This window comes from Streptomyces sparsogenes subsp. cuspidosporus (genome assembly GCF_039532705.1).
GTDB classification, from domain to species: Bacteria; Actinomycetota; Actinomycetes; order Streptomycetales; family Streptomycetaceae; genus Streptomyces; species Streptomyces sparsogenes.
The window spans coordinates 1-114,001 of sequence record NZ_BAAASD010000027.1; the positions used below are offsets into that span (position 1 = coordinate 1).

Annotated in this window: 102 protein-coding genes and 1 rRNA gene (1 of these 103 cut by a window edge); 67 read left to right on the top strand and 36 right to left on the bottom strand. The window is 71.9% G+C overall.

The annotated features are described in order from the left end of the window. The first annotated feature begins 8 nt into the window (after window positions 1–8). From rrf to ABFY07_RS26905, 9 genes are all read left to right on the top strand, one after another. Window positions 9–125, top strand: a 5S ribosomal RNA gene (rrf, locus tag ABFY07_RS26865). Window positions 126–212: 87 nt separating this feature from the next. Next, window positions 213–857 carry an HAD family hydrolase gene (locus tag ABFY07_RS26870; RefSeq protein ID WP_346176959.1) on the top strand — a complete coding sequence of 215 codons (645 nt, stop codon included), beginning with the start codon at window positions 213–215 and terminating at the stop codon, window positions 855–857. Between the two features lie 29 nt (window positions 858–886). After that, on the top strand, window positions 887–2,131 hold the full coding sequence (locus ABFY07_RS26875) for an MFS transporter (protein ID WP_346176960.1): 1,245 nt from the start codon (window positions 887–889) through the stop codon (window positions 2,129–2,131). Next, entirely contained in the window at window positions 2,100–3,272 is a 1,173-nt protein-coding gene (locus tag ABFY07_RS26880) for an acetoin utilization protein AcuC (RefSeq protein WP_346176961.1), read from the top strand. Before ABFY07_RS26875 ends, ABFY07_RS26880 begins: the two co-directional genes overlap by 32 nt. Window positions 3,273–3,449: 177 nt before the next feature. Then, complete coding sequence (locus tag ABFY07_RS26885; RefSeq protein WP_346176962.1) at window positions 3,450–4,265, top strand: phosphatase; 816 nt, start codon at window positions 3,450–3,452, stop codon at window positions 4,263–4,265. A 128-nt stretch (window positions 4,266–4,393) separates the two neighbouring features. Continuing rightward, window positions 4,394–4,606 (top strand): helix-turn-helix domain-containing protein, encoded by a 213-nt coding sequence (locus ABFY07_RS26890; protein ID WP_346176963.1) that lies wholly within the window; start codon window positions 4,394–4,396, stop codon window positions 4,604–4,606. A 141-nt stretch (window positions 4,607–4,747) separates the two neighbouring features. Next, entirely contained in the window at window positions 4,748–4,846 is a 99-nt protein-coding gene (locus ABFY07_RS26895; RefSeq protein WP_003948845.1) for a 30S ribosomal protein bS22, read from the top strand. Window positions 4,847–5,065: 219 nt separating this feature from the next. Next, window positions 5,066–6,115: an NAD-dependent epimerase/dehydratase family protein gene (locus tag ABFY07_RS26900; protein ID WP_346176964.1), complete on the top strand. Its 1,050-nt coding sequence runs from the start codon at window positions 5,066–5,068 to the stop codon at window positions 6,113–6,115. Window positions 6,116–6,129: 14 nt separating this feature from the next. Beyond that, window positions 6,130–7,194 (top strand): lysophospholipid acyltransferase family protein, encoded by a 1,065-nt coding sequence (locus tag ABFY07_RS26905; RefSeq protein WP_346176965.1) that lies wholly within the window; start codon window positions 6,130–6,132, stop codon window positions 7,192–7,194. A 113-nt stretch (window positions 7,195–7,307) separates the two neighbouring features. Here the strand turns inward: ABFY07_RS26905 and ABFY07_RS26910 are convergent, their stop codons facing one another. From ABFY07_RS26910 to ABFY07_RS26925, 4 genes are all read right to left on the bottom strand, one after another. After that, window positions 7,308–8,534 carry a DUF5667 domain-containing protein gene (locus ABFY07_RS26910; RefSeq protein WP_065962724.1) on the bottom strand — a complete coding sequence of 409 codons (1,227 nt, stop codon included), beginning with the start codon at window positions 8,532–8,534 and terminating at the stop codon, window positions 7,308–7,310. 204 nt (window positions 8,535–8,738) lie between these two features. Beyond that, window positions 8,739–9,536 (bottom strand): ECF subfamily RNA polymerase sigma factor, BldN family, encoded by a 798-nt coding sequence (locus tag ABFY07_RS26915; RefSeq protein WP_065962727.1) that lies wholly within the window; start codon window positions 9,534–9,536, stop codon window positions 8,739–8,741. 612 nt (window positions 9,537–10,148) lie between these two features. Then, window positions 10,149–11,069, bottom strand: coding sequence for an HAD family hydrolase (locus tag ABFY07_RS26920; RefSeq protein WP_065962729.1), 921 nt, complete (start codon window positions 11,067–11,069; stop codon window positions 10,149–10,151). A gap of 110 nt (window positions 11,070–11,179) precedes the next feature. After that, window positions 11,180–11,467, bottom strand: coding sequence for a glutaredoxin family protein (locus ABFY07_RS26925; protein ID WP_174589028.1), 288 nt, complete (start codon window positions 11,465–11,467; stop codon window positions 11,180–11,182). A gap of 363 nt (window positions 11,468–11,830) precedes the next feature. Here ABFY07_RS26925 and ABFY07_RS26930 point away from each other — a divergent pair, with 363 nt between their 5' ends. From ABFY07_RS26930 to hemB, 5 genes are read left to right on the top strand one after another with little or no spacing between them, the layout of a single operon-like run. Further along, window positions 11,831–12,667, top strand: coding sequence for a redox-sensing transcriptional repressor Rex (locus ABFY07_RS26930; RefSeq protein ID WP_065962730.1), 837 nt, complete (start codon window positions 11,831–11,833; stop codon window positions 12,665–12,667). Then, on the top strand, window positions 12,664–14,097 hold the full coding sequence (locus ABFY07_RS26935; protein WP_346176966.1) for a glutamyl-tRNA reductase: 1,434 nt from the start codon (window positions 12,664–12,666) through the stop codon (window positions 14,095–14,097). Before ABFY07_RS26930 ends, ABFY07_RS26935 begins: the two co-directional genes overlap by 4 nt. Further along, on the top strand, window positions 14,094–15,086 hold the full coding sequence (hemC, locus tag ABFY07_RS26940; RefSeq protein WP_346176967.1) for a hydroxymethylbilane synthase: 993 nt from the start codon (window positions 14,094–14,096) through the stop codon (window positions 15,084–15,086). The genes ABFY07_RS26935 and hemC overlap by 4 nt, the downstream gene beginning before the upstream one ends. Next, a complete protein-coding gene (locus tag ABFY07_RS26945; protein WP_346176968.1) occupies window positions 15,083–16,747 on the top strand; it encodes a bifunctional uroporphyrinogen-III C-methyltransferase/uroporphyrinogen-III synthase in 1,665 nt (554 codons plus the stop codon). Before hemC ends, ABFY07_RS26945 begins: the two co-directional genes overlap by 4 nt. Next, entirely contained in the window at window positions 16,744–17,769 is a 1,026-nt protein-coding gene (gene hemB / locus ABFY07_RS26950) for a porphobilinogen synthase (RefSeq protein WP_346176969.1), read from the top strand. Before ABFY07_RS26945 ends, hemB begins: the two co-directional genes overlap by 4 nt. Window positions 17,770–17,821: 52 nt before the next feature. Here the strand turns inward: hemB and ABFY07_RS26955 are convergent, their stop codons facing one another. From ABFY07_RS26955 to ABFY07_RS26965, 3 genes are all read right to left on the bottom strand, one after another. Next, window positions 17,822–18,820: a ketopantoate reductase family protein gene (locus ABFY07_RS26955; protein WP_346176970.1), complete on the bottom strand. Its 999-nt coding sequence runs from the start codon at window positions 18,818–18,820 to the stop codon at window positions 17,822–17,824. A gap of 72 nt (window positions 18,821–18,892) precedes the next feature. Continuing rightward, on the bottom strand, window positions 18,893–19,843 hold the full coding sequence (locus ABFY07_RS26960; RefSeq protein ID WP_346176971.1) for a hypothetical protein: 951 nt from the start codon (window positions 19,841–19,843) through the stop codon (window positions 18,893–18,895). A 79-nt stretch (window positions 19,844–19,922) separates the two neighbouring features. After that, window positions 19,923–20,516 carry an AMIN-like domain-containing (lipo)protein gene (locus ABFY07_RS26965; RefSeq protein ID WP_346176972.1) on the bottom strand — a complete coding sequence of 198 codons (594 nt, stop codon included), beginning with the start codon at window positions 20,514–20,516 and terminating at the stop codon, window positions 19,923–19,925. Between the two features lie 256 nt (window positions 20,517–20,772). Here ABFY07_RS26965 and ABFY07_RS26970 point away from each other — a divergent pair, with 256 nt between their 5' ends. After that, window positions 20,773–21,339, top strand: a complete 567-nt coding sequence (locus ABFY07_RS26970; protein WP_346177039.1) for a Uma2 family endonuclease — start codon at window positions 20,773–20,775, stop codon at window positions 21,337–21,339. Between the two features lie 58 nt (window positions 21,340–21,397). Here ABFY07_RS26970 and argS read toward each other — a convergent pair whose 3' ends face one another. Further along, the gene (gene argS, locus ABFY07_RS26975; protein WP_346176973.1) at window positions 21,398–23,182 is read right to left on the bottom strand and encodes an arginine--tRNA ligase; all 1,785 of its coding nucleotides are present in this window, start codon (window positions 23,180–23,182) and stop codon (window positions 21,398–21,400) included. 207 nt (window positions 23,183–23,389) lie between these two features. On the opposite strand from argS, the gene lysS reads away from it, so the two are divergent. After that, entirely contained in the window at window positions 23,390–25,150 is a 1,761-nt protein-coding gene (gene lysS, locus ABFY07_RS26980) for a lysine--tRNA ligase (protein ID WP_346176974.1), read from the top strand. Between the two features lie 140 nt (window positions 25,151–25,290). Here lysS and ABFY07_RS26985 read toward each other — a convergent pair whose 3' ends face one another. The 3 genes from ABFY07_RS26985 to ABFY07_RS26995 form a co-directional block, all read right to left on the bottom strand. Next, on the bottom strand, window positions 25,291–26,778 hold the full coding sequence (locus ABFY07_RS26985) for a DUF2637 domain-containing protein (RefSeq protein ID WP_346176975.1): 1,488 nt from the start codon (window positions 26,776–26,778) through the stop codon (window positions 25,291–25,293). 115 nt (window positions 26,779–26,893) lie between these two features. Beyond that, a complete protein-coding gene (locus ABFY07_RS26990; RefSeq protein WP_346176976.1) occupies window positions 26,894–27,715 on the bottom strand; it encodes a hypothetical protein in 822 nt (273 codons plus the stop codon). Between the two features lie 123 nt (window positions 27,716–27,838). After that, window positions 27,839–28,774: a DUF3558 domain-containing protein gene (locus ABFY07_RS26995; protein WP_346176977.1), complete on the bottom strand. Its 936-nt coding sequence runs from the start codon at window positions 28,772–28,774 to the stop codon at window positions 27,839–27,841. A gap of 170 nt (window positions 28,775–28,944) precedes the next feature. Between ABFY07_RS26995 and ABFY07_RS27000 the strand changes: the two genes are divergently transcribed. Next, window positions 28,945–30,138 carry an RtcB family protein gene (locus tag ABFY07_RS27000; protein WP_346176978.1) on the top strand — a complete coding sequence of 398 codons (1,194 nt, stop codon included), beginning with the start codon at window positions 28,945–28,947 and terminating at the stop codon, window positions 30,136–30,138. Between the two features lie 109 nt (window positions 30,139–30,247). Here the strand turns inward: ABFY07_RS27000 and ABFY07_RS27005 are convergent, their stop codons facing one another. After that, complete coding sequence (locus tag ABFY07_RS27005) at window positions 30,248–32,665, bottom strand: ATP-binding cassette domain-containing protein (RefSeq protein ID WP_346176979.1); 2,418 nt, start codon at window positions 32,663–32,665, stop codon at window positions 30,248–30,250. Window positions 32,666–32,802: 137 nt separating this feature from the next. Beyond that, complete coding sequence (locus tag ABFY07_RS27010) at window positions 32,803–33,558, bottom strand: SDR family NAD(P)-dependent oxidoreductase (protein WP_346176980.1); 756 nt, start codon at window positions 33,556–33,558, stop codon at window positions 32,803–32,805. Window positions 33,559–33,776: 218 nt separating this feature from the next. On the opposite strand from ABFY07_RS27010, the gene ABFY07_RS27015 reads away from it, so the two are divergent. Continuing rightward, window positions 33,777–34,853, top strand: a complete 1,077-nt coding sequence (locus ABFY07_RS27015) for a PepSY domain-containing protein (protein ID WP_346176981.1) — start codon at window positions 33,777–33,779, stop codon at window positions 34,851–34,853. Between the two features lie 14 nt (window positions 34,854–34,867). On the opposite strand, the gene ABFY07_RS27020 is transcribed toward ABFY07_RS27015, so the two are convergent. Genes ABFY07_RS27020 through ABFY07_RS27040 form a run of 5 tightly spaced genes read right to left on the bottom strand, consistent with a single transcriptional unit; the run spans window position 34,868 to window position 40,817 of the window. Continuing rightward, complete coding sequence (locus ABFY07_RS27020) at window positions 34,868–35,203, bottom strand: YnfA family protein (protein ID WP_065962762.1); 336 nt, start codon at window positions 35,201–35,203, stop codon at window positions 34,868–34,870. A 44-nt stretch (window positions 35,204–35,247) separates the two neighbouring features. Then, a complete protein-coding gene (locus ABFY07_RS27025) occupies window positions 35,248–36,315 on the bottom strand; it encodes an NlpC/P60 family protein (RefSeq protein ID WP_346176982.1) in 1,068 nt (355 codons plus the stop codon). A gap of 19 nt (window positions 36,316–36,334) precedes the next feature. Continuing rightward, complete coding sequence (locus ABFY07_RS27030) at window positions 36,335–36,817, bottom strand: poly-gamma-glutamate biosynthesis protein PgsC/CapC (RefSeq protein ID WP_065962765.1); 483 nt, start codon at window positions 36,815–36,817, stop codon at window positions 36,335–36,337. Continuing rightward, entirely contained in the window at window positions 36,814–38,640 is a 1,827-nt protein-coding gene (pgsB, locus tag ABFY07_RS27035) for a poly-gamma-glutamate synthase PgsB (RefSeq protein ID WP_346176983.1), read from the bottom strand. The genes ABFY07_RS27030 and pgsB overlap by 4 nt, the downstream gene beginning before the upstream one ends. A gap of 5 nt (window positions 38,641–38,645) precedes the next feature. After that, the gene (locus tag ABFY07_RS27040; RefSeq protein WP_346176984.1) at window positions 38,646–40,817 is read right to left on the bottom strand and encodes a cache domain-containing protein; all 2,172 of its coding nucleotides are present in this window, start codon (window positions 40,815–40,817) and stop codon (window positions 38,646–38,648) included. Window positions 40,818–40,979: 162 nt separating this feature from the next. Here ABFY07_RS27040 and ABFY07_RS27045 point away from each other — a divergent pair, with 162 nt between their 5' ends. Next, a complete protein-coding gene (locus ABFY07_RS27045) occupies window positions 40,980–42,128 on the top strand; it encodes a hypothetical protein (protein ID WP_346176985.1) in 1,149 nt (382 codons plus the stop codon). A gap of 21 nt (window positions 42,129–42,149) precedes the next feature. Here the strand turns inward: ABFY07_RS27045 and ABFY07_RS27050 are convergent, their stop codons facing one another. The 5 genes from ABFY07_RS27050 to ABFY07_RS27070 are packed head-to-tail and all read right to left on the bottom strand — an operon-like array spanning window position 42,150 to window position 49,607. Then, window positions 42,150–46,778: a hypothetical protein gene (locus ABFY07_RS27050; RefSeq protein ID WP_346176986.1), complete on the bottom strand. Its 4,629-nt coding sequence runs from the start codon at window positions 46,776–46,778 to the stop codon at window positions 42,150–42,152. Further along, window positions 46,775–47,392: a hypothetical protein gene (locus ABFY07_RS27055; protein ID WP_346176987.1), complete on the bottom strand. Its 618-nt coding sequence runs from the start codon at window positions 47,390–47,392 to the stop codon at window positions 46,775–46,777. Before ABFY07_RS27055 ends, ABFY07_RS27050 begins: the two co-directional genes overlap by 4 nt. Next, complete coding sequence (locus ABFY07_RS27060) at window positions 47,389–47,709, bottom strand: hypothetical protein (RefSeq protein ID WP_346176988.1); 321 nt, start codon at window positions 47,707–47,709, stop codon at window positions 47,389–47,391. Before ABFY07_RS27060 ends, ABFY07_RS27055 begins: the two co-directional genes overlap by 4 nt. Window positions 47,710–47,733: 24 nt before the next feature. Continuing rightward, complete coding sequence (locus ABFY07_RS27065; protein WP_346176989.1) at window positions 47,734–49,044, bottom strand: CHAT domain-containing protein; 1,311 nt, start codon at window positions 49,042–49,044, stop codon at window positions 47,734–47,736. 11 nt (window positions 49,045–49,055) lie between these two features. Continuing rightward, window positions 49,056–49,607: a hypothetical protein gene (locus ABFY07_RS27070; protein WP_076970865.1), complete on the bottom strand. Its 552-nt coding sequence runs from the start codon at window positions 49,605–49,607 to the stop codon at window positions 49,056–49,058. Between the two features lie 116 nt (window positions 49,608–49,723). On the opposite strand from ABFY07_RS27070, the gene hemL reads away from it, so the two are divergent. The 7 genes from hemL to ccsB all read left to right on the top strand — a co-directional run bounded on the left by hemL (window position 49,724) and on the right by ccsB (window position 57,419). Continuing rightward, window positions 49,724–51,040, top strand: a complete 1,317-nt coding sequence (gene hemL, locus ABFY07_RS27075) for a glutamate-1-semialdehyde 2,1-aminomutase (RefSeq protein ID WP_346176990.1) — start codon at window positions 49,724–49,726, stop codon at window positions 51,038–51,040. An 8-nt stretch (window positions 51,041–51,048) separates the two neighbouring features. Beyond that, a complete protein-coding gene (locus ABFY07_RS27080; RefSeq protein WP_346176991.1) occupies window positions 51,049–51,735 on the top strand; it encodes a histidine phosphatase family protein in 687 nt (228 codons plus the stop codon). Between the two features lie 146 nt (window positions 51,736–51,881). Next, window positions 51,882–53,084, top strand: coding sequence for a polysaccharide deacetylase family protein (locus ABFY07_RS27085; RefSeq protein ID WP_346176992.1), 1,203 nt, complete (start codon window positions 51,882–51,884; stop codon window positions 53,082–53,084). A gap of 77 nt (window positions 53,085–53,161) precedes the next feature. After that, the gene (locus ABFY07_RS27090; RefSeq protein ID WP_065962796.1) at window positions 53,162–53,779 is read left to right on the top strand and encodes a TlpA family protein disulfide reductase; all 618 of its coding nucleotides are present in this window, start codon (window positions 53,162–53,164) and stop codon (window positions 53,777–53,779) included. A 5-nt stretch (window positions 53,780–53,784) separates the two neighbouring features. Beyond that, window positions 53,785–54,552: a cytochrome c biogenesis CcdA family protein gene (locus tag ABFY07_RS27095; protein ID WP_346176993.1), complete on the top strand. Its 768-nt coding sequence runs from the start codon at window positions 53,785–53,787 to the stop codon at window positions 54,550–54,552. A gap of 3 nt (window positions 54,553–54,555) precedes the next feature. Next, complete coding sequence (gene resB, locus ABFY07_RS27100; RefSeq protein WP_346176994.1) at window positions 54,556–56,337, top strand: cytochrome c biogenesis protein ResB; 1,782 nt, start codon at window positions 54,556–54,558, stop codon at window positions 56,335–56,337. Beyond that, the gene (gene ccsB, locus ABFY07_RS27105) at window positions 56,334–57,419 is read left to right on the top strand and encodes a c-type cytochrome biogenesis protein CcsB (protein WP_346176995.1); all 1,086 of its coding nucleotides are present in this window, start codon (window positions 56,334–56,336) and stop codon (window positions 57,417–57,419) included. Before resB ends, ccsB begins: the two co-directional genes overlap by 4 nt. 90 nt (window positions 57,420–57,509) lie before the next feature. On the opposite strand, the gene ABFY07_RS27110 is transcribed toward ccsB, so the two are convergent. Beyond that, on the bottom strand, window positions 57,510–57,905 hold the full coding sequence (locus ABFY07_RS27110; protein ID WP_065962807.1) for a PLD nuclease N-terminal domain-containing protein: 396 nt from the start codon (window positions 57,903–57,905) through the stop codon (window positions 57,510–57,512). 85 nt (window positions 57,906–57,990) lie between these two features. Here ABFY07_RS27110 and ABFY07_RS27115 point away from each other — a divergent pair, with 85 nt between their 5' ends. The 8 genes from ABFY07_RS27115 to ABFY07_RS27150 all read left to right on the top strand — a co-directional run bounded on the left by ABFY07_RS27115 (window position 57,991) and on the right by ABFY07_RS27150 (window position 65,771). Next, window positions 57,991–59,442 (top strand): menaquinone biosynthesis decarboxylase, encoded by a 1,452-nt coding sequence (locus ABFY07_RS27115; protein WP_346176996.1) that lies wholly within the window; start codon window positions 57,991–57,993, stop codon window positions 59,440–59,442. Continuing rightward, the gene (gene mqnP, locus ABFY07_RS27120) at window positions 59,439–60,362 is read left to right on the top strand and encodes a menaquinone biosynthesis prenyltransferase MqnP (RefSeq protein WP_065962809.1); all 924 of its coding nucleotides are present in this window, start codon (window positions 59,439–59,441) and stop codon (window positions 60,360–60,362) included. The genes ABFY07_RS27115 and mqnP overlap by 4 nt, the downstream gene beginning before the upstream one ends. 62 nt (window positions 60,363–60,424) lie before the next feature. Then, on the top strand, window positions 60,425–61,093 hold the full coding sequence (locus ABFY07_RS27125; protein ID WP_065962812.1) for a UbiX family flavin prenyltransferase: 669 nt from the start codon (window positions 60,425–60,427) through the stop codon (window positions 61,091–61,093). Between the two features lie 146 nt (window positions 61,094–61,239). Continuing rightward, window positions 61,240–61,701, top strand: coding sequence for an Lrp/AsnC family transcriptional regulator (locus ABFY07_RS27130; RefSeq protein ID WP_346176997.1), 462 nt, complete (start codon window positions 61,240–61,242; stop codon window positions 61,699–61,701). Between the two features lie 58 nt (window positions 61,702–61,759). After that, a complete protein-coding gene (gene mqnE / locus ABFY07_RS27135; RefSeq protein WP_065962874.1) occupies window positions 61,760–62,938 on the top strand; it encodes an aminofutalosine synthase MqnE in 1,179 nt (392 codons plus the stop codon). A gap of 96 nt (window positions 62,939–63,034) precedes the next feature. After that, window positions 63,035–63,757, top strand: coding sequence for a UdgX family uracil-DNA binding protein (locus ABFY07_RS27140; RefSeq protein ID WP_346176998.1), 723 nt, complete (start codon window positions 63,035–63,037; stop codon window positions 63,755–63,757). A 42-nt stretch (window positions 63,758–63,799) separates the two neighbouring features. Beyond that, window positions 63,800–64,087 carry a DUF4229 domain-containing protein gene (locus ABFY07_RS27145; RefSeq protein ID WP_346176999.1) on the top strand — a complete coding sequence of 96 codons (288 nt, stop codon included), beginning with the start codon at window positions 63,800–63,802 and terminating at the stop codon, window positions 64,085–64,087. Window positions 64,088–64,439: 352 nt separating this feature from the next. Further along, window positions 64,440–65,771, top strand: a complete 1,332-nt coding sequence (locus ABFY07_RS27150) for a dicarboxylate/amino acid:cation symporter (RefSeq protein ID WP_425428815.1) — start codon at window positions 64,440–64,442, stop codon at window positions 65,769–65,771. A gap of 82 nt (window positions 65,772–65,853) precedes the next feature. Here ABFY07_RS27150 and ABFY07_RS27155 read toward each other — a convergent pair whose 3' ends face one another. Further along, window positions 65,854–66,210 (bottom strand): carboxymuconolactone decarboxylase family protein, encoded by a 357-nt coding sequence (locus tag ABFY07_RS27155; protein WP_065962823.1) that lies wholly within the window; start codon window positions 66,208–66,210, stop codon window positions 65,854–65,856. Between the two features lie 194 nt (window positions 66,211–66,404). Between ABFY07_RS27155 and ABFY07_RS27160 the strand changes: the two genes are divergently transcribed. After that, window positions 66,405–67,490 (top strand): NAD(P)/FAD-dependent oxidoreductase, encoded by a 1,086-nt coding sequence (locus ABFY07_RS27160; RefSeq protein ID WP_346177000.1) that lies wholly within the window; start codon window positions 66,405–66,407, stop codon window positions 67,488–67,490. A 131-nt stretch (window positions 67,491–67,621) separates the two neighbouring features. Here ABFY07_RS27160 and ABFY07_RS27165 read toward each other — a convergent pair whose 3' ends face one another. Next, window positions 67,622–69,244, bottom strand: coding sequence for a GMC oxidoreductase (locus ABFY07_RS27165; RefSeq protein WP_346177001.1), 1,623 nt, complete (start codon window positions 69,242–69,244; stop codon window positions 67,622–67,624). Window positions 69,245–69,403: 159 nt separating this feature from the next. On the opposite strand from ABFY07_RS27165, the gene ctaD reads away from it, so the two are divergent. The 5 genes from ctaD to ABFY07_RS27190 all read left to right on the top strand — a co-directional run bounded on the left by ctaD (window position 69,404) and on the right by ABFY07_RS27190 (window position 74,999). Next, on the top strand, window positions 69,404–71,077 hold the full coding sequence (gene ctaD, locus ABFY07_RS27170; protein WP_346177002.1) for an aa3-type cytochrome oxidase subunit I: 1,674 nt from the start codon (window positions 69,404–69,406) through the stop codon (window positions 71,075–71,077). A 7-nt stretch (window positions 71,078–71,084) separates the two neighbouring features. Then, entirely contained in the window at window positions 71,085–71,456 is a 372-nt protein-coding gene (locus ABFY07_RS27175; protein WP_346177003.1) for a hypothetical protein, read from the top strand. A gap of 204 nt (window positions 71,457–71,660) precedes the next feature. Continuing rightward, window positions 71,661–72,374 (top strand): TetR/AcrR family transcriptional regulator, encoded by a 714-nt coding sequence (locus ABFY07_RS27180; RefSeq protein WP_346177004.1) that lies wholly within the window; start codon window positions 71,661–71,663, stop codon window positions 72,372–72,374. Window positions 72,375–72,489: 115 nt separating this feature from the next. After that, window positions 72,490–74,433 (top strand): AMP-dependent synthetase/ligase, encoded by a 1,944-nt coding sequence (locus tag ABFY07_RS27185; protein WP_346177005.1) that lies wholly within the window; start codon window positions 72,490–72,492, stop codon window positions 74,431–74,433. 89 nt (window positions 74,434–74,522) lie between these two features. Further along, window positions 74,523–74,999 (top strand): cupin domain-containing protein, encoded by a 477-nt coding sequence (locus ABFY07_RS27190; protein WP_346177006.1) that lies wholly within the window; start codon window positions 74,523–74,525, stop codon window positions 74,997–74,999. Between the two features lie 75 nt (window positions 75,000–75,074). Here ABFY07_RS27190 and ABFY07_RS27195 read toward each other — a convergent pair whose 3' ends face one another. Continuing rightward, complete coding sequence (locus ABFY07_RS27195) at window positions 75,075–75,278, bottom strand: cold-shock protein (RefSeq protein WP_009715975.1); 204 nt, start codon at window positions 75,276–75,278, stop codon at window positions 75,075–75,077. 291 nt (window positions 75,279–75,569) lie between these two features. Between ABFY07_RS27195 and ABFY07_RS27200 the strand changes: the two genes are divergently transcribed. From ABFY07_RS27200 to ABFY07_RS27225, 6 genes are all read left to right on the top strand, one after another. Further along, a complete protein-coding gene (locus ABFY07_RS27200; protein ID WP_428837014.1) occupies window positions 75,570–76,508 on the top strand; it encodes a menaquinone biosynthetic enzyme MqnA/MqnD family protein in 939 nt (312 codons plus the stop codon). 68 nt (window positions 76,509–76,576) lie between these two features. Further along, complete coding sequence (locus ABFY07_RS27205) at window positions 76,577–78,364, top strand: serine/threonine-protein kinase (protein WP_346177007.1); 1,788 nt, start codon at window positions 76,577–76,579, stop codon at window positions 78,362–78,364. A gap of 125 nt (window positions 78,365–78,489) precedes the next feature. Beyond that, complete coding sequence (gene mqnC / locus ABFY07_RS27210; protein ID WP_346177008.1) at window positions 78,490–79,689, top strand: cyclic dehypoxanthinyl futalosine synthase; 1,200 nt, start codon at window positions 78,490–78,492, stop codon at window positions 79,687–79,689. A 97-nt stretch (window positions 79,690–79,786) separates the two neighbouring features. Then, window positions 79,787–80,236, top strand: a complete 450-nt coding sequence (locus tag ABFY07_RS27215) for an imidazolonepropionase-like domain-containing protein (RefSeq protein WP_346177009.1) — start codon at window positions 79,787–79,789, stop codon at window positions 80,234–80,236. A 56-nt stretch (window positions 80,237–80,292) separates the two neighbouring features. Beyond that, on the top strand, window positions 80,293–80,985 hold the full coding sequence (locus ABFY07_RS27220; RefSeq protein ID WP_346177010.1) for a demethylmenaquinone methyltransferase: 693 nt from the start codon (window positions 80,293–80,295) through the stop codon (window positions 80,983–80,985). Window positions 80,986–81,179: 194 nt separating this feature from the next. Further along, window positions 81,180–82,466, top strand: coding sequence for a geranylgeranyl reductase family protein (locus tag ABFY07_RS27225; protein ID WP_065962845.1), 1,287 nt, complete (start codon window positions 81,180–81,182; stop codon window positions 82,464–82,466). Between the two features lie 22 nt (window positions 82,467–82,488). Here the strand turns inward: ABFY07_RS27225 and ABFY07_RS27230 are convergent, their stop codons facing one another. After that, complete coding sequence (locus ABFY07_RS27230) at window positions 82,489–83,274, bottom strand: VOC family protein (protein ID WP_346177011.1); 786 nt, start codon at window positions 83,272–83,274, stop codon at window positions 82,489–82,491. A 286-nt stretch (window positions 83,275–83,560) separates the two neighbouring features. On the opposite strand from ABFY07_RS27230, the gene ABFY07_RS27235 reads away from it, so the two are divergent. Continuing rightward, a complete protein-coding gene (locus tag ABFY07_RS27235; RefSeq protein WP_065962848.1) occupies window positions 83,561–83,983 on the top strand; it encodes a CBS domain-containing protein in 423 nt (140 codons plus the stop codon). An 82-nt stretch (window positions 83,984–84,065) separates the two neighbouring features. On the opposite strand, the gene ABFY07_RS27240 is transcribed toward ABFY07_RS27235, so the two are convergent. Further along, complete coding sequence (locus tag ABFY07_RS27240) at window positions 84,066–84,890, bottom strand: C40 family peptidase (RefSeq protein WP_346177012.1); 825 nt, start codon at window positions 84,888–84,890, stop codon at window positions 84,066–84,068. Between the two features lie 703 nt (window positions 84,891–85,593). On the opposite strand from ABFY07_RS27240, the gene ABFY07_RS27245 reads away from it, so the two are divergent. Genes ABFY07_RS27245 through nuoN form a run of 15 tightly spaced genes read left to right on the top strand, consistent with a single transcriptional unit; the run spans window position 85,594 to window position 101,898 of the window. Then, window positions 85,594–85,953, top strand: coding sequence for an NADH-quinone oxidoreductase subunit A (locus tag ABFY07_RS27245; protein WP_065962852.1), 360 nt, complete (start codon window positions 85,594–85,596; stop codon window positions 85,951–85,953). A gap of 31 nt (window positions 85,954–85,984) precedes the next feature. After that, window positions 85,985–86,539 (top strand): NuoB/complex I 20 kDa subunit family protein, encoded by a 555-nt coding sequence (locus tag ABFY07_RS27250; RefSeq protein ID WP_346177013.1) that lies wholly within the window; start codon window positions 85,985–85,987, stop codon window positions 86,537–86,539. Further along, on the top strand, window positions 86,536–86,661 hold the full coding sequence (locus ABFY07_RS27255) for a hypothetical protein (RefSeq protein ID WP_346177014.1): 126 nt from the start codon (window positions 86,536–86,538) through the stop codon (window positions 86,659–86,661). The genes ABFY07_RS27250 and ABFY07_RS27255 overlap by 4 nt, the downstream gene beginning before the upstream one ends. Continuing rightward, the gene (locus ABFY07_RS27260) at window positions 86,654–87,409 is read left to right on the top strand and encodes an NADH-quinone oxidoreductase subunit C (protein WP_346177015.1); all 756 of its coding nucleotides are present in this window, start codon (window positions 86,654–86,656) and stop codon (window positions 87,407–87,409) included. The genes ABFY07_RS27255 and ABFY07_RS27260 overlap by 8 nt, the downstream gene beginning before the upstream one ends. Then, window positions 87,409–88,752, top strand: a complete 1,344-nt coding sequence (locus tag ABFY07_RS27265; RefSeq protein WP_065962857.1) for an NADH-quinone oxidoreductase subunit D — start codon at window positions 87,409–87,411, stop codon at window positions 88,750–88,752. Before ABFY07_RS27260 ends, ABFY07_RS27265 begins: the two co-directional genes overlap by 1 nt. A 17-nt stretch (window positions 88,753–88,769) precedes the next feature. Further along, window positions 88,770–89,579: an NADH-quinone oxidoreductase subunit NuoE gene (gene nuoE, locus ABFY07_RS27270; protein ID WP_346177041.1), complete on the top strand. Its 810-nt coding sequence runs from the start codon at window positions 88,770–88,772 to the stop codon at window positions 89,577–89,579. Then, the gene (gene nuoF / locus ABFY07_RS27275; RefSeq protein WP_346177016.1) at window positions 89,579–90,961 is read left to right on the top strand and encodes an NADH-quinone oxidoreductase subunit NuoF; all 1,383 of its coding nucleotides are present in this window, start codon (window positions 89,579–89,581) and stop codon (window positions 90,959–90,961) included. The genes nuoE and nuoF overlap by 1 nt, the downstream gene beginning before the upstream one ends. Then, window positions 90,958–93,453, top strand: a complete 2,496-nt coding sequence (locus ABFY07_RS27280; protein WP_346177017.1) for an NADH-quinone oxidoreductase subunit G — start codon at window positions 90,958–90,960, stop codon at window positions 93,451–93,453. Before nuoF ends, ABFY07_RS27280 begins: the two co-directional genes overlap by 4 nt. Next, a complete protein-coding gene (nuoH, locus tag ABFY07_RS27285; RefSeq protein WP_346177018.1) occupies window positions 93,450–94,814 on the top strand; it encodes an NADH-quinone oxidoreductase subunit NuoH in 1,365 nt (454 codons plus the stop codon). The genes ABFY07_RS27280 and nuoH overlap by 4 nt, the downstream gene beginning before the upstream one ends. Then, entirely contained in the window at window positions 94,807–95,424 is a 618-nt protein-coding gene (gene nuoI / locus ABFY07_RS27290; protein ID WP_346177019.1) for an NADH-quinone oxidoreductase subunit NuoI, read from the top strand. The genes nuoH and nuoI overlap by 8 nt, the downstream gene beginning before the upstream one ends. Next, on the top strand, window positions 95,421–96,344 hold the full coding sequence (locus ABFY07_RS27295; RefSeq protein ID WP_346177020.1) for an NADH-quinone oxidoreductase subunit J: 924 nt from the start codon (window positions 95,421–95,423) through the stop codon (window positions 96,342–96,344). The genes nuoI and ABFY07_RS27295 overlap by 4 nt, the downstream gene beginning before the upstream one ends. Next, entirely contained in the window at window positions 96,341–96,640 is a 300-nt protein-coding gene (gene nuoK, locus ABFY07_RS27300) for an NADH-quinone oxidoreductase subunit NuoK (protein WP_065962866.1), read from the top strand. Before ABFY07_RS27295 ends, nuoK begins: the two co-directional genes overlap by 4 nt. 15 nt (window positions 96,641–96,655) lie before the next feature. Continuing rightward, entirely contained in the window at window positions 96,656–98,596 is a 1,941-nt protein-coding gene (nuoL, locus tag ABFY07_RS27305) for an NADH-quinone oxidoreductase subunit L (RefSeq protein WP_346177021.1), read from the top strand. A gap of 3 nt (window positions 98,597–98,599) precedes the next feature. Beyond that, complete coding sequence (locus ABFY07_RS27310; protein WP_346177022.1) at window positions 98,600–100,249, top strand: NADH-quinone oxidoreductase subunit M; 1,650 nt, start codon at window positions 98,600–98,602, stop codon at window positions 100,247–100,249. After that, window positions 100,246–101,898 carry an NADH-quinone oxidoreductase subunit NuoN gene (nuoN, locus tag ABFY07_RS27315; RefSeq protein ID WP_346177023.1) on the top strand — a complete coding sequence of 551 codons (1,653 nt, stop codon included), beginning with the start codon at window positions 100,246–100,248 and terminating at the stop codon, window positions 101,896–101,898. The genes ABFY07_RS27310 and nuoN overlap by 4 nt, the downstream gene beginning before the upstream one ends. An 86-nt stretch (window positions 101,899–101,984) precedes the next feature. Here the strand turns inward: nuoN and ABFY07_RS27320 are convergent, their stop codons facing one another. Together ABFY07_RS27320 and fahA are read right to left on the bottom strand one after the other, a co-directional pair. Further along, the gene (locus ABFY07_RS27320; RefSeq protein WP_346177024.1) at window positions 101,985–102,482 is read right to left on the bottom strand and encodes a hypothetical protein; all 498 of its coding nucleotides are present in this window, start codon (window positions 102,480–102,482) and stop codon (window positions 101,985–101,987) included. Between the two features lie 48 nt (window positions 102,483–102,530). After that, on the bottom strand, window positions 102,531–103,760 hold the full coding sequence (gene fahA / locus ABFY07_RS27325; RefSeq protein WP_346177025.1) for a fumarylacetoacetase: 1,230 nt from the start codon (window positions 103,758–103,760) through the stop codon (window positions 102,531–102,533). A 299-nt stretch (window positions 103,761–104,059) separates the two neighbouring features. Between fahA and ABFY07_RS27330 the strand changes: the two genes are divergently transcribed. From ABFY07_RS27330 to ABFY07_RS27345, 4 genes are all read left to right on the top strand, one after another. Next, complete coding sequence (locus tag ABFY07_RS27330) at window positions 104,060–105,070, top strand: polyprenyl synthetase family protein (protein ID WP_346177026.1); 1,011 nt, start codon at window positions 104,060–104,062, stop codon at window positions 105,068–105,070. 300 nt (window positions 105,071–105,370) lie between these two features. Next, the gene (locus ABFY07_RS27335; protein WP_346177027.1) at window positions 105,371–106,579 is read left to right on the top strand and encodes a LolA family protein; all 1,209 of its coding nucleotides are present in this window, start codon (window positions 105,371–105,373) and stop codon (window positions 106,577–106,579) included. A gap of 22 nt (window positions 106,580–106,601) precedes the next feature. Continuing rightward, window positions 106,602–107,585 (top strand): ABC transporter ATP-binding protein, encoded by a 984-nt coding sequence (locus tag ABFY07_RS27340; RefSeq protein ID WP_346177028.1) that lies wholly within the window; start codon window positions 106,602–106,604, stop codon window positions 107,583–107,585. A 19-nt stretch (window positions 107,586–107,604) separates the two neighbouring features. Beyond that, window positions 107,605–108,501, top strand: coding sequence for an ABC transporter permease (locus ABFY07_RS27345; protein WP_346177029.1), 897 nt, complete (start codon window positions 107,605–107,607; stop codon window positions 108,499–108,501). Window positions 108,502–108,528: 27 nt separating this feature from the next. On the opposite strand, the gene ABFY07_RS27350 is transcribed toward ABFY07_RS27345, so the two are convergent. Continuing rightward, window positions 108,529–108,978, bottom strand: coding sequence for a VOC family protein (locus ABFY07_RS27350; RefSeq protein WP_346177030.1), 450 nt, complete (start codon window positions 108,976–108,978; stop codon window positions 108,529–108,531). Between the two features lie 121 nt (window positions 108,979–109,099). Between ABFY07_RS27350 and ABFY07_RS27355 the strand changes: the two genes are divergently transcribed. Next, window positions 109,100–109,699: a CGNR zinc finger domain-containing protein gene (locus ABFY07_RS27355; protein WP_346177031.1), complete on the top strand. Its 600-nt coding sequence runs from the start codon at window positions 109,100–109,102 to the stop codon at window positions 109,697–109,699. A 67-nt stretch (window positions 109,700–109,766) separates the two neighbouring features. On the opposite strand, the gene ABFY07_RS27360 is transcribed toward ABFY07_RS27355, so the two are convergent. The 4 genes from ABFY07_RS27360 to ABFY07_RS27375 all read right to left on the bottom strand — a co-directional run. Beyond that, entirely contained in the window at window positions 109,767–110,738 is a 972-nt protein-coding gene (locus tag ABFY07_RS27360) for a M28 family metallopeptidase (protein WP_104531312.1), read from the bottom strand. Between the two features lie 358 nt (window positions 110,739–111,096). After that, window positions 111,097–112,068, bottom strand: coding sequence for an EamA family transporter RarD (gene rarD, locus ABFY07_RS27365; protein ID WP_346177032.1), 972 nt, complete (start codon window positions 112,066–112,068; stop codon window positions 111,097–111,099). A gap of 123 nt (window positions 112,069–112,191) precedes the next feature. After that, entirely contained in the window at window positions 112,192–113,049 is an 858-nt protein-coding gene (locus ABFY07_RS27370; protein WP_346177033.1) for an SDR family oxidoreductase, read from the bottom strand. A gap of 235 nt (window positions 113,050–113,284) precedes the next feature. Then, window positions 113,285–114,001 carry the 3' portion of a 2-oxoacid:ferredoxin oxidoreductase subunit beta gene (locus tag ABFY07_RS27375; protein WP_346177034.1) on the bottom strand. Its footprint extends 393 nt past the window's final position, so the window shows 717 of its 1,110 coding nt (coding positions 394–1,110); its start codon lies off the right edge, out of view; its stop codon occupies window positions 113,285–113,287.

Consider the following 114,001-nt stretch of genomic DNA (forward strand, 5'->3'; position numbering starts at 1 on the left):
CATAGTGTTTCGGTGGTCATTGCGTTAGGGAAACGCCCGGTTACATTCCGAACCCGGAAGCTAAGCCTTTCAGCGCCGATGGTACTGCAGGGGGGACCCTGTGGGAGAGTAGGACGCCGCCGAACAAATTTTGATCAAAGCCCGGTCGGGAGCTTAGGCTCCCGGCCGGGCTTTTTCTTTTTGTCCATCGCCGGCTGAGTAGTCTGAGCGGCATGCGCTATGACCTGGTCATCTTCGACAACGACGGCGTGCTCGTCGACAGCGAGCCGATATCGAACCGGCTGCTCGCCGCCTATCTCACGGAGTTGGGTCACCCCACCACCTACGAGGACTCCATCCGCGACTACATGGGCTCGGCCATGCACCGCATCCATGAGCTGGTCCTCGAGCGCACCGGGCGCCGTCTGCCGGCCGACTTCGACGCGACGTTCCACAGCCGGGTGTTCGACGCCTTCCGCCGTGAGCTCCAGCCCGTGACCGGTGCCGCGGAGGTCCTGGAGAAGCTGCGGGCGGACGGCGTTCCGTACTGTGTCGCGTCCTCCGGGAGCCATGAGCGCATTCGTGTCGCGCTGCGGAAGACCGGGCTGTACGGACTCTTCGGCGAAGAGCGCGTCTTCAGCTCGGAGGACGTGGGGAGGGGCAAGCCCGCGCCGGATCTGTTTCTGCACGCCGCCCGGACGATGGGGGTGCCGCCGCAGCGGTGCGCGGTCGTCGAGGACAGCCCGCTCGGAGTACAGGCCGCCATCGCAGCCGGGATGGATGTATACGGCTATACGGCGATGACGCCGGCCGCCAAGCTCGCCCAGGCCCGCGCCCGTTTCTCGGACATGGCGGAACTCCCGCAACTGCTCGCCTAACGAGGCGGGGGCCCGTACGCTCCTCGGCCATGACAGATACGCGCCCGACCGCGCGGCTGCGGCACGGACGGGCCTCGCTGGCCGTCAGTTTCTTCGTCCAGGGCGCGGTCTTCGCCCTGCTGGTGACCCGAATACCCGCGCTGCAGGACCGGTACGGGGTGTCGGACGCGCTGCTGCCCGCGTTCCTCGCGGCGGTCCCGGTCCTCGCGGGGGTGGGGAGCGTCGGGACCGAGCAGCTGGTCAAGCGGGTGCGGCCGGGCCTGGTGCTCCGCTGGATCCAGCCGGTGGTCTCCGTCGCGCTGCTGGCGGCCGGGTCGGGCACGGCGCTGTGGCAGCTGGCCCTCGCCCTCGCGGTCTTCGGGCTCTCCGTCGGCGCACTCGACGCGTCGATGAACATGCTCGGCGTCACCCTCCAGCACGCGTACGGGCGGAGCATCATGCTCGGCTTCCACGCCGCGTACAGCCTGGGCGGGATCGCCGGAGCGTCGCTGGCCTGGGCGGGCGCGCACTGGGATGTGCCCCTGCACGTGCTGTACGCGCCCCTCGTCGCGACGCTGGTGCCGGTCGCGCTGTTCGCCAGCCGCTGGTACGCCGACCAGGGCACCGAGAACAACGGCGGGGAGGGCGAGCGGGAGGGCCGCGGGGGTCCCGCGGCCGGCGCGGCGTCGTCCGCCGCCGTCGGTATGAAGCTGCTGCTGCCCCTCTGTCTCGTGATGTCCTTCGCCTATATCGGTGACTCGACGGTCTCCAACTGGAGCGCGAAGTATCTGGAGGACGTGCTGCACAGCTCGGAGCAGCTCGCCACCGTCCCGTACAACGTCTATATGGTCACCGCGCTGGTCGGACGCACCTTCGGCGACTTCGGGGTGCGCCGCTACGGGGCGGTCGCCGTGGTCCGGGCCGGGACGCTGCTCGCCGCCTGTGGGTTCGCGGTGGTCGCGGCGGCGCCCGGGGCCTGGGCAGGGATGCTCGGGTTCACGCTGGTGGGCCTGGGGCTGTGTGTGCTGGTGCCGCAGACCTTCGCGGCCGCCGGGCGGCTGTTCCCGGGGGCGTCCGACGCCGCCGTCGCGCGCCTCAACATCTTCAATTACGTGGGTTTTCTGGTCGGCTCCCCGCTCGTCGGCGCACTGGGCGGCGCGTGGAACTACCGGGGGGCGATGCTGGTGCCGATGGCGCTGGTGCTCGCGACCCTGTGGTACGCGAGGTCGTTCGCGCCCGCTTCTGCCCGATACGGTGACGGACATGAGCGGCCGCGCACAGTTGATGTGGGATGAGGACCTGACGGGGTACGACTTCGGCACCGGGCACCCGATGGATCCGGTCCGTCTGGCGTTGACCATGCGTCTGGTGGAGGCGTTCGGGCTCGATCGCGCCATGGAGGTGGTGGCCGCCAAGCCGGCCGGGGAGTCCACGCTGCGGCTGGTCCACCGCCAGGACTACATCGAGGCGGTGCGGCGGGCGTCGGCCGATCCGCACGCGGCGGACGGCTCGTACGGCCTGGGCACGGTGGACGATCCGGCCTTCGCGGGGATGCACGAGGCCTCGGCGCTGATCGCCGGCCAGTCGGTCGGCGCGGCGGAGGCCGTGTGGCGCGGTACGGCGCTGCACGCCGTGAACTTCTCCGGCGGGCTGCACCACGCGATGCCGGGCGGGGCCTCCGGGTTCTGCGTGTACAACGACGCGGCGCTGGCGATCGCGCGGCTGCTGGAGATGGGCGCCGAGCGGGTCGCGTACGTGGATGTCGACGTGCACCACGGGGACGGGGTGCAGGCGGCCTTCTGGGACGATCCGCGTGTGCTCACCATCTCGCTCCACGAGCACCCCAGGACCCTGTTCCCGCAGACCGGATGGGCGGAGGAGACGGGCGGGGACCGGGCGCCCGGCGGCGCGGTGAACGTGGCGCTGCCGGCCGGGACCGCGGACGCGGGGTGGCTGCGCGCGTTTCACGCGGTGGTGCCGGAGCTGCTGGCGGCGTTCCGGCCGCAGGTGCTGGTGACGCAGCACGGGGCGGACACCCATGTCGAGGACCCGCTGGCGCACCTGGCGGTGACGGTGGACGCGCAGCGCGCGGTCGCCGAGAGCTGTCATGAGCTGGCGCACGAGCACGCGGACGGGCGGTGGATCGCGCTGGGCGGCGGTGGGTACGCGGTCGTGGACGTGGTGCCGCGGACCTGGACGCATCTGGTGGCGATCGCGGCCGGGCGGCCGGTGGAACCCGAGGCCGAGGTGCCGGAGGAGTGGCGGCACGAGGTCTACCGGCGCACGCGGCAGTCGGCCCCGCGCCGGATGACGGACGGGCGGCGGCCGCAGTGGCGGGACTTCGCGGAGTGGGGGTACGACCCGGGAGACCGGCTGGACCAGGCGATCCTGGCGACCCGCCGGGCGGTCTTCCCGCACCACGGGCTGCTGCCGTAGGGCGGGCGCGGCTCTCGTAGGGCGAGCGCCGGCTGTGGGCGCCGACCCCGGGCGGCCGCTGCCGTCGTCGGGGAGCGGGCCCGTGGGGGCGGTGGGCGTACGGGGCTGTTAGGCCAACCGTGGCAACTCTCGGCGTTCTTCGGTGGGCGGTCGCGGTGATCCGTCAGCATCGGTGGCGTGTTGACTACGGCCGCGCTGCGTGCGCATCTGCTGGCCGCGGGGCTCGCCGGGCCGGTGGCCACCAGCCGGGAGCGGAGCCTGCGCAGCTACCGGCTCTTCGCCGCGCGCGACCCCCGCGTACTGCTGGGCATCGAGCCCGAACGTGATTGGTCGTTCATGGAATTGCTTCGTCTCATGAGCGACAAATGCGGGATTTCGGCCAATCCCGCACACACCTCGGGTCAGGAAGTGATCGATCCGGATCTGACCCTTGCCGCGCTCGACGCGTTCGCGGAGCGGCTGGCCGCGGCCGCCGCCGCGGGCGCCCCCGTGCTGCTCGGCACCGGCCATCCGCACCGCCTCCTGGGGTTCTACGCCTCGTTGGCGGCGGCGCTCTCGGCGGCCGGCTGTCCCGTGCTCACCCCCGCGCAGGGTAGATGTATCGACATAACGACCCAGTTCGGCGTACGCACCTACAACCTCTCCTACGTACGGGGAGTCGCGATGGTGCGGGAACCCGGCGCTCGATGTGCGGCCCGCGACCCGGGATGCCACAGTCATTCTCCACTGCCGGTTCGGGTGGCTCTCGGCTGCGCCGCCGACCGCGGCGGCCCCCTCCCGGGGTTGGTGATCGGGGACCACGGATGGGTCTGCGGAGCAGGTCAGCTGGGGTTCGAGGCCATCGGCCTGGCGGACGCGGACGACCCCGCGCCGTTCGTCGGACAGGCGGAGGGGCGGGTGTCGGTGGCGGTTCCGCTTGACGACGCTGTGCGGTCCGCTTACTACCGACCGATTACTCGCTATGTACTCAATCGGGCGTGTCTGTCACAGTAGGCGTTCGATCGCTACTCCTCTTCCCCACTCGTATCACGCGCCCCTAATCTGGTGAGGAGCGCGCATGCGAGCAGGAGTCACCGGAGGGGAAGCCGGTGCCCGACATGTGCGGAAGGTTCAGGTGTGTCATGGCTGCTGCTGGCGAAAGGCCTCTGAACGAGGTTCAGTTTCTGACCGTGGCGGAAGTCGCCGCGGTGATGCGAGTGTCCAAGATGACCGTGTACCGCCTGGTGCACAGCGGTCATCTGCCGGCGATCCGGGTGGGCAGGTCCTTCCGGGTCCCAGAGCAGGCGGTTCATGAGTATCTCCGCGAGTCGTATGTGGGGGTGGAGTCCGCCTAGGCCTGGACGGGGCCTGACGGCAGGGCCCTGGGACCCCCCTCGGATTACGCGGTTCGCTCGGCGCCGGGTAGGCTGGCCCGATGTAGGTCGTGTGGGCTCGGACGCCCCGCACCGAGTGATTCGAAGTGAGCGAGGGTAGTCGTGGGCTCTGTTATCAAGAAGCGGCGCAAGCGGATGGCGAAGAAGAAGCACCGCAAGCTGCTCAAGCGCACGCGCGTCCAGCGTCGCAACAAGAAGTAAGCAAGCGACGCTGTGTTCGTCCCGCAGCCCTTCCACCGCCGGTGGGAGGGCTGCTGCGCGTCTCGGGCGCCCCGCCGCGACGGGCCCCGGGCATGATCGGGGGAGACCGGGCCTAAAACCGCGCACCGTCCGGCGAGTGGTCATCACGGGGCAACATCCAGCGGTTACGGTGTTCGCCTCGACCCAGCTCACACCAGGGTGGGAAGGAAGGCGCTGATCTTGGGAAAGGTCGTGCTCGTCACCGGAGTCGCACGCCGCCTGGGAGGCCGCTTCGTACGGCGCATACAGCGCGAGCCGGATGTCGCCCGGGTGATCGGCGTGGACGCCGTCGCCCCCGAACACCACCTCGGCGGCGCCGACTTCGTACGCGCCGACATCCGTCACCCCGCGATCGGGAAGCTGCTCGCCGAGACCGGGGTCGACACCGTGGTTCACATGGACATCAACGGCACCCCGCTCGGCGGGCGCGGCAGCCGCACCTCGGTCAAGGAGACCAACGTCATCGGCACCATGCAGCTGCTCGGCGCCTGCCAGAAGGCACCGTCGGTCAAGCGGCTCGTGGTCAAGTCCAGCACCAATGTGTACGGCTCCGCGCCCCGCGACCCCGCCGTCTTCAGCGAGACCACCCCGCCCAAGTCGCTGCCGAGCGGGGGCTTCGCCAAGGACACCGTCGAGGTCGAGGGATACGTCCGGGGCTTCGCCCGGCGCCGCCCGGACGTGGCCGTCTGTGTGCTGCGCTTCGCGAACATCCTGGGGCCCTGCGCGGACTCGCCGCTCGCCGAGTACTTCGCGCTGCCCGTGCTGCCCACCGTCATCGGCTACGACCCGCGGCTGCAGTTCGTCCACGAGGAGGACGCGATCGAGGTGCTGCGGATCGCCGCCTCCGAACCGGCCCGGTCCACCCTCAACAGCGGCACCTTCAACATCGCGGGCGACGGTGTGCTGCTGCTCTCCCAGGCCGCCCGGCGGCTCGGCCGCCCGACGCTCCCGCTGCTGCTGCCGACCCTGCGCTGGGCCCGTACCGCGCTGCGTTCCGTCGGGATCACCGACTTCTCGCCCGAGCAGATCCGGCTGCTCACCCACGGCCGGGTCGTCGCCACCAGCCAGATGCGAGAGACACTGGGATTCGAGCCCCGCTACACCACCGCCGGCGCCTTCGCCGACTACGCCCGCAGCCGCGGCCCCGGGCTGCTCCCGCCCGAGGCCCTCGCCCGTACCGTCGACCGGCTCGCCGGGCTGCTGCCCGCCCGCGGCGCCGCCCAGAACTGAGGAGCGCAACCACCATGGCGGATGCCAAGGTCATTCCGTTCGGTGAGGAGCCGCGGTCCCGGCGCAAGGGACCCCGGCAGGGACGCGCGCACCGGGCCCAGGGCCCGCTCAAGCCGGTGCCGCAGCAGCGTGACGAGGAGCGCGACCAGCAGCGGCCCGAGGCGGCGGCCGGCGCGGCGGCCGCCGCGGTCCCTCCGCCGCCGCCCCAGGACCGGCCGGGGGGCGCGGGCGGCCCCGGCGGCGGCTGGGAGCGGCGGCTGGCGCACGGCCTGAGCTTTCTGCGCCGCCGGGTCACCGGGGAGTACGAGGTCGACGACTTCGGCTACGACGAGGACCTCACCGACCAGGTCCTGATGTCGCTGCTGCGCCCGATGTACGAGAAATACTTCCGGATCGAGGTGAAGGGCATCGACAACATCCCGGACAGCGGGGGCGCGCTCGTCGTCGCCAACCACTCCGGGGTGCTGCCGCTGGACGGGCTGATGCTCCAGGTCGCGGTCCACGACCACCACCCGGCGGGCCGCCATCTGCGGCTGCTCGCCGCGGACCTGGTGTTCATGCTGCCGGTCGTCAACGAGCTGGCGCGCAAGCTCGGGCACACGCTGGCCTGCTCCGAGGACGCCCAGCTGCTGCTGGAGCGCGGCGAGGTGGTCGGGGTGATGCCGGAGGGCTTCAAGGGGATCGGAAAGCCGTTCTCCGAGCGGTACAAGCTGCAGCGGTTCGGGCGGGGCGGCTTCGTCTCGACGGCGCTGCGCGCCGGGGCGCCGATCGTGCCGTGCTCGATCGTCGGCGCGGAGGAGATCTACCCGATGATCGGGAACGCCCAGACCCTCGCGCGGCTGCTGGGTTTCCCGTACTTCCCGATCACGCCGACCTTCCCCTGGCTGGGGCCGCTGGGCGGGGTGCCGCTGCCGACGAAGTGGACGATCCAGTTCGGCGAGCCGATCCCCACGGACGGGTATCCGCCGGAGGCGGCGGACGATCCGATGCTGATGTTCAACCTGACCGACCAGGTGCGGGAGACGATCCAGCACACCCTCTACAAGCTGCTGGTGCAGCGGCGCTCGGTCTTCTTCTGAGCCGGTCTTCTTCCGAGCCGGACTTTCGAGCCGGACTTCCGATCGAGGTGTGGGAAGCGGCGCGGCGCCCGGTGTTCCTCAGGGAACGCCGGGCGCCGGCCAGCGTGGCGGTGCTACTTTCCGTCGCCGTCGATGCCGAGGCCCGGCAGCAGGTCGGGCAGCAGCGGCGGGATGGTGATGTCCGGCTGGGTCGGCTTGCCGCCTGGGTCGCCCTTGCCGGAGGACGGGGTGGGAGTCGGCTCGCCCGTCGGCGGGTCCAGCAGATCGCCGGCCCCGCCGATGAGGCCGTCGTCCTCGGTCCGGGACGGGGACGAGGGGCGCGGCCGCGCGTCGTCGCCGCCGGGGCGGCTGTCGCTCGGGCTGGTCGAGGCGGGCGCCGGGATGTCCGCGCCGCCCGTGGCACCACGCTCGGGAGGGGTGTCGACGGCGGAGCTCCGGCCGGTGTGGCCGCGCCCGTCCCGGGAGGCGGGCAGCAGCGACTGCAGCGGACCGACCTCTTGGTCTATGGCGTCGAAGACCGAGCTGACCTCGTCCCCCACGTCCATGAGCTGGACGGGCAGCTTCTCGCGGAGCTGGGTCCAGCCCTCGCGGTGGGCGCGGGTGAAGGAGGACAGCGTCCGCATGGGGCCGAGCGAGCCGTCCCGCTCATAGACCTTGTGCAGCAGCCGATGGCCCTCGGAGACGTCATGACGCATCCCGGAGAGGGCCTTGCGGATCTCGCCCAGCGACTCGTGGTCCAGGTCGCCCGAGCGGCCGCGCTCCATCAGCCGGCGCGCCTCGCTCATCCGGGTCGACGCCTGGTCCAGATACAGCCGGCCGCGGTCGGCGTCGCCGTCCGCCATCTCCAGCTTCAGATCCTCTATGCCGCGCTTGAAGCCGTAGAGGGTGTCGCCGGGCAGGGCGTCGGAGCTCGCCGCGGCGACCCCGCCGAACGCGCCCGCGGCCACCCCGACCGTGAGCCCCCCGGCCGCCAGCCCCTTGGACCAGCGGGAGCGGGGGCGCAGTCTGCCGAGGGGGCTCGCCCGGCGGACGCGGGGCGGCCGCTGCCCGGGCACCTGGGGCGCGCCCTCGGCGAAGGCCGCTTCCATGGCGGCGACCAGCTGGGCCCGCTGGGTGGCCCGGACATCGGGATCCAGCGCCGGTGCCGGCAGCTCGCCGAGCCCGCTCGTCAGGGCCAGCAGCCGTCTGTGCTCGGTGCTGTCCGGCGAAGAGCCGGGCTGCTCGGCGCCCGCCGCACCCCGGGAATCCGGCTGGCTGCCCTTCTTCTCGAGGGCTTCCAGGGCCTCCAGGGCCTTGGCGAAGGCGTTAGCCCGCCGGTGTGCCGATACGTTCGCGATCACAGGCGGCACCTCCTCTCGTCATGACGGTCGACTCCCCAGGACACCCGGACGGTTGCATGCCGCACGCGTTTCCACCCGAACGAGTGAGTGTCAGCGGGTAGGACATAACCACAAGGAGCCTGCATCCTCCACAACGAGCGGCGCATCACCGGGGTTACGCCCTCCCGATGATCCGACGGGAGCGGGTGGCGGCGCCGCCGAAGGTCAGCGGGCGTCCTCGGGGAGGAGCCGGGCGAGGGTGCGGACGGCCCGGTACTGGAGGGTCTTGATCGCGCCCTCGTTCTTCCCCATGACGCGGGCGGTCTCGGCGACGGACAGGCCCTGGAGGAAGCGCAGCGTCACACACTCCTGCTGCTGCGGGTTGAGCTTGCGCACCGCCTGGAGCAGCGCGGCGTTGGAGAGGGACTCGAGGACGGAGTCCTCGGGGGAGCGCTCGACCTCGTTGGCGTCGAGCATCTCGCCGGTGGTGACCTCCAGCCGGAAGCGGCTGGATTTGAAGTGGTCGGCGACCAGGTTGCGGGCGATGGTCACCAGCCAGGCGCCGAAGTCACGGCCCTGCCAGGTGAAGGTGCCGATGCGGCGCAGCGCCCGCAGGAACGTCTCGCTGGTGAGGTCCTCGGCCGTGGCCCGGCCGCCCACCCGGTAGTAGATGTAGCGGTAGACCGTGTCGGCGTACTGGTCGTAGAGCCGGCCGAAGGCCTCGGCCTCGCCCGACTGGGCGCGCTCGACGAGGTCCATCATGCGCCGGCTGTCGCTGTCCGCGCCGGGGCGGCGGGCGGTGGACGTGCCGCTGCGGGAGCGTCTGCCGACCGCCGCCCCGCCGTCGGCCAGGGCGTAGCAGGAGCTGGCGGGGCCGGCCGCGCTGCCGGCGGGGCCGGCGGGCACGGGTGTGGCGAGGGCGGGGACGGCATACGCGGTGGGGACGAAGCCGCGCAGACAGTCGAGGACCGTTGCGCGCAGCGTAGCCAGGCCCGAGGCGTCAACCCCGACGTGTGGGTACACGGGACTCCCAGAGGCAGAGCTTCCATCACGTGCAGTACGGGACCGTTCACCCGCCGTAGGGACGCGTGGGTACCGATTTGCGTCTAAGGAGAATAACGCTTCGTACAGGCAACACTACACCCAGTTGCCCAAATCATCGTTTCAGTCTGCTCCGTTATGGATTGACGACCGATCAAGTATCGAATGCAGTAGGGATATTGACCGGTAGGTGGCGTGTTCTGTGCGGTTTCGTGGCGTGTTGTGCCAAAGGGGTGGCAAGGGGGCAGGTCGGAGCCCTCTCGGCCGTGAAACGGGGATTGACCGGCGATGGGCGGTCCTGATCGGGCGCCGACGCTCCGGGGGCCGGGACGCGCGGCGGTGGCCGCCATCACGGACCGTCATCGTCCGGCCTAAGCGGTCAGGGCTCGGCGCAAGCGGTCAAGGGTGAAGGGCGAGGCCGCAGGGTGACGGCGCGCGGGGTGCGGACCGGGCGTTACGGCCGGGGTACGGCCGGGTCGGCGGTACGGCCGGGTCGGCGGTACGGCCGGGTGGCGTGCGGGCCGCGGGTCGGCAGCGGCGAGGCGGGCCCCGGCCGGGGCCGGCGGGGCGAGCCGTGCGGCGTACGGGCCGCGGTCAGCGGCGGCGGCGGTGCAGGGCCACGGCTGCCGCCGTGCCGCCCGCCACCGCGCCCACCCCGGCCGCCGCCGGGATGCCGATCTTGGCCGCCTTGCGGCCCGTACGGTAGTCGCGCAGCCGCCAGCCGTGCTCGCGCGCGTGCTTGCGCAGCCGCCCGTCCGGGTTCACCGCGTACGGGTGGCCCACGATCGACAGCATCGGAATGTCGTTCGAGGAGTCGCTGTACGCCGCGCAGCGTGACAGGTCGAGCCCCTCGGCCGCCGCCAGCGCCCGGACCGCCTCGGCCTTGGCCGGGCCGTGCAGCGGCTCGCCGACCAGCCTGCCCGTGTAGACCCCGCCGACGGACTCCGCCACGGTGCCCAGCGCGCCGGTCAGGCCCAGCCGCCGGGCGATGATGGTCGCGGTCTCCACCGGGGCGGCGGTCACCAGCCAGACCCGCTGCCCGGCGTCGAGGTGGGCCTGCGCCAGGGCGCGGGTGCCCGGCCAGATGCGGTCGGCCATGTACTCGTCGTAGATCTCCTCGCCGATCGTCATCAGCTCCGAGACCCGGTGGCCCTTGACGATGGACAGGGCGCTGCTGCGCACGTCCTCCATATGGGCCGGGTCCTCGACCCCGGCCAGCCGGAACCAGGCCTGCTGCCAGGCGAAGCGGGCCAGCTCGCGCTTGCGGAAGAAGTGCCGCTTGTAGAGGCCGCGGCCGAAGTGGAACAGGGCGGCGCCCTGCATCACGGTGTTGTCCAGGTCGAAGAAGGCGGCCGCCCGCTCGTCCCCGACCACGGGGAACTCGGGCTCGGCGGGCGGGGGCGGCGGCGCCTGGACCGAAGACTTGCGCGCGGCCTCGGCCGAGGCCTCTCCGGCGAGGACGCTCGCCTCGGTGGGGAGGTGTCGACGACGGGTGAACCATCCCAGTGCGGCCATGGGCTGAGCATAGCCAGCCATTCCCGCCATCCCGTTACGGCCGGGTGTCGGGCCGATACGGCCGGGCCGGCGTCCCGGCCCCCGGCGGGGCGGGAGGGAGGGGGGTCGGCTCAGCCTCCGAGCGCCTTGCGGAGCCGGTCCGGGTTCACCCGCCAGAAGTCGTGCTGGGCGCCGTCGACGAGGACGACGGGGATCTGCTCCCAGTACTTGCGGTGCAGCTCCTCGTCCTGGGTGATGTCCTTCTTCTCCCAGGGGGTGCCCAGCTCGCCGCAGACCTTCGCGATCACGGCCTCGGCGTCCTCGCACAGATGGCAGTCGGGCTTGCCGATCAGGGTGACCGTGCGCTCGGCGGGGCTCTTGCGGGGGGTGCGGCGCAGCAGCGGGCTCATGTCCGCCATTGTGCCCCGCCGCGGCCCGCGCCCGCGGGGGCCGGTGCCGCGGGCGGGCCCGGGGGCCGTCCCGTCGTTTACGATCGTGGGCGATTTGTTGCTGTCCGGGGGTTACGACCTGGGGGAATCAGTGAGGAGGGAGGGCCCGTGCTCCGGTCGGCGTTCCGGGCGTGCGGATGTGGCCGCCGGGAACGGAAGGACACCCGTTCTGGTTCCACGAGCAGGTCGAATGGATGCGTGACACCGGTCACTTTGCTCGGACAAAGCGGACACCATCTTTGTGCACGCGTTCACAAAGACATAGCCTGCTGTCGATGGGGACGTCCGGGAACACATGGACGCCCGCAGCCCCGCTCTACCCGCAGGAGCACCGTGGCAACTGGCCGAACTCACCGACCGGCGACCCGAAGCCGAGGGATCCCCGAGGCCACCGTCGCCCGGCTTCCGCTGTATCTGCGTGCGCTGACGGCGCTCTCCGAGCGCTCGGTGCCCACAGTCTCCTCGGAGGAACTCGCGGCCGCGGCCGGGGTCAATTCGGCCAAGCTGCGCAAGGACTTCTCCTACCTCGGGTCGTACGGCACCCGCGGGGTCGGCTACGACGTGGAGTACCTCGTCTACCAGATCTCCCGTGAGCTGGGCCTCACCCAGGACTGGCCGGTCGTGATCGTCGGCATCGGTAATCTCGGCGCGGCGCTCGCCAACTACGGCGGCTTCGCCTCCCGCGGCTTCCGGGTCGCGGCGCTGATCGACGCCGACCCGGCGATGACCGGCAAGCCGGTCGCGGGCATCGCGGTGCAGCACACCGACGAGCTCGAGAAGATCATCACGGACAACGGCGTGTCGATCGGCGTCATCGCCACCCCGGCGGGCGCGGCCCAGCAGGTCTGCGACCGGCTGGTGGCGGCCGGTGTCACCTCGATCCTGAACTTCGCCCCCACCGTGCTGTCGGTGCCGGACGGGGTGGACGTGCGCAAGGTGGACCTGTCCATCGAGCTGCAGATCCTCGCCTTCCACGAGCAGCGCAAGGCGGGGGAGGAGACGGTCGCGCCCGACGAGGTCGCGAGCGCGCAGGCGGCCGCCCAGGACACGCCGGGCGCCGCCGCGGCCGCCCCGGCGCCGCTCGCCCCGCACCGCGCGGCCCCCGCGGCGGGCACCGACAACGGCCGGCAGGGACCTGACGGGGACGTCCCCGCGGTGATGCCGGCATGAGCCTCCTCGTCGTCGGACTGAGCCACCGCAGCGCCCCGGTGAGCGTGCTGGAGCGCGCCTCCCTGGCCGCTGATCAGCAGACCAAGCTGGTGCAGGACTCGCTCGCGGCCGAGCCCGCCACCGAGGCCACCGTGCTCGCCACCTGCAACCGCATCGAGCTGTACGCGGACGTCGACAAGTTCCACGCCGGGGTCGCCGAGCTGTCCACGCTGCTCGCCCAGCACACCGGGGTCGGCCTGGACGAGCTGACTCCGTATCTGTACGTCCACTACGAGGACCGGGCCGTCCACCACCTCTTCTCGGTGGCCTGCGGGCTGGACTCGATGGTCGTCGGCGAGGGCCAGATCCTCGGCCAGATCAAGGACGCGCTGGCGCTGGGGCAGGAGCTGCACACCGCGGGCCGCCTGCTGAACGACCTGTTCCAGCAGGCGCTGCGGGTCGGCAAGCGGGCCCACAGCGAGACCGGCATCGACAAGGCCGGCCAGTCGCTCGTCACCTTCGGTCTCGAACAGCTCGCCGGGGACACCCCGGTGGCGGGCTGGGCGGCGGGCAGGCGCGCGCTGGTGATCGGCGCGGGTTCGATGTCCTCGCTGGCCGCGACGACGCTCGCGCGCGCCGGTGTCGCCGAACTGGTGATCGCCAACAGGACGTTGGATCGGGCGCGGCGCCTCGCGGAGTCCCTGACGGGCCTGGTCGCCGGGGCTGCCCGGGCCGTGCCGATGGAGCGCGTCGCCGCCGAGCTGCCCCACGCCGATGTCGTGGTCTCCTGTACCGGCGCGACCGGTCTTGTGCTGACCGCCGACATGCTGACCGAAGCCCTCGACCGGCGCGCGGAGCACCGGGCGGAGGGCGCCTCCGGGCCGGGCGCGGCGGAGACCGTCGCGCTGCTGGACCTGGCGATGCCGCGCGACATCGACGCGGCGGCGCACCGTCTCGCCGGGCTGCGCCTGGTGGACATCGAGTCGCTCGCCGAGGCCGCGGCCGACGAACCGATGGCCGCCGACGTCGACCAGGTCCGCGCCATCGTCTCCGCCGAGGTGGCCGCCTTCGGGGCGGCCCAGCGCGCCGCGCACATCACGCCGACGGTGGTCGCGCTGCGTACCATGGCGGCAGATGTGGTCGCCGGCGAGATCGCCCGGCTCGACGGGCGCCTCCCCGACCTCGACGAAAGGCAGCGCGCCGAGATCACCCAGACCGTGCGCCGTGTCGTCGACAAGCTGCTGCACGCGCCCACCGTGCGGGTCAAGCAGCTCGCGAGCACGCCCGGCGGTGCCGGGTACGCGGACGCGCTGCGCGAGCTGTTCGACCTCGACCCGCAGGCGGTGGCCGCCGTCAGCCGGGCCGACGCCAACGGCACCCGTCCCGACGGCGGCGTCGGCCGGCCCGGCGCCGCGGCCGTCCAGACCGACCCGAAGAGAGGCCGGGCATGAACGCAACACCCCCCGCCGCCTCCGGCCGCCCGGCGCCGCTGCGGCTCGGCACCCGGCGCAGCGCGCTGGCCATGGCCCAGTCCGGGCTGATAGCGGACGCGGTGCGCCGCGTCACCGGCCGCCCCGTGGAGCTGGTGGAGATCACCACGCGTGGGGACGTCTCGCGCGAGGACCTGGCGCAGATCGGCGGCACCGGCGTCTTCGCCACCGCGCTGCGCGAGGCGCTGCTGCGCGGCGAGGTCGACTTCGCCGTCCACTCGCTGAAGGACCTGCCGACCGTCCAGCCGGACGACCTGGTCCTGGCCGCGCTGCCGACCCGCGAGGACCCGCGCGACGCGCTGGTCGCCCGCGACGGGCTGACCTTCACCGAGCTTCCGCCGGGCGCCCGGATAGGCACCGGCTCCCCGCGCCGCACGTCCCAGCTGCGCGCCTGGGCGCGCTCGCTCGGCATGGAGATCGAGACCGTGTCGATCCGCGGCAACGTCGACACCCGGATCGGTTACGTCCGCTCGGGAGAGCTGGACGCCGTGGTGCTGGCCGCCGCGGGGCTGACCCGTCTCGGGCGGCTCGACGAGGCGACCGAGATCCTGGACGCCGACCACATACTGCCCGCCCCCGGCCAGGGGGCACTGGCAGTCGAGTGCGCCGCCGCCAACGCGGCGCTCGCTGCTCAGCTCGCCGAGATCGACGACCCGTACACCCGGGCCGCCGTGACCGCCGAGCGTTCCCTGCTCGCCGCCTTGGAGGCCGGCTGCAGTGCGCCCGTGGGCGCGCTGGCCGACCTGCTGGGCGACGGTCAGGCTGTCACCGAAATGCGCCTGCGCGGCGTCGTCGGCACCCCCGACGGCTCCTCGCTGGTGCAGCTGTCCATCACCGGTCCCGTTCCCGCGGCGCCTGGCGAGGAAGCGGCCCGGCTCATGGGCCGTGAGCTCGCCGCCGAGATGCTCGCGAAGGGTGCGGCCGGTCTTATGGGGGAGCGAGCACTTTGAACCCCAATGCCCCGAACCACCCCGGACACGGGCACGTCACCTTCCTCGGTGCGGGCCCGGGAGATCCAGGCCTGCTGACGCTGCGTGCCGTGGAGGCACTCGCCGCCGCGGATGTGCTGATCGCCGACCCGCATGTGCTCGACGTGGTACGTACGCACGTCAGGCCGGGCGTGGCCGCGGACGCTCAGGGCACACCCGAACAGGCGCGTGCTGATGCGCCGTCAAGCACCGCCGACGTGCCCCTACTCAGGGACACGGCCAATCTTGTCATGGCTGCCGCGCGGAGCGGCAAGCGGGTCGTCCGCGCGGTCGCGGGCGACCCTGGCCTGGACGGATACGCCGCCGACGAGATGCTCGCGTGCGCCGCCGAGGGCATCGTCTTCGAGGTGGTGCCGGGCGTGGCGGCCGCGGTGGGCGTGCCCGCGTACGCGGGGGTGCCGCTGCGGGACGCCCAGAGCACGGATGTGCGGTTCGTGGACGCCCGTACGGCCGACGACCGCTGCTGGAGCGAGGTCGGCTCCTCGGACGGCACCGCCGTCGTCTCCGCGACCCTGGAGACGGTCGCGGCGGCCGCGGGCGAGCTGGTGGCCGCCGGGCGCAAGCCGGACACCCCGCTGACCGTCACCGTCGCCGGCACCACGACCCGGCAGCGCACCTGGACGGCCACGCTGGGCACCATCGCGCAGGTGCTGAAGGCGGCCAAGGTGCTGCCGTCGCCGCAGGGCGCGCAGCCGGTGATAGCGGTGGTCGGCGAGCGCGGCGCGGCCGAGCGGCGCGAGCAGCTGTCGTGGTTCGAGTCGAAGCCGCTGTTCGGCTGGCACGTCCTGGTGCCGCGCACCAAGGAGCAGGCCGCCTCGCTCTCCGACCAGCTCCGCTCCTACGGGGCGGTGCCCAGCGAGGTGCCGACCATCGCGGTGGAGCCGCCGCGCACCCCGCAGCAGATGGAGCGCGCGGTCAAGGGCCTGGTGACCGGGCGCTACGAGTGGATCGCCTTCACCTCGGTCAACGCGGTCAAGGCGGTGCGGGAGAAGTTCGAGGAGTACGGGCTCGACGCGCGCGCCTTCGCCGGGATCAAGGTCGCGGCGGTGGGCGAGCAGACCGCCAGGTCGCTGATCGACTTCGGGGTCAAGCCGGACCTGGTGCCCAGCGGCGAGCAGTCCGCGGCCGGGCTGCTGGAGGACTGGCCGCCGTACGACCCGGTCTTCGACCCGATCGACCGGGTCTTCCTGCCGCGCGCCGACATCGCCACGGAGACGCTGGTGGCCGGGCTGATCGAGCTGGGCTGGGAGGTGGACGACGTCACGGCGTACCGCACCGTGCGCGCCTCGCCGCCGCCGGCCGAGACCCGCGAGGCGATCAAGGGCGGCGGCTTCGACGCGGTGCTCTTCACCTCGTCGTCCACCGTGCGGAACCTCGTCGGCATCGCGGGCAAGCCGCACAATGTCACGGTCATCGCCTGTATCGGCCCGGCCACCGCGAAGACCGCGGAGGAGCACGGCCTGCGGGTGGACGTACTGTCGCCCGAGCCCTCGGTGCACAAGCTCGCCGAGGCGCTCGCGGAGTTCGGGGCGGCCCGTCGGCGGGCCGCGATCGAGGCCGGGGAGCCCGTCACGCGCCCGAGCGAGCGGCGACCCGGTTCACGGAGGAGGGCACGCTCTTGAGCACCACACACGACACCACCCCGTACGGCGCCTTCCCCGGCACCAGGCCGCGCCGGCTGCGGGTGAACCCGGCCATGCGGCGTATGGTCTCCGAGACCCGGCTGCACCCGGCCGAGCTGATCCTGCCCGCCTTCGTCGCGGAGGGCGTGAGCGAACCGCTGCCGCTCGCGTCGATGCCGGGCGTCGTGCAGCACACCCGCGACTCGCTGCGGAAGGCGGCCGTCGAGGCGGTCGAGGCGGGCGTCGGCGCGATCATGCTCTACGGCGTGCCTGAGGAGAGCAAGAAGGACGCGATCGGCTCGCCGGGCACCGACCCGGACGGCATCCTCCAGGTCGCCCTGCGCGATGTGCGGTCCGAGGTCGGCGACGATCTGATCGTCATGTCGGACCTGTGCCTGGACGAGCACACCGACCACGGCCACTGCGGGGTCCTCGACGCCGAGGGCCGGGTCGACAACGACGCGACGCTGGAGCGCTACGCCGAGATGGCGCGGGTGCAGGCGGACGCGGGCGCCCATGTGCTGGGCACGAGCGGGATGATGGACGGCCAGGTCGGGGTGGCCCGGGCGGCCCTGGACGGCATCGGCCGCCAGGACGTGTCGATCCTCGCCTACACCGCCAAGTACGCCTCGGCCTTCTACGGGCCCTTCCGCGAGGCCGTGGCGTCCTCGCTCAAGGGCGACCGCAAGACCTACCAGCAGGACCCGGCCAACGCCCGCGAGGCGCTGCGCGAGCTGGCGCTCGACCTCGCCGAGGGCGCCGACATGGTGATGGTCAAGCCGGCCCTGCCGTACCTGGACATCCTGCGCCGGATCGCGGACGAGACGGACGTGCCGGTCGCCGCGTACCAGGTCTCCGGCGAGTACTCGATGGTCGAGGCCGCCGCGGCCAACGGGTGGATCGACCGGGACCGGGCGATCATGGAGACGCTGACGTCCGTGCGGCGGGCGGGCGCGGGCATGATCCTGACCTACTGGGCGACCGAGGTCGCCCAGTGGCTGAACCGGGGCGACCTGGGCTGAGGCGTCCGGCGCTTCGGGGCTCTGGTCTGCCGGAGCCCCGAAGGGGGGCGGCTCAGGCCGCGTCGACGATCTCGGTGAGCCGCGCGGCGGTGATCGTGCCGGGGGCGCGGCGCTCGCGCGCGCACTCGTTCGCGATGCGCCGCAGGGTCTCGTTGACCGGGGTCGGCACCCCGTGGAGCCGGCCCAGCAGCACGATCTCGCCGTTCAGATAGTCCGCCTCGACCGAGCCGGTGCCCCGCACCAGGCTCTGCCAGGACGAGCCGCCGCCCCGTGCCCCGCCCTCGACGGGGCGCATGTCCATCTTTCCGTCGCGCGCCGCGCTCTGCTCGGCGGCGCTCGCGCGGTCGATGCCCGCCGCGTCGAGGACGGTGATCGCCTCCGCCCGCGCGCGCTCCGCCAGGGCCGCCGCCTCCGCGCCCCCGTCCGGGCCGCAGACCGCGTCCACGGCGTTGGCGACGTTGCTGAGCAGCTTGGCGTACTTCCAGCGCATCACGTCGGGGACGACCGGCGCGAGGAAGTGGGAGGTCTCCAGGTCGGCCGCGATCCGCCGGGCCGTCTCGTCGGCGCCGGACGGGTAGCGGCCCAGGTGCAGCACGCCGGTGAAGGGTGCGCAGGGGGCGGTGACCTCGCCCGGCTCCAGGTAGGTGGCGGGCAGCCAGACGCACATGGCGTAGACCCGGCGGAAGCGCCGCAGCGCCAGCCGCTCGCTCTCCACCCCGTTCTGGGCGCAGACCAGCGGCAGCCGGTCGCCCGCCGTGCCGCCGCCGGCCACCGGGCGGGGCGCCCAGGCGTCCAGGGCGGCCACGCTGTCCTGCGTCTTGACGGTGAGCACGAGCACGTCGTCGGGGCGCAGCTCGACGGCCTCGGGCCGGTCGGCCACGGGTACGGGGAGCCGGTGGGTGCCGTCGGGCGTCAGCAGCCGCAGCCCGTCCCGCCGCAGCGTCTCGTAGTGGACGCCGCGCGCCACGAGGACGACGTCGTGTCCGCTCTGGGAGAGCCGCCCGCCGATCGCGCCCCCGACGGCGCCCGCTCCGATGACGACGTAGCGCATCCCGGCCCCCTTCCGCCCTGTGTCAGCCCAGCGTTCGCGCCGCCACGCTACCGACCGAGATCCGCCGGGGCGTCAGCGGGGCGGGTTGTAGTTCATGAACCAGTGGGCCGCGAAGTCGGCGGGTATGGAGTACGGGTGGTCGGGGTCGGTGAGCATGCGGAAGACGAACTCCGTGGCCGTCATGTCGAACCGGTCCCCGGCCTCGGGGCCGACTTCCGTCACATAGACGGGCCACGCGTCGGGGTCCGGCCCCTCGGTGATCCAGTAGAACGACGTCTCGTGCTCGGTGCCCGCCCAGGGCAGCAGCCCGCCCGGCTCGGGGAACGGTGGGTGCGTCTCCCGGGACCGCAGCCCGTGGGTCTTCGCCCAACCGGACGCGAACTCGGCGCTCTTGACGATGTCGGCCGGCAGGTGGATGGCCAGGAAGCCGTCGAAGGCGCCGTGGCCGAAGGTGTCGACCAGCCGCTTGTAGTCGCTCGGCAGCGCCGTCCCCAGCCGGGCCTCGGCCGCCGCGCAGTCGACCGGCCGGATCCGGCCGGTGTGCATCCGCTCCAGGCGGATCGGGTCCGCGCGGACCCGATCCGCGTCCCACCCGGTCACGGCGACGAGCCGGTCAAGCCAGGAGGCGTCCGAGGGCAGCTCCTCCGGCGCCGGGGCGGTGCGCGGGGCGACGACCACCACCAGCCGCGCCTCTCCGCCGACGCGGACGGCACCGCAGCCGATCCACCGGCCGCCGAAGGCCCAGGCGCGCATCTCGACGACCCGCTCGCCCTCCCCGAAGGGAACGAGGAGCGGCAGCCCGGTCCGCTCGCGCAGCGAGGAGTCGGCGCGCCCCTCCGACACCAGGGTGCGCGGCTCCCCGTACCAGTCGCCGAGCTGCTCCACGAGCGCGTCCAGGGACGCCTCACCGCCGATCGTCAGGCACAGATGGCCCGGCGCGTGGCCGGCCGCGCGGCACTCCAGCTTCCCGGTGTCCGGCCACACCAGGCCGTGGAGGGCGGACAGCAGTTCGTCTTCGTTCACAGAAGACAGTGAAGCGGGTGCCACTGACAACCGGCCGGGGCGCGGGGGCGGCCCCGGCGGTCGTCGGGGTCGGGACGGCTCAGCGGGCCGTGGCCCAGGAGTGGGCGACGTCCACGATCAGGTGGTCGCCCGACTGGAAGACGCGGAACGGCAGCCGGGCGCGCACGCCGAGCCCGATCTGGGTCTCGCCCTCGAAGCTGGCGCCGTAGCGGGTGTCCTTGAACGTGCGGTACCCCGTGACGTCCACCCCGGGCAGCGGCTTCCCGGCCCGGCCCGGGTACGTCTCGGCGCCGGTCCCGGTGTCGTAGCTCGTCGCGGCCACCCGGATCTCCAGGATCGCGCCGCCGCCGACCGCGATGGGGTCGCCGGAGCCGTCCTGGTACATGGCGTCGACGTAGCCGACGCGGTAGCCGGTCGGCTCGGCCGTCGTGCCGCCCTTGACGTCGAACACCAGGCGGTCGTAGCACTCGTGCCGGCCGGCCCGGATGTCGGCCAGCGGCTTGTGGTCGCTCGCCTGCGCGGTCCTGTCGACGCTGCCCCACCTGGTCGCGCAGGCCTCGGCCGCAGCCTTGGCCGTCCTCGACGTGGTGGCGGCACCGGCCGTCCCCGCCGTCGCCGCCATCCCGGCGCCGGCCAGCGTGAGCGCCGCGAGCGCGGTCCCCCAACGTCGCATGACTTCCTCCTGAAGATCGATTGCCGATTACCTGACGTCCGACTCCCCCGGTTGAGGCGAGGTTGTCCGCATCGTTGGTTTTCAGCCGGGCTGGAGCTGATTTTTGTCGCAAACGCAGGGGGTGGGGGTGGTGTTGGGTCTCACCCGATGCGGTGATGGCCGCCGATCCGCCTGACAGGACGTCGAGCGCGCTGCCAGGGTCGCCGTACGGCGGTGGCGCTGTGGCTAGACTTTTCGCATCGGAAGCTTGGACACCATGACCCTCACCATCCCGGAGCTTGGCATGAGCCGACTTCGCAAGGCCGCCGAGGCAGCTGAGGAAGCGACCGGCCTGCGCGCCGAGATCATCCGAGGAGTTCTCATGATGTCCCCGACCCCGCGCGGCAAGCACGCCGGGATCGTCAACGAGCTTTTCCGGCAGCTCGACCCAGCCCTTCCGGACCATCTGGAGTCCTACCAGGTCGCGTCCGTGTCCCTGCCGGACGACAAGGACGACTACGCGACCCCCGACCTGCTCGTCTGCGACGCGGGTTTCGGCGAGTCCGACGAGTGGCTGGCCGATCCGGGGGACGTGGAGCTCGTCTGCGAGGTCGTCTCCAAGGGCAACAGCTCGAAGGACACCACCGAGATGGTCGGCTGGTACGCCGACGCGGGCATCCCCGCCTATCTGCTGGTCGACCCCCGCGACGGGACCTGGACCCTGTACACCGTTCCCCGGGAGGGCGCCTACCAGGGCGTCCTGCACGGGCTGTACGGGGAGGACATCGAACTCCCCGCGCTCGGCGTGAAGATCTCCACCGGCGGGTTCACCCGGTACGCCTGACGGCGGGCCCGGGCCAGTATCTGGCCCGGGCCCGCCGTCGCGGGGCGTGCGGGAGCGCTCAGAGGCGCTCGGGGGTGCGGATGCCGAGCAGGTCCATGCCCTGGTGGAGGGTGCGGGCGGTCAGGTCGCACAGGAAGAGGCGGTTCTCGACCTGGGCCGGGCCGCCCTCGGCCTTCAGGACCGGGCACTTGTCGTAGAAGGTCGTGTAGTGCGAGGCGAGCTGGTACAGATACGCGGCCAGCTTGTGCGGCTCGTAGCCCGCCGCGACCTCCTTGAGGGTCTCCGCGAACTGGTCCAGGTGCAGGCCGAGCGCCCGCTCGGCCGGGGCCAGCGGCAGCTCGGGGTGGGCGGCCGGCTTCTGGCCCGCTTCGGCGCGGCGCAGGATCGACTGGATCCGGGCGTAGGCGTACTGGAGGTACACCGACGTGTCGCCGTTGAGCGAGACCATCTGGTCCAGGTCGAACTTGTAGTCGCGGGCGGCCGAGGTGGACAGGTCCGCGTACTTGACCGCGCCGATGCCGACCTGGGCGCCGCGCTCGGCGATCTCCTCCTCGGTCAGGCCCAGGTTCTCGCTCTTCTCGCGGACGACGGCCGTCGCCCGGTCGATGGCCTCGTCCAGCAGGTCCACCAGCCGCACCGTCTCGCCCTCGCGGGTCTTGAACGGCTTGCCGTCCTTGCCGAGGACCGTGCCGAAGGCGAGCTGGTACGCGTGGGTCTTCTCGCCCAGCCAGCCGATCCGGCGGGCGGTCTCGAAGACCATCTTGAAGTGCAGCGACTGCCGGGCGTCCACGACGTAGACCAGCGAGTCGGCCTGGAGGTTCCGCACCCGGTCGCGGATCGCGGACAGGTCGGTGGCCGCGTAGCCGAAGCCGCCGTCGGACTTCTGGACGATGAGCGGCACCGGCTTGCCGTCCGGGCCCTTCACGTCGTCGAAGAAGACGCACAGCGCCCCCTCGGAGCGCACCGCGACGCCGGACTCCTCCAGCAGCCGGCAGGTCTCGGCCAGCATGTCGTTGTAGCCGGACTCGCCGACCACGTCGGGGTCGCGGATCTCCATGTCCAGCTTGTCGAAGACCGAGTAGAAGTAGAGCTTCGACTCGTCGACGAACTTCCGCCACAGGGCGAGGGTCTCCTCGTCCCCGGCCTGGAGGTCCACCACCCGGCGCCGGGACCGCTCCTTGAACTCCTCGTCGGAGTCGAAGAGCGCCCGCGCCGCCTTGTAGAGGCGGTTCAGGTTGGACATGGCCTCCTCGCCGGAGGCGGCCTGGTCCTGGGTCGGGTCGGCCTTGTGGTCCAGCTCGTGGGGGTGCTCGATCAGGTACTGGATGAGCATGCCGAACTGGGTGCCCCAGTCGCCGATGTGGTGGCGCCGGACCACCTTCTCGCCCGCGAACTCCAGGATCCGCACCACCGCGTCGCCGATCACCGCCGAGCGCAGATGGCCGACGTGCATCTCCTTGGCCACGTTCGGCTGGGCGTAGTCGACCACGGTCGTGCCGGGGTTCTCGGCGTGCGGAACGCCGAGGCGGGCGTCGGCGGCGCGGGCGGCGAGGGTCTTGACGATCGCCTCGTCCGACACCGTGATGTTGAGGAAGCCGGGGCCGGAGACCTCGATGTCCGCGATCACGTCGCCGGCCGGCAGGCTCTCCACGACCTTGGCGGCCAGCTCGCGCGGGTTGCCCTTGAGCTTCTTGGCGAGCGACAGCATCCCGTTGGCCTGGAAGTCGGCCCGGTCGCTGCGTCGCAGCAGCGGGTCGGCGGCGCCGGCCTCCGGCAGGGCGGCCGAGAGGGCGTCCGCGAGACGCTGGTGGACCGTGGCGGCAAGGGAGGGGACCGAGGCCATGGGAGGAGTGCCGTTCCTATAGATGGTTGGGTCCACCTCAGTATTTCACGGCGGGGCCAACGGTTTTTCCGGCGCTTTCGCCCCTGCCCCGGCTCCCGCCCCGGCCTGCGGTTCGGCCCGTGCCCCGGCCCCCGCCCCGGCCTGCGCTCCGGCCCCCTGTGGAAAACCTTCGGGGGGCCTCGTTCCGTCTGGGACAATGGTCGAGCCATGACCGCAAGGAAGGAAGTGCCGACCGTGGCTCAGAGCACCGAGACCGACTGGGTCTCCCGATTCGCCGACGAGGTCATTGCCGAGGCGGAGCGTCGCGCCCCCGGCAAACCGATCGTCTGCGCCTCGGGCCTCAGCCCGTCCGGCCCGATCCACCTCGGCAATCTGCGCGAGGTCATGACCCCGCACCTGGTCGCCGACGAGATCCGGCGCCGCGGTTACGAGTGTGTGCACATCGTGTCCTGGGACGACTACGACCGGTATCGCAAGGTCCCGGCCGGGATCGACCCCTCCTGGGCGGAGCACATCGGCAAGCCGCTGACCTCCGTCCCCGCCCCGCCCGGCAGCTCGTATCCGAACTGGGCCGAGCACTTCAAGGCGCCGATGATCAAGGCGCTCGAGGAGATGGGCATCGAGTTCCACGGCATCAGCCAGACCGAGAAGTACACCTCGGGCGCGTACCGCGAGCAGATCCTGCACGCGATGCGCCACCGCGAGCAGATCGACGCCGTCCTCGACCGGTACCGCACGAAGGACAAGGACAAGGACAAGGCCGGGGCGAAGAAGCCCGCCAAGCAGCAGAAGCCGGTCGACGAGGCCGAGCTGGAGGCCGCCGAGGGCTCCGGCGCGGCCAGCGAGGACGACGGCAGCGCGGGCGGCGCGGGCTACTACCCGTACAAGCCGTACTGCTCGGTGTGCGAGCGCGACCTCACCACCGTCACCTCGTACGACGACGAGACCACCGAGATGTCGTACACCTGCGCCTGCGGCCACGGCGAGACCGTCCTGCTGCGCGAGCACGACCGGGGCAAGCTGGTCTGGAAGGTCGACTGGCCGATGCGCTGGGCCTACGAGGGCGTCGTCTTCGAGCCGTCGGGCGTCGACCACTCCTCGCCCGGCTCCTCGTACGTCGTCGGCGGGCAGATCGTGCGCGAGGTCTTCGGCGGCGAGCAGCCCATCGGCCCGATGTACGCCTTCGTGGGCATCAGCGGCATGGCCAAGATGTCCTCCTCCAAGGGCGGCGTGCCGACCCCGGCCGACGCGCTGGAGATCATGGAGGCGCCGCTGCTGCGCTGGCTGTACGCGCGCCGCCGGCCGAACCAGTCCTTCAAGATCGCCTTCGACCAGGAGATCCAGCGGACCTACGACGAGTGGGACGCCCTGGAGCGCAAGATCACCGAGGGCACGGCCCAGCCGGCGGACGCCGCCGCCTACAGCCGCGCCACCCGCACCGCCGCCGGCGAGCTGCCGCGCACCCCGCGCCCGCTCCCGTACCGGACGCTCGCGTCCGTGGTCGACATCACCACCGGCCATGACGAGCAGACGCTGCGCATCCTCAGCGAGCTCGACCCGGACAACCCGGTGAAGTCCCTGGACGAGACCCGGCCCCGGCTCGACAGGGCCGAGCGCTGGATCGACACCCAGGTCCCGGCCGACCAGCGCACGCGCGTGCGGGACGAGCCGGACACCGAGCTGCTCGCCTCGCTCGGCGAGACCGAGCGCGAGTCGCTGCGGCTGCTGCTGGAGGGGCTGGACACCCACTGGTCGCTGGACGGTCTGACCACGCTGGTCTACGGGGTGCCGAAGCTCCAGGCCGGGTTCGCGGCGGACGCCAAGCCGACCCCGGAGCTGAAGGTCGCGCAGCGCGCGTTCTTCGCGCTGCTCTACCGGCTGCTGGTCGGCCGCGACACGGGCCCCCGGCTGCCCACGCTGCTGCTGGCGGTGGGCGCCGACCGGGTGCGCAAGCTGCTCGCGGCCTGAGGTCGGGTCCCGAGCCACCGGGTCCCGAGCCGCCGGGTCCCGAGCCACCGGGTCCCGAGCCGCGAAAACGGCGGGCGGGCCGGACTCCCCAGGAGTCCGGCCCGCCCGCCGTTTTCAGGGAATGGGGGAGTCCAGGCCCGTTACGGGATGCTCTCCGTCTCCATCTCCAGCTTGTACCGCTCCTTGCAGTCGTCCAGGTGGCGGCGCACCTCGGCCTCGCCGAGGTCGGTGATGCCGTACCCCTCGCGCAGCAGACGGCCGAACTGGTACGGGGAGGGGAACCTGCCGTGGTTGGTGACGTGCTGGCGGAAGGCCCCGTAGTACGCCTCGTCGCGCGGCATGTCCTCCGGCAGGTTCGCGGGCGTGATGGCCCCGGCGGACGGCTCCTGCTCCGTGAAGGGCTCCTGGTCCCGCTGCCCCGGCACATAGGCGATCTGGCTGCTGGTGCCCTGCCCGCCCAGCGGCCGGACCCGGCCGCCGGGGCCGACGGGGACCGTCAGCCCGGCGGCGTCCTGCGCCTCGTCGGCGTACGAGCCGGGCTGCTGCGCCTGCGGCTGGGCCTCGGGCTGCTCGGCCGGCGCCGGTGCCTGGGCCGGCGCCGGCTGGGGCTGCTGCGGCTCGTCCTGCGGCTGCGGCTGCTGTCGGCCGGCCGCCGGGTGTCCCGCGGCCTGCTCGTAGCCGGTCGCCGCCCGGCCGTCGTGTTCGGGGGCGGCGGGCTGCTGGTAGCCCTGCTGCTGGTAGACCGGCAGCGGGAAGGAGAGGGGCAGCTCGCGCTCCTGGCCCCCGGCCCGGTCCGCCCCCGGGACTCCGGGAGCTCCCGGGGCTCCGGGGGCTCCGGGGATCGCGACGGTTCCGGCGGTCCCGGCGGCACTGGCGGCCCTGAGGGTTCCGGCGGCCCCGCCCCCGTAGGGCAGCGCGACCGGCAGTGCCGCCGACGTGAGCTCGGCCGGGTCCAGGCCCGCCGCGGCCAGCCCGGCCGGTGCGGTCTCCGCCAGCGGCACCCCGTAGCGCGCCAGCCGCAGCGGCATCAGCGACTCGACCGGGGCCTTGCGGCGCCAGGAGCGGCCGTAGCGGGCGCGCAGCCGGGCGCGGTAGACGAGGCGGTCCTGTTCGAGCTTGATGACCTCGTCGTAGGAGCGCAGCTCCCACAGCTTCATCCGGCGCCACAGCCGGAAGGTCGGCACGGGCGCCAGCAGCCAGCGGGCGACGCGGACCGACTCCATGTGCCGGTCGGCGGTGATGTCGGCGATCCGGCCGATGGCGTGGCGGGCGGCCTCGACCGAGACGACGAACAGCACCGGGATGACGGCGTGCATGCCGACGCCGAGCGGGTCGGGCCAGGCGGCCGCGCCGTTGAAGGCGATGGTGGCGGCGGTCAGCAGCCAGGCCGTCTGGCGCAGCAGCGGGAAGGGGATCCGCAGCCAGGTCAGCAGCAGGTCGAGGGCGAGCAGGACGACGATTCCCGCGTCGATCCCGATGGGCAGGACGTTGGCGAAGCCACCGAAGCCCTTGTCGCGGGCGAGGTCGCGCACGGCGGAGTAGGAGCCCGCGAAACCGATCGCGGCGATCACCACCGCGCCGGTGACGACCACCCCGATCAATATGCGGTGCGTACGTGTCAGTTGCATCGCGGCCACCCGCGACCCCTCCCCCGTTCTACGGCATTCGGCGCGCCCAGCGTCGCATACACGTCAAGGGCGGTGGACGGGAAGGGGGTCGGAGCGGCGATGCGGGGAGTGGCGGCTACGCGGCGCCGGCGGATCCTGCGCCCTTCCCGCCGTCCTTCCCGCCGTTCTTCTCTGCGTCCTTCCCGCTGCCCTTCTCGGCGCCCCCGCTGTCCTTCCCGGTGGCCTTGCCGCCGTCCTTGTCGCTGCCCCCGCCGTCCTTGGCGATGGCGGCGACGACCTCCTTGGCCGCGGTCTCGGCGTCCTTGAGGAGCTTCTTGGGGTCGGGCGTCTTCTCGTCCTCGTAACCGGCGCCGTTGTACTCGAGGGTCACCACCACGTTGGCGGTGCGGGCCACGACGGTCTGGTTGCGGAACTCGTCGCCGTCCTTCTTCGACTCCGTGCTCACGGTGGTGGCCGCGTCGCCGATGCCGGAGACCTGCGCGGTCTTGGCGTTCTTGGCGCCGTCTGCCGTGGTGGCCTTCTGGGCCTGGTCGGCGGCGTAGGCCTCGGCGCGCTTCTCGCCGGTGCCCAGCGACAGATCGGATCTGAAGAGCTTGAGGGAGACGGTGAGCTGCCGGTACTTGAAGCCGTTGAGGCCGGTCCACAGGCAGCTGGCCGACTGGTTGGCGTCGGCGGAGGGGAGCTCCTTGCCCTTCTTGTTCTCGGCCTTGGGGACGAGCTGGTCGATCGTCTTGCCGGACAGCGTCGGGCAGACCTCGGGGAGCTTGTCGTACTTTGCGGCCGCGACGGTCGGCGTCGGGCTGGGGGTGGCCGACTTGGACGCGTCGGCCGAGTCCTTGGAGTCCTTGTCGGAGCCGGAGGAGCAGCCGGCGACGAGCACCACCGGTACGGCTGCGCTGACGAATATACGGGCGAGTCGTGGTGCTGTTCGGTGCATGGGTCCTTCGCTCGTTCTCGGTCGAGGGGCGGCCGTCCCGCCCGCGGGATTAGTCGGCACGGTACGCGGCCGATGCGCGGACGGCCCAATTCGGGCGTCTTGCGCACCGCCCCCCGGACCGGTCTACTCGTTGAGCCGCCCGGTCAGCTCCTGGGCCAGATCTTCGGCGTTGACCTGCAGTTCTTCGCTGCTGGGAATGTGCTTCTTGTCGGTCGACCACTGGTCGTACTCAATGGTGGCAATCACATTCGAGGACCTGAAGACGACGGTGACATCGCGGTGGATGCCGGAGTCGGTGGTGATGAGCTGATCGTCGAGGAAGGCGTCGTCGGCGAGGTCGTCCAGGACGCGCGGCGCGGCGGTCTCGGCGCTGTCGCCGTCGCCGGTTCCCGCGTCGTCGGTCGTGGGGGTGTCGGGGGTGGGGGCGTCGGCCGCCGGGGTGTCGATCTCGGAGCCCTCGCCTCCGGCCCCGGATCCGGACGAGCCGGATGAGCCGGACGAGGACTTCGACGGCGCCGTGCCCTTGCTCTTCGGCGACCCGGAGCCGGACCCCGAGCCGGATGCGGACCCGGAGGGGGCGCTGGAGGCGTCCGAGACGCCCGGGACGTGTGCGGCGACGGCCTTCTTCTGATACCGCTCCTCCGCCTGGTCCTCGTCGCTGACCTTCGGGTCGTACGAGACGACGCGCTCGAAGTCGAGCGAGAGGTAGCGGGTGCCGCTGCCCGTCTCCAGCTTCCAGCGGCAGCCGACGCGCCGCTCGGTGTCGAAGGTCACGGTGGCCTGGCCGTCGTAGACCTTGTCGTCCTCGTCGGCGCCGGGCAGCAGCTTCTGCAGCGTCTTGGAGCTGACGGCGCCGCACGCCTCGGGGAGGGTGCGGTACTTGCCGGGGGCGGCGGCGACCGGCGCCCCCGAGTCGCCGGACTTGCCGTCGTCGTGCCCTTGGTCGGAGCCGGAGCCGGTGCAGCCGCTGAGGCCGATGGCGGCGAGCACGGTCGCGAGCACGGCGACGGCCCGTGCGGCGCCCGGTGCGTACGCCCTTCGCTGCTGCGCTGGCTGCACTGTCCCCGTCCCTTCGAGGTCGCTTCGCGGGAAAACTGCTTGCCGCCCGTGGGCGGGGCCTGGAGACAATGTCTACCGCACGCGCCGCCACGTCTGCCGGTCGGTCGCCGTTATTGGGGCTCTCTGCCCGGCTTTTGCGTTTTCAGTCTTTTATGGGGGAATGAGTAGAGATGTCTTATGTTGAGCTGCCCGGGGCGCGGGTTCCGATCCGTATGTGGACCGATCCCGCGACGGTCGAGGGCGTGGCCATGCAGCAGCTGCGGAATGTGGCGACGCTGCCGTGGATCAAGGGCCTGGCCGTGATGCCGGACGTGCACTACGGAAAGGGCGCCACCGTCGGCTCGGTGATCGCGATGGAGGGCGCGGTGTGCCCGGCGGCCGTGGGGGTGGACATCGGCTGCGGGATGTCGGCGGTCCGTACCTCGCTGACGGCCGAGGACCTCCCGGGGGACCTGTCGCGGCTGCGCTCGCGCATCGAGCAGGCGATCCCGGTCGGGCGAGGGATGCACGAGGAGCCGGTCGACCCGGAGCGGCTCCACGGATTCTCCGCGCCGGGCTGGGAGGGGTTCTGGGAGCGGTTCGACGGCGTCGCCGAGGCGGTCAAGTTCCGTCAGGAGCGAGCCGTGAAGCAGATGGGTTCGCTCGGCTCGGGTAACCACTTCATCGAGTTCTGCCTCGACGAGTCCGGTTCGGTCTGGCTGATGCTGCACTCCGGCTCCCGGAACATCGGCAAGGAGCTGGCCGAGTACCACATCGGCGAGGCCCGCAAGCTGCCGCACAACCAGGGCCTGGTCGACCGCGACCTGGCGGTCTTCATCGCGGACACCCCGCAGATGGCGGCGTACCGGCACGATCTGTTCTGGGCACAGGAGTACGCGAAGTACAACCGCGCGCTCATGATGGCGATCTTCCAGGACGTCGTCCGCAAGGAGTTCAAGAAGGCCAAGCCGGTGTTCGAGCCCGTCATCTCCTGCCACCACAACTATGTGGCGGAGGAGCGCTACGAGGGCATGGACCTGCTGGTGACCCGCAAGGGCGCGATCCGCGCGGGTGGCGGCGAGTACGGGATCATCCCCGGCTCCATGGGCACCGGCTCGTACATCGTCAAGGGCCTGGGGAACGCGGCGTCGTTCAACTCGGCCTCGCACGGCGCGGGTCGCAAGATGAGCCGCAACGCGGCGAAGAAGCGTTTCTCCACGCGGGACCTGGAGGAGCAGACGCGGGGCGTGGAGTGCCGTAAGGACGCCGGCGTGGTCGACGAGATCCCGAGCGCCTACAAGCCGATCGAGAAGGTCATCGACCAGCAGCGGGACCTCGTCGAGGTGGTCGCGAAGCTCAAGCAGCTGGTCTGCGTGAAGGGTTGAGCTCAGGCGCGCCACGCGCCATGCGAGCGGCAGAGCCCCGGAGTCCTCCGGGGCTCTGCGCGTTTCCGGGGCTCTGCGTGTGTCCGGGGCTCTGCGCGTTTCCGGGACTTCAGCCGACGTAGTCCGCGAGGTGCTCGCCGGTGAGGGTGGAGCGGGCGGCGACGAGGCCGGCGGGGGTGCCCTCGAAGACGACCCGGCCGCCGTCGTGGCCGGCCCCGGGGCCGAGGTCGATGATCCAGTCGGCGTGCGCCATGACCGCCTGGTGGTGCTCCACGACGATGACCGACTTGCCCGAGTCGACGAGCCGGTCCAGCAGGCCGAGCAACTGTTCGACATCGGCGAGGTGGAGGCCGGCGGTCGGCTCGTCGAGGACGTAGACGCCGCCCTTGTCGGCCATGTGGGTGGCCAGCTTGAGCCGCTGCCGCTCGCCGCCGGAGAGCGTGGTGAGCGGCTGGCCGAGGGTGAGGTAGCCGAGCCCGACGTCCGCGAGCCGGCCGAGGATCGTGTGCGCGGCCGGGGTGCGCGCCTCGCCGGCGCCGAAGAACTCCTTCGCCTCGGTCACCGGCATCGCGAGCACCTCGCTGATGTCCCGGCCGCCGAGGCGGTACTCGAGCACCGAGGCCTGGAACCGCTTCCCCTCGCACTCCTCGCAGGTGGTGGCGACGCCGGCCATCATCGCCAGGTCGGTGTACACGACTCCGGCGCCGTTGCAGCCCGGGCAGGCTCCCTCGGAGTTGGCGCTGAACAGCGCCGGCTTCACGCCGTTGGCCTTGGCGAACGCCTTGCGGATCGGGTCGAGCAGGCCCGTGTACGTGGCCGGGTTGCTCCGCCGGGAGCCGCGGATCGCGCCCTGGTCGACCGACACCACCCCGGCGCCGGCCGGGATCGAGCCGTGCACCAGCGAACTCTTGCCGGAGCCCGCGACCCCGGTGATGACGGCGAGGACGCCCAGCGGGATGTCGACGTCCACGTCTCGCAGGTTGTTCGCCTTCGCGCCGCGGATCGGCAGCGTGCCGGTGGGCTCGCGCACCGTCTCCTTGAGCGCGGCCCGGTCGCCGAAGTGGCGGCCGGTGATGGTGCCGGAGGCCCGCAGCCCCTCGACGCCGCCCTCGAAGCAGACGCTGCCGCCCGCCGTCCCCGCGCCGGGGCCCAGATCGACGACGTGGTCGGCGATCGCGATCACTTCCGGCTTGTGCTCCACCACGAGCACCGTGTTGCCCTTGTCCCGCAGCCGCAGCAGCAGGTCGTTCATCCGCCGGATGTCATGGGGGTGCAGGCCCGTGGTGGGCTCGTCGAAGACGTAGGTGACATCGGTGAGCGAGGAACCGAGGTGGCGGATCATCTTCACGCGCTGCGCCTCGCCGCCCGACAGCGTGCCCGACGGCCGCTCCAGCGAGAGATAGCCCAGGCCGATCTCCACGAACGAGTCGAGGGTCTGCTGGAGCGCGGTGAGCAGCGGCGCCACCGACGGCTCGGCCAGGCCGCGTACCCACTCGGCCAGGTCGCTGATCTGCATCGCGCACGCGTCCGCGATGCCGACCCCCTCGATCTTCGACGACCGCGCCGCCTCGCTGAGCCGGGTGCCGCCGCAGTCGGGGCAGGCGGTGAAGGTGACCGCCCGGTCCACGAACTCCCGGATGTGCGGCTGCATCGACTCCCGGTCCTTGGCCAGCATCGACTTCCGGATCCGCGGGATCAGGCCCTCGTACGTCATGTTGATGCCCGCGATCTTCATCCTGATCGGCTCGCGGTGCAGGAAGTCGTCCAGTTCCTTCCTGGTGTACTCGCGGATCGGCTTGTCCGGGTCGTAGAAGCCCGACTCGCTGTAGAGCCGGTAGTTCCAGCCGCCCGCCTTGTAGCCGGGGATGGTGAGGGCGCCCTCGCTGAGCGACTTGGAGTCGTCGTAGAGCTGGGCGAGATCGAGGTCGGTGACCGTGCCGCGGCCTTCGCAGCGCGGACACATCCCGCCGGTGATGCTGAAGCTCCGCTTCTCCTTGACGGTCTTCCCGCCGCGCTCGATCGTGACCGCGCCCGCCCCGCTGATGGAGGGGACGTTGAAGGAGAACGCCTTGGGGGAGCCGATGTGCGGCCGGCCGAGCCGGCTGAAGAGGATGCGCAGCATCGCGTTGGCGTCGGTGGCGGTGCCGACCGTGGAGCGGGGGTCGCCGCCCATCCGCTGCTGGTCGACGGTGATCGCGGTGGTCACCCCATCAAGGACGTCGACCTCGGGCCGCGCCAGCGTGGGCATGAAGCCCTGCACGAAGGCGCTGTAGGTCTCGTTGATCAGCCGCTGCGACTCGGCGGCGATCGTGTCGAACACCAGCGAGCTCTTGCCCGAGCCGGAGACGCCGGTGAACACCGTCAGCCGGCGCTTCGGTATCTCGACGCTGACGTCCTTGAGGTTGTTCTCGCGCGCGCCGTGTACGCGGATCACATCGTGGCTGTCGGCGGCGTGCGGCCCGGGCGACCCCGTCCCCGCGCCCGTCCCCGTGCCCGCCCCCGTGTCCGTCCTCTTGGCCATGCTCATCGTGCCTTCCTCTCCATGCCGCTCACGCTACGGGCGGGCGGGGCGCTCCGCTTCTCCGTTCCTGACCGACCGCGTGAAGGCACCGCGTGAAGGCTTCGCGTGAAGCATCGCGTGAAGGCCCCGGCGGCGCGGAGGGGTCAGCTCTCCCGGTGCACCTTGTGCTGGGCCGCCTGGGCGCGGGGGCGGACGACCAGCAGGTCGATGTTGACGTGCGAGGGCCGGGTGACCGCCCACTCGACGGTGTCGGCCACGTCGTCCGCGGTGAGCGGCTCGGCCACGCCCTCGTAGACCGCCGCGGCCTTGTCCTCGTCGCCGCGGTAGCGGTTCAGCGCGAACTCGTCGGTGCGGACCATGCCCGGGGCGATCTCGATCACCCGCACCGGGGCGCCGCACAACTCCAGCCGCAGGGTGGCGGCGATGGCGTGGGCCCCGTGCTTGGCGGCCACGTAACCGCCGCCGCCCTCATAGGCGACGTGGCCCGCGGTGGAGGACAGCACGACCACGGTGCCGTCGCCGGAGGCGATCAGCGCCGGCAGCAGCGCCTGGGTGACATTGAGCACACCCACCACGTTGACCTCGTACATCGCCCGCCAGTCGGCCGGGTCGGCGGTGGCGACGGGCTCGCTGCCGATGGCCCCGCCCGCGTTGTTGACCAGGACGTCGCAGCGTTCCAGACCGGCGGCGAAGGCGTCCACGGCGGCGCGGTCCGTCACGTCCAGCACCCGGGCCACGGCCTCGTGCCCGGCCTCGGTCAGCTCGGCGGCGAGCGCCTCGACGCGCTCCTCGCGGCGGGCGGCGAGGACGACGCGGAAACCGGCGGCGGCGAGACGGCGGGCGGTCGCGGCCCCGATCCCGCTGCTCGCACCGGTGACGACTGCGGTACGGGTGGTCATCGGCCCTCCTGAGGCGACGTGACGGTCGGGATCCGGGCGCCCGCGGGCACCCGCCGCGCGCCTGTGATCCATACGCAGGATATGACGGGCTGATTTGCCGCCAATCGGGGGACTGGCGATCGAAATCCGCTACGGCCGCGAGGGCCCGGGGAAAGGTGCACTGCGTCCGGCGCGCCGCCGGTCCGGAGCGTCCCTGTGCCAAGGAGTGAAAACAACCCATGACCCAGCACATCAGATTCACCCAACGGCCCCGCCGCGCCTTCCGCCGCTGGGGTGTCGCATCGGCCGGCGCCATCGCGGCCGCGGCACTCGTGACGGGTGCGCCGACGGCCGCCTGGGCGGCCGGCAGCGCCACCCCCGGTCCCCACTCCGGGATGAGCAACGCCTGTCAGCAGGGCCACGAGGGCCAGCACGGGAACGGCCATGACAACGGCCGTGAGCACAACAACGGCGGGCAGTACGGCGGTGGCCAGGAGCGCGGCTACGCGCAGCCCTCCATGGAGGGGAAGCACGGGACGGACGAGCGGTCCGCCGAGTCCGCCGAGTCCGAGAACGGCGCGTACGGCGCCGACGAGAACGCCCGCGAGGGCGACGAGGGCTACCGGGGCGACGAGTTCCGGGCGATCCCCGGCGCGGAGGCGGCGTACGCGGCCGTCGCCCGGTACACCGCTCTCACGCAGCCGTCGCAGCCCCAGGAGCAGGCCAAGCCCCAGCAGGAAGCCCGGCACGGGAACAACGAGGACCGCCACGGCGACAACGAGGCCCGGCACGGGAACGACGAGGACCGCCACGGCGACAACGAGGCCCGCCACGAGGAGGAGAAGCGGCACAACGACGGCCGTGTGACGCTCAGCGAGGCCGTGCGGATCGCCGAGTGCGAGGTCGGCGGCAAGGCCCTCGGTGCCGAGCTGGAGGACGAGTGCGAGGAGGACGAGGGGCAGAAGAGCCAGAGCCACGAGCAGGAGCGCAAGCGCGAGGAGTCGAAGCGCGAGTACTCCAAGCGTGAGGACTCCCGCAAGGAGAACTCCCGCAAGGAGGGCCACCGCAAGGAGCCGCAGGTGCGGACCGGCGGCGGCCAGGACCGGGAGCACCAGGACCGCGAGCACCAGAACCGCGAGGACCAGAACCGCGAGCACCAGAACCGCGAGGACCGCGAGAACAAGGACTCACAGCACAAGGAGTCCAAGAAGGTCTGGGACGTCGACGTCAAGCGCGGCCACGAGGTCTGGGAGGTCCTGATCGACCCGGAGACCGGCTGTGTCCTGAAGGTGACCCGGGAGGCCGACGACTTCTAACGGCTACGCGGCTTCTAACGGCCACGCGGCGCATACATGATCACAGCCACGCCGGCGAGGCAGATCAGCGCTCCGGCCACGTCGAAGCGGTCGGGGCGGTAGCCGTCGGCGACCATGCCCCAGGCCAGCGACCCGGCCACGAAGACGCCCCCGTACGCCGCGAGGATGCGTCCGAATTCCGCGTCCGGCTGGAGCGTGGCCACGAACCCGTAGGCGCCCAGCGCCATGATTCCGGCCCCGACCCACACCCATCCCCTGTGCTCGCGCACCCCCTGCCAGACCAGCCAGGCGCCCCCGATCTCCAGGAGGGCGGCCAGGAGGAACAGGGCGACGGAGCGTGCGACGAGCATAGGGGAAGGGTACGGGCGGGGCGGGCGGCCGGGCCCGCGCCCGGCTAGAGCCGCTTCGCGCTGCGGAACAGCTGGGCGTAGAAGCCGTTGCCGTCGATGCGCGAGGCGCCGCCCTTGTCGCCCATGGTGGGGCCGTTGACCTCCTTGCGGCTGGAGATGAACACCCGGTGGCCGTCGGTGTCCACGCCGAGGTACAGGGCGACGTGGTCCATGTGGTTCCCGGTGCGGTGGTCCATCTTGAAGAACAGCAGGTCGCCCGGTTGCAGCACATCGATGTTGTTCGGGCGGGTGTACCAGGGGGCGGGCCCCTGGATCTTGATGATGTCGGTGCCCACGGTGGAGCGGGCCATGCCGTCGGCGGTGCGCGGCAGCCCGTCGCCGACGGTGTTGCTGGCCCGCAGCGGGTAGCGGGCGCGGTAGCCGAAAATCATGCGCATGTAGCCGGAGCAGTCCAGCGCCCGGTAGCGCTCCTGGCGCGGCTGCATGGTGGTGCCGTCCCGGAAGGTGTACGGGATGCCCAGGTAGTCGTAGAAGTCGTTCTGCTCCAGACGGTCGACGCCGTCCGGCTTGAACGGCCCGAAGACGGCGTCCCCCGCGTACGGGATGCCCTCGTCGTCCTTCTTGATCGGCGCGCCCTGGACGTACTGGAAGGCGAGCGCGAAGACGTCGTCCTCCTCGCTGCCGTAGTACTGCTTGAACCAGTCCTTGAACCACTGCTCCTTCTCGGCGCCCTGGCGCCACGGCTCGGGCATGAGCCGCACCCAGTCCTCGGTCACCACGCGGGAGGTGGTGTTGGCGGGCTCGGCGAAGGTGCGGCTGGGGCCCTTGAGGGTGGCGGTGCGGGCGCCGTCGGTGAAGGTGGCGAGCACCTGGCCCTTGGAGCCGCGGAGCACGGTGCGGTCCGGGTTCTTCAGCCGCTCCCAGGTCCGGGCCCCGGTGTCGGGGGCGCTGTTCTCCAGCTGCGGGTCGTCCGTGACCTTCTGCACGGCCGGGGCCTTGTCCTGCTCCTCCTGGCGCAGCTCCACCGTCAGGTAGGCGCTGGCGCCGAGCAGCGCGAGCACGGTCACGGCGTGCAGCGCAGAGCGCTTCTTCGTGGTCTTCTTGGCAGACATGGTCGGCTCCGAGGTGGGGTCAGGCGGACGGCATGACGCCGAGCAGGATCCCGGCGGTGAGGACGACATACGCCATGAGCGTCACCGAGCCGGTGGCCAGCAGCGTGGGCCCCTTGGGCTGGCGCACCAGCTGGTAGGCGATCAGGCCGGGGACGATGAATCCGAGGGTCTGGTTGCTGTACATCAGCGGGAACTCGATCGTCAGCGCGATCATCACCGTGGCCTGCAGCAGCACGCCGGTGAGCACGACCGCCGCGAACAGCCGCTTGCCGTAGAGGATCACGAAGCGCTGCAGCAGCAGGGTGCACACATAGGTGAGCACCGTGACGCCGAGGACCATGGCGGCGCGCTGGAGGTCCTCGACGAGGGTGAGGGCGAGCCAGCCGGGGGTGATCATGCCACCGGGCGAGAGGTTGGTCGTCAGGTAGCAGACGAGCGAGAACATGAGCCCGAGCGCGATACCGAGCGCGGCGATCTCTGGGGTGAGGACGGAGGGGATCAACGCGGCTCTCCTGGGCTGTGCCACTGCTGGTCTTCGGCGGGGGGCTGGTCTTCGGCGGGGCGCCGGCCCGCCGCGTGCGGCTGGGTCGCCGTGCGGGACTGGTCCGCCGTGCGGGGCTGGTTCGTCGCGTGCGGCTGGTCCGCCGTGCGGGGCTGGTTCGTCGCGTGCGGCTGGTCCGCCGGGCGCGGCCGGCTCCCCGGGCGGGGCCGGATCGCCAGGTGGGGCCGGTCCGCCGTGCGGGGCGTGGGCGGCACCCGGGGCTCGAAGAAGCCGCGGGGGCGCGCCGAGCCGTCGTGCGCGTGCGTCGGCTGCGGGGTTCGCCGCTGGGCGTACCGCGTCTCGTACGCCTCCGGGTACCGCTGGTAGGGGTCGATGCGCGGGGCGTACAGCTGGATCGTGTCCACGTGCTCGGGCATGCCCGTCCGCGGGTTCACCGGGCCCGAAGCCGGGCCCGAAGCCGGGCCTGACGCCCCGCCCGAAGCCGGGTCGGACGCGGGATCGGCGGGGTCGGGCGCGGGATCGGCGGCGGGGCCGTCGGCGCTCTCGCCGGGCGTCTCGCCGCGGGCGGCGGGCATCTCGGCGGTGTCGGTGGTGACGCCGGGAGTCACGCCGGGAGTCGCGCCGGGAGTCTCGTCGGGGGCGTCGTCCGGCGGGAGTTCGGCGAGGTGCTCCAGGAGCAGCTCGCCCTGGCCGTGGATGTTGCCGATGGCGACCAGCGAGGAGTCGGGGCCGAGCATCTCCAGCATCCGTGCCATGAACTCCTCCGGGTCGCGCCGGTCGCCGCCGAGATCCACGGCGCGCGAGCGCAGGGGGGCCGGGATGGCGTCGATGGCGGACTTGGCCGGGTGGCCGATCACGAAGACGTGCTCGGGGTCGAGGTCGGGGATGATCTCGCCCATCTGGCCGTTGCGTTCCACCCGGTCGGGGCGGCAGTTGATGACGACGTTGAGCGGGCGGTGGATCGCGCCGAGGTCGAGCAGCTGGTTGATGTTCATCAGCGTCGACTCGGGGTCGTTGGCCGCGAAGACGTTGGCGAAGCGCAGCCGCTTGCCCTCGGTGGTGCGGTAGCGCTCGACCGACAGCACGCCGGGGTCCGGCGGCGCGTCGTACATGCCCTGCAGGGCCACCTTGCGCTCCACGCCGAGGAGTTCGGCGACGGCGAGCGCGATCGCCACGTTCTCCTTGAAGGTGAACCAGCTGAATCCGCGCAGCTCCTCGTCGGTGACCGTCTCCGGATCGGCGTAGATCAGGCGGCAGTTCCGGGCGTCGGCCTCCTCCTGGAGGATGTGCAGGCGCTCCTTCTCGGCGGTGACGCAGATGCCGCCCTCCGGCATGGAGCGGGACAGCGAGCGCGCCACGTCGTCCAGGGTGGGGCCCATTTCGGCGAGGTGGTCCTCGCGTACGTTGCACAGCACGCCGATCGTGGAGCGGATCAGCTTGGACTGGTTGATCTCCTGGAGCGCCGGCATGACCGCCATGCACTCGATGACCAGGGCGTCCGGGCGGTACGCGGCGGCGCGCCGCACGATGCCGATCTGCTCGACGACGTTGGCGATGCCGAACTTGCGGTAGACCGGCTCCTCGGTGGCGTCGGGGTGGATGAACCGGGCCGCCGTCCCGGTGGTCTTGGCCACGGTGACGAGGTCGCCGCCGCGCAGCGCGCCCGCGCACAGCCGGGTGATGGACGACTTGCCGCGGATGCCGTTGACCAGCACCCGGGTGGGGATGTGGTCCAGGTTGGCGAAGTGCCGCCGCTGCTCCACGATCCCGGCGACCAGCAGTATCGCGCAGCACACCATGAGCACGGTGTAGAGGAAGAGCACGGTGTTCAGTTCCTTCCGGCGAGGGACCGGGCGCCGTCCCGTCCGCGCTGCTGCCCCTGCAGCTGCTGCCTGATGAGTTCCAGGCTGCGGACGACGGCGCCCACCTCGTCGTGGTGGCGCGGGAAGAGGACGGTACGCCGGTCGCCGTCCGCGAGCGCCTCGGCCTGGTCGGCGAGGGCGCGCAGCGGGCGGACGACCACGATGTGCAGCCAGCCCAGGCAGGCCGCCGCCGCGGTGAGGCCGAGCATCCCGACCAGCACGGTGCGGTTCTGCAGGGTGTACGCGGGGATGTCGAGCCGGGACGCGGGCTGCCAGCTGACGACGCTCCAGTCGAGGGTCTTCGCCGCGCCGCCGCCCAGCATCGGGGCGACGGCCTCGACCCGCACCTCGTCGCCGCGCTGGACCTCGGCGCGGACGGCCTTGCCGTCGACGAGCGGGGTCAGGTGCCCCGGCATCTTCTGGAAGGCGCGGTAGCCGGAGTTCCCGGCGATGACCTGTCCCTTGGCGTCGACCACGCGGAGCTCGCCGAGGCCGGGGCGGCGCAGCAGCGCGTTGACGAAGTCGATGTCGAACTCGCCCACGACCGCGGCGCCCGCCTGCCCCTGGAGGGGGGCCGTGGCGCGGATGACGGGCTTCTTGCCGCCGTGCCCGGACACCTCCAGGGACTGGTCCGAGGGGCGCTCGCCGGTGGCGTGGTGCGGCTTGTGGCCGGCCCGGGCGAGCACCTCGCCGTCGGTGCCGAGCACGTAGACGGACTCGTAGCGCGGGTGTTCCTCGATGGTGCGCTCCAGCACGGCCGTCATGTCGTGGGCGGAGGTGCGGCCGCCGATCAGGGCGGCGACGGCGGACAGGTCCGCGTGGCCCTCGTTGAGCGCCCGGCGCACCCGGTCACTGATCGTCGCGGTGCGCGCCTCCTGGTCGCTGACCACCTGGGCCGGGATGTGGACGCTGGAGTCGGGGCGGTTGAGCAGCAGGGTCAGCGGGACCGACCAGGTCAGCAGCAGCGCGGCGCAGACGGCGACCAGGGCGCGGGTGCCCAGGCGCCGGCCGCCGCGGGCCGCGGGCGCGGCGTCGTCCGGGTGGTGTTCCTCGCTCAGCTGCCGGCGCAGCCGCTCCAGCGCGCGGCCGATCCGGGCGGCCTCGCCGAAGCGGGGCACGGTCACCGGGCGGGCCAGGTCGCCGCGAGTGAGCCGGCGGCTCTCCAGGAACAGCCGGATGAGGGGGCGCTGGACGGTGCCGAGCAGCAGCGCGATGGCGAGCCCACCGATGGCCAGCAGCGCGCCGGCCGCGGCCAGGCCGAACGCCGGACGGGCCAGCCGGGAGGTGCGCTCGGTGACGCCGACCTGGGTGACGACGCTCAACCCCAGACCGGTGGCGACCGTGGAGTCGCCGGGCTGGGCGGCGGCCAGCGAGGCGTAGCCGCCGACGGTCCGCCGGTCGCCCGTGGCGCCACCGGTGAGGGCGCCGCTGACGCCCGCGTAGCCGCCGGAGCCGGGCTCCTTGGCGCTGAGCGGGTTCTGCCGGGCCTTCTTGGCGGCGGCGGTGGCGAAGGTCTTCAGCTGGTGCTGAGCGCCCTCGGCGTCGAGGGCGCCGTCGCTGCTGAGGATCGCGCCGGTCGAGTCGACGACGCCGATGGAGCGGCCCGCGCCCAGGCGCACCCCGGGCACCTTCAGATTGCTGGAGGCGATCAGGAGCTGCTGGGGCCGGCCCTCCCAGGAGAGCAGGGCGAGCGCGAGCAGCCGGGTCTGGCCGTTGCGCAGCCGCACCAGGCGCGGCGCCAGGCCGTCCTCGCCGGAGAGCTTGGTGCGGTCGATCACGGTGAGCGGCACGGTCTCGCCGCGGGCGGCGAGCAGCTTGCCCGACTTGATCTCGATAACCGCGGTGCCGCTCCACTTCTGGTAGACGCTGCTCGTCTTGTCGAGGACGGCGTCGGCGGAGACGGGCTTGCCCTCGCTGAAGAGGAGCGCGGTGCGGGTGAGGTCGGTGACGGACTCGTCGAGCGAGGCCCGCAGGGCGACGGCCCCGTCCTCGGCGAAGTGCTGCTGTGAGGTCAGCACCGCTTTGGGTATGAGGACGTTCTCGGCCTTGCCGAGGGTGAGGGCGGTGATTCCCGCCAGGGAGAGGAGCAGGACCGAGAGAATGGCGATAGGGGGACGAATGCCACCTATCAGCGACATATCTGCCCGTCGGCGGATCTTTCGCCGCCGCTTCGGCGCCGAAGCGGCCACGGGGGCTCCTCTCTGGAATTCGTGGGGGGTGCGCCGTCCAGAGGCGCGCCGACGCGCGGGCCCTGGGGCGCGCGGCCGCGCATACACGCGCGACCCGTGGGGTTTGGATCGATGAGTGAGGCGAAGGGTTGCGCGAGAGGACGAAAATGTGAGTCAGATCGCTCCGCCGGACCCCCGGCGACCTCCCGGCAACCCTCCGTCAACCGGACGTCCACCCGTCGTCAACCTTCCGGCAGCCCCGTCTGTCTTCCGTTCCCCCATGAGAGCCGCTTCCCCGAAGACCGCCCTCGCCGCCCTGGCGCTCACCGCCCTGGCCGTCGCCCTGCTGATCTGGACCCTCGCCCCGCACGGCGGGAGGACCCCCGGGGGCGACGGGAGCGGGGCGACGGGAGCGGCGGGCCTGCCGCGGCGTCCCGCACCGACCTGGAGCGCCGGATCACCGACTACACCGCCCGCTTCGGCGCGGACACCGGCTATCTGCCGCCCGGGCACGCCGACCGCGAGGCCGTCGCCCACGCCGTCGGGCTCCTCCTGGACGGCCGGCGCGCCCAGGCCGCGGCCCGGCTCGCCGCCCTGGACTTCGACCTCCGTACGGTCACCGACAGCGCCACCGGCCGGCGCTACGCCGAGATCGCCGACCGCACCGACACCGGCCCCGCGCCGCGCGGCTGGGGGCGGGTGTACCTCGACCTGTCGGCCCCCGTGCGCTGGTCCGTCCAGGTCCCCCACCCCGTCGCGGACGCCCGTACGGAACAGCTGGGCGTCGGCGTCCTGCGCGGCACCCCGGGCGGCGCCCTCGTCATCGCCGGCGCGCACCGCGACGCGGGCACCGGCGACGCGGCCGACGTGGCCCACCGGCGCGACACCGTCTTCGCCGCGGTGTGCGCCGAACTCGCCGGGCGCGGACTCCCCGGCCTCCAGATCCACGGCTTCGCCGACGACTCGGCCCCCGACTACGACGTCATCGCCTCCACCGGCCGCGCCACCCACGAGAGCCGCGCCGCCGCCCGCGCCCTCGCCACCGCCCTCCGCACCCGCGACTTCACGGTCTGCCGCGCCTGGGCCCGCTCCTGCCCCCTGGAGGGCCACACCAACGAGCAGGGCCGCACCGCCGCGGCCCGGGACAGCACCTTCCTCCACGTCGAGTTCGCCAACGCCATCCGCACCGACCACCGGGCGGCCGCCCGCGCCGTCGCGGCGATGAACGAGGTGACGGCGCGCTGGGAGGGCGGCTCGGGGCCGGCGCCGCTTCACCGGTGACATCACCGGGGGAAGGGCCGCTCAGGACTCGGCTTCCAGCCTCGCGAGCCACCGCCCCGCCCGGGCCGCCGCGTCCTGCCAGGGGCCGCTCGCCGCGTACTCGAACGCCCTGCGGGCGCCGGTGAGGTCGCCGGATCCGAGGAGGCTCGCGCCCAGGTTGATGGCGGACATGCCGCCCTGGACGGGGTGCCCGGTGGCCATGACCTGGCGGTACACCTCCCGTGCCTCGTCTTCGCGGTCGTTGTCGGACAGCATCCGGGCCAGATCGAAGGCGGCGGCCGGGGAGTGGTGGGGGTGGCCGGTGCGGACGGCGCGCTCGTACGCCTCGCGGGCGGCGGGGAAGTCGCCGTCCCGGTGGAGGCTCTTGGCGAGCTTGACGGCTGCCAGAGTGGCGAGTTCGGGGTCACCCGAGGTGACGGCCTCGCGGCAGGCGTCGTCGTAGCACTGCCGGGCGCCGACGTCGTCGCCGCGGCCCTCCCGCAGGCGGGCACGGCACAGCAGGACCAGGGCGGTCTCGTCGGGGCCGGCGAGGGCGATGACCCGGTGCAGAGCGTTCCGCGCCTCGTCCGGTGGCCGCTGGGCGGGGATTTCGCAGAGGTAGTAGTGGGTGCGGGCCCGGTGGTCGCCGGCGTCGATGGCGGCGGTCAGGGCGGCGAGGGCCGCTTGGGGCGGCTCTTGGTGGGCCACCCACCGGCCGTAGTCGAAGAGGGGCGGAACGGCGGCGTCCGGGAGTGGGGGAATGGGCCCGAGCGCCGCGAGACGCTGCTGGGCGAGGGATGCCGTGTCCCCGGCCGCGGCGAGCCGGTAGGCGTCGAGGGCCTCCGCGACGGTGAACTCCGCCACGAGCAGGTCGCCGAGCGCGAGGGCGGCGCGGGAGGCGATGTCGGAGTCGGGAGACCGCGCGGCGGCCTCCCAGGCGGCCCGCGCGCCCGCGTAGTCCCCGGTGTGTTCCCGCGCCAGGCCGAGGAACGCCGCGTAGGCCGGCTTCTGCTCCTCGGCAAGCAGCGGTCGCAGCCGGTCCAGGACCACGAGGGCCTGTGCGAACCGCCCGTCCGTGATGAGGTCCTCCGCCAGGGCCGCCATCCGCATGGGGTCGCCGCTCGCCACGACCTGCCGCGCCGGCGGCGGGAGTTGCTCAAGCGCCTCCCGCAGGGCCGCCAGTTCACCGAGCCTGGCCTCGGCCCGGTCCGCCTCTTCGGGGTCCGCTCCGTCCTTGGCGCGCTCGTACGCGGCGCGGGCGCCTTCGAGGTCCCGGTCCGCCACCAGCAGGTCTCCGAGCAGATTGGCGGCCATCGGCGCGTGGCCGTCCAGACCCGACCAGGCCGCGCGGGCGAGGGCGGAGCGAGCCGCCTCCTGCTCGCCCCGCTCCAGCAGGATGAGCCCGCGACCCAGCTCCGCGGTGGCGCGCACCCGTGGGTCGTCGGCTTCGGTCAGCGGCGCCAGTACGTCGAACAGGGCGTCCTTGTCACCCCGTCGCAGCAGGTCACCGGCCTCCCGCAGGGCCGTTCCCCAGTCGGGGTCCAGGGGCGGGGCGTCGGAGTGGTCGCGCGGCTCCGGCCGGCGGGCGTCCCAGGGTCCGTCGTCCTCCTCGGCCGCGTCAGGCCGGTCGAGGGCGTCACGGACCGTGGTCATACGCGCGGCGAGGTCCGGGTCGGCCGCTCGGATGCGGGCCAGGTCGGTCCGCAGGTCGAGGAGCTGGGACCACAAGACGCCCCGGCCGCGTTCGAGGAACTCGACGGCCAGGGCGGGGCGGTCGGCGTCCAGCGCCACCCGTGCGGCCTGGGAGGCCAGACCCTGCCCCCGCGTCAGCGGCGCCTCGCGCACCGCCCGCGGCTTGCCCCGCCACGCGGAGAGCGACAGCAGCTCCAGCAGGAGACGGCAGGCGTCGAGCACCTCTTCGCCGGAGCGGTCGGCGACCGTCACCCACATCCGGGCGGCGTGGAAGCGGGTGTCCGCGGACGCCGTGTCGAGGGTGGCCACCTGGCGCAGGATCTCCGCGGCCTCGGGGCTCCGGAAGGTGCCGTCCGGTTGCTCGCCCCGGCGGGCCAGCACTTCGCCCAGCAGGACCGCCGACACCGGCGCCCGCTCGTGGCCGACGGCTGTCACCACCTCGCGCAGCAGGGTGACGGCCAGCTCCAGGTCCGTCTCCGCCCGGCCGTCCTCCCACCGCCGGAAGAGGACGCAGGCCGTGTTGTGCGCGGTCAGCACCCGGCTGCGCTCCGGCCGGTCGGCGCGGGCCAGCATGCGCAGCCCCAGCTCCACGGCGCGGTCCCGCGCGGCGCCGTGCCCCGTCGGCACACGGGACCGGTCGGCGTGGATGCTCAGCAGTGTGGCGACCGCGTTGTCGTGCGGGAAGGACCCGGGCCGGGCATGCCGCAGGCCCTCCTCGGCGTAGGCCACCGCCCGCGTGAAGTCCTCCTCGTCGCCCTCGCTCAGCCAGCGGCGCCGGAACGCGCTCGCTGCGGTGGTCAGCCGCTCCGCGCGGGCGGGGTGGCGCTTCGGGGTGGCGTCGACCACCGTGGCGATGGCGTCCACCGCTTCCTGGAGGTCGGAGGGGATGCCGTGGTCGGCATGGCGCTGGAGCAAGGTCGTGGAGAGGTTGTACAGGACGCCGAGGGCCCGGTCGCCGTCCCGGCCCCCGCCGTCATCCCCGCCGGCCCCGCCGTGGTCGGCGGTACGCGACCTCGCCCACTCCCGGGCCGCCCGGAGCATCTCCACGGCCCGGTCCAGGTCCGCGGGGTCTCTGCGGAGTTGGTAGCGGAGGCTGAGCGCCCCGGCCAGATGCACCCGGGCCGGGGACTCCGGCGGTTGCGGCGTCCCTGTCGCGCAGGCGCGCAGCGCCAGGGTGACGGCCTGGTCGAGGTCGTCGTGGCGATCCGCCTGTTCGTACCGTTCGCGGTGGTTGGCGGACTGCTGGGCGAGCCAGCCCGCCAGCCGGGGATCGCCGGGATCGGCGCGGGTCAGCGCGGTGGCGCCGTGGTCGATGGCGCGGTCCAGGTCCGCCAGGGTGCGGGTGGCCGCGGCGCGCAGGCGCAAGGCGGTGGACAGCTCGACGAGGTATTCGGGGCGCTCGGGGTGGTCCCCGGGGAGCAGGGCGAGGATCCGCTCGCCGCGGTCGACCGCCCGGTCGATGTCGCGCGCGTCGTGCGCCAGCTCGTAGCGCGCCCGGTAGGCGACCATGAGGCCGGCCAGACAAAGGGCGGCGAGCTCGCCCCAGCCCCGGGTCGAGGCCCGGTCGAGCACCTTCTCCCAGGCGTCGACGGCCGCGTCCACATGCGCCCGGGACCAGTCGCGCGCGAAGAGGTTCAGATGGAGCGTGCCGTACAGCTCCAGGGTTCTTTTCAGCAGCGGGGAGTGCTCGGGCAGCAGAGCGGCGGCCTCGCCGGCGGCGTCGATCGCGGCCCTCAGGTCGTCGGCCGGCGCTTCCACGCCGCCCGTGTGATGCCACAGCGCGCCAGCGTAGTTGATCAGCATCGCCGCCCGGCCCACCGGGGGGAAGGGGTGGGCCAGGGCGCGGCGGTAGGCGTCGATCGCCGCACCCATCAGCCGCCGGTCCTGGGTGCGGCTCGCCAACTGCTGTCTCGCGGTAGCCAGATGGAACAGGCGCACCGCCGACTGGCGTGGCCCGTCGGCGTGCTCGACCGCCGCGGCGCAGTGCTCCACCGCCTCGCGCAGCAGCGCCGGGTCCGCGTGGTGCTCACTCAGCGCCAGCAGGGCCGTGCCGAGGTCGTCGCGCATCGAGTGGTGGTCCGGGCTGCCTGGCGGGGTGTGCGCCAGCGCGTCGCGGACGCGGCGTACGGCCTCCTGGAGCAGTTCCAGGTCGCGCTCGCGAGCGCCGGCCTCCCGAAGGGATCTGGCGAGGTTCGCCTCCAGATGGCCGTCGCCCGGACGGAGCGCGACGGCCCGCAGGCCGGCCTGGACTGCCTGGCGCAGCAGGGAGAGCTCGCCGGCGCTGATGCCGACCATGGTGAGAAGGCGCCCCAGCCGGTCGAACCGGAAGGCCCGTACGTCGCGGGTCGCGGGCCGCGCGGCGAGTGCGATGGCTGCCTCCACCAGGTCCAGACAGGTCCGGTCGGAGGTCTCCGCCTCCGTCAGGCCGGTCAGGAGTGCCTCCCAGAGGCCCGTCTCGGCACGGATGTCGGACGGCGCCTGATCGAGGAACTCCAGGGCCAGCCGGATCGCTTCCCGCGTCAGGTCCGGCTCGCGGCCCCGTGCTCCGGCGCGCAGCAGGACGGGCAGCATGTTGGTCGCGCAGGCCAGGCGCGTGCCGCCGGAGAGCAACGGGAGGGCCTCCCGGTAGACGTCCACCGCCTCGCGCAGGGCGGCGAACGACCCCGTGCGGTGCTCGATCCGCGCCAGGACGTTGCCGAGGTCATAGAGCGTCCTGCCGCGCCGCGCCGGGTCGTCGAAGCCCGCGGCGGCCTCGCGTAACAGGTCGGTGGCCAGCCGGAGATCCTCCGGATCCCCGGTGGTCGAGCCGCGTCGCTCGACGAGCAGGCCCGCCGCTCCCAGGTGCGCGGCGCGCGTCCCGGGCCCGTCGGCCGCTTCCGCGCCGGCCAGGTGGGCCTCGATGGCCGCGTCGAGTACGTCCCGGTCGGCCGGGGCGTCGTAGGGCGTGAAGTCGTCGGCGGATTCACCGGCTTCGCTCATGGGCACTGCTCCGCCGGCTCGACGGTCAGCACGTCGGCGAGGTCGACCGCGACCCGTCCCGCCTTCGTGGACAGCGTCAGCCGCCCGTCGGCCGCGGTGGCGGCGGAGCCGCACAGCGTCGTGCCGGGCGTCCGCAGGCGCAGTTTCGGGCCCGACTTCTCCGGCCCGTACCAGGTGGTGCCCACGGCGGCCACGAGCAGCGCGGTGCACAGGAGCGTCGCGACGATACCGCGGCGCAGGTCACCGAGCGCGGCCTGGGCCGTGAGGTGGTCCTGGGTGACCGTGGAGATGGTGAAGTCGACCGGTGTGAGCGCCGGTTTGCCGTTGTGCGCGCGCAGCAGCCAGTAGGCGCCGAGGGCGCCGACGAGCAGGGCCGCCAGGAGCAGACAGCCGATGACGATGTGCCAGGGCGCGGCCACCTTGTCGATCTCACTGCGCCCGCGGATGAGGCCGAAGCCGATCAGGGCGAGCAGGAGCCCCGCCAGGCCGTTGCGCCAGGAGAGCGCGGCCTCGCGCACCCGCGGGAGCTCGGCGCGCAGCTCCCGGTGGCTCTCCTGGCCGCGGGCGGCGTCCGATCCGTCGGCGGGCGGGCCGGGCCCGAGGACGAGCGTCATGATGTGCTGATCCGCAGCAGCCAGAACGCCCCGCAGCCGACCTTGTCCGCCGGCCGCCCGGGGTGGTCGTCCGCGCAGGTGCAGATGACCGGCTCGAGGCGCTCGCCCGGAGGGGGCGCGGAGCGCCGGGCTCCGCGCGTCAGGCGGAAGCTCTTGTACGTGCCGGCGACGACGGGCACGTGGATGACCGTTCCGCAGCGCGGGCAGGGCCCCCTGAGCTCGGCGGTCCCCGGCCCCACTTCGGTCAGGGTGAAGTCGGCCGCGGCACGCTCCGCGTACGAGTCCTCGGTGACTTCGGCGTAGGGCAGTGCGCTCACGTTTCCTCGCTTGTCGGGCGGGGCTCAGGGCCCGGTGTGGGTGAAGGCGGCCCACCGGCTCGGCCGGTCGGGGTCCCGGTCGCGCAGCCGCAGCACCGCTTCGGCGGCCGCCGTGGCCGACAGCTCCGGTCTGAACCTCCCCTCGCACATGAGGGAACGGAAGACCCGCTCGGCCAGTTCCGTCGCCGTGTCGGCGTCGATCGACCACAAGGCCGCCAGCACATGCCGGAATCCGGCGTAGTGCAGTCCCGCGCCCAGGGTGATCACCTCGTCGCTGAGCCCGAGTCCTCCGGAGGCCGTCATGCAGGCGGAGAGGAACCCGAAGTCGCCGTCGTAGCGGCCGCGGCTCAGCTCACCGACCGTCAGGGTCCCGTCGCTGAGCAGCAGTCCACCCCGCGACGGGTCGAACACGTCCTGCTGTCCGTGGCAGCTGAAGTGCGCCCACCGGTGGTCGGCGAGCCGCTCCAGCACCGCCTTGCGCGTCGCCTCCCGCCCCGCCAGTACGGTCAGCCGGTCGTCGCCGAAAATCTCGCGCAGCAGCTCCACTTCCGCCAGGGTCTGCGGCAGCGGTGGTTGACCCGGGACCTCGCCCACCGCCACGACCAGCAACTTCTCCGGCCTGCCAGCGGGCCCTCGGGGTGGGGCGGTGGGCGGCCGGGCGGCGTGCGCGAGGGCGCGGAGGGTGGGGGTGTAGGAGGAGACCGTCCGGTCGAGGACGCTGCGTCCGCTGCCGTCGTGATGTCCGGCGGCGTGGAGGGGGAGGAACGACAGCAGCCCGCTGGGGCACCACCAGATCCGGTGATCCTCGCGGGCCGCGGGATCGTCCGCCCTCAGCGCGCCGAGCACCGGCCCGGCCACGGTCTTCCACAGCCAGGCCAGGTCGTGCGGAAGTTTCTCGTCCAGCTCGGCCTGGGCCCGGCCGAGCGCGAGCTTGGCCTGGTGGTGGGCCTGGAAGGTGGCGGCGACCGGCCGGACCCGGGCCCGCTCCTGCGTGTGGTGGAGTAACTGCGCCGCCTCGTCGACCTGCCGCAGCCGGTCCAGGTGCGCCGCGGTGCGCTCCTGGAGTTCGTCCAGCGCGAGGGCGGGAAGCGGCACGGGGGTCGCGCCGCCGCCGGTCACCAGCAGCGCGTCGCACCGCTGCGCGGTGATGTTGATCAATACGCCGGTGCCCTCACCGACCCCCGGCGTCAGGTCCGCCAGCCGCGGCGGAGCCAGGAAGTCCGCGAACTCGGGCCCCAGCCGGCGCACGCGCTCCACCAGGTCGTCCCACTCCCGCGCCAGCGCGATCCGCCGGTCGGTCGACCGTGCCTGCCCGGAGTGGGGGTCCCCCGCCATCACACCCCGGGTCAGGGCCAGACCAGGCAGTACGGCTGATGCCCCGCCTCGTGCAGCCGGTGGGAGAAGTCCTGCCACTCGTGGAGCAGCCGGTAGACCGTGAAGGCGTCGCGCGGGCCGCCGCGGTCGGGGACGGTGGACCAGATGAACGCGGCGGCGCCCACCGCTTCCTCGCCGACGCCGCGGAGCGGGTCGACGGCCGTCATGGGGAGCTTGACCACGGCGTAGTCGGGGTGGAGGACGACGAGTTCGAGCGGGGGCACCTTGTGGAGGGGGACGCCTTCGATGCCGGTGAGGACCATCGCGGCCACCGTCTCCGGCTTGATCTTGGTGAACATGCCGTGGCCGAGCTCGTCGCCGCCGAGCTCCTCGGGGCGCATGGAGATGGGCACGCGGGCGGCGGTCGCGCCGTCGGGCGCGCCGAAGTACTTGTACGTCACCCCCATACGACCGCCCCCGCCCCTGCGTGCGCCGCCCGCGTCCTTGCGCCTATGGCGGCCGGGGCGGGCGCGCTCGGGACCTCGATCGTCGGTCCCTTCACCCAGTTCGCCACCGCGATGCATATCTCCACCCGACCACTCGCGGCACCTGCCGCGCAACCCGATCATCGTGTCAGAGACCTCCCCCGCGCCAGTCGTGTGAAACGCCCGGCGGCAGTTCTTCGTAAGCCTCTGACAACATGGCATGCGTGAGCTATCCGTACGCAGCCCCAGTTTCGCAGACGCTTTTCGACCGCGCGGCCGTCGTGACGCCCGGCGGCGTGAATTCTCCGGTGCGGGCCTTCCGCGCCGTGGGGGGTACGCCCCGTTTCATGGTGTCCGGTACCGGTCCGTACCTCACCGACGCCGACGGACGGGAGTACGTCGACCTCGTGTGCTCGTGGGGGCCGATGATCCTTGGCCACGCCCACCCCGAGGTGACGGCGGCGGTGCAGGCCGCCGTGGCGCGGGGGACCTCGTTCGGGACGCCGGGGGAGGGGGAGGTCGCGCTCGCCGAGGAGATCGTGGCCCGGGTCGACCCGGTCGACCAGGTGCGCCTGGTCTCCTCGGGCACCGAGGCGACCATGTCGGCGATCCGGCTGGCACGCGGGTTCACCGGGCGGGCCAAGGTGATCAAGTTCGCGGGCTGCTACCACGGGCACGTGGACGCGCTGCTGGCCGCGGCGGGGTCCGGGGTGGCCACCTTCGGGCTGCCGGACACGCCGGGCGTGACGGGCGCGCAGGCCGGGGACACCGTGGTGCTGCCGTACAACGACCTGGAGGCGGTGCGGGCCGCCTTCGCCGCGCACCCCGACGAGATCGCCTGTGTGATCACCGAGGCCTCGCCGGGCAACATGGGCGTGGTGCCGCCGCTGCCGGGGTTCAACGCGGGGCTGAAGGAGCTGTGCGCCGAGCACGGCGCGCTCTACATCTCCGACGAGGTCATGACCGGCTTCCGGGTCTCGAAGGCCGGGTGGTACGGGATCGACGGCGTGGAGCCGGACCTGATGACCTTCGGCAAGGTGATGGGCGGCGGCTTCCCGGCCGCCGCGTTCGGGGGGCGTGCCGAGGTCATGGCGCGGCTCGCCCCGGCCGGCCCCGTCTACCAGGCGGGCACGCTGTCCGGGAACCCGGTCGCGACCGCGGCGGGCCTGGCGCAGCTGCGGCTGCTGGACGACGCGGCGTACGAGGCGGTGGACGCGGCGTCCGCGCGGCTGCGGGCGCTGGTGACCGAGGCGCTGGCCAAGGAGGGCGTCGAGCACCGGGTGCAGGCCGCCGGAAACATGTTCTCGGTGTTCTTCACCGGCGACGAGGTCACCGACTACGAGAAGGCCAAGGCCCAGCAGGCGTTCCGGTTCACGGCCTTCTTCCACTCGATGCTGTCCCAGGGCGTCTACCTGCCGCCGTCCGCCTTCGAGTCGTGGTTCCTGTCCACGACGCACGACGAGCGGGCGCTGGAGCGGGTGGCGGAGGCTTTGCCGGGGGCGGCGCGGGCCGCCGCCGAGGCGACTGAATGATGGGGTCCATGACGAAGAGCGACAACGACATCACCGTCGTGCACGTGATGCGGCACGGCGAGGTGGAGAACCCCATGGGGGTGCTGTACGGGCGGCTGCCCGGGTACCACCTCTCGGAGCTCGGCCGCCGGATGGCCGACCGGGTCGCCGAACACCTGGCGGAGCGCGACATCACCCATGTCGTGGCCTCGCCGCTGGAGCGGGCGCAGGAGACGGCGGCGCCGATCGCCAAGGCGCACGGCCTGGAGGTGGCCACCGACCAGCGGCTGATCGAGGCGGCGAACGTCTTCCAGGGGAAGACCTTCGGCGTGGGCGACGGCGCGCTGCGCCGCCCGGCCAACTGGAAGCACCTGACCAACCCCTTCCGTCCGTCCTGGGGCGAGCCCTACATCGACCAGGTCGTGCGGATGATGGCGGCCATCGGCGTGGCGCGGGACGCCGCGCGCGGGCACGAGGCGGTGTGTGTCAGTCACCAGCTGCCGATCTGGATCGTGCGCAGTTTCGTCGAGCGGCGGCGGCTGTGGCACGATCCGCGTAAGCGGCAGTGCACCCTGGCCAGCCTGACCACCTTCACCTACTGCGGCGACAGGATCGTCTCGGTCGGATACAGCGAGCCGGCTCGCGATCTGGTCCCGGCGCATCTGCTGGCGGGTGCCAAACCGGTGAAGGGCGCCTCCAAGGGTTACGGCGCATGACCGGCGCGTAATAGTCCGGAGACAGCGCGTCGACAATCGAATTCCGTTCCGTTGATCCGGAACCTCGGTATTCGCTTCGTCATCTCACCGGGCGTCCGCGACACCTGGCGGGCGTCGGATACGGCGAAGAGCGAATTGAGGACGCGATGCGTGAGGTCAGCCGACGGGGGATTCTCGGCCTTGGAATGGGAGCGGTGGCGTCGCTGGCCGTCGCCGGCTGCTCCTCCTCGGACTCCGGCGGCACGCCCAAGCCGAGGAGGACGACGCAGGCCCGGCCGACGCCCCGGCCGATCGGCGACGGCTCGACCGCGCACGCCGGGAAGCAGCCGAACCAGCCGCCCGCGCCGGAGCGTCTTGAGCCGGGCCAGAAGCCGCCGCAGTTCGTGGTCTTCTCCTGGGACGGGGCGGGGGAGGTCGGCAACGGCCTCTTCCCGCGCTTCCGCAAGCTCGCGAAGGACCACGGCGCGGCCATGACCTTCTTCCTGTCCGGGCTGTACTGCCTGCCGGAGGGCAAGAAGAGCCTCTACCGGCCGCCGAACAACCCGGTGGGCGCCTCCGACATCGGCTATCTCACCGACGACCACGTCCGGATGACCTTGCAGAACGTGCGTGAGGCATGGCTGGAGGGCCATGAGATAGGCACCCACTTCAACGGCCACTTCTGCTCCGGGACCGGCACGGTCGCCAACTGGACGCCCGCCCAGTGGCGGTCCGAGATCGACCAGGCTGTGTCATTCGTCACAAAATGGCGCACCAACACCGGCTTCACGGACCTGGAACCGCTGCCCTTCGACTACCGCAAGGAGCTCGTCGGCGGCCGTACGCCGTGCCTGCTCGGCCAGGACAACCTGCTGCCCACCGCCCGGGAGCTGGGCTGGCGCTACGACGCCAGCTCGCCCGGCGGGCGCCAGGTGTGGCCGTCGAAGAAGCAGGGCCTGTGGGACTTCCCGCTGCAGCAGATTCCGTTTCCCGGGCACTCCTTCGAAGTGCTGTCCATGGACTACAACATGCTGGCCAACCAGTCGCGGAATTCGACGAACGCCCCGCCGGCCAACTACCCGGCCTGGCGCCGGCAGGCGGCCCAGGCGTACATATCCGGTTTCCAGCGGGCCTACGAGACCAATCGCGCCCCCTTCTTCATCGGTAATCACTTCGAGCGGTGGAACGGCGGCATTTACATGGACGCCGTCGAGGAGGCGCTGAAGCACATCGCGGACGAAAAGCGGAAGGACGTGCGGCTGGTGTCCTTCCGACAGCTCACGGACTGGATGGACGCCCAGGACCCCCAGGTCCTCGCCCATCTGCGCACCCTGGGCGTGGGGGAGTCGTGGCGCCCCGCGGCTGCCTGAGCGCTCCCTGAGCGGGGGGCCCGCGGGGGCGAGGGGGGTGCCGAAGATCCGCGAAAGGCGCATGCGAAACTTTTCACATGAGTGCCTGCCGCGCCCCTCGGCGCCTCGCGACCCGCCGTCGCGCAACCGTGCTGGCCACCGGAGCCGCGGTTGCCGCGCTGACCCTGTCCGCCTGTGGCGCGGGCGGCACGTCGGGCGGCTCCAGCGACACCAAGTTCGTCCAGGGCAAGGGCGGGGTGGACACGGTCGCCAAGGGCGACCGCAAGCACGCCCCCGAGATCACGGGCAAGACCCTCGAAGGCAAGCAGCTCGATCTCGCCGACTACAAGGGCAAGATCGTCGTGCTCAACGTCTGGGGCTCGTGGTGCACCCCCTGCCGGGCCGAGGCGCCCAACCTCGTCAAGGTCGCCAAGGACACCGAGGCCGACGGGGTGCGGTTCGTGGGGATCAACACCCGTGACTCGGACCGGGCCAACGCGATCCAGTTCGAGAAGGAATTCAAGGTCCAGTACCCGAGCCTGTACGACCCGATCGGCAAGCTCATGCTGCGCTTCCCGAAGGGCAGCCTCAACCCGCAGGCCATCCCCACGACCATCGTCCTGGACCGGCAGGGCCGGATCGCGGCGCGCGCGCTCACCCCGCTGAGCGAGGAGGCCCTGCGCAAGATGGTCGAGCCGTTGATCGCGGAGAAGTGACGCCCGTGAGCACCCTCGCCGCCGCCGTCCCCGGCGCCAACGAGACCGTCCTGACCGGGGCGCTGCTGCTGGCGCTGCCGGTCGCCGTCTTCGGCGGGCTGGTCTCCTTCTTCTCGCCCTGCGTCCTGCCGCTCGTGCCCGGCTATATGTCGTACGTCACAGGTATCACCGGTACGGATCTGGGCGCCGCCAAGCGCGGCCGGATGGTGGCCGGCGCCTCGCTCTTCGTGCTCGGCTTCACCGCCGTCTTCGTCTCCACCGGCGCCTTCTTCGGCAGCTTCGGCTGGACGCTGCAGGAGCACAAGGAGACGCTCTCCAAGGTGCTCGGGGTCGTCACGATCGTCATGGGCCTCGCCTTCATGGGGCTGCTGAAGGGCTTCGGGCAGCGGGAGTTCCGCTTTCATGTGAAGCCCGGGATGGGACTGGTGGGCGCCCCGATACTGGGCGCCCTGTTCGGCGTGGGGTGGACCCCGTGTCTGGGCCCGACGCTGACCGCCGTCAACGCCCTGGCGATCAACGAGGCCAGCGCGGGGCGCGGGGCCCTGCTGATGGTCGCCTACTGCCTCGGGCTCGGGCTGCCGTTCATCGCGGTGGCCGTGGCCTACCGGCGCGCGCTCGGCGCGTTCGCCTGGGTCAAGCGGCACTACGTCTGGGTGATGCGGATCGGCGGCGGCATGCTCGTCGCCCTCGGGGTGCTGCTCCTCACAGGTGTCTGGGACAGCATCATGGGCGACATGCAGGCATGGGCCTTGCGCTTCAACGTTGGGATCTGATCGATGGCCACCACCGATACCGACACCGCCACGGGGAGCGGCACCGAGAACGGAGCCGCCGGACCCGCCGACGCGCGCGAGCTCGGCGCGGCGGGGGCCCAGCTGTCCACCGCCCCCGCCGAGGACATCAGCGTCCCCTCCATGGGGCCGATCGGATGGGCCCGGTGGTTCTGGCGGCAGCTGACCTCGATGCGGGTCGCGCTGCTGCTGCTCTTCCTGCTGTCGCTCGGCGCGATCCCCGGCTCGCTGATCCCGCAGACCGGCATCGACCCGGTCAAGGCGGACAACTTCAAGCAGCGGCACGAGACGCTCACGCCGGTCTACGAGAAGCTGGGGCTCTTCCACGTCTACAGCTCGGTGTGGTTCTCGGCGATCTACATCCTCCTGTTCGTCTCGCTGATCGGCTGCATCGTGCCGCGCACCTGGCAGTTCGTCGGCCAGCTCCGCGGCCGCCCGCCGGGCGCCCCGCGCCGGCTGACCCGGCTGCCCGCGTACACCACCTGGCGGACCGAGACCGAGCCGGAGCAGGTGCGTGAGGCCGCCCGGCGGATCCTCAGGCGGCGCCGCTTCCGGACCCATACGGTCGGTGACGCGGTGGCCTCCGAGAAGGGCTATCTGCGCGAGGCCGGCAACCTCCTCTTCCACATCGCGCTGATCGTGATGCTGGTGGCCTTCGCCGTCGGGCAGTTGTACAAGGCCGAGGGCGGCAAGCTGATCGTCGAGGGCGACGGCTTCGCAAACAACCTGACGCAGTACGACGACTTCAAGTCGGGCACGCTCTTCGACAAGAACGACCTCGCTCCCTTCGGTTTCACGCTGGACCGCTTCACGGCGACCTACGAGCGCACCGGTCCGCAGAAGCGCACCCCCCGCACCTTCCGCGCCGATGTCACCTACTGGGAGGGCGCGGACGGCAAGGAGCACAAGACCTCGATCAAGGTCAATGAGCCCCTGGAGGTCGCCGGCTCCAAGGTCTATCTGCTGGGCCACGGCTATGCCCCGGTCGTCACGGTCCGCGACGGGCAGGGCCGGGTCGCCTACCGCGGCGCCGTGGCCTCGCTGCCGATCGACGGGGTCAACCTCACCGAGAACGTGGTCGTCAAGGTCCCGGACTACCGTGACAAGAACGGCAAGAAGGATCAGCTCGGCTTCCAGGGCCAGTTCGTGCCGACCCTCGACCTGAGCACGGGCACGATGTTCTCCCAGTTCCCGGCGCTGGACAATCCGGCGCTCATCCTGACCGCCTACCGCGGCGACCTGGGGGTGGACGGCGGGATCCCGCAGAACGTCTACCAGCTCGACACCTCCCGGATGAAGCAGTTCAAGAAGTCCGACGGGTCGCCCTTCGCGAAGGCGATGAAGGTGGGCGACACGATGAAGCTCCCCAACGGCGCCGGGACCTTGAAGTTCGAGGGCATCAAGACCTGGGCCACCTTCCAGATCTCCCACCGCCCGGGCAACGACTACGCCCTCGTGGGCGCCGTCGCCGCCCTGATCGGCCTCGCCGCCTCCCTGTTCATCCAGCGCCGCCGGGTGTGGATCCGCGCGGTGACCGGAGACGACGGCGTCACCGTGGTCGAGATGGCGGGGCTCGGCCGCAGCGAGTCCGCGAAGCTCCCCGAGGAACTCGCCGACCTCGCCGTGGCCCTCCAGTCCGAGGCCCCGCCCGCGCCGGACCCGGAACCGGACCCGGACCCCGAATCCGGCACCGCCGAAGCCGGGACCGACACCACCGGGACCGACACCGCACAACCCGCTGATCCTTCCGAAGGAGCGCGCGCGTGAACCTCGCTGCCGAAACCAACGAGAATCTGGCCCATATCAGCAATGTGCTGATCTATTCGGCCATGGCGGTCTACACCCTCGCCTTCCTCGCCCATATCGCCGAGTGGGTGTTCGGCAGCCGCAGCGCCGTCGGCCGCACCGCCGCCGCCATCACCGCCGCCCCCGCCGCCTCCGCCCCCGCCGAGGTCACCGTGCGGGCCGCCCAGGGCGGCGGCACCGCCGTCCTCGAGCGCCCCAAGATCGTCACCCGCTCCGCCGCGGGCACCCGGGACGTGCCCGACGGGCCCGGCGCCGCGGGCGGCACCGAGCAGGGCGATCTGTACGGCCGCATCGCCGTCGGCCTCACCGTGCTCGCCTTCCTGATGCACGCGGGCGCCGTCCTCACCCGCGCCCTGTCCGTACAGCGCGCCCCCTGGGGCAACATGTACGAGTTCTCCACGACCTTCGCCATGGTCGCGGTCGGCGTGTACCTCACCCTGCTCGCGCTGAAGAAGAACGTGCGCTGGCTCGGGCTCCCCCTGGTCACCACGGTCCTCCTCGACCTCGGTCTCGCTGTCTCTGTCTTGTACACCGCCAGCGCCCAGTTGGTTCCCGCCCTCCACTCGTACTGGCTGTGGATCCACGTCAGCTGCGCGATCGTCTCCGGCGCCTCCCTCTACCTCGGCGCCGTCGCCACGCTGCTCTACCTCTTCCGCGACCGGCACGAGGAGAAGCTCGCCAAGGGCGGGGAGCCCGGCCGCTTCGCGTCCGTCCTGGAGCGGCTGCCCGCGGCCGGCAGCCTGGACAAGTTCGCGTACCGCATCAACGCCACGGTCTTCCCGCTGTGGACCTTCACGATCATCGCGGGCGCGATCTGGGCCGAGGCCGCCTGGGGCCGCTACTGGGGCTGGGACCCCAAGGAGGTCTGGTCCTTCATCACCTGGGTCGCCTACGCCGCCTACCTGCACGCCCGCGCCACCGCCGGCTGGAAGGGCCGTAAGGCCGCCTACCTCGCGCTGCTCGCGTTCGCCTGCTACCTGTTCAACTACTACGGCGTCAACATGCTCATCAGCGGCAAGCACTCCTACGCCAACGTCCCCTGATAACGCCGACGGCCGAGATACCTGAAGAGGCGTACGGGCCGACCGGGTCCGTACGCCTCTTCGTGTGTCGCCGCGCGTCGCCCTTAAGGCTTACTCGTTCGTGTCCCCCGAGCCCTCGTTGTTCTTGCGGCGCAGCTCCTCCTCGCGGCGGCGCAGATCCGCCTCCCAGTCCTTGAGCAGCTCCTCGTCCTTCTTGTTCTCCTCCCGGAGGGACTTGAGGAACTCCGGGTTGTCGTCCGGCGCGACCCACTCCTGCCGGCGCCCGGCCGGGGACCCGCCCCCGCCGGCGCCCGCGAGCGCGGGCCGGTTCTTGCCGGCGACCAGCCAGGCGACCGGGCCGATCAGCACCTCGCCGAAGAGCAGCACGATGATGACCCACGCCACCTTGGGGAGGTGGCGCACTTCCTCTTCGGGGGTGTTCAGGCAGTCGATGAAGGCATAGATCCACAGTGCCAGGATGAGCAGGAAGGGCAGATACCTGAGCATGATGGCCGGTCCCCCGGGGAACGATGGTGGGCCGTGCGCGGCCCCGTGACGGGTCCAGGGTAGTGCGTGTCGGATACTGGAACGCATGGCTTATGACGATCTTCGCTCCTTTCTGCGGGCGCTCGACCGCGAGGGAGACCTCAGGCGCATCAAGGCCGAAGTCGACCCGTATCTGGAGATCGGGGAGATCGTCGACCGGGTGAACAAGTCGGGCGGTCCGGCCCTGCTCTTCGAGAACGTCAAGGGCGCGTCCATGCCGCTGGCGATGAACGTCTTCGGCACCGACCGCCGCCTCCTCAAGGCCCTCGGGCTCGGCTCGTACGAGGAGATCGGCGAGAAGATCGGCGGGCTGGTCAAGCCGGAGCTGCCGCAAGGCTTCGGCGGGCTGCGCGAGGCGTTCGGGAAGCTCGGCGCCGTGGCGCACGTGCCGCCGCGGAAGGTGAAGGACGCGCCCGTCCAGGAGGTGGTGCTCACCGGCGACGACGTCGACCTGGAGGCGCTGCCCGCGCTGTTCACCTGGCCCGAGGACGGCGGCTCCTTCTTCAACCTCGGCCTGACGCACACCAAGCACCCGGAGACCGGGGTGCGCAACCTGGGCCTGTACCGCCTGCAGCGCCACGACCGCCGCACCATCGGCATGCACTGGCAGATCCACAAGGACAGCCGCAACCACTACCAAGTGGCCGCCAGGCGGGGCGAGAAGCTGCCGGTGGCGATCGCCTTCGGCGCGCCGCCCGCCGTGACGTACGCCGCGACCGCGCCGCTGCCCGGCGACATCGACGAGTACCTCTTCGCGGGCTTCCTCCAGGGCCGGCGCGTGGACATGGTCGACTGCAAGACGGTGCCGCTGCAGGTGCCGGCGCACGCCGAGGTGGTCATCGAGGGCTGGCTGGAGCCCGGGAAGATGCTGCCCGAGGGGCCGTTCGGCGACCACACGGGCTTCTACACCCCGCAGGAGCCGTTCCCGGCGCTCACCATCGACTGTGTGACGATGCGGCAGCGCCCGCTGCTCCAGTCCATCGTTGTGGGCCGGCCGCCGACCGAGGACGGGCCGCTGGGGCGGGCGACGGAGCGGTTCTTCCTCCCCCTGCTCAAGATCATCATTCCGGACATCGTGGACTACCACCTCCCGGAGTCGGGCGGCTTCCACAACTGCGCGATCGTCTCCATCGAGAAGAAGTACCCCAAGCACGCGCAGAAGGTGATGCACGCCATCTGGGGCGCGCACATGATGTCGCTGACCAAGCTGATCGTCGTGGTCGACGCCGACTGCGACGTCCACGATCTACACGAGGTGTCCTGGCGGGCGCTCGGCAACACGGACTACGCCCGCGACCTGACGGTCGTCGAGGGCCCGGTCGACCACCTGGACCACGCCTCGTACCAGCAGTTCTGGGGCGGCAAGGCGGGCATCGACGCCACCGCGAAGTGGCCCGAGGAGGGCTACACGCGCGACGGCGGCTGGCCGCGCATGGTCGAGCCGGACCCGGACACGGCCGCGAAGGTGACCCGCCGCTGGAAGGAGTACGGGCTGTGAGCGCCGACTCCGCGACGCCGGACCTCCTCGGCCCCGAGCCCGCGCGGCCCGGCCGCGTCCGCGCCTTCCTGCGGCTGGTGATGATCGAGCACTCGGTCTTCGCGCTGCCCTTCGCCTACATCGCCTCGCTGACCGCGATGCAGCTGTGGGACGGCACGGTCCACTGGCTGCGGCTGCTGCTGGTGACCGTCGCCATGGTGGGGCTGCGCACCTTCGCGATGGCCTGCAACCGGATCATCGACCGGGAGATCGACGCCCGCAATCCGCGCACCGCGGGCCGTGAGCTGGTCACCGGCGTGGTGCCGGTGCGCTCCGCCTGGATCGGGGCGCTGGTCGCGCTCGCGGTCTTCCTCGGCGCCGCGGCGCTGCTGAACCCGCTGTGCCTGGCGCTGGCGCCGGTCGCGGTCGTCCCGATGGTGGTCTATCCGTACGGGAAGCGCTTCACGGACTTCCCGCACGCCATCCTCGGCCTCGCCCAGGCCATGGGCCCGGTCGGGGCCTGGATCGGGGTCACCGGGGAGTGGTCCTGGGACGCGGTGATCCTCGGGCTCGCGGTCGGCGTCTGGATCGGCGGCTTCGACCTGATCTACGCCTGCCAGGACGTGGCGGCCGACCGGGCCCACGGCGTCAAGTCGGTGCCGGCCCGCTTCGGTATCGCCGGGGCGCTGTACGGGGCGCGGGTCTGCCATGTCGTCACCACGCTGCTGCTCGGCTGGTACGGGCTGGCCACCGGCGCCGGGTTCTTCTTCTGGCTCGGTCTGCTGATCGTGGCGGCGGCGTTCTGGTACGAGCACTCGGTGGTGCGGCCCGGCGATCTGTCCCGGCTCAACCGGGCCTTCTTCACGGTCAACGGCTTCGTCGGGATCGCGCTGTTCTGCTGCGCGCTGCTCGACCTGCTGGTGCGGGGACTGAGCCTGTGAGACCCGCCGGTTAGGCTCGTCGTGTGGAGCCGCCGCACGAGCCGTACAGGCCGCACGTAGAAGTGAGCCGGCGCCGGCCCTGGGTGGTCGGTGTCTCCGGTGCGTCCGGGACGCCGTACGCGGCGTCCGTGCTGCGCGCGCTGCTGTCCGCGGGGGAGGCCGTGGACCTGGTGGTGAGCCGGGCCTCGCGGCTGACGCTGCTGGACGAGACGGGCATCTCCTTCCGGGACGCGCACTGGCGCGAGGACCTCGGCCGCTGGCTGGCGCGCGGCGCGGACGGCACGCCCGACGCCTTCGAGCCGGGGGTGGACGTGGCGGACGTGCGCCACTGGGCGGCCGGGGACCTGGCCGCGGGCCCGTCCTCGGGCAGCTATGACGTCAAGGGGATGCTGATCGTCCCGGCGAGCACCGCGTGTGTGGCGGGGGTGGCGCTGGGGCTGTCGAAGGACCTGCTGCAGCGCTCGGCGAGCGTGACGCTCAAGGAGCGCCGCCCGCTCGTGGTCGCGGTGCGGGAGGCGCCGCTGAGCGGTCAGACGCTCAGACACCTGGTCGCGCTGGACGAGGCGGGCGCGGTCGTGGTGCCCGCCTCGCCCGCGTTCTACGCGGGGGCGACCCACATCCAGGACCTGGTGGACTTCGTGGCGGGCCGGGTGCTGGACGCGGCGGGGGTACCGCACAAGCTCTACCGCCGCTGGGAGGGGGAACTGAGGGGTGGGACCGGGGACGCCTAGCGGACCGGACCGGGCCGCCGGCCGGTCCTACCCGCGACGCCCACAAGACCGGCAGACCCGCAAGGTTTAGAGGGTGCGATGCCCTTATGCCTTAGATTCTGCATGTAAACTTGCTGTATCTCTGAATAATGGAAGGCGCACGGCATATGGACGCGGTGGACAGGCAGCTCATCCAGGCCCTGCGGGAGAACGGGAGGGCCTCCTACGCGGAGCTCGGCCGGCTCGTCGGCCTCTCCGGGCCCAGCGTCACGGACCGGATCAACCGCCTGGAGGCGGCCGGAGTGATCACCGGCTACCGCGCGACCGTCGACGCCGCCTCCCTCGGCCTCGGGGTGACCGCCCTCATCGGCATCCAGCTCTCCGACGCCACCGACCACGAGGACGTGGCCCAGCGGCTGCGCGACCTGGCCGAGATCGAGGACTGCTGGTTCATCGCGGGCGACGACTCGTACATGCTCAAGGTGCGCGCCACGGACGTGGACGGCCTGGAGCGGACGATCCGCCGGCTGTCCGGCACCAAGGGCGTCTCCCGTACGCGTACGACGATCGTGCTGTCCACGAAGTGGGAGAACCGGGTCGGCGAACTGCCCGACGACGCCAAGGCGTAGCCTCAGGAAGGCCACTTAAGCAAAGGCCTACATAAGCTGACGTATGGGAGGCGGCCGCATGACTGCGTCTATCGACGATGCGGGTTTCAAGCGCGAACTGGAAGAGAAGGTCCGCGCCGGAGAGCGGCTGTCGCGCGAGGACGGTATCGCCCTGTACGCGTCCGACGACCTGGCCTGGCTCGGCGGGCTGGCCCACGAGGTGCGCACCCGCAAGAACGGTGACGTGGTCCACTTCAACGTCAACCGCCACCTGAACATGACCAATGTGTGCACCGCCTCGTGCGCGTACTGCTCCTTCCAGCGCAAGCCCGGCGAGAAGGACGCCTACACCATGCGCATCGAGGAGGCCGTCCGCCTCGCCAAGGCGATGGAGAACGAGAACCTCACCGAGCTGCACATCGTCAACGGCCTGCACCCGACCCTCCCCTGGCGCTACTACCCGCGCTCGCTGAAGGCGCTGAAGGAAGCCCTTCCGGAGGTGTCGCTGAAGGCCTTCACCGCCACCGAGATCCACCACTTCGAGAAGATCTCCGGACTGCCGGCCTCGGAGATCCTGGACGAGCTCATCGACGCCGGTCTGGAGTCGCTCACCGGCGGCGGCGCGGAGATCTTCGACTGGGAGGTCCGGCAGCACATCGTCGACCACCAGACCCACTGGGAGGACTGGTCGCGCATCCACCGGCTGGCGCACCAGAAGGGCCTCAAGACCCCCTGCACCATGCTCTACGGGCACATCGAGGAGCCCAGGCACCGGGTGGACCACGTGCTGCGGCTGCGCGAGCTGCAGGACGAGACCGGCGGCTTCCAGGTCTTCATCCCGCTGCGCTACCAGCACGACTTCGTGGACATGAAGGACGGCAAGATCCGCAACCGGCTGCAGGCCAGGACCACCATGGCCACCGGCGCTGAGGCGCTGAAGACCTTCGCCGTCTCGCGCCTGCTGTTCGACAACGTCCCCCATGTGAAGGTCTTCTGGGTGATGCACGGCGTACGGACCGCCCAGCTGGCGCTCAACCACGGCGCGGACGACATGGACGGCTCGGTCGTCGAGTACAAGATCACCCATGACGCCGACAACTACGGCACGCCGAACAAGCTGACCCGCGACGACCTGCTGGAGCTGATCCGGGACGCGGGCTTCCGGCCGGTGGAGCGGAACACCCGGTACGAGATCATCCGCGAGTACGACGGCCCGGACCCGGCCCGGCGCGAGGCGCCGCAGCCGATGCGCGTCTGAGCGGTCCTGCGGCTGTATGCGGCCGGCTGCCGAGGGTTGCCCGCCTGCGGCTGTCTGCGGCTGTCTGAGGCCCGCCGGGGCGGGTACCCGGGCCGCATGGCCGCAGCCCGAGGGTCCACCGGGAGGGCCGCCGCCGAGGCGGCGCGCGACCCCGAGGACGCCTACACCGCCGAGCCCTTCGTGCCGCGCGACGCCGACCTGGCCGCGCTGCGCGAGGCGGCCGCCGGGTGCCGCGGCTGCCCGCTGCACCGCGAGGCGACCCAGACGGTCTTCGGCTCCGGGGACGCGGCCGCCCGCGTGATGCTGGTCGGGGAGCAGCCCGGCGACCAGGAGGACCGGCAGGGGCGCCCGTTCGTGGGGCCCGCCGGCAAGGTGCTGATGCGGGCCCTGGACGAGGCGGGGATCGACCCGACCGAGACCTATGTCACCAACGCGGTCAAGCACTTCAAGTTCGGCCACCTCCCCGGGCGCGGCAAGCGGCGCATCCACAAGCCGCCGAGCCTGCGCGAGATGACCGCCTGCCGGCCGTGGCTGGCGGCCGAGCTGCACCTGATCGAACCCGAGGTGATCGTGGCGCTGGGCGCGACGGCCGGGAAGGCGCTGCTCGGCCCCTCCTTCCGGGTCGGCAAGCAGCGCGGGATGCTGCTGCCCTGCCCGCCGCTCGACGGCCACGGCCCGGCCCCCGAGGCGGAGCCGCGCGAGTGCGTGGTCGCCACCATCCATCCCTCCGCCGTGCTCCGCGCCGACGACCGCGAGGCCGCCTGCCAGGGGCTGGTCTCGGACCTCAGGGTCGTCGCCGAGGCGCTCGGAGGTCCGTGATTCACTGGATGGGCAGGACTTCCCAGCAGAAAGAAGACGGCCGTGTCTTTCAAGCCGAGCGCGACGTTCCGTTACACCGCCATGCGCCTGGGGATCTTCGCGGGCTGCTTCCTGGTGATGTGGGGCCTGGCGTACTCCCCGATGCTGCGCTCGGCGCTGGGCAACGCGAACCTCTTCTGGGTCGTGCTGCTCGCCCTGGTCGTCTCGGCGCCGCTGAGCTTCGTCCTGCTGCGCAAGCAGCGCGAGGAGATGGCGGTGCAGGTCGCGGAGCGGGTCGAGCGCGCCAAGGAGCGGCTCTCGGCGAACCAGAGCCAGGAGGACGTCGCCTGAGCGACGCCCGCCACCCGCTGTAAGACTCCTCACACCCGTCCGGCGCCCCGCCGGCCAGCTTCCGCTGGCCGGCGGGGCCTTGTGGTGTTCGGCCCGCTGTGTGTAAAAGCTCGCCTATGGGGAACTCAAAGTCAGAGTGTTAATGTTTTCGTCATGACGACAGCAGCCGCGCCCCGATTCCCCGCGAGCGTTCCGCTCGTGGCGCGCCTGCACATCGATCTCTGCCGCTGCCGCTCAGCGGCCTGTCGCCGCCGCTGAACCGTTCCCTGCCCAGCGGCCGGAGATCCCGTACGGACTCCTGGCTTTCCCCTGTTCTCTTCCCCCGCCGTCCCCTGCCTTCGGAGTGTGTCCGTTGTCATCCGCCCCCAAGACGTCCTCCCCGACGTCCTCCATACGCCTGCCCAAGGTGCCGTTCTGGGCGCAGATCCTGCTGGGCCTGGTGCTCGGCGTGCTGCTCGGCTGGGCCGCCCGCAGCGGTGACGTGAGCTGGCTGGTCACCACCCTCGACAAGATCGGCTCGATCTTCGTCCAGCTGCTGAAGCTCGCCGTCGCCCCGCTGGTCTTCTTCGCGATCCTCGTGTCGATCACCAACCTGCGGAACGTCAACAACGCCGCGCGCCTCGCCACCCGCACCCTCCTGTGGTTCATGGCGACCTCCCTGATCGCGGTCGCCATCGGCCTGGCCATCGGCCTGGTCACCAACCCGGGCGCGGGCACCGGCCTCACCCCGCAGGACGGCTCCAAGCCGGACCACGCCGGCTCCTGGCTGGACTTCCTCACCGGCATCGTGCCGACCGACGTCATCACGCCCTTCACCGAGCTGAACGTCCTGCAGATCGTCTTCATGGCCGCCGTCGCGGGCGTCGCCGCCCTCAAGCTCGGCGAGAAGGCGCAGCCGATCCTCACCCTCAGCCAGGCCGTCCTGGAGCTGCTCCAGAAGGCCCTGTGGTGGGTCATCCGCCTCGCCCCGCTGGGCACCCTCGGCCTCATCGGCTACGCCATCGCCGAGTACGGCTGGAACCTCATCGGCAAGTACGCGACCTTCACCGCCGACATCTACGTCGGCTGCGCCCTGGTGATGTTCGGCGTCTACCCGACGCTGCTGGCCACGGTCGCCAAGGTCAACCCGCTCAACTTCTTCAAGGGCGCCTGGCCCGCCATCCAGCTGGCCTTTGTCTCCCGCTCCTCGGTGGGCACCATGCCGGTCACCCAGAAGGTCACCGAGCGCCTCGGCGTCCCGAAGGAGTACGCCTCCTTCGCGGTGCCCTTCGGCTCCACGACGAAGATGGACGGCTGCGCCTCGATCTACCCGGCGATCGCCGCGATCTTCATCGCCCAGATCTTCGACGTGCACCTCGGCGTCGGCGACTACCTGCTGATCGCCTTCGTCTCGGTCATCGGCTCGGCCGCCACGGCCGGCCTCACCGGCGCCACCGTCATGCTGACGCTGACCCTGTCCACCCTGGGCCTCCCCCTCGAGGGCGTCGGCCTCCTCATGGCCATCGACCCGGTCCTGGACATGATGCGCACCGCGACCAACGTGGCCGGCCAGGCGCTGGTCCCGGTCCTCGTCTCGGCCCGCGAGAAGATCCTCGACCGCCAGGCCTACGACCACGCCTCGGCCTCCGCGCTCGACGACGTGGAGACCACCGACGACCGCCACGCCGTCCCCGCCGCGGCCTGACCCCACCCCGGCCCGCGCCGGACCCCACCGTCGCCCCGCCCCCGCCGCCTCCGGCGGGGGCGGGGCGATGCGTTGTGTCCGCTCAGGACTTGCTCCGGTGGCGGGCGTCGGCCTCGGCGATTGTCGCGGCTTCGGCCTCGGCCAACGCGATGGTGAAGCCGAGCGCCTTGGTGATGTGACTCGCGGCCGACATGACGCGCGCCGTGCCCACGACGGGGGCGATCGCGACGAGAACGTCTTGCAGCTGCTCGGCCGTCAGGTTGGCCTTGACCGCGGGATCGACGTGGGCGAGGTAGGAGATCCCCGGTGCGTCCATGGCGACGAGCGCGGCGAGGCGAGTGAGGATGAGCGTGCGGTCGTCCAGACCGCAGCGGTCGATGGAGTCGACTGTCATGGCGGCGAGGGTGTCGAGAACGGGCGTTTCTGACGTTGTGGCCATGTCCGTATCGCCTTCCGGTGCTGTACGTAGCCGACACGCGCCACCCGCTGACCACGGGAATCCCACGCGTTCGGCGGCTTGCTCCTTCACCGTAAAGGCCCCCTGCGGCTCACGCCCGCTGGGCTGCTCGGGTGAGCCTTGCCGGATCGGCAAGGAAAGTGGCCGTTCCGGCACGCCGGGCGCAAGGTGGGCGCATGACCGAGAACAAGGTTTCGGAAGAGTTCGATGTCGTGGTGGTCGGTGGCGGGGCGGCCGGGCTGGCGGGGGCGTTGACGCTGGCGCGGGCTCGGCGGTCCGTGCTGGTGGTCGACTCGGGGGAGCCGCGGAACGCGCCGGCCGCCGGAGCCCACGGGCTGCTGTCGCGGGACGGGGTGCCTCCGCGGGAGCTGTTGCGGATCGGCCGGGAGGAGGTGGCCGGGTACGGCGGGCGGGTCGTGTCGGACCGGGCGGTTCGCGCTCGGCGCGGGGACGGCGGCTTCGTGGTCGAGACCGGGAGCGGGCGTGGCTTCCGGGCGCGGCGGCTGCTGGTGACGACGGGGCTGGTCGATGAGTTGCCCGAGGTGCCCGGGCTGCGGGAGCGGTGGGGGCGGGATGTGCTGCACTGCCCGTACTGCCACGGCTGGGAGGTGCGCGACGCGCCGATCGGCGTGCTCGGCGGCGGTCCGCTTTCGCTGCACCAGGCGCTGCTGTTCCGGCAGTGGTCGCCTCGCGTGACGCTGTTCCTGCACACCGGGGGCGACCTGGCCGAGGAGCAGTGGGAGCGGCTGGCGGCGCGCGGGATCGCGGTGGTCGACGGCGAGGTGACCGGGCTGGCCGTCGAGGACGATCGGCTGGCCGGGGTCCGGCTGGCCTCGGGGCGCCTGGTGCCGGTGGAGGCGCTGGCGGTGGCGCCGCGGATGGTGGCCCGTAGCGAGGTCCTCTCGGGCCTCGGGCTGAGGGCGGTGGAGCATCCCCGGGGGATCGGGACGCACGTGCCCTCGGACGCGAGCGGCCTCACCGAGGTGGCCGGGGTGTGGGTGGCGGGGAACGTCACCGATCCGCTGGCCGGTGTCCCGCTCGCTCAGGCGGCCGGGGTCCAGGCCGCGATGGCGATCAACGCGGACCTGGTGGAGGCGGATACGGATGCCGCCGTGGCACGCCGCAGGGCGGTCGTCTCCGGGGGCACCGCCGGGGATGTGTTCGGGCCGGCCGAGGAGGCCGAGGTCAGTGCGCGGGTCCTGGGCGATCGCCGTCATGGTCTCGACCCGGTGGGGCGCGCCGAAGGAGCCGAGCGCCCGTAGCGGGGGCGGGGCCGGCGGCCTGGAGCGGCGGCGGGGGCCGCGGGCCCGCAGCGGCCGGCCGGGCCGGCGGTGTCGCGGCCGGCGGGGGCTCCGGGGTGCCGGTGAGGGGCGGGGTGCGCCGCCCCCTGGGCTCAGCCCACGTTGTCCTCGGCCAGGACGCGGGCCATGGTGCGCTCGGCCAGGGCGGTGATGGTCACGAAGGGGTTGACGCCGATGGAGCCCGGGACGAGGGAGCCGTCGGTGACGTACAGCCGGTCGTAGCCGAGGGCCCGCCCGTACGGGTCCGTGGCGCGGCCCAGGACGCAGCCGCCGAGGGGGTGGTAGCAGAAGTCGGCGGCGAAGGCGCGGGTGTCGCCGAAGAGGTCGTAGCGGTAGATGGTGCCGTTGGCGGCGTTGACGCGGTCGAAGAGGGATTTGGCGGCGGCGATGGAGGGGTCGCTCTGGGCGCCGGTCCAGTTGAGGACGGCGGAGTCCTTGGCGGCGTCGTAGGTGAAGGTGCCGCGCTCGGGGTTCCTGGTGATGGCCAGGTAGAGGCTGGCCCAGGTCTCGATGCCGGCCGGGAGCGGGGCGATCTCGGCGAAGACGGGGTTGGCGGCGTTGGACCAGTCGTCGATGCCGAGCACCGGGATCGTGGACTGGTGGGCGCCGGTCGGGTGCCACATGTGGTTGGCCCGGCCGAGCATGACGTTCCCGTTGCCGCCCCACCCCTGGCCGACCTGCGGGCTCAGGGCGGGCAGGGCGCCGGTCTCGCGGGCGCGGAGGAGGAGTTCGGTGGTGCCGAGGCTGCCCGCGCCGAGGAAGAGCGAGCGGCAGGAGATCTCGTCGGTGGCGACGACGGCGCCGGTGTCGTCGAGGCGGTCGACGGTGAGGAGGTACGTGCCGTCGGCGGCCCGGCGGATGGCCCTGACCCGGCTGAGGGTGCGGATCGTGACGTTCCCGGTGCCGAGCGCCGCCGGGAGGTACGTCTTGTCGAGGCTGCGCTTGCCGAAGTTGTTGCCGTAGATGACCTCCTGGGCGAGGGCGGACTTGGGCACGGCCCCGGCGGCTTCGCGCTGCATGTAGTCGAAGTCGTACACATTGGGGACGAAGACGGTCTTCAGGCCCGCCGCCTTCGCCTGGTCGCGGGAGACACGGGCGTACTGGTACCACTCGGTGGACTCGAACCAGGCGGACGGGACGGTGGCGGCGCCGAGCATGCGACGGGCGAGCGGGAAGTAGGTTGCGTACATCGCCGCCGCGTCGACCTGGGGCAGCACCTCCTGGAAGTACGCGCGGGACGGGGTGACCGCCATGCCGCCGTTCACGAGCGACCCGCCGCCGACGCCGCGTCCGACGTAGACGGACATGTTGGGGAAGCGGACACGGTCCAGGACGCCGGGGTAGGGGGTGATGTCCTTGTTGATGACGTCCAGCCACAGGAAGGTGGCCAGCGGGGCCTCGGTCCTGGTCTTGAACCACATGGAGCGCCGGTCGGGGGCGGTCATCGAGCAGTGGACCCTGCCGTCGGCGGCGGGGGTGTCCCACAGCCGCCCCATCTCCAGGACGAGGGTGCGGACGCCCGCCTCGCCGAGCCGCAGCGCGGCGACCGCCGCGCCGTAGCCGGAGCCGACGACGACGGCGGGGGCGTACTCGGCGCCGACGGGGCGATCGGCGGCGGCCGCCGGGGAGAGGGCTATGCGGGTGAGTCCGAGGGCCGCGGCGCCGCGCAGCGCGGCCAGACCAAGGATGTGACGACGCGTCAGATTTGCTGTCATGCTCGCATCGTGTGCGGAATCCGGGGCTCCGCCCATCCCGCTCACACATGGTCTTTTTCTGACCACTTCCGTCACACGCCCACCAAAGGGTCATAACGGCCTCTTCTGTCCCAGGCGCGTTATGAACGTCGGACGCGTAGGGCGTCGGGCGGAGGAGCGATGGCGGTAGAGGCGAGGCGGGCGGAGCAGCACGAGCCCCGCGGCCGGAACAGGGTGGGCACGGTCATCATCACGTGGCTGACCACCACCGACCACAAGAAGATCGGCACCTTGTACATGGTGACGTCCTTCGCCTTCTTCCTGTTCGCCGGGCTGCTGGCGATGGTGATGCGGGCGGAGCTGGCGCGGCCGGGCACCCAGCTGGTCTCGAACGAGCAGTACAACCAGGCGTTCACCATGCACGGCACGATCATGATGCTGATGTTCGCGACGCCGCTGTTCGCCGGCTTCGCCAACGCGATCATGCCGCTGCAGATCGGCGCCCCGGACGTGGCGTTCCCGCGACTGAACATGCTCGCCTACTGGCTGTATCTCTTCGGCTCGCTCATCGCGGTGGCCGGATTCATCACCCCGAACGGGGCCGCCGACTTCGGCTGGTTCGCCTATACACCGCTGTCCGACAAGACGCACTCGCCGAATCTGGGCGGCGACATGTGGGTGATGGGCCTGGCGCTTTCCGGGTTCGGCACGATCATGGGCGCGGTCAACTTCATCACCACCATCATCTGCATGCGCGCCCCGGGCATGACGATGTTCCGGATGCCGATCTTCACCTGGAACATCCTGCTCACCAGCGTCCTGGTGATCATGGTTTTCCCGGTGCTGGCCGCGATCCTCTTCGCGCTGGAGGCGGACCGAAAGTTCGGGGCGCATGTCTACGACCCGGCCAACGGCGGTCCGTTGCTGTGGCAGCACCTCTTCTGGTTCTTCGGCCATCCCGAGGTCTACATCATCGCGCTGCCGTTCTTCGGGGTGATCACCGAGATCATCCCGGTGTTCAGCCGCAAGCCGATCTTCGGATACGTGGGCCTGATCGGGGCCACGATCGCCATCACCGGGTTGTCGGCCACGGTCTGGGCGCACCACATGTTCGTCACCGGGGCGGTGCTGCTGCCGTTCTTCTCGCTCCTCTCCTTCCTCATCGCGGTGCCCACCGGAGTGAAGTTCTTCAACTGGATCGGCACCATGTGGAAGGGGGCGCTCTCCTTCGAGACGCCGATGCTGTGGGCCATCGGATTCCTCGTCACCTTCCTGTTCGGCGGGCTCACCGGGGTGCTCCTGGCCTCGCCGCCCATCGACTTCCACGTCAGTGACAGTTATTTCGTGGTCGCCCACTTCCACTACGTCGTCTTCGGCACCGTGGTGTTCGCGATGTTCGGCGGCTTCTACTTCTGGTGGCCGAAATTCACCGGCAGAATGCTGGACGAGCGGATCGGGAAACTTCATTTCTGGACCCTCTTCACCGGATTCCACACCACCTTTCTCGTCCAGCACTGGCTCGGTGCGGAGGGAATGCCGCGCCGCTATGCCGACTATCTGAGTTCGGACGGCTTCACCGGGCTGAACACGGTCTCCACCATCGGCGCGTTTCTGCTCGGCATGTCCACCTTCCCGTTCGTCTACAACGTCTGGAAGACCGCCAAATACGGAGAGAAAGTGACCGTGGACGATCCCTGGGGTTACGGGCGGTCGCTGGAATGGGCGACGTCCTGCCCACCGCCGCGGCACAACTTCCTCGCCCTGCCGAAGATCCGCAGCGAATCCCCCGCCTTCGACCTGCACCACCCCGATATCGCGGCCGTCACCGAATCGCCGCAGCGCGAACGGGCCTGAGCGACCCGTGCCCGGACCCGATGAGATCGAGTCGGGGATCGCCCGGCTGGAGGGTTATCTGCTGTGCCAGCGCGAACTCGGCGACGCCCGTGCGGAGGCCGAGGCGTATGCCGACCGGCTGCCCTGGCTCACCACCACCCAGCGCGAGGAGGTGGTCCGGCTGTACGCCGAGGAGCGCGTCGAGCTCTCCCGGCGCATGCTGCGTCGCATCGCCGACCGCTGCGAGGAGCTGCGCGCCGAGTACACGGCGCGGTACGAGGAGCTGCGGCGGCGTCTGCTGTACCGGTGTGTCGCGGTGGTCCTGGTGGCCCTGACGGTGCTGGCCGTCATGGGCGCGGTCGCGCTGTGGGCGGCCCTGGGGGTGCGGCCGGGAGGCTGATCTTCCGGAAGTTCCGGAAGCACGGTGAGGGGTGCCCGGCCGCCTTAGGCTTGACGCCGATCAAGTGATCAGGCAATCAGGCGATCAGGTGATCAAGCGATCGGATGATCGGCGATCAGGTGATGAGCTGTCAGGCGGTCAAGGCCGCCGGGGGCACGGGCGAAGGGGGCGGCCGGCGTGGGCGGGGCGACGAAGAGCAGGCGGATGCCGAGGGCCGTACGCGAGCAGCAGATGCTCGACGCGGCCGTACGGACCTTCGCGCGGCGCGGCTACCGGAACGCCTCCATGGACGACATCGCCGAGCTGGCCGGGGTCTCCAAGCCGCTGGTCTATCTGTATCTGAACTCCAAGGACGAGCTGTTCGCGGCCTGCGTCCGGCGGGAGGCCGCCGCGCTGGTGGCCGCGATACGGGCCGCCGTCGAGCACGACGCGCCCGCCGACCGCCGGCTGTGGAGCGGCTTGCACGGCTTCTTCGCGCACACCGCGGAGCACCCGGACGGCTGGACGCTGCTGCACGTCCAGGCCCGCACCCACGGTGACCCCTTCGCTCTTGAGGTCGCCGCGATGCGGGCGGAGATCGTGGAGTTCGTGACGCACCTCCTCGCGGTGGCCGCGCGCGAGAGCGCGTGCGGGCCGGCGCGGGCGCGCCGGATGACCGGCGGCGAGGCGTCCGGGCTCGCGCACGCGCTGGTGGGCGCGGCGGAGTCGCTGGCCGAGTGGGCGAGCGACCCGGCGGGCGGCGGCCCCTCGGCCGAGGAGGCGGCGGCCACGCTGATGAACTTCGCCTGGGCGGGGCTGGGGAATCTGCTGCGGGGCGAGCGCTGGTCGCCCGGCGAGCACGCGCGGGGGCAACGGGCGCAGGCGCACGGCACGGGCCGGGGGCAACGGGCGCAGGCGCACGGCACGGGCCGGGGGTAACGGCCGCAGGCGCACGGCACGGGCCCGTCGGCTCCCAGGAGCCCGCACAGGTCTTCCCCGACGATTCCCCGAGTGGTTACCCTGAAGTAAGGTTACTGACGGGTCAGGAGTCGTCATGCGCCAGCGCCCAGCACCTCCCACCCCCACGCCCACCCCACCCGAACTGCGGTCCGAGGGCGGCAGGACACGGCAGGCCGCCGTCCCCCCGCTCGCCCCGCGCGTCACCCGCGGCAGCCTCGCCGACATCCCCTTCGCCAACGCCGCCGAGGCCCCCACCGCCGCCGTCCTCAGCCGCCCCACCCCGGACGGGAACTGGCGGGACGTCACCGCCGCCGCCTTCGCCTCCGAGGTGCTGGCCTGCGCCAAGGGCCTGATCGCCCACGGTCTGCGGCCCGGCGACCGGCTGGCCATCATGGCCCGCACCACCTACGAATGGACGCTGTTCGACTTCGCCGCCTGGGCCGCCGGCCTGGTCACCGTCCCGGTCTACCCCACCTCCTCGCGGGAACAGACCCACTGGATCCTGCGGGACTCGGGCGCGGTGGCCTGCGTCGTCGAGAGCGTCGAGCAGTCCCGGCTGGTCACGTCCGTACGGCGGGAGCTGCCCGCGCTCACCCATCTGTGGCAGTTCGACGCCGGGGCGGTGGCCAAGAACACCGCGGCCGGGCGGGCGGTCCCCGACGAGGAGGTGGCGAGGCGGCGGGCCGGCCGCGGGCCGGACGACATCGCGACCCTCGTCTACACCTCGGGCACCACCGGCCGCCCCAAGGGCTGTGTGCTCACCCACGGCAACTTCTTCGCCGAGGTGGACAACGCGATCGAACTGCTCCACCCCGTCTTCAAGTCCGTCAGCAAGGAGCCCGCCGCCACCCTCCTCTTCCTGCCCCTGTCGCATGTGTTCGGCCGGATGATCGCGGTGGGCTGCCTGCGGGCGCGGGTACGGCTCGGCCACGCGCCCAGCCTCCGCACCGAGGACCTCCTCGCGGGCCTCGCCGGATTCCGGCCGACCTTCCTGCTGGCCATCCCCTATGTGCTGGAGAAGGTCTACAACACCGGGCGGGCGACGGCCGAACGCATGGGCCGCGCCGCCTCCTTCGACCGCGCGGCCGGCGTGGCGAGGCGGTACGGCACGGCGCTGGAGGAGGCCCGGCGCGGCACCGGAAGCGGCCCCGGGCCGGTGCTGCGCGCCGCCCACGCGCTGTACGACCCGCTGGTCTACCGCCGGATCCGGGACGCGCTCGGCGGCAAGGTGCGCTATGTGATCTGCGGCGGCTCCCCGCTCGGGCGCCGGCTCGCCGCCTTCTACGCGGGTGCGGGCATCGAGATCTTCGAGGGCTACGGCCTGACGGAGACGACCGCCGCCGCCACCGTCACACCCCCGCTGCGCCCGCGCACGGGCACCGTGGGCTGGCCGCTGCCCGGCTGCGCGGTGCGGATCGCGGGGGACGGCGAGGTGCTGCTGCGCGGCGGGCAGGTCTTCTCCGGCTACTGGGACGGCCGGTCGGGCCGGGCGGTGCCGCAGGCCGGCGCGGAGGGCTGGTTCGCCACCGGCGACCTCGGCGCGCTGGACGACGAGGGCTATCTGACCATCACCGGCCGCAAGAAGGAGCTGATCGTCACCTCGGGCGGCAAGAACGTGGCGCCCGCCCCGCTGGAGGACCGGCTGCGCGCCCACCCGCTGGTCGGCCAGTGCATGGTGATCGGCGACAACCGCCCGTATGTCACGGCGCTGCTCACCCTGGACCCGGACGGGCTGGCGCACTGGCGGCGGATGCGGCAGCGGGAGGGCGTGCCGATCGGCCGGCTGGTCGCCGACGAGCTGCTGCTCGCCGAGGTCCAGCGGGCGGTGGACGACGCCAACGAGCTCGTCTCGCGCGCCGAGTCGATCCGCCGCTTCGCCGTGCTGCCGGTGTCGTTCACCGAGGAGGCCGGGCATCTGACGCCGTCGCTGAAGCTGCGGCGGGCGGCGGTCGCGCGGGACTTCGCCGAGGAGATCGACGCGCTGTACGCGGATGCCGTCGTGCGCGTGACGGGGGAGGGGCGGGACGAGGGTCTATGAGGACGAGGGTCCACAAGGACGAGCTTCTGCAAGGACGAGGGTCCACAAGGACGAGCTTCTGCAAGGACGAGGGTCTATAGGCTGACCGGATGACTGGTATCCGCAGGCCGGCCACGGCCGAAGCGCTCGACCTCCAGCCGCACCCGGAAGGCGGCTGGTACCGGGAGACCTGGCGCGGCGAGGTCACCTTCCGGCCACCGGGCTACGACGGCGAGCGCGCCACGGCCACGGCCATCTACTTCCTGCTGACGCCCGGCGAGGAGTCCCGCTGGCACGTCGTGCGCTCCGCCGAGCTGTGGCTGTGGCACGGCGGCGGCCCGCTGCGGCTGCTCCTCGGGGGTGACGGGGAGGAGCCGGATGCCCGGAACCCCACGGAGCTGGTCCTCGGCACGGACCTGGCGGCCGGCCAGCGGCCCCAGGCGGTCGTTCCGCCCGGCGTCTGGCAGGCGGCCCGCCCGGCGGGGGACGGGGAGACGCTGGTGAGCTGCGTGGTCTCGCCCGGATTCGACTTCACCGACTTCCGGCTGCTGCCGGAGGAAAACAACGGGAAAGCCGGAAATGAATAAGTGATGAAATCCAAAGGGCAGGAGCCCCGGGCCCACCGCCGAAGCGAGGGGCCGGGGCTCCTTGGGTACTGCTGATCAGACCGCGCTGACGTTCTCCGCCTGCGGGCCCTTCGGGCCCTGGGTCACGTCGAAGGTAACGGCCTGGTTCTCCTCCAGGGAGCGGAAACCAGACGCGTTGATCGCGGAGTAGTGAACGAAGACATCGGGGCCGCCGCCGTCCTGGGCGATGAAGCCGAAGCCCTTCTCGGCGTTGAACCACTTGACGGTTCCGGTAGCCATAAGCCCTCCTTGGGCCAAAGGGTTGCCCTGCTCCAGAACCTGCAAGAAGTCTGAAAACTACAAAAGCCCGCGGTCACATGCTCCGCAGGCTTTGTACTGCAAGGAAACCAAACTGCAACTTGCTGTGAGCGTAGCACGCTCTCTGTGTGTGGGGAAGGAGCCGAAGATCACGAATTCGAGGGGTTTCCGGGACCGGCTGATTGGATAGTACCGCAGGTCGGGCACTTTTCGGCCGCTCCGGAGCGGGCCCCCGCCGCCGTCGTCCACGACACGCGGGGCTAGCCTCCGTATGTGGACAATTCACCGAGTTCCCCCGACCGGAGTACATCCGCCACGACCGCCGCGGGCGGCGCCCACCCGCACCGCCGGACCAGGCCCAGGGTCGGCCACATCCAGTACCTCAACTGCCTGCCCCTCTACTGGGGCCTGGCCACCAGCGGCGCTCTCCTCGACCTGGAGCTCACCAAGGACACCCCGGACGCGCTCAACGACAAGCTGGTCCGCGGCGATCTCGACATCGGCCCGATCAGCCTCGTGGAGTTCCTCCGCAACGCCGACGACCTGGTGGCCCTGCCCGACATCGCGGTCGGCTGCGACGGCCCCGTTATGTCCTGCGTGATCGTCTCCCAGCTGCCGCTCGATCAGCTGGACCGGGCGCGGGTCGCCCTCGGCTCCGCCTCGCGCACCTCCGTACGGCTGGCGCGGCTGCTGCTCGCCGAGCGGTACGGGATCAGCCCGGACTACTACACCTGCCCGCCCGACCTCAGCCTGATGATGCAGGAGGCCGAGGCGGCGGTGCTCATCGGGGACGCGGCGCTGCGCGCCAATCTGCACTACGCCCCGAAGCTCGGCCTCCAGGTGCACGACCTGGGGCAGATGTGGAAGGAGTGGACCGGGCTGCCGTTCGTCTTCGCGGTCTGGGCGGCGCGCCGCGAGTACCTGGAGCGCGAGCCGGAGATCGTCCACAAGATGCACCAGGCGTTCCTCGACTCCCGCGATCTGTCCCTGGTGGAGGTCACCAAGGTCGCCGAGCAGGCGGCGCGCTGGGAGGCCCTGGAGGCCCCGGTCCTGGAGCGCTACTTCACCACCCTCGACTTCAGCCTGGGCGAACGGCAGCTCGAAGGCATCGCCGAGTTCGCCCGCCGCACCGGCGGCCCGGATTCCGGCTACCCGGCCGACGTACGGGTGCGCCCGGCGGGCCTGGGCTCCGGCCCGGGCGCAGCGGGGTAGCGGCGGCCCAAGGTCTGTACGACGGACCCTAAGCTGGAGCGGCGCGGAGGCGAGGGGGGGGCAACGCGATGGAGCCGCTGGGAGCGGAGGATCCTCAGGTCATCGGCGCCTACCGGCTGCTCGGCCGGCTCGGCTCGGGCGGCATGGGGCGGGTCTTCGTGGGGCGCAGCGCCGGGGGCCGGACCGTGGCGGTCAAGGTCGTGCACGCGCACTTCTCGCTCGACCAAGAGTTCCGGGCCCGGTTCCGGCGCGAGGTGGAGGCCGCGCGGCGGGTCGGCGGGGAGTGGACCGCGCCGGTCCTGGACGCCGACCCGGACGCGCGCGTCCCGTGGGTGGCCACCGGCTATGTCGCGGGCCCGTCCCTCAGCCAGGCCGTCGCCGACGAGGGGCCGCTGCCCGAGCGGTCCGTACGGGCCCTGGGCGCCGGGCTGGCGGAGGCGCTGGCGGCGGTGCACGCGCTGGGGCTGGTCCACCGCGACGTCAAGCCGTCGAACGTGCTGCTCGCCCTGGACGGCCCGCGCCTGATCGACTTCGGGATAGCGCGCGCCACACAGGGCACGGTGTCGCTGACCTCCACCGGCGCCTCGATCGGCTCGCCCGGCTATATGTCGCCCGAGCAGATCCTGGGCCTCGGCGTGAGCGGGGCGGCCGATGTCTTCTCGCTGGGCGCGGTGCTGACGTACGCGGCGACGGGCGAGGCGCCCTTCCCTGGCGACAGCTCGGCCTCGCTGCTCTACAAGGTGGTCCATGAGGAGCCCCGGTTCGGCCCCGGCCTGACCGGGGAGCTGCGGGACCTGGTCGCCGCCTGCCTGGCCAAGGACCCGGCGGCCCGGCCCGCCCCGGAGCGGATCCTGAGCCGCCTCGCCCCGGACGGGGGCGCCTCGAGCCTGGTGCGGCCGGGGTGGCTGCCGGGGCCACTGGTCGAGCGGGTGAGCCGCCAGGCGGTGGAACTCCTCGACCTGGACGCGTCGGCGCCCACCGCGCCCGCGACCCCGCCGGCGGCCGCGTCCGCGCCCGCGACCCCGCCGCCGACGGCTCCGGGCGCCCCGCCCACGCCGGTGCCCGCGGCCCCTCTGGGGGCGTTCGGGCCGCCGGACCCGTCGTACGGCCGCCCGGTCCGGGCCGCGGGCGGGGCACCCGTCCCGCCCGGCGGCCCGCACCCCGACGGCCGGCGGCCGGGCGAGCGGCACCCCGACGGCCGGCGGCCGGACGATGGGCCCTACGACCGGCCGAAGGAGGGCCGCAGCGTCGCCGTGTCCGCCGCCATCGGGCGGAAGGACCGGCCGAAGGCGCTCAGCTGCACGCTGGTGCTGTCCGTCGCGGGCGCGCTGGCCGCCGCCACGACCGCGGCGGTCGTCTTCCACGTGCTGCCGGGCAGCGGCGGGGACAAGGGCTCCAACGACGCGGCGTCCACCCCCAGCTCCTCGTCCCACACCCCCGGGCCCACCGCGGGCGCCTCGGACGGCGGCAACGGCGACGACGACCAGCCCGAGGACTCCGGCAAGGGCGTGCCCAAGGCGTTCCTCGGCACCTGGAAAGGCGATCTGACCACCGACTCCGGCCTGCCCGGAGGCGAGCTGACCATCACCATCCGCGACGGCAGGCCGGGGGAGAAGGTCGGCAGCGGCCGGGTCGAGCTGGCGGTGATCCGCTGCGACAGCAGCTGGAAGCTCGTCTCGGCCACCTCGGCGTCGCTGGTCCTCGACTCGCGGGTCGGGAAGGGCGAGAAGCAGACGGGCTGCAGCGACGGCTCGGCCGAGGAACGGTTCACCCTCACCTCCGACGGCTCGCTGCGCTACAAGGCGGCGGACGAGGAGGGCGGCAACCCGGCCGGCACGCTGCGCAAGGTGCGCTGACCCCCGCCCGTCCCGGCACCCCGCGAAGGGCGCGCCCCGGGCCGCCGCGGGGCCTCGGCGGGAGGCCGCGAGGGCTGGCGTACGCTGGGGCAGTCCGTCCGCAACCCGCCGAAAGGGACGCCCCGGTGACCGAGAACGCATCGCTTCAAGCCGTCCTCGACCGCGCCGCCGCCGGGGGCCGCATCACCCCGCAGGAGGCGCTCGACCTCTACCGGTCCGCCCCGCTGCACGCCCTCGGCGCCGCCGCCGACGCCGCCCGGCGCCGCCGTTACGCGGGCACCGAGCACATCGCGACGTACATCATCGAGCGGAACATCAACTACACCAACGTCTGCGTCACGGCCTGCAAGTTCTGCGCCTTCTACGCCCCGCCCAAGGACACCGCCAAGGGCTGGACCCGCGACCTGGACGACATCCTGCGCCGCTGCGCCGAGACGGTGGAACTCGGCGGCACGCAGATCATGTTCCAGGGCGGGCACCACCCGGACTTCGGGGTCGAGTACTACGAGAAGCACTTCTCGGCCATCAAGAAGGAGTTCCCGCAGCTGGTGATCCACTCGCTGGGGGCCTCCGAGGTCGAGCACATGGCCCGGATCTCGGGCGTGTCGGTCGAGGAGGCGATCCGCCGGATCCGCGACGCGGGCCTGGACTCCTTCGCGGGCGCGGGGGCCGAACTGCTGCCCGAGCGGCCGCGCAAGGCCATCGCGCCGCTCAAGGAGTCGGGCGAGCGCTGGCTGGAGATCATGGAGACGGCCCACAACCTCGGGGTCGAGTCCACCTCCACGATGCTCATGGGCACCGGGGAGACGAACGCCGAGCGGATCGAGCACATCCGCATGATCCGCGAGGTGCAGGACCGTACGGGCGGCTTCCGCGCCTTCATCCCGTACACCTACCAGCCCGAGAACAACCACCTGAAGGGGCAGACGCAGGCGAGCATCTTCGAGTACCTGCGGATGATCGCGATCGCGCGGCTCTTCCTCGACAACGTGGCCCACATCCAGGGCTCCTGGCTGACCGTCGGCAAGGAGGCCGGCCAGCTCTCGCTGCACTACGGGGCGGACGACCTCGGCTCGGTGATGCTGGAGGAGAACGTGGTCTCCTCGGCGGGCGCCCGGCACCGGTCCAACCGGATGGAGCTGCTCCATCTCATCCGTACGGCGGGGCGGGTGCCCGCGCAGCGCGCGACCACGTACGAGCACCTGGTCGTGCACGACGACCCGGCCAACGACCCGGTCGACGACCAGGTCGTCTCCCACCTCTCCTCGACGGCGCTGGAGGGCGGCACCGCCCACCCGGAGCTGAAGCTGATCGACGCCTCCTGACGCCCCTCCGAGCACCCGCCCGGCCCCTTCCCGAGCCCTCCCACCCCCTCCCAGCCCCCTCTGAACACCCTCTGAACACCCTTCAAGGCGCCCCCTGATGCTGACCCTCCACGCGGCGCCCCTCGTCCGGCTCGCCCCCGACGACGCGGCGCCGCTGCACGACGCCGCCGTCGCGGTCGACGGCGACCGGATCGCGGCGGTCGGGCCGCTGGACGCGCTGCGCGGCACGTATCCGCGGGCCCGTGTGCGGCAGTGGCCCGGCACGCTGGGCCCGGGCCTGGTCCACGACGCGCCGGTGCCGGACGCGCCCAGCCCGCGCGAGCGGATCCACGCGCTGCTGCGCCTGGGCGCGACCGCGGTCGTCGCGGCGCGCCTCACCGACCCCGAGCTGCTCGCGGCCGCGCGGCGGGGCGGCGTCGCCGTCCTGGACCGGCCGCGCCCGCCCGCCCTCGCCGAGGGCGGGCGCGCGGACCTGGCGGCCTTCGAGGCGGACGGCGCGTGCGTGGCCACGGTGCTCGCCGGGCGGCTGGTGCACCGCCGCCGCTGAGCGGCGCGGGCGGGGTCCCGCGCGGGGCGGGCCGGCGCCGGGTGAACAATGGGGGCGTGACCCGAGCATCCCTGGACAAGCAGCCGCAGGAAGTCGCCACGATGTTCGACGGCGTGGCGGCCAAATACGACCTCACCAACGACGTGCTGTCCCTCGGACAGGCCCGGCTGTGGCGCAAGGCCGTGGCGCGCGCCCTCGATGTACGCCCGGGCGAGCGCGTGCTCGACCTCGCCGCCGGTACGGGCACCTCCTCGCTGCCCTTCGCCGCCGCCGGCGCGTACGTCGTCCCGTGCGACTTCTCGCTCGGCATGCTGCGGGAGGGCAAGCGGCGCCATCCGCAACTGCCGCTCACGGCGGGCGACGGAACCCGGCTGCCCTTCGCGGACGGGGTCTTCGACGCGGTCACGATCTCCTTCGGGCTGCGCAACGTCCACGACCCGGACGCCGCGCTGCGCGAGCTGCTGCGCGTGACCAGGCCCGGTGGCCGCCTCGTGGTCTGCGAGTTCAGCCACCCCACCTGGCGGCCGTTCCGCACCGTGTACACCGAGTATCTGATGCGCGCGCTGCCGCCGATCGCGACCGCGGTCAGCAGCAACCCGGACGCGTACGTCTACCTCGCCGAGTCCATCCGCGTCTGGCCCGACCAGCCGCGGCTCGCCGCACGGCTGGGCCAGGCGGGCTGGACGAAGGTCGCGTGGCGGAATCTGAACGGCGGGATCGCCGCCCTTCACCGGGGCGTCAAGCCGTAGGCGCGGCCCCGTCGAGCCGTGAGCGCCGGGGCTGAGCCGTGAGCGCCGGGGCGTTCGCGACGCGAGCGCCGGCGCGCCGAGCCGTGCGCGCTCCGGGGTGGCCCTCCGTACCGGCCGGAGCACCCCCCATAGACTGCACCTGTCCAGTGCCCGGCGTGACCGGCACGCCGTTACCGAGCCCTCGGGAGACCCGCGTGAGCGAGACCGCACCCACGGAGCGGACCGCCGACGTCATCGTCGTCGGCGCCGGGCCGGCCGGATCCACCACGGCGTACTACCTCGCCAAGGCCGGACTGGACGTGCTGCTGCTGGAGAAGACGGCGTTCCCGCGCGAGAAGGTGTGCGGCGACGGCCTGACGCCGCGCGCCACCAAGGAACTCGTCGCCATGGGCATCGACGTCTCCGAGGAGGCCGGCTGGCTGCGCAACCGCGGCCTGCGGATCATCGGCGGCGGGGTGCGGCTGGAGCTCGACTGGCCGGAGCTGGCCTCGTACCCGGACTACGGACTGGTCCGCAAGCGCGACGACTTCGACGAGCAGCTGGCGCGGCAGGCCCAGAAGGCCGGCGCCCGGCTGTACGAGCGCTGCAATGTGGGCGCCCCGGTCATCGACGACCGTACGGGCCGGATCACCGGCGTCGAGGCCAGGCTCGGCGTCGAGAAGACACCGGTCACCTTCCACGCCCCGCTGGTGGTCGCCGCGGACGGCAACTCCACCCGGCTCTCGCTGGCCATGGGGCTGCACCGCCGCGAGGACCGGCCGATGGGCGTCGCGGTGCGGACGTACTTCGCCTCGCCCCGCCACGACGACGACTACCTGGAGTCCTGGCTGGAGTTGTGGGACCGCCGCGGCCCCGAGGACCGGCTGCTGCCCGGCTACGGCTGGATCTTCGGCATGGGCGACGGCACGAGCAACGTCGGCCTCGGCGTGCTCAACACCTCCGCGTCCTTCAAGGAGTTGGACTGGCGAGAGGTGCTCAAGGCGTGGTGCGCCTCGATGCCGGAGGACTGGGGCTACACCCCGGAGAACATGACCGGCCCGATCCGCGGCGCCGCCCTCCCCATGGCCTTCAACCGGCAGCCGCACTACACCCGGGGCCTGTTGCTGGTCGGGGACGCGGGCGGCATGGTCAACCCGTTCAACGGCGAGGGCATCGCCTACGCGATGGAATCCGGCCGGCTCGCCGCGGACGTCGTGGTGCAGGCCCACGCCCGCGGCACCGCCGCCCGTCGCGAACTGGCCCTCCAGCGCTACCCGAAGGTCATCAAGGACACCTACGGCGGCTACTACACGCTGGGCCGGGCCTTTGTGAAGCTGATCAGCAATCCGACGGTCATGAAGCTGGCGGCCCAGCGCGGTCTGACCCACCCGATGCTGATGCGGTTCACGCTGAAGCTGATGGCCAACCTCACCGACCCGACGGGCGGCGACGCGATGGACCGCATCATCAACGGCCTGGCGAAGGTGGCCCCCAAGGCGTAGTCCGGCCCGGCGTCGGCCGGTGTCACCCGGCCGTCGCCGGGTTGGCGCTGGTGATGACGGCGAAGTGCGCGCCGGACGGGTCGGTCAGCCACGCCATGCGGCCGATGTCCTCGGCGGTCATGGCGGGCATCAGCACCGAGCCGCCGAGCTTCTCGGCCCGGTCGGCGACCAGGTCGCAGTCCGCCACCTCGAAGTAGGGCAGCCACTGCGGGACATCGACGTCCCCCTGGAGCGGTGCCACGCCGCCGAAGGAGCCCTCCCGGCCGCGCCCGGCCGTCGAGAGCACGGTGTACGTCCCGCCGGAGAACGGCATGTCCTCGGCGTCCCAGCCGAACACCGTGTGGTAGAAGGCGAGATCGGCGACCGGGCCGGGGCTGTGCAGCTCCACCCAGCACAACGTGCCCTCCTCGGTGACCGCTTCCAGGCCCCGCGTCTTTCCGGGCTGCCAGACGGCGAACCGGGCGCCGCCGGGGTCGGTGAACTGGGCCATCCGCCCCTCGTCGAAGACGTCGAACGGCGCGGCGCGCACCGTGCCGCCCGCCTCGGTGACCAGCGTGGCGGTGGCGTCGGCGTCGGAGGTGTGGAAGTACGGCGTCCAGGCGGCGCGCGCGCCCTCCTCGTGGAGCGGGCCGACGGCCGCCACGGTCCTGCGGTCCTTCTTGAAGAAGCCGTAGCCGCCCGCTTCCGGACCGGCCGACTCCGACGTCCAGCCGAACAGGCTGGTGTGGAACGCGGCGGCCGCGTCGGTGTCGGGGGTGCCGAGGTCGAGCCAGTTGGGGGCGCCGGGGACGTAATCGGTGGTGAGCATGCGCGCTCCTTCGGCGGATGGGTCGCCGGCGCCGTGTCCCGCGCCGCCGCGGCCCTGTCTCCCGGCGGCGCCCGCCCCGGCAGTTCTCAGTCTGGCACCGGGCACCGGGGGCCGCCGCCGGGAGTCCGGGCCGCGGCGCCGGTCACGTCGCCGGTCACGTCGCCGGTCGCGTGGGCCCGCCGACGGTGGTGACAATGAAGGAGGGGCGCCGTGGCGTCGGCCGCGGTGACACCGGATCGGGCCCGCGGGTCGGTTGCGCCGCCGGTGGGCCGTCAGGAGGTACACCATGACCAAGGCCGCAGACATCATGCACCCGGGCGCGCAGTGGATACCCGCGCACGAGACGCTGGACCGGGCGGCTCAGCTGATGCGGGAGCTGGACGTCGGGGCGCTGCCGATCGCCGACGAGAACGAGCGGCTGTGCGGCATCCTGACCGACCGCGACATCGTGGTCGGCTGTGTCGCGGTGGGCAAGGACCCGTCCCGGGCGAGGGCGGGGGATCTGGCGAAGGGCACGCCGCGCTGGATCCCGGCCGACGCGGATGTGAGCGATGTGCTCCGCGAGATGGAGCAGCACAAGATCCGCAGGCTGCCGGTGATCGACAAGGACAAGCGGCTGGTCGGCATGATCAGCGAGGCCGATCTGGCCCACCACCTCAGCGACGACCAGATCGCCGAGTTCGTGGAGAAGGTCTACGCCCAGAGCTAGGGAATGAGGCCGCCGACCCGCGCTCGACGGGAACGGCGGCCCCACATGGGTCCGGGAAGGAAGACCTCAGGGACCTCAGACCTCAGAGAAGGCGGACGGCGCCGGTCGGCGGGTCGTAGCTCAGGGGACGCTCGACAATGCCGGTGCTCGAGTTCTGGGCGCCGATGAAGTTGCCACCGCCGATGTAGACGGCGACGTGGTACGCGCTGCCCCGGCCGCCCCAGTAGAGGAGGTCGCCGGGCTGCAGGTTGTCCAGCGACACGGGGGTGCCCTGCAGCGACTGGTCCTGCGACACGCGCGGCAGGCTGATGCCGATCTGGTTGAAGGCGGCCTGGGTCAGGCCGGAGCAGTCGTACGAGGACGGGCCGCTGGAGCCCATCACGTACGCCTTGCCCACCTGGGCCTTCAGGAAGCTGATGAGCGTCGCGACATTGCCCGTCGCCTTCGTCGCGGTGGACGTGGCCTTGGCCGTCGCGGTGGAGAGGGTGGTGCGCTCGGCGGTACGGGACGCCCGCTCGGCCTTCTCCTGGGCCGCGCGGCGGGCCGCGGCCTTGCGCGCCGCCTCCTGGGCCTCGCGGGCCTTGCGGTCGGCCTCGGCCTTGGCCTTCTTCGCCGTGGCCTTCGCCTGGGCGGCGGCCTGGTCCTGCTGCGCCTGGAGCTGGTAGTCGGCGGCGGCCTGCTGGGTGGCGTCGGCGGACTGCGCGGCGGTGCTGGCCAGCGTGGAGCCGAGGGTCGGCATCTCCAGGGTGGACTCGGCGGCGGCCGGCTCGGCGGCGACGGCGGGCGCCGCGGCACCGGCGACCGCGAGGGTGAGGAAGCCACCGGTGACCCCGGCGCGGAGTGCACGCGTGGAGGAGGCGGCACGGCGGGGCTTCCGGTGGCTGGGTATGTGTGCGGTCTGGGACATGGTCCAACCGCTATCAGGGGCCGTAGTCCGGGATCAAGAAAAGTGGACTGCGTCACACTTGACGCGCTCATGCCCTGAAGTGGGGGTTTTCGATCTTGCTCCGAGCCTTCTGTGGTGTGTCCGAATTTTTCGATCATGCGCATACGCATGGCATTTGGCGGTCCTGGCGGGGCGGTGCGGGGCCTATCACCAATCCGGCCCGCGCATCAAGCACTCTGATCAAATCGAGATCCACAACCTTTTGCCGCGTGGCATACCTCACTCGCCGGACCGGCTCGTGAACGAAGGCGCGTAGTAGCGATCACCGAATGGCGACCGCGGAGGCTCGCGGCGATGGGTCGCTCATGAGGGTGGATGTCGCATATCAGGTGAAGACGTCCATCGCAAATTTGCGTGTAGGTGCCATATCTTGGTAGGAGCGCAAGCCGCTCACCAGTGACGACGGGTCTGTATGTCACTTCTCGTGATCGATCGGATGCTTCGAGTGCAAGATCACCGCTCATCCGACTTCATGATCCTTCGTCAGGTGGTGGAGATCACAAAGACGTTGTTGCACCCCGTGTCGCAGATCACATACCGACGGGCATAGGATGCAGGCGAAACGGGCTTGTGAACTGCCTCACATGTGCGCGATCTTCGTGAGTGCGGTCCGTGAGTCCGTGCGGTCCGCCACAGTCACCGTCGACTGAAGGGAGCGAGGACGGTGAACGCATACGCGCCCATCCTCGTACTGGGAGCCCTCGGGGCAGGCTTTACGGTCTTCTCGGTCCTGATGGCCACGATCATCGGCCCCAAGCGCTACAACCGGGCCAAGCTCGAAGCCTACGAATGCGGCATCGAGCCGACTCCGCATCCGGCCGGCGGCGGGCGCTTCCCCATCAAGTACTACCTGACGGCGATGCTCTTCATCGTCTTCGACATCGAGATCGTCTTCCTCTACCCCTGGGCCGTCACCTTCGACGCCCTGGGGCTGTTCGGGCTCGTGGAGATGCTCCTCTTCGTGCTCACCGTCTTCGTCGCCTACGCGTACGTCTGGCGACGGGGCGGCCTGGAGTGGGACTAAGCAGAGACCGAGGAGAGAGGAGAACCGTCGCATGGGTATCGAAGACAAGCTTCCGAGCGGCTTTCTGCTGACCACCGTCGAGCAGGCGGCGGGGTTGGCGCGCAAGTCCTCCGTCTTCCCGGCCACCTTCGGGCTCGCCTGCTGCGCCATCGAGATGATGACCACGGGCGCCGGACGCTACGACCTGGCCCGCTTCGGCATGGAGGTCTTCCGCGGCTCGCCCCGCCAGGCCGATCTGATGATCGTGGCCGGGCGCGTCAGCCAGAAGATGGCCCCGGTGCTGCGGCAGGTCTACGACCAGATGCCGAATCCGAAATGGGTCATCTCGATGGGCGTCTGCGCCTCCTCGGGCGGCATGTTCAACAACTACGCGATCGTGCAGGGCGTCGATCACATCGTCCCGGTCGACATCTATCTGCCCGGCTGCCCGCCGCGCCCCGAGATGCTCATGGACGCGATCCTCAAGCTGCACCAGAAGATCCGCGAGGAGAAGCTCGGCGTGAACCGCGAGCGCGCGGCCCGCGAGGCGGAGGAAGCGGCGCTCAAGGCGCTCCCGACGATCGAGATGAAGGGGCTGCTTCGGTGAGCGACGTACGCGAGGCCGCCGGGCCGCAGATGACGACGAAGGCCGCCCCTCTGCGCCTCGCGGACGACTGTGACATCAGCCGCTGGCGCAGCGGGGCGAACGGAGGGCAGGACGTTGACTGAGACCAATGGGGTCAACCCCGGGGCCAGTGGCGTGAACCCGGACCAGGAACTGAACGCCGAGAACCTCCCCGGCCGCCGGGGCGACCAGGGCGAGCCCATCCGCGTCCAGCGCGGCATGTTCGGCGCCAACAACGGCGGCGACACCTCGGGCTACGGCGGCCTGGTGCGGCCGGTCCGGCTGCCCGGCCCGGCCACCCGGCCGTACGGGGGCTGGTTCGACGAGGTCGCCGACGAACTCGAGGGCGCGCTCGAGGAGCAGTCGCTCCTCCCGGAGAACGCGATCGAGAAGACCGTCGTGGACCGCGGCGAGCTGACCTTCCACATCGCGCGCGAGCACCTGCCGAGGGTGGCCAGGACGCTGCGCGACGACCCGGCGCTGCGCTTCGAGCTGTGCACGGGCGTCAGCGGCGTCCACTTCCCCGGCGACAAGGGCCGCGAGTTGCACGCCGTCTACCACCTGCGCTCGATCACCCACAACCGGCTGATCCGGCTGGAGGTGAGCGTCCCCGACAGCGACCCGCACATCCCGTCGATCGTCGACGTCTACCCGACCAACGACTGGCACGAGCGCGAGACGTACGACTTCTTCGGCCTGATCTTCGACGGTCACCCCGCGCTCACGCGGATCATGATGCCCGACGACTGGCAGGGCTTCCCGCAGCGCAAGGACTACCCGCTCGGCGGCATCCCCGTCGAGTACAAGGGCGCCCAGATCCCGGCTCCGGACCAGCGGAGGTCGTACAGCTGATGTCTGCCACCCACGCCACGCACTCCACCCGCTCCGCCTCCGCGCGCGAGACCACCGAAGGCACCGTCTACACCGTCACCGGCGGCGACTGGGACGAGGTCGTGGAGGCCGCGGCCCGCACCGACGACGAGCGGATCATCGTCAACATGGGTCCGCAGCACCCGTCCACCCACGGCGTGCTCCGGCTCATCCTGGAGATCGACGGCGAGACGGTCACCGAGGCCCGCTGCGGTATCGGGTACCTGCACACCGGCATCGAGAAGAACCTCGAATTCCGGAACTGGACGCAGGGCACCACGTTCGTGACCCGCATGGACTATCTGACGCCCTTCTACAACGAGGCGGCCTACTGCCTGGGCGTCGAGAAGCTGCTGGGCATCGAGGACCAGGTGCCGGACCGGGCCTCGGTCATCCGCGTGATGCTGATGGAGCTCAACCGGCTCTCCTCCCACCTGGTGGCGATCGCCACCGGCGGCATGGAACTCGGCGCGAGCACCATCATGATCTACGGCTTCCGCGACCGCGAGCTGATCCTGGACATCTTCGAGCTGATCACCGGCCTGCGGATGAACCACGCGTACATCCGGCCCGGCGGACTCGCCCAGGACCTGCCGCCCGGCGCGGTCGACCAGGTGCGCGACTTCCTGAAGAAGATGCGCAAGAACATGCCCGAGTACGACAAGCTCGCGACCGGAAACCCCATCTTCAAGGCCCGGCTGCAGGACGTCGGCTACCTCGATCTCGCCGGCTGCATGGCGCTCGGCGTCACCGGCCCGATACTGCGGGCCACCGGGCTGCCGCACGACCTGCGCAAGTCCCAGCCGTACTGCGGCTACGAGACCTACGACTTCGAGGTCCCCACCGCCGAGACCTGCGACGCCTACGGCCGCTTCCTGATCCGCCTCGAGGAGATGCGCCAGTCGCTGCGGATCGTCGAGCAGTGCCTGGAGCGGCTGGAGCCGGGGCCGGTCATGGTCGAGGACAAGAAGATCGCCTGGCCCGCGCAGCTGGCGCTGGGGCCGGACGGGCTCGGCAACTCCCTCGACCACATCAAGAAGATCATGGGCACCTCGATGGAGGCCTTGATCCACCACTTCAAGCTGGTGACCGAGGGCTTCCGGGTCCCGCCCGGACAGGCGTACACGGCGGTCGAGTCGCCCAAGGGCGAGCTGGGCGTGCATGTGGTCAGCGACGGCGGCACCCGCCCGTACCGCGTGCACTTCCGCGACCCGTCCTTCACCAATCTCCAGTCCGTGGCGGCGATGTGCGAGGGCGGCCAGGTCGCCGACGTGATCGTCGCCGTGGCGTCCATCGACCCCGTGATGGGAGGCGTCGACCGGTGACTGATGTCCAGCTGGGAATGCCGCAGCTCCCCGCCCCCGACTACCCGGCCGAGGTCCGGGCGCGGCTCGAGGCGGATGCCCGGGAGGTGATCGCCCGCTACCCCGACAGCCGCAGCGCGCTGCTGCCGCTGCTGCACCTGGTGCAGTCGGAGGAGGGCCATGTCACCCGCACCGGCGTCCGGTTCTGCGCCGAGATGCTGGGCCTGACCACCGCCGAGGTCACCGCGGTCGCCACCTTCTACACGATGTACCGGCGCGGGCCCTCCGGCGACTACCAGGTGGGGGTGTGCACCAACACCCTGTGCGCGGTGATGGGCGGCGACGCGATCTTCGAGGCCCTGCAGCGCCATCTGGGCGTCGGCAACGGGGAGACCACCGAGGACGGCAAGATCACTCTCGAGCACATCGAGTGCAACGCGGCCTGCGACTACGCGCCCGTGGTGATGGTCAACTGGGAGTTCTTCGACAACCAGACCGTGGAGTCCGCCACGCGGATGGTCGACGACCTGCGGGCGGGCCGCACCGTCGAGCCGACCCGCGGCGCGCCGCTGTGCACCTTCAAGGAGACCGCGCGCATCCTCGCCGGCTTCCCCGACCCGCGCCCGGGCGCGGTCGAGGCGGGCGGCAGCGCCGGCCCGGCCTCGCTCGTCGGGCTGCGGCTGGCCAAGGGGGAGGCGGCGCCCGGCCGGGTCGTCTCGCCCAGGTCCGCCGACTATCCGTCGGACGAGGAGGCGCCCGCGCACCCGAGCTCCCATGACGCGCCGCAGCGGACCTCCGCCTCCGACCCGCACCACCCGTCCGGTCCGGTCGCCGAGGAGGGGGAGTGATGACCGTGACAGTCGAGCGGGGCGAGTCCAGCCCCGAGAAGCTGCTGGCACCCGTGCTGTCGTCGTTCTGGGACGAGCCGAAGTCCTGGACCCTGGACACCTATCTGCGCCACGAGGGCTACGAGGGCATGCGCAAGGCCCTCGCCATGCCGCCCGACGACGTGATCGCGCTGGTGAAGGACGCGGGCCTGCGCGGCCGCGGCGGCGCGGGCTTCCCCACCGGGATGAAGTGGCAGTTCATCCCGCAGGGCGACGGCAAGCCGCACTACCTGGTCGTCAACGCGGACGAGTCCGAGCCCGGCACCTGCAAGGACATCCCCCTCCTCTTCGCCAATCCGCACGCCCTCATCGAGGGCATGATCATCGCCTGTCACGCCATCCGCTCCGAGCACGCCTTCATCTATCTGCGCGGCGAGGTCGTGCCCGTGCTGCGGCGGCTGCACGAGGCCGTACGCGAGGCGTACGAGGCGGGCTACCTCGGTACGGGCGACGCGCGCCGGCGGAAGCTCGGCCTGGACGGCCTTCCGGATCTCGACATCACCGTGCACGCGGGCGCCGGCGCGTACATCTGCGGCGAGGAGACCGCGCTGCTGGACTCCCTGGAAGGGCGGCGCGGCCAGCCCCGGCTCCGGCCCCCCTTCCCGGCGGTCGCGGGTCTGTACGCGTGCCCCACTGTCGTCAACAACGTCGAGTCCATCGCGTCGGTTCCCGCCATCCTGCACAAGGGCAAGGAATGGTTCCGGTCGATGGGCAGCGAGAAGTCCCCGGGCTTCACGCTCTACTCGCTGTCCGGGCACGTCGCCAACCCCGGCCAGTACGAGGGCCCGCTGGGCATCACCCTGCGGCAGCTGCTCGACATGAGCGGCGGCATCCGGCCCGGCCACCGGCTGAAGTTCTGGACGCCGGGCGGCTCTTCGACGCCGCTGCTCACCGAGGAGCACCTGGACGTCCCCCTCGACTACGAGGGCGTGGGCGCCGCCGGGTCGATGCTCGGCACCAAGGCGCTCCAGTGCTTCGACGAGACGACCTGCGTGGTGCGCGCGGTGACCCGCTGGACCGAGTTCTACGCGCACGAGTCCTGCGGCAAGTGCACGCCCTGCCGCGAGGGCACGTACTGGCTGGTCCAGCTGTTGCGCGACATCGAGGCGGGCAAGGGCCGCATGGAGGACCTGGAGAAGCTGGCCGACATCGCCGACAACATCAACGGCAAGTCCTTCTGCGCGCTGGGCGACGGCGCCGCCAGCCCCATCTTCTCCTCCCTCAAGTACTTCAAGGAGGAGTACGAGCAGCACATCACCGGCGGCGGGTGCCCCTTCGACCCCGCCAAGTCCACCGTGTGGGCCGACGACCCGAGCTCCACTCACCTGGGGGTGAACGCATGACCGTGACCACCAATGCACCCTCCGGAGGCGGAGAGGCGGCGGTGCCGCGCGAAGATCTGGTCTCCGTCACCATCGACGGCATCGAGATCTCCGTCCCCAAGGGGACCCTGGTGATCCGCGCGGCGGAGCTGCTCGGCATCGAGATCCCCCGCTTCTGCGACCATCCGCTCCTGGACCCGGCCGGCGCCTGCCGCCAGTGCATCGTCGAGGTCGAGGGCCAGCGCAAGCCGATGGCCTCCTGCACGATCACCTGCACCGACGGGATGGTGGTCAGGACGCAGCTCACCTCGCCCGTGGCCGAGAAGGCGCAGCGCGGGGTGATGGAGCTGCTGCTGATCAACCACCCGCTGGACTGCCCGGTGTGCGACAAGGGCGGCGAGTGCCCGCTGCAGAACCAGGCGATGTCCACCGGGCAGGCGGACAGCCGCTTCGAGGGCCGCAAGCGCACCTTCGCCAAGCCGGTGCCGATCTCCCCGCAGGTGCTGCTGGACCGTGAGCGGTGTGTGCTGTGCGCGCGCTGCACCCGCTTCTCCAACCAGGTCGCGGGCGACCCGATGATCGAGCTGCTGGAGCGCGGCGCCCTTCAGCAGGTGGGCACGGGCGAGGGCGACCCGTTCGAGTCGTACTTCTCCGGCAACACCATCCAGATCTGCCCGGTGGGCGCGCTGACCTCGGCCGCCTACCGCTTCCGGTCCCGCCCCTTCGACCTGGTGTCCTCGCCCAGCGTGTGCGAGCACTGCGCGGGCGGCTGCGCGACCCGCACCGACCACCGGCGCGGCAAGGTCATGCGCCGGCTCGCGGCGGACGACCCCGAGGTCAACGAGGAGTGGATCTGCGACAAGGGGCGCTTCGGCTTCCGCTACGCGCAGCTGCCCGACCGGCTCACCACCCCGCTGGTGCGCAACCGGGAGACGGGCGAGCTGGAGCCGGCGAGCTGGCCCGAGGCGCTGGAGGCGGCGGCGCGCGGCCTGGCCGCGGTCCGCGGCCGGGCGGGCGTGCTGACCGGAGGCCGGCTCACCGTCGAGGACGCCTACGCCTACGCCAAGTTCGCGCGGGTCGCCCTGGACACCAACGACATCGACTTCCGGGCCCGGGCGCACAGCGCCGAGGAGGCCGACTTCCTGGCCACCCAGGTGGCGGGCCGGGGCCGCGACCTGGACGGCGGCGGGCTGACATACGCCGCGCTGGAGAAGGCCCCGGCCGTCCTCCTGGTCGGCTTCGAGTCGGAGGAGGAGGCGCCCGGCGTCTTCCTGCGGCTGCGCAAGGCCCACCGCAAGCACGGCCAGCGGACCTTCGCCCTGGCCACCCACGCCACCCGGGGCCTGACGAAGGCGGGCGGCACGCTGCTGCCCGCGGCCCCCGGCACCGAGACCGAGTGGCTGGACGCGCTCGCGGGCCGCACCGGCCTGGACGCCGACGGGGAGCGGGCCGCCGAGGCGCTGCGCGCCGAGGGCGCGGTGATCATCGCCGGTGAGCGGCTCGCGGCCGTGCCGGGCGCGCTGACCGCCGCCGTACGGGCCGCGGCCGCGACCGGCGCCACGCTGGTCTGGATCCCGCGCCGGGCCGGTGAGCGGGGCGCGATCGAGGCGGGCGCGCTGCCCGGGCTGCTGCCCGGCGGCCGGCCGGTCGCCGACCCGCGGGCCCGCGAGGAGACCGCCGCCGCCTGGGGCGTGGCCACACTGCCCGGCCGGGCGGGCCGCGACACCACCGGGATCGTCGAGGCCGCGGCGGGCGGCGAGCTCGGCGCGCTGCTGGTCGCCGGCGTCGAGATCGCCGATCTGCCCGACCCGGCGCGGGCCCTCGCGGCCCTGGAGTCGGTCGGCTTCCTGGTCAGCCTGGAGCAGCGGCCCACCGAGGTCACAGCGCACGCGGACGTGGTGCTGCCGGTCGCGGCGGTCGTCGAGAAGTCGGGCACCTTCCTCAACTGGGAGGGGCGGGCCCGGCCGTTCGAGGCGGCCATCAAGCCCGACCAGATGACCCGCCGGCACGTCCTCCCCGACGCGCGCGTGCTGCACATGCTGGCCGACGCCATGGAGGCGCCGCTCGACCTGCCGGACGTGCACGCCGTACGGGCCGAGCTGACCCGGCTGGGCACCTGGCGCGGGTCGCGCGGCATCGGGCCGATGGAGACCGGCGGTCCGCTGCCCCGCCCCGGCGAGGGCGAGGCGCTGCTCGCGGGCCACCGGCTGCTGCTGGACCAGGGCCGACTCCAGGAGGGCGACCCGGCGCTGGCCGCCACCCGGCACGCGGCGGTGGCCCGGCTGTCCCCGGCGACCGCGGCGGAGGCGGGGGTGCGGGACGGGGAGACCCTACGGGTCAGCGGCCCGGCCGGGTCGGTCACGCTGCCCCTGGCGGTGACCGCGATGCCGGACCGGGTGGTCTGGCTGCCGCTGAACTCCACGGGCGGCGGCGCGTACCGCGACCTGGGCGCCCGCCCCGGTGAACTGGTCAAGATCGGCGCTGTCGCGACGGAACCGGAGGTGACCGCATGAGCTACCTCGCCGCGGAAGACCTGTCGATGTTCGGCCACGACCCCTGGTGGCTGGTCCTGATCAAGGTGGTCTTCTGCTTCGCCTTCCTGATGGTGACCGTGCTGATCTCCATCGTCATGGAGCGCAAGGTCGTCGGCTGGATGCAGCTGCGCATCGGGCCCAACCGGCACGGCCCCTGGGGCATGCTGCAGTCCCTCGCGGACGGCGTGAAGCTGATGCTCAAGGAGGACATCGTCGTCAAGGGCGCGGACAAGGTGGTCTACGTCCTGGCGCCGATCGTCGCGGCCATCCCCGCCTTCATGGCGGTCGCGGTCATCCCGTTCGGCCCCGCCGGAAACGAGATCTCGATCTTCGGGCACCGCACCGCGATGCAGCTCACCGACCTGCCGATCGCGATCCTCTACATCCTGGCCACCGCCTCGGTGGGCATCTACGGCATCGTGCTGGCGGGCTGGTCGTCCGGCTCGACGTATCCGCTCCTCGGCGGCCTGCGCTCGTGCGCCCAGATGATCAGCTACGAGATCGCGATGGGCATGTCCTTCGCGGCGGTCTTCCTCTACTCCGGGTCGATGTCGACCTCCGAGATCGTCAACTCCCAGCACGACCGCTGGTACGCGCTGCTGCTGCCGGTCTCCTTCATCATCTACATCATCGCGATGGTCGGTGAGACCAACCGCGCCCCCTTCGACATGCCGGAGTCCGAGGGCGACCTGGTCGGCGGCTTCAACACCGAGTACTCGTCGATCAAGTTCGCGATGTTCATGCTCGCCGAGTACATCAACATGGTCACCGTCTCGATGGTCGCGGTGACCCTCTTCCTGGGCGGCTGGCGGGCGCCATGGCCGATCAGCACCTTCTGGGCGGGGGCCAACCACGGCTGGTGGCCCATGCTCTGGTTCATCGGCAAGGTGCTCTCGCTGCTGTTCGCCTTCGTCTGGATCCGCGGCACGCTGCCGCGGGTGCGCTACGACCAGTTCATGAAGCTGGGCTGGAAGGTGCTCATCCCGGTCTCGATGGTCTGGCTGATGCTGGTCGCGACCGTGCGGGCGCTGCGCAACGAGAACTACGACTACCAGGACATCGTGCTGTACGTCGGCGGCGCGGTCCTCGCGCTCCTGCTGCTGTCGTTCGTCGTCGACATCTTCCGCGACCGCGAGGCTTCGCGCTCCGCGGCTTCCGCGGAGACCGAGGAGGGCCCGGAGCCCGCCTTCGACCCGATGGCCGGCGGCTTCCCGGTGCCGCCGCTGCCCGGCCAGACCCTGCCGCCCGTACCGCGCCGACGCCCGCGACACGAACGCGAGCTGATTGTCAGTGGCGGGCCCGACACTGTCAGTGACGGAAAGGAGGCCGACGGTGTCTGACTTCCAGAACCCGGTGGCCGGCTTCGGCGTGACCTTCAAGGCCATGTTCAAGAAGCGGCTCACCGAGCAGTACCCCGAGGTGAAGAAGCCGACCGCGCCCCGCTTCCACGGACGCCACCAGCTCAACCGCCACCCGGACGGGCTGGAGAAGTGCGTCGGCTGCGAGCTGTGCGCGTGGGCCTGCCCGGCGGACGCGATCTATGTCGAGGGCGCGGACAACACGGACGAGGAGCGCTACTCCCCGGGCGAGCGCTACGGCCGCGTCTACCAGATCAACTATCTGCGCTGCATCCTGTGCGGCCTGTGCGTCGAGGCCTGCCCCACCCGGGCGCTGACCATGACCAATGAGTACGAGCTCGCCGACCGGACCCGCGAATCGCTCATCTACACCAAGGAGGAGCTGCTCGCGGGTCTCGAGGAGGGCATGGTCGACTCCCCGCACGCGATCTACCCCGGCATGGACGAGCAGGACTACTACCGCGGTCTGGTGACCGAGGCCGCGCCCGGGACGCAGCGCCAGGTCGCCGTCAGCAAGGGCGAGGTCCCCCCGGGCGGGGCCGCGCCGGTCGCGGGCGACGAGGAGCTGCGGCAAGAGGGGGTGCAGTCATGACGCTGGCCGCCGCCGCGAGCACCACCTCCACCGGCGAGGCGGTGCAGTTCTGGATCCTCGCCACCGTGGCCGTGATCGGCGCGCTGTGCACGATCCTGATGCGCAAGGCCGTGCACAGCGCCCTGTGCCTGGCGGGCACCATGATCGTCCTGGCGATCTTCTACCTCGCCAACGGCGCGTACTTCCTGGGCGTCGTCCAGATCGTCGTCTACACCGGCGCGATCATGATGCTGTTCCTCTTCGTCGTCATGCTGGTCGGCGTCACCGCCGCCGACTCGCTGAAGGAGACGCTCAAGGGGCAGCGCTGGCTCGCCGCGCTGTGCGGGGTCGGCTTCGGCATCCTGCTGTGCGCCGGGATCGGCAACGCCTCGCTGAAGAGCTTCAACGGCCTCGGCCAGGCCAACTCCGGCGGCAATGTGGAGGGCCTGGCCGCCCTGATCTTCACCAAGTACGTCTTCGCCTTCGAGATCACCGGCGCGCTGCTGATCACCGCGGCGGTCGGCGCGATGGTGCTGACCCACCGCGAGCGCACCGAGCGGGCGCTCAGCCAGCGCGAGCAGTCCGAGCGGCGGGTGCGCAGCGGCAAGCAGGTTCCGCCGCTGCCCGCCCCCGGCGTCTACGCCCGGCACAACGCGGTGGACATCCCCGGCCTGCTGCCCGACGGCACGCCCTCCGAGCTCACGGTCAACGCGACGCTGCGCGGCCGCGGCCAGGTCCGCGACGTCTCCGGGGAGGCGCTGGCCGAGCTGGCCGCGCTGGAGCAGCGCTCGGCGCGCTGGCTGGGGCGTGACGCCAAGGGCGGCAAGGGTGGCAAGGGCCCGAAGGGCGCCGACCGCCGCGAGGGCGGGGGCGGCGCGGACCAGGCCGCCGATCCGGCCGGCGCCGGACATCCGGAGGACTCGAAGGGGGTCGCCAAGTGAATCCGGTCAACTACCTCTACCTGTCGGCCCTGCTGTTCACCATCGGCGCGGCCGGCGTGCTGATCCGGCGGAACGCGATCGTCCTGTTCATGTGCGTCGAGTTGATGCTGAACGCCTGCAACCTGGCGTTCGTCACCTTCTCCCGGATGCACGGCAATCTCGACGGCCAGATCATCGCCTTCTTCACGATGGTCGTCGCGGCCGCCGAAGTCGTGGTCGGTCTCGCGATCATCGTGACGGTCTTCCGCTCCCGCCATTCGGCCTCGGTCGACGACGCCAGCCTGATGAAGCTCTAGAAGGGTCGCGTTCACGTGGAGAACCTCATCGGATTGCTCGTCGCGGCCCCGCTGCTCGGCGCGGCCCTGCTGCTGTGCGGGGGGCGGCGGCTGGACGGCAAGGGCCACTTGCTGGGCACCGCGCTCGCGGTCGCCTCCTTCGTGATCGGGGCCGTGCTCTTCGCCGACATGCTCGGCCGGGACGAGCACGACCGGGCCCTGCACAGCCACCTCTTCAGCTGGATCCCGGTGGGCGGCTTCCGGGCGGACGTCGCCTTCCAGCTCGACCAGTTGTCGATGACCTTCGTGCTCCTGATCACCGGTGTGGGCAGCCTGATCCACATCTATTCGATCGGCTATATGGAGCACGACGAGCGCCGACGCCGCTTCTTCGGCTATCTCAACCTCTTCCTCGCGGCGATGCTGCTGCTCGTCCTCGCCGACAACTACCTGCTGCTGTACGTGGGCTGGGAGGGCGTCGGCCTCGCCTCGTACCTGCTGATCGGCTTCTGGCAGCACAAGCCCAGCGCGGCCACGGCGGCGAAGAAGGCGTTCATCGTCAACCGGGTGGGCGACGTCGGCCTGTCGATCGCCATCATGCTGATGTTCACCACCTTCGGGACGTTCGCCTTCGCCCCGGTGCTCTCCCACGCGACCGACGCGAGCGAGGGCAAGCTCACCGCCATCGGGCTGATGCTGCTCCTGGCCGCCTGCGGCAAGTCGGCGCAGGTGCCGCTCCAGTCCTGGCTCGGGGACGCCATGGAGGGCCCGACCCCGGTCTCGGCCCTGATCCACGCGGCCACCATGGTGACCGCGGGCGTCTATCTGATCACCCGCTCGGGCGCGATCTTCAACGCCGCGCCGGACGCGCAGACCGCGGTGGTCACCGTGGGCGCGGTCACCCTGCTCTTCGGTGCGATCGTCGGTTGCGCCAAGGACGACATCAAGAAGGCCCTGGCCGGCTCGACCATGTCGCAGATCGGCTACATGATCCTCGCGGCCGGGCTCGGCCCGATCGGCTATGTCTTCGCGATCATGCACCTGGTCACCCACGGCTTCTTCAAGGCGGGGCTCTTCCTCGGCGCCGGCTCGGTCATGCACGCCATGAACGACGAGGTCGACATGCGCAAGTACGGGGGCCTGCGGAAGTACATGCCGGTCACCTTCGTGACCTTCGGGCTGGGCTATCTCGCGATCATCGGCTTCCCGGGCCTGTCAGGCTTCTGGTCCAAGGACAAGATCATCGAGGCGGCCTTCGCCAAGGGCGGCACGGAGGGCTGGATCCTGGGCGGCGTGGCGCTGCTCGGCGCCGCCATCACCGCGTACTACATGACCCGCGTGATGCTGCTGACCTTCTTCGGCGAGAAGCGCTGGGGCACCACCCCGTCGCCGGAGGAGCCCAGCGCCGAGCCCGCCGCCGAGACCGCCGGGGCGCACGCCGAGCCGCACCCCCACGAGTCGCCGAAGTCCATGACCATCCCGATGATCGTGCTGGCCTTCGGATCGGTGTTCGCGGGCGGGCTGTTCAGCCTCAACGACGCGTTCCTGAAATGGCTGGAGCCCGTCACCAGCCACAGCCACGGAGACTCCCCGATCGGCGCCGCCACCGTCACCGCCGGGACCATGGTCGTCCTGCTGATCGGCGTCGGGCTCGCCTGGGCGCAGTACGGGCGCCGCCCCGTCCCGCGCACCGCCCCGCGCGGCAGCCTGCTCACCCGGGCCGCGCGGCGCGACCTGCTCCAGGACGACTTCAACCACGTCGTGCTCGTCAAGCCCGGCCAGTACCTCACCCGCGGCCTGGTCTACGTCGACCACAAGCTGGTCGACGGCGTGGTCAACGGCACCGCGGCCTCGGTCGGCGGGCTCTCCGGCCGGCTGCGCAAGCTCCAGAACGGCTATGCCCGTTCGTACGCGGTCGGGATGTTCGCCGGTACGGCGGCGCTCATCGCCGCGACCCTGCTGATGAGGGCGGTCTGAGTCATGTCATTTCCCCTGCTGACGGTCACGGCCGCGGTGCCCGCGCTGGGCGCGGTCGCCACCGCCGCCGTGCCCGCCGCCAAGCGCTCCGCCGCCAAGTGGGTGGCGCTGGGCTTCTCGCTGGCCACGCTCGTCCTGGCGGCGATCGTGCTGGTGCGGTTCAACCCGGGCGGCGCCCACTACCAGCTCACCGAGTCCCACGCCTGGATCAAGGACTTCGGGGTGCGGTACGAGCTGGGTGTGGACGGCATCGCGGTCGCGCTGATCGCGCTGACCGCGGTCCTGATCCCCTTCATCATCCTGGCCGGCTGGCATGACGCCGACCCGCTGGAGGAGGCCCGGCCCAACCGCCGCTGGCGGCCCACCCAGGGCTTCTTCGCGCTGATCCTGATGGTCGAGGCGATGGTGGTGATCTCGTTCGAGGCCACCGACGTCTTCCTCTTCTACATCTTCTTCGAAGCCATGCTGATCCCGATGTACTTCCTCATCGGCGGCTTCGGGGACCGGGCCGGAGGGCGGTCCGAGGAGGAGACGGCCACCCAGCGCTCGTACGCCGCCGTCAAGTTCCTGCTCTACAACCTGGCGGGCGGGCTGATCATGCTGGCCGCGGTGGTCGGGCTGTACGCGGTCACCGCCGACGACCTGGGCACCGGCACCTTCTCGCTGCAGCAGATCACCGACGCTCGGGCCGCCGGCACGCTGGACTTCGCGACCGGCACCGAGCGGCTGCTGTTCCTCGGCTTCTTCTTCGCCTTCGCCGTGAAGGCGCCGCTGTGGCCGCTGCACACCTGGCTGCCCAACGCGATGGGGGAGGCCACCGCCCCCGTCGCCGTGCTGATCACCGCCGTGGTCGACAAGGTCGGCACCTTCGCGATGCTCCGCTTCTGCCTCCAGCTCTTCCCGGAGGCCAGCAAGTGGGCCACCCCGGTGATCCTCGTCCTCGCCCTCATCAGCATCATCTACGGGGCGCTGCTGGCGGTCGGCCAGCGGGACATCAAGCGGCTGGTGGCCTACGCCTCGATCTCCCACTTCGGCTTCATCATCCTCGGCATCTTCGCCATGACGACGCAGGGCCAGGGCGGAGCCACCCTCTACATGGTCAACCACGGGATCTCGACCGCCGCGCTGATGCTGGTGGCCGGCTTCCTGATCTCGCGGCGCGGGTCGCGGCTCATCGCCGACTACGGCGGGGTCCAGAAGGTCGCCCCGGTGCTGGCCGGCACCTTCCTGATCGGCGGTCTGGCCACCCTCTCGCTGCCCGGCCTGGCGCCCTTCGTCAGTGAATTCCTGGTCCTGGTCGGCACCTTCAGCCGCTATCCGGCGATCGGCGTGATCGCCACCGTCGGCATCGTGCTGGCCGCGCTGTACGTCCTGGTGCTCTACCAGCGCACCATGACCGGGCCGGTGAAGGCCGAGGTGCGGGGGATGCCCGATCTGAAGGTGCGCGAGCTGGTGGTGGTGGCGCCGCTGATCGCGCTGCTGATCTTCCTCGGCGTCTACCCGAAACCGCTGACCGACATCGTCAACCCGGCGGTCGATCACACGCTGTCCGTGGTGGACAAGAAGGATCCCAAGCCCGATCACCCCGTCACTGACGCGGGCTGGTTCCGCTACAGCCCGACGCACGACGGTGCTTCCGGAGGTGCCAAGTGAGCCACGCGGCCACTGTCCACACCCTGTGGACGACGGCGTCGGTCTCGCCCGACAAGATCCCCTCGCCGGACATCGAGTACGGCCAGCTGGCGCCCACCCTGATCGTGCTCGGCGCGGCGATCGTCGGGGTGCTGATCGAGGCCCTGCTGCCGCGCCGCCACCGCTACGCGGCCCAGCTCTTCGTCTCCGTGGTCGCCCTGGCCGCGGCCTTCGCCGCCGTCCTGGGCCTGGCGGCCGGGGACTACGGCACGACCAAGGCGCGCATCGCGGCCATGGGCGCCATCGCGGTGGACGGGCCCGCGCTCTTCCTGGAGGGCACGATCCTCCTGGTCGCGCTGGTCGCGGTCTTCACCTTCGCCGAGCGGCGGCTCGACCCGGCGGCACACGGCAATCGCGTCGACTCCTTCGCCGCGCAGCCGGCCGCCGTCCCGGGCGGCGAGGCCGAACAGGCGGCCGTGAAGGCGGGCTTCACCACCACCGAGGTCTTCCCGCTGGTCCTCTTCGCGGTCGGCGGCATGCTCGTCTTCCCCGCCGCCAACGACCTGCTGACCCTCTTCGTGGCGCTGGAGGTCTTCTCCCTCCCGCTGTACGTGCTGTGCGCGCTCGCCCGGCGGCACCGCATGCTCTCGCAGGAGGCCGCGGTCAAGTACTTCCTGCTCGGCGCCTTCTCGTCCGCCTTCCTGCTCTTCGGGATCGCACTCCTGTACGGCTACGCGGGTACCGTCACCTACGCCGGGATCGCCGATGTGGTCGACGGCCAGGTCGGCGACATCACCCCGGCGCTCGCCGGGACCATGGGCAATGACGCGCTGCTGCTCATCGGCGGCGCGATGGTGCTGATGGGTCTGCTGTTCAAGATCGGCGCGGTGCCCTTCCACATGTGGACGCCGGACGTCTACCAGGGCGCCCCCACCCCGGTGACCGGCTTCATGGCGGCGGCGACCAAGGTCGCGGCGTTCGGCGCGCTGCTGCGACTGCTGTATGTGGTCCTGCCGGGGCTGCGCTGGGACTGGCGGCCGGTGATGTGGGGCGTCGCGATCGTCACCATGCTGGGCGGCGCGATCGTCGCGGTCACCCAGACCGATGTGAAGCGGCTGCTGGCGTACTCCTCGATCGCCCACGCCGGCTTCATCCTGGCCGGTGTCATCGCCACCACCCCCGACGGCATCTCCTCGGTCCTCTTCTACCTGGCCGCGTACTCCTTCGTGACCCTCGGCGCGTTCTCCGTGGTCACCCTGGTGCGCGACGCGGGCGGCGAGGCCACGCACCTGTCCAAGTGGGCCGGGCTCGGCCGCCGCTCGCCCCTGGTGGCCGCGGTCTTCGCGGTCTTCTTGCTGGCCTTCGCCGGGATCCCCCTGACGAGTGGTTTCGCCGGGAAGTTCGCGGTCTTCAAGGCGGCGGCGGACGGGGGCGCGGGCGCGCTGGTGGTGATCGGTGTGATCTCCTCGGCGATCGCCGCGTTCTTCTACATCCGGGTGATCGTGCTGATGTTCTTCAGCGAGCCGCGGACCGAGGGGCCGTCGGTGGCCGTGCCGTCCCCGCTGACCTCGGCGGCGATCGCCATCGGCGTCGTGGTGACGATCGTGCTCGGCGTCGCCCCGCAGTACTTCCTCGACCTGGCCGGCCAGGCGGGCGTCTTCGTGCGCTGAGCCGCGCGTCGCCGCCCCCGGCCGCCCGGCGGCCGTCCGCCCGGTCCCCGCGTGGGGGCCGGGCGGTCGGGCTTCAGGGCCGTCGGTCAGCCGCCGGTGACGCCGCCGACGCTCTCCAGGCCGGGGAGGTCGGTCGGGAAGCCGGTCGGGATGTCGGCGGGGGTGGTCACCTTGGTGAAGGTGTCGTTCAAGCCGGCGTCCCAGCTGACCTTGAGGGTCTTGCCGTCCGCGCTCGGAGTCACCTTGCCCATGGTGCGGTCGGTGTTGCCGTCGGCGCAGTCGAGCATCAGCATCTTGTTGCCCATCTCGGCGTACTCGCCGGAGCAGGTGTGCTTGCCCGCGACCAGGGCGGCCTTCTCGCCGCTGATGGACAGGAAGAGGGCCTCGCCGCCGGACTTCGACACATAGGCGCCGGCCACCTTGCCGCCCGCGCCCCCCTCCGCCGGGGCGCTCGACTGCTCGGCCGACGGAGCCTTCTTGGACGCCTCCGGCTTGTCGCCGCCGTCGTCGCTGTCGCTGCCGCATCCGGTCATCAGCAGGGCGGCCGCGGCCACCGCACCGGCGATGCGCACTGCCTTGATCACGCGCTTACTCCTCGGTCGTGGGACAGGAACACGACAACCTAACAGCGTTCACCGCGCCGACGGGGCGATACGGCCGGTCACCTCGCCCAGTGCCACACGGTTGTTATCGGGGCCCGGGGCCCAGGCGGTGAGGGTCACCTCGTCGCCATCCTCCAGGAACGTCCGCTCGCCGTCGGGCAGACGCAGCGGGTCGCGGCCGGACCACGTCAACTCCAGCAGGCAGCCGCGCTGGTGCGGCTCGGGGCCGCTGACCGTGCCGGAGGCGAACAGGTCGCCGGTGCGCAGCGAGGCGCCGTTGACCGTCATGTGCGCGAGCTGCTGGGCGGCCGTCCAGTACATGGTCGCGAAGGGCGGGTGGGCGATGGGGTGGCCGTTGAGTGCGACCTCGATGCGCAGGTCGAAGGCGCCCGGCTCGGCGGCGGAGTCGTCGAGGTAGGGCAGGAGCGGGACGTCGCGGGCGGGCGGGCCGGTGCGGGCGGCGGCGAGGGCGTCCAGCGGGGTGACCCAGGCGGCCACGGACGTGGCGAAGGACTTCCCGAGGAAGGGGCCGAGCGGGCGGTACTCCCAGCTCTGGATGTCGCGCGCGGACCAGTCGTTGAGCAGGCAGACGCCGAAGACGTGGTCGTGGAACCCGGAGAGCGGCACCGGTGTATTCACAGGTGAAGGGGCACCGATGACGAAGGCGACCTCCGCCTCGAAGTCGAGCCGGCGGGAGGGGCCGAAAGGGGGGAGCGTATGACCGGAGGGAGAGCCCAGCTGGCCGCGGGGGCGCCCGATGGGCGTGCCGGAGACCACGACCGTGCCCGCGCGCCCGTGGTAGCCGATGGGCAGGTGCTTCCAGTTGGGGGTGAGCGGTTCGCCCTCCGGGCGGAACATCCTCCCCACGTTGGCGGCGTGGTGCTCGCTGGCATAGAAGTCGACGTAGTCGGCGACCTCGAAGGGCAGATGGAGCGCGACGGCGGTGAGGGGGTGCAGAAGGGGCTCGACCGCCGGTCGGCGCGCCTCCTCGGTCAGCCAGGCGCGCAGCTCCGCTCGCACTGCCTGCCAGACCGGCCGGCCCGCGGCCATCAGCGGGTTGAGGGTCGGGTGGCCGAGCAGCGCGGCGTGCGGGGAGTCGGCGGCCGCCGCGGCCGCGCCCGCGTCCAGGACGTGATTGCCGTATCGCACCCCGATCCTCCGCACGTCAGGGGCGTCCGGTGTGGTGAAGACCCCATAGGGGAGGTTGTGCGGGCCGAAGGGATCGTCGTGGGGCAGGTCGAGCGGGCTCTGTCGCGGCATGGGGCTGCCTCGCCTTCTCCTCGTCGCCGGGGGTTCCGGTGTCGCCGGGCCACACCCTATGGGGCGGCAGCCCCGGGGGAGGAGGCCGATCTGCTGATGATCGGGGGTGTGAGCAGGATTGATCTGCGGGTGATCGCGGAAAATGTCGTGGGGAGCCGGTCGGCCGCGCGCGGGAAGTGATAGCTCGCACAAGGCGGGAAGGCGCCCATGGTGATCGATAGCCGACCGGATACGCTGCCTTTAGTGGAGACAGCGACACATCGACATTGCGTGTGACCGCAGGCAGACAGGAGTACCCCGTGAGCGTCGTCGGGCCCTTCGGGCTGAGCGTGCGGGACCGGACTCTGGAAGCCGACACCCAGGCCGGGCTGACAGCCGTCGAAGAAGGCCTGATGGAGGCCACGAAAAGCGACGTGCCGTTCATCACCGAGGCCGCCCAGCACCTCATGCGGGCGGGTGGCAAGCGGTTCCGGCCGCTGCTGGTGCTGCTCGCCGCCCAGTTCGGCGACCCGTACGCGCCCGGGGTGGTGCCCTCGGCCGTGGTCGTGGAGCTGACGCACCTGGCGACGCTCTACCACGACGACGTCATGGACGAGGCGGACGTCCGCCGGGGCGTGCCCAGTGCCAACGCCCGCTGGGGCAACTCGGTGGCGGTGCTCACCGGCGACTTCCTGTTCGCGCGCGCCTCGCACATCCTGGCCGACCTGGGGCCCGAGGCGGTGCGGATCCAGGCCGAGGCGTTCGAGCGGCTGGTGACCGGGCAGATCCTGGAGACGGCGGGGCCGAGGGGCGGCCGTGACCCGATCGAGCACTACCTGGACGTGCTCGCGGGGAAGACCGGCTCGCTGGTCGCGGTCTCCGGGCGGTTCGGCGCGATGATGTCGGGGGCCGACGAGTCCGTCGTCAGCATCCTCACCCAGTACGGCGAGCGGCTGGGCATCGCCTTCCAGCTGGCCGATGACGTGCTGGACATCGCCAGCGACAGCCATGAGTCGGGCAAGACCCCCGGTACCGACCTGCGGGAGGGCATCGCCACCCTCCCGGTGCTCCATCTGCGGGCGCAGGCGGAGGCGACCGGCTCGGCCGAGGACCGCGAGCTGTGCGAGCTGCTGGCCGGCGACCTCAGCGACGACGGGGTCCTCGGCGAGGTGCTGCGGCGGCTGCGCGTCCATCCGGCGCTGGAGCAGGCCCGCCGGGACACCCTCCGCTATGCGGCGGAGGCCCGCGCGCTGCTGGCGCCGCTGCCCGAGGGAGCGGCGAAGGCCGCGCTCGAGGGGCTGTGCGACGCGGTGGTCCACCGGGCCGGCTGAGCCCAGCCCCGACCCCTGCCTTCCGCCTCCGTCCTCCGACATGGGGCTCCGACACGGGGCTCCGACACGGGGCCCGGTACCGGGCTTCGACCCGGAGTCTTCGCTCCCCGGGGTCCGACCAGCGGCCCACGGGGGTCCTACCTCAGCGGTACCCACACGTGATCCTGTCGGCTGACGCGCCGTGACGGCCGTTTTGGTGGGATGGAACAGCCACCACACGGCGGTATCGGGTGACAATGGCCCGAGAGGTGGACGAGTGCGAGGCTGACAACCGCCGCCGACGACGGAGGTAGAGCACATATGGCACGGATCCGACCGACACAGGTCGCCGACGACGGCTTCTGGGACGAGGATCGACCGACAGGGCGCCGCAAGGCCGTCCGCTACGCCGTCCCGGTGGGGGTGGCCGGCATCGCGGCGGCGACGATAGGGCTGGTCCCGGCGCTGGCCAGCACCGGGGCCCCCGATCTGCCGAAGATCACGGCAGAGGAGCTGATCAGCAAGATCGCCGCATCGGACACCGAGCAGCTGTCCGGCTCGGTGAAGATCACTACCGATCTGGGCATACCCTCCCTCCCCGGGGGCGGCTCGCTCGCCGACCTGGGCGGCGGGAAGCGAGGCGGCGGCGACGGTGCGGCGTCGCCGGAGTCCAAGCTCGTCGAGCTCGCGGCCGGCACCCACACCCTGCGGGTGGCCGCCGACGGGCCGGAGCGGCAGCGGGTCTCGATCATCGAGAAGGCCGCCGAGTACAGCGTCATCCACAACGGCGACGAGGTCTGGGCGTACAACAGCGCCGACAACTCCGTCTACCACGCCGAGGCCCCCGGGAAGGCGGCCAAGGGCGACCACGGGCGCCAGGTGCCCCAGGACCTGAGCGGTCTCACCCCGCAGGAGGCCGCCAAGAAGGCGCTCGCCGCCGTGGACGACACCACCCGGGTCACGGTGGACGGCACCGCGAGGGTCGCCGGGCGGGACGCCTACCAACTGCTGATCCGTCCCAAGCAGAGCCACTCGACGGTCGGTTCCATCCGCATCGCCGTGGACGCCGACAACGGTGTGCCGCTGAAGTTCACCCTGGAGCCCAAGAGCGGCGGCAAGGCGGCGGTCGAGGTGGGCTTCACCCAGGTGGACTTCGGCAAGCCCAAGGCGAGCACCTTCGACTTCACCCCGCCCAAGGGCGCCAAGGTCACCGAGAAGAGCGCCGCGAAGCACGAGGCCAAGGCGGACGAGAAGCGGCTGCGCGAGCTGCCCGGGCTGAATGTGATCGGCAAGAGCTGGGACTCGGTGGCGCGGCTGGACCTCCCCGGCGGGCTGCCGGCCAGCGCGAGCGGCGGGGGCGGGCCCAGCGAGTTCCTCGGCGGACTGGGGAAGAAGGTCAAGGGGGACTTCGGATCCGGCACGGTGCTCAGCACCCGCCTGGTCAACGCCCTGATCACCGACGACGGCAAGGTCTTCGTCGGCGCGGTGGACAAGAGCGCCCTGATCGACGCCGCAGACGCGGCCAAGTGACCGTCTGACGAAGGGGGAGCCCGTGGACCAGCCGTCCGCCGAGGACCCGGCCGCCCGCGCCGCGGTCGAGACCCGCGGGCTCACCAAGCGCTATCGGGGCGGCCAGCTCGCGGTCGACTCGCTCGACCTGACCGTGCCGCGCGGCAGCGTCTTCGGCTTCCTCGGGCCCAACGGCTCGGGGAAGACCACCACCATCCGGATGCTGATGGGCCTGATCGAGCCGACCGCCGGGCGGGCGCGGCTGCTCGGCGCCCCCATGCCGCGCGCCGCCCGGAGCGTGCTGCCGAGGGTCGGGGCTCTGATCGAGGGCCCCGCCCTGTATCCCTTTCTGACCGGCCGGGACAATCTGGTCCGCTTCGACGCCGCCGACCCCACCGCGGATCCGGGCACCCGGGCCGCCCGGGTCTCCGCCGCTCTGGAGCGGGTGGGCCTGACGGCCGCGGCGCGCAAGAAGGCCCGCGCCTACTCCCTCGGCATGAAACAGCGCCTCGGCCTGGCCGCCGCGCTCCTCCAGCCGCGGGAACTCCTCGTCCTCGACGAGCCGACGAACGGTCTGGACCCGCAGGGCATGCGGGAGATCCGCACGCTGGTGCGCGAGCTGGCCGACGACGGCACCACCGTCTTCCTCTCCTCCCACCTCCTCGATGAGATCGAACAAGTGTGCACCCATGCGGCGGTCATGACCCAAGGCAGGCTCATCGTCCAGGGCACCGTCGCCGAGCTGGCGGCCGGCAGCCGCGGCCGACTGTCCATCACCACCCCGGACCCCGCAGAGGCGATCCGCGTCCTGAAGGAACACGGGGTGACGGACATCGTGGCCATGGAGGAGCGCGTCACAGGCGAGCTGCCCGCGTCCGGCGGGAGCGCCCCGCCGCTCGATCTCGCGGACCTCAACGCCGCCCTTGTGCGGGCCGGAGTGCGGGTCCGGGCCTTCGGTACCGAGCGGGCCTCGCTCGAGGACGCCTTTGTCGCGCTGACCGGGGAGGGTTTCGATGTCGCGGGTTGAGGCGGACGGGGAAGCGCGTATGAGCAAGGCGGGCGGCGGCTCGGCCGGGGCGCCGGCCCGGCGGCCGGGCCCGCTGTGGACGCTCGCCCTGTTCCGCAGCGAGCTGGGCACCACCTTCCGCCGCTGGCGGACCATCGCCCTGCTCGGGGTGCTGGCGGCCATCCCGGTGCTGGTCGGAATCGCGGTGAAGATCGAGACCAGCGACGGCGGATCGTTCGGTCAGGGGCGCGGGGGAGACGGCGAGGGCCCCGCCTTCTTCGCTCAGATCACCAACAACGGCATCTTCCTGGTCTTCGCGTCCCTGGCGGCGACCCTGCCGGTCTTCCTGCCGATGGCCATCGGAGTGATCGCCGGTGACGCCGTCGCCGGCGAGGCGGGCTCCGGGACGCTGCGCTATCTGCTGGTCGCCCCGGCCGGGCGGACCCGCCTGCTGCTCGCCAAGTTCACCACTGTCATGGCCTTCTGTCTGGTCGCCACCCTTGTGGTGGCCGCCGCCGGGCTGGTGACCGGGGCGCTGCTCTTCCCTCTCGGCGATGTCACGCTGATCTCGGGCACCACCGTCTCGTTCGCGGACGGACTGCTACGGGCCCTGGCGGTGGCGGGCCTCGTGGCGTACTCCCTCATCGGCATCGCGACGGTGGGCCTGTTCATCTCCACCCTGACCAACAGCGGGATCGCGGCCATGGCGGCGACCGTCGGTCTGCTGGTCACCGTGCAGATCCTCGACACCATTCCGCAGCTGCACGCGATCCAGCCGTATCTGTTCCCCCATTACTGGCTGTCCTTCGCGGACGTCCTGCGGGACCCGGTCTACTGGGACCAGCTCGCCAAGAACTTCGGGTTGCAGGCGCTCTACGTGGCGGTGTTCGGCTCGGCGGCCTGGGCGCGGTTCACCGCGAAGGACATCACAGTCTGAGGGGGCGCACCGCTAGCGCACACACCGCTAGTGCACGCAGAACTCATTGCCTTCCGGGTCGGCCATGAGGATCCACTCCCCACCGGGCTCCTTCACCCGCCGTATCACCGCCGCGCCCAGCTTCTCCAGGCGGGCGACCTCGGCCTCCCGCTGCCCGGCCTCGCTGTGCACATCCAGATGCAGACGGTTCTTCACCGTCTTGGTCTCGGGCACGCGCTGGAAGAGGATCCTCCGGCCGAGGCCCGTGCCGCTCTCCGCGTCGAACGGATCGTCGGGGTGCCGGACGGCGATCAGATCACGCCACGCGCGCCGCCCCTCGAACTCCGTCAGCAGCTCCTCGCCGATCGCGCCGAACCCCAGCAGCCGCTCGATCAACGCGCTGTTGTCCTCCACGGTGTAGCCCAGCGCCTCCGCCCAGAAGGCGGCCTGCCGGTGTGGATCGCCCGCGTCCATCACGAGCTTCCAGTGCAACGCCATCGCCCGCGTCCCCCTCGTCTTGCCCGGTGCTTGTCGTGCCCCGTGCCTGTTGTGCTTGGTGCTTGTCCCGCTGCGCACTCGTCGTGCCGTGCGGTGACCTGACACCAGTTATACTGGTTACATGACGGAGTCCGCAATGGGCCTGATCCTCCATTCACGCGAAGGGGTGCCCTACCGCTTCGACCCCGGGGCCCTCTGCCTGGAGCTGCTGCCCACCGGCGGCCCCGGCGCCTACGCGCGCTACGAGGTCCTGCACCACCCCGCCGACCTGGCCGTATGGGCCGCCCGGTCGCGGCTCCGGCCGACGCCCGAGATCCAGGTGACCCCCGCCGGGCTGGCCGACGCCAAGCGGCTGCGCGACGCGCTGTGGGGGCTGACCGCCGCCCGGGCGCACGGCCGCCCGCTGCCCCCGGAGGACGTGGCCCGGGTCAATGAGGCCGCCGCCGGGCAGCCGCTGGTCCCCGTGCTCCACGACGACGGCGGCCGCGGGTGGCGACACCCCGCGACCGCCGCCCAGCTGGTGTCGACGGTCGCGCGCGACGCCGTCGAGCTGTTCTCCGGTCCGTACGCCGACCGCATCCGCGAGTGCGGAGCGGGCAACTGCTATCTGCTCTTCGTCGACACCTCGCGCCCCGGGCGGCGCCGCTGGTGCTCGATGCAGCGCTGCGGCAACCGCCACAAGGTGCGGGCACTGCGCGCCCGGCAGGACGAGCGCGAGTGAGCCGCCCGCCGGGGCGCGGTGCCCCGCGCGGTGCCGCCGGGGCGTGGTGCCGTCGGAGCGGGGGCCGTCAGCTGCTGAGGGTCCACACGGCGTAGGCGATGGCGTCGGTGTTGCGGTCGAGCGCGGTGTCGTTGATGTTGCTCGTCGTGTCGCAGGACCGGTGGTAGCAGCGGTCGAATGCCTGGCCGGAGGTGCCGCCCCACTTCTGCGCCTGGGCGGCGGACTTGATGTAGTCGGCGCCGCTGAACAGGCCGCCCACCGGCACGCCCGCGTTCTTGAACGGCGCGTGGTCGGAGCGCCCGTCGCCCTCCGTCTCGATCTCGGTGGGCACGCCCTTGGCGGCGAAGAAGTCCTTGAACACCGACTCGATCCGCGCGTCGTCGTCGTAGACGAAGTAGCCCGGGTTGGGCGAGCCGATCATGTCGAAGTTGAGATACGAGTCGATCCTCGCGCGGTTCGCGGACGACAGGCTGTTCACGTAGTACCGGGAGCCCACCATCCCCAGCTCCTCGGCGCCCCACCAGCCGAACCTCAGGTGCTTGGTGGGCTTGAGCCCGGCCCGGGAGACGGCGAGCGCGGTCTCCAGGACGCCCGCGGAGCCCGAGCCGTTGTCGTTGATGCCGGGACCGGCGGAGACGGAGTCCAGGTGGGCCCCCGAGAACACCACGTTGTCGGTGTCCCCGCCGGGCCAGTCGGCGATGAGGTTGTAGCCGGTGGCGCCGCCGGAGGTGAACTGCTGCACGGTCGTGGTGAACCCGGCCGCGTCGAGCTTGGCCTTGATGTAGTCGAGCGAGGCCTTGTAGCCAGGGCGGCCGTGGGCGCGGTTGCCGCTGTTGGCGGTGGCTATGGACTGCAGCTGGGTCAGGTGGGCCTTGACGTTGGCCACCGGGATGTCCGGCGCGGCGAGGGCGGTGGCCGCCGCCGGGACCGGTGCCGGGGCCGGCCCGGCCGGGGACAGCGGCGCGGCGGGCGCCGCCACGGCCAGGGCCGCGAGGACCGTGCCGGCCGCCGTGGCGGCGGTGGCGGCGCGGCGGGTCAAGGATCTTCCGGATGACGACATGGGGGGCTCCGATTCCGAACGAGGACAGGACGGAATGAACGTGACGCTGTGTGGTGCACGCACCGGTGGGGCGGGGGGAGCGTGAAGCGTCGGCACGGTCAGGCGCCGGCACGGTGGAGCGGTCGCACGGTGAAGCGATCGCACGGTGAAGCGGTGGCACGCGAAGCGGAGTGTCGCAAAGGCAGATGCTGCGGCCCGCGCTGACACGGCGTCAAGGGCGGAATTCGGACAGCGCCCGTCGGATATCGACCCCGTGCCGTGCCCGTGCGGCGGTGAGCCGTGCGGGGCGCCCGTCGGCGGCGGCGCGCGGCCTGTTGGCGCGTCGGAGCCGGGCGGCTCAGCCGGGGACGGGGTCCTCCGCCGCGTTCCCGTCCCGTGCCGCCGTGGCGGCGCGGGCGGCGGCCTGGCGGAGCCGTGCCCGCGCCCGGTGGGCCGTGTGCAGCGCGTCCCAGGTGAGCAGGGCGAGGGCGAGCCATACGAGGGAGAAGCCCGCCCACCGCTCGGGCGGCATGGACTCGTGGAAGACGGCGACGCCGAGCGCGAACTGGAAGATCGGGGCGATGTACTGGAGCATTCCGATCGTCGACAGCGGCAGCCGCACGGCCGCCGTGCCGAAGCAGATCAGCGGGATCGCGGTGATCAGCCCGCTGCTGGCCAGCAGGGCCGAGTGCCCGGCGCCCTCGGTGGAGAAGGTGCTGTCACCGTGTGCGGAGAGGAAGATCAGGAAGCCGAGCGCGGGCAGGAACTGGACGGCGGTCTCGGCGGCGAGCGACTCAAGACCGTTCAGCCCGATCCGCTTCTTGACCAGGCCGTAGGTGGCGAAGCTGAAGGCGAGGGTGAGCGCGATCCAGGGCAGCGCGCCGTAGCCGATCGCCAGGACCGCCACGGCGACCGCGCCGACGCCGACCGCGATCCACTGCGCCGGCCGCAGCCGCTCGCGCAGCAGCACGACGCCGAAGCCGATGCTGACCAGCGGGTTGATGAAGTATCCGAGCGAGGTCTCGACGACATGGCCGCTGTTGACGCCCCAGATGTACAGGCCCCAGTTGACGGAGATGACGGCCGCCGCCAGCGCGATCATCCCCAGCCGTGCGGGCTGCCGCAGCAGCGGTCGTATCCAGGACCAGCGGCGCAGCGCGAGGAGGACGAGGGCGACGGCCACCAGCGACCACACCATGCGGTGGGCGAGGATCTCGACGGCCCCGGCGGGCTCCAGCAGTGGCCAGAAGAGCGGCACCAGGCCCCACATGCCGTAGGCGGCGAAGCCGTAGAGGAGTCCGCTGCGGTGCTGCTGGCTCTGCGGCTTCACGTGTCCTCCCGGCGGCACGACGTCCTGTCGAAGGTAGCGCCGGAACGGCCCGTTTGTCATTTGCGTATCGCCATACGGTCATGACAAGCGGGTCGTTGTGCCGGAGGGTCGGCGGGCGGGGATTCAGCCCTTCAGGGCCGCCGCGATCGAGTCCGCGAGGGGGGTGGTCGGCCGGCCGATGAGGCGGGAGAGGTCGCCGGGCGTGGCGGCCAGCCGGCCGCGGGCGATGGCGGCGTCGACGTCCACGAGGATCTCGGCGAACGGCTCGGGGAGGCCGGCGCCGGTCAGGATGGTCTTGTGGGTCTCGGCCGGCACCGGGCCGTACGCGATCTCCTTGCCGGTCTGCCTGGCGATCTCGGCGGCGTACTCCTCGAAGCTCCAGGCGGTGTCGCCGCTGAGTTCGTAGACCTTGCCCTCGTGGCCCTCGCCGGTCAGCACCTCGACGGCGGCGGCCGCGTAGTCGGCGCGCGCGGCGGAGGCGACGCGCCCGCCGCCCGCGCTGCCGACGACGGCGCCGTGCTCCAGCACGGGGGCGAGCTGCTCGGTGTAGTTCTCGTGGTACCAGCCGTTGCGCAGCAGCACGTACGGGAGGCCGGAGGCCTCGATGGCCCGCTCGGTGGCCTTGTGCTCGTCGGCCAGCGTGAAGTCGGCCGCGGGGCCGCCGAGGACGCTGGTGTACGCGAGGAGGGAGGCGCCCGCGGCCTTGGCGGCGTCGATGACGGCCTGGTGCTGCGGGACGCGCTGTCCGACCTCGCTGCCGGAGATCAGCAGCACCTTGTCGCCGGCCGCGAAGGCGTCCTGGAGGGTCTCGGGCCGGTTGTAGTCGGCGACGTGCAGCCGGACGCCGCGCTCGGCCAGGTCGGCGGCCTTGCCGGCGTCCCGCACCACGGCCACGACCTGGTCCGCGGGGACCTTCTCCAGCAGGCCTTCGATGACGAGACGGCCGAGGTGGCCGGTGGCTCCGGTGACGACGATGCTCATGTCTGACTTCTCCCTTTAATTCCTTTAATTCGTTCTGGTTCTGCTCTGTGGGGCTACCCTAACGTAAGCGCTAACTATAAGAAAGTGTTCGGGCGTACTGCTGCGCGGTACCCACCGCTTCAGCGAGGTGCGGCGCGCGATCGGCGGCGTCAGCAAAGCAGCGGGTGCCCGCCCGAGGCGCCGTCAGACACCTCGGGCGGGCACCCGCCCGCCTTGTGCGAAGTCGACCCTGGGGTCAGCCGACGACCGTCCAGGTGTCGTGGCCGGCCAGCAGGGCGCCGAGGTCGCCCTTGCCCTTCTGCTCGACGGCGGCCTCCAGCTGGGTCGCCATCTCCGTGTCGTACACCGGCCGGGTGACATCGCGCAGCACCCCGATGGGGGTGTGGTGCAGCGTGTCGGGGTCGGCGAGCCGGGTCAGCGCGAAGGCGGTGGTGGGCGAGGCGGCGTGGGCGTCGTGGACCAGCACCGCCCCGGTGCCCTCCCGGGTCACGTCGATGATCTCGAGGTCGCCGGTGGCCGGGTCGCGGACGACGCCCTTGGAACCGAGGCCGTCCCCGCCGTCCTCCTCGCGGAACGGGGTGCCGAAGCGGATCGGCTTACCGTGCTCCAGGCGGATGACGGCCTCCTCCGCCTGCTGCTTGTCCTTGAGGACCTCGAAGGCGCCGTCGTTGAAGATGTTGCAGTTCTGGTAGATCTCCACCAGCGCGGTGCCCGGGTGGGCGGCCGCCTGGCGCAGCACCTGGGTGAGGTGCTTGCGGTCGGAGTCCACCGTGCGGGCCACGAACCCGGCCTCGGCGCCCAGCGCCAGGGACAGGGGGTTGAAGGGCGCGTCGAGCGAGCCCATCGGCGTGGACTTGGTGATCTTGCCGACCTCGGAGGTCGGGCTGTACTGGCCCTTGGTGAGGCCGTAGATCCGGTTGTTGAAGAGCAGGATCTTCAGGTTCACGTTGCG

What these genes read in the sequence shown, in the direction of transcription:
- ABFY07_RS26870 (WP_346176959.1), top strand. Translation starts at nt 213, where the DNA reads ATGCGCTATGACCTGGTCATCTTCGACAACGACGGCGTGCTCGTCGAC.
- ABFY07_RS26875 (WP_346176960.1), top strand. Translation starts at nt 887, where the DNA reads ATGACAGATACGCGCCCGACCGCGCGGCTGCGGCACGGACGGGCCTCG.
- ABFY07_RS26880 (WP_346176961.1), top strand. Translation starts at nt 2,100, where the DNA reads ATGAGCGGCCGCGCACAGTTGATGTGGGATGAGGACCTGACGGGGTAC.
- ABFY07_RS26890 (WP_346176963.1), top strand. Translation starts at nt 4,394, where the DNA reads ATGGCTGCTGCTGGCGAAAGGCCTCTGAACGAGGTTCAGTTTCTGACC.
- ABFY07_RS26905 (WP_346176965.1), top strand. Translation starts at nt 6,130, where the DNA reads ATGGCGGATGCCAAGGTCATTCCGTTCGGTGAGGAGCCGCGGTCCCGG.
- ABFY07_RS26920 (WP_065962729.1), bottom strand. Translation starts at nt 11,069, where the DNA reads ATGGCCGCACTGGGATGGTTCACCCGTCGTCGACACCTCCCCACCGAG.
- ABFY07_RS26925 (WP_174589028.1), bottom strand. Translation starts at nt 11,467, where the DNA reads ATGGCGGACATGAGCCCGCTGCTGCGCCGCACCCCCCGCAAGAGCCCC.
- ABFY07_RS26935 (WP_346176966.1), top strand. Translation starts at nt 12,664, where the DNA reads ATGAGCCTCCTCGTCGTCGGACTGAGCCACCGCAGCGCCCCGGTGAGC.
- hemC (WP_346176967.1), top strand. Translation starts at nt 14,094, where the DNA reads ATGAACGCAACACCCCCCGCCGCCTCCGGCCGCCCGGCGCCGCTGCGG.
- ABFY07_RS26955 (WP_346176970.1), bottom strand. Translation starts at nt 18,820, where the DNA reads ATGCGCTACGTCGTCATCGGAGCGGGCGCCGTCGGGGGCGCGATCGGC.
- ABFY07_RS26965 (WP_346176972.1), bottom strand. Translation starts at nt 20,516, where the DNA reads ATGCGACGTTGGGGGACCGCGCTCGCGGCGCTCACGCTGGCCGGCGCC.
- ABFY07_RS26970 (WP_346177039.1), top strand. Translation starts at nt 20,773, where the DNA reads ATGACCCTCACCATCCCGGAGCTTGGCATGAGCCGACTTCGCAAGGCC.
- argS (WP_346176973.1), bottom strand. Translation starts at nt 23,182, where the DNA reads ATGGCCTCGGTCCCCTCCCTTGCCGCCACGGTCCACCAGCGTCTCGCG.
- lysS (WP_346176974.1), top strand. Translation starts at nt 23,390, where the DNA reads ATGACCGCAAGGAAGGAAGTGCCGACCGTGGCTCAGAGCACCGAGACC.
- ABFY07_RS26985 (WP_346176975.1), bottom strand. Translation starts at nt 26,778, where the DNA reads ATGCAACTGACACGTACGCACCGCATATTGATCGGGGTGGTCGTCACC.
- ABFY07_RS26990 (WP_346176976.1), bottom strand. Translation starts at nt 27,715, where the DNA reads ATGCACCGAACAGCACCACGACTCGCCCGTATATTCGTCAGCGCAGCC.
- ABFY07_RS27000 (WP_346176978.1), top strand. Translation starts at nt 28,945, where the DNA reads ATGTCTTATGTTGAGCTGCCCGGGGCGCGGGTTCCGATCCGTATGTGG.
- ABFY07_RS27005 (WP_346176979.1), bottom strand. Translation starts at nt 32,665, where the DNA reads ATGAGCATGGCCAAGAGGACGGACACGGGGGCGGGCACGGGGACGGGC.
- ABFY07_RS27010 (WP_346176980.1), bottom strand. Translation starts at nt 33,558, where the DNA reads ATGACCACCCGTACCGCAGTCGTCACCGGTGCGAGCAGCGGGATCGGG.
- ABFY07_RS27015 (WP_346176981.1), top strand. Translation starts at nt 33,777, where the DNA reads ATGACCCAGCACATCAGATTCACCCAACGGCCCCGCCGCGCCTTCCGC.
- ABFY07_RS27020 (WP_065962762.1), bottom strand. Translation starts at nt 35,203, where the DNA reads ATGCTCGTCGCACGCTCCGTCGCCCTGTTCCTCCTGGCCGCCCTCCTG.
- ABFY07_RS27025 (WP_346176982.1), bottom strand. Translation starts at nt 36,315, where the DNA reads ATGTCTGCCAAGAAGACCACGAAGAAGCGCTCTGCGCTGCACGCCGTG.
- ABFY07_RS27040 (WP_346176984.1), bottom strand. Translation starts at nt 40,817, where the DNA reads ATGTCGCTGATAGGTGGCATTCGTCCCCCTATCGCCATTCTCTCGGTC.
- ABFY07_RS27045 (WP_346176985.1), top strand. Translation starts at nt 40,980, where the DNA reads ATGAGTGAGGCGAAGGGTTGCGCGAGAGGACGAAAATGTGAGTCAGAT.
- ABFY07_RS27050 (WP_346176986.1), bottom strand. Translation starts at nt 46,778, where the DNA reads ATGAGCGAAGCCGGTGAATCCGCCGACGACTTCACGCCCTACGACGCC.
- ABFY07_RS27055 (WP_346176987.1), bottom strand. Translation starts at nt 47,392, where the DNA reads ATGACGCTCGTCCTCGGGCCCGGCCCGCCCGCCGACGGATCGGACGCC.
- ABFY07_RS27065 (WP_346176989.1), bottom strand. Translation starts at nt 49,044, where the DNA reads ATGGCGGGGGACCCCCACTCCGGGCAGGCACGGTCGACCGACCGGCGG.
- ABFY07_RS27070 (WP_076970865.1), bottom strand. Translation starts at nt 49,607, where the DNA reads ATGCATCGCGGTGGCGAACTGGGTGAAGGGACCGACGATCGAGGTCCC.
- hemL (WP_346176990.1), top strand. Translation starts at nt 49,724, where the DNA reads ATGGCATGCGTGAGCTATCCGTACGCAGCCCCAGTTTCGCAGACGCTT.
- ABFY07_RS27080 (WP_346176991.1), top strand. Translation starts at nt 51,049, where the DNA reads ATGACGAAGAGCGACAACGACATCACCGTCGTGCACGTGATGCGGCAC.
- ABFY07_RS27085 (WP_346176992.1), top strand. Translation starts at nt 51,882, where the DNA reads ATGCGTGAGGTCAGCCGACGGGGGATTCTCGGCCTTGGAATGGGAGCG.
- ABFY07_RS27090 (WP_065962796.1), top strand. Translation starts at nt 53,162, where the DNA reads ATGAGTGCCTGCCGCGCCCCTCGGCGCCTCGCGACCCGCCGTCGCGCA.
- resB (WP_346176994.1), top strand. Translation starts at nt 54,556, where the DNA reads ATGGCCACCACCGATACCGACACCGCCACGGGGAGCGGCACCGAGAAC.
- ABFY07_RS27110 (WP_065962807.1), bottom strand. Translation starts at nt 57,905, where the DNA reads ATGCTCAGGTATCTGCCCTTCCTGCTCATCCTGGCACTGTGGATCTAT.
- ABFY07_RS27115 (WP_346176996.1), top strand. Translation starts at nt 57,991, where the DNA reads ATGGCTTATGACGATCTTCGCTCCTTTCTGCGGGCGCTCGACCGCGAG.
- ABFY07_RS27130 (WP_346176997.1), top strand. Translation starts at nt 61,240, where the DNA reads ATGGACGCGGTGGACAGGCAGCTCATCCAGGCCCTGCGGGAGAACGGG.
- mqnE (WP_065962874.1), top strand. Translation starts at nt 61,760, where the DNA reads ATGACTGCGTCTATCGACGATGCGGGTTTCAAGCGCGAACTGGAAGAG.
- ABFY07_RS27140 (WP_346176998.1), top strand. Translation starts at nt 63,035, where the DNA reads ATGGCCGCAGCCCGAGGGTCCACCGGGAGGGCCGCCGCCGAGGCGGCG.
- ABFY07_RS27155 (WP_065962823.1), bottom strand. Translation starts at nt 66,210, where the DNA reads ATGGCCACAACGTCAGAAACGCCCGTTCTCGACACCCTCGCCGCCATG.
- ABFY07_RS27160 (WP_346177000.1), top strand. Translation starts at nt 66,405, where the DNA reads ATGACCGAGAACAAGGTTTCGGAAGAGTTCGATGTCGTGGTGGTCGGT.
- ABFY07_RS27165 (WP_346177001.1), bottom strand. Translation starts at nt 69,244, where the DNA reads ATGACAGCAAATCTGACGCGTCGTCACATCCTTGGTCTGGCCGCGCTG.
- ctaD (WP_346177002.1), top strand. Translation starts at nt 69,404, where the DNA reads ATGGCGGTAGAGGCGAGGCGGGCGGAGCAGCACGAGCCCCGCGGCCGG.
- ABFY07_RS27180 (WP_346177004.1), top strand. Translation starts at nt 71,661, where the DNA reads ATGCCGAGGGCCGTACGCGAGCAGCAGATGCTCGACGCGGCCGTACGG.
- ABFY07_RS27185 (WP_346177005.1), top strand. Translation starts at nt 72,490, where the DNA reads ATGCGCCAGCGCCCAGCACCTCCCACCCCCACGCCCACCCCACCCGAA.
- ABFY07_RS27190 (WP_346177006.1), top strand. Translation starts at nt 74,523, where the DNA reads ATGACTGGTATCCGCAGGCCGGCCACGGCCGAAGCGCTCGACCTCCAG.
- ABFY07_RS27195 (WP_009715975.1), bottom strand. Translation starts at nt 75,278, where the DNA reads ATGGCTACCGGAACCGTCAAGTGGTTCAACGCCGAGAAGGGCTTCGGC.
- ABFY07_RS27205 (WP_346177007.1), top strand. Translation starts at nt 76,577, where the DNA reads ATGGAGCCGCTGGGAGCGGAGGATCCTCAGGTCATCGGCGCCTACCGG.
- ABFY07_RS27215 (WP_346177009.1), top strand. Translation starts at nt 79,787, where the DNA reads ATGCTGACCCTCCACGCGGCGCCCCTCGTCCGGCTCGCCCCCGACGAC.
- ABFY07_RS27230 (WP_346177011.1), bottom strand. Translation starts at nt 83,274, where the DNA reads ATGCTCACCACCGATTACGTCCCCGGCGCCCCCAACTGGCTCGACCTC.
- ABFY07_RS27235 (WP_065962848.1), top strand. Translation starts at nt 83,561, where the DNA reads ATGACCAAGGCCGCAGACATCATGCACCCGGGCGCGCAGTGGATACCC.
- ABFY07_RS27240 (WP_346177012.1), bottom strand. Translation starts at nt 84,890, where the DNA reads ATGTCCCAGACCGCACACATACCCAGCCACCGGAAGCCCCGCCGTGCC.
- ABFY07_RS27250 (WP_346177013.1), top strand. Translation starts at nt 85,985, where the DNA reads ATGGGTATCGAAGACAAGCTTCCGAGCGGCTTTCTGCTGACCACCGTC.
- ABFY07_RS27265 (WP_065962857.1), top strand. Translation starts at nt 87,409, where the DNA reads ATGTCTGCCACCCACGCCACGCACTCCACCCGCTCCGCCTCCGCGCGC.
- nuoE (WP_346177041.1), top strand. Translation starts at nt 88,770, where the DNA reads ATGCCGCAGCTCCCCGCCCCCGACTACCCGGCCGAGGTCCGGGCGCGG.
- nuoF (WP_346177016.1), top strand. Translation starts at nt 89,579, where the DNA reads ATGACCGTGACAGTCGAGCGGGGCGAGTCCAGCCCCGAGAAGCTGCTG.
- ABFY07_RS27280 (WP_346177017.1), top strand. Translation starts at nt 90,958, where the DNA reads ATGACCGTGACCACCAATGCACCCTCCGGAGGCGGAGAGGCGGCGGTG.
- nuoH (WP_346177018.1), top strand. Translation starts at nt 93,450, where the DNA reads ATGAGCTACCTCGCCGCGGAAGACCTGTCGATGTTCGGCCACGACCCC.
- ABFY07_RS27295 (WP_346177020.1), top strand. Translation starts at nt 95,421, where the DNA reads ATGACGCTGGCCGCCGCCGCGAGCACCACCTCCACCGGCGAGGCGGTG.
- ABFY07_RS27310 (WP_346177022.1), top strand. Translation starts at nt 98,600, where the DNA reads ATGTCATTTCCCCTGCTGACGGTCACGGCCGCGGTGCCCGCGCTGGGC.
- fahA (WP_346177025.1), bottom strand. Translation starts at nt 103,760, where the DNA reads ATGCCGCGACAGAGCCCGCTCGACCTGCCCCACGACGATCCCTTCGGC.
- ABFY07_RS27335 (WP_346177027.1), top strand. Translation starts at nt 105,371, where the DNA reads ATGGCACGGATCCGACCGACACAGGTCGCCGACGACGGCTTCTGGGAC.
- ABFY07_RS27345 (WP_346177029.1), top strand. Translation starts at nt 107,605, where the DNA reads ATGAGCAAGGCGGGCGGCGGCTCGGCCGGGGCGCCGGCCCGGCGGCCG.
- ABFY07_RS27350 (WP_346177030.1), bottom strand. Translation starts at nt 108,978, where the DNA reads ATGGCGTTGCACTGGAAGCTCGTGATGGACGCGGGCGATCCACACCGG.
- ABFY07_RS27355 (WP_346177031.1), top strand. Translation starts at nt 109,100, where the DNA reads ATGACGGAGTCCGCAATGGGCCTGATCCTCCATTCACGCGAAGGGGTG.
- ABFY07_RS27370 (WP_346177033.1), bottom strand. Translation starts at nt 113,049, where the DNA reads ATGAGCATCGTCGTCACCGGAGCCACCGGCCACCTCGGCCGTCTCGTC.